Source organism: Massilia genomosp. 1, assembly GCF_011682185.1.
Classification (GTDB): domain Bacteria; phylum Pseudomonadota; class Gammaproteobacteria; order Burkholderiales; family Burkholderiaceae_D; genus Telluria_A; species Telluria_A rubra.
This window is the reverse complement of the sequence record NZ_WHJF01000013.1, coordinates 1-91,850: the sequence shown is the minus strand read 5'-3', so window position 1 is coordinate 91,850 and position 91,850 is coordinate 1. Positions and strand designations below refer to the sequence as shown.

Here is a 91,850-nt window from a genome sequence, read left to right as displayed (position 1 = left end):
AATGTTTTAGCGCGAGGACATCGCGTCTTAGCCTGTGGAGAGTCGGCGCAGTCAGGCCGCTCGATGAAGCAGGAACCCACCGAAGCGACCCGTAGATCATCACGCGGCGCCGTAGGAATCCCCTTCCTTTAGGGAGGGGAGGATGTCAAGAAAGCCATGAAGTTTGACAAGGCATCTGAAAAGCTCCTCGGCAGCTCTGGAAAAGCCATCCAGGCCTACATGAAAGCCGGCTATGTCAATCCACGTCCGAACGGGCGCGCCGATTACACCGATTATTACCTGCTCAGAAAGCCTGCGAGCTTGTTGGGACACCCGCTGGTGCTGATTGAAGAGGAATACCTGACGCGCTATGCCGGCTGCTGCGTCAGCAAGGGGCTTGGCGTAACGGTCAGCGTGGCGGGGAGTATCGGGGCGCTGAAAAAATTCGCGGCGCAGAATCGCTGCACGCTGGAAGAACATGTTGATCCCGGCAAACAATTGCGCTCGTTCGGCATCAAGAATGCTCTTCCGAAGGGCAACTATGCGTCTCTGAGTTGCCGCGTGCGCGATGTTGAACAAAACCCTGGATAAGCGCAGCGACGCCTATGCCTTGCTGCACGCGCTTGGCGCCAGCGCGCGCCTGCTGCGTCACCTGCAACTGGTGGGCGAAGCCGCCGATGCGCTGATCGATATCTACAACAGCCTGGCACTGCGCTTCGATGCGCGCCTGATCGAGCTTGGCGCGGCGGTGCACGACGCCGGCAAGATCGTCTTTCCCGAAGAACTCGACGGCCCCGGTGCGCGCCACGAGGCGGCCGGCCAGGCCCTGATGCTGGCCAACGGCGTGCCGCCGGCGGTGGCGCGCTGCTTCGTGTCGCACGCGGCGTGGCAGGAACCGGGCAACTCGTTCGAGGAGTTGTCGGTCGCGCTGGCCGACAAACTCTGGAAGGGCAAGCGCGAGGAAGAACTTGAGCTTCGCGTCATCGATATGATCGCCGCACAACGCGGCCAATTGCGCTGGGATGTGTTCACCACGCTCGACTCGGCGTTCGAAGACATCGCCGCCGGTGGCGGCGAACGCCTGCGGCGCAGCATCGTTTAAGTCAGTCGCCTTACCGATTCGCGCACCACCAGGCTCAGTGCCGGCAGCGCCACCTTCACCTCGTCATGCGCGATCATCCCCAGCATCATGGTGCCGATGCACGAGCCGACGTCGTACAAGGGCTGGCGCACCGTGGTCAGGGGCGGGGTGGTGTACATCGAACTGTGCAGGTCGTCAAAACCGATGATCGAGACGTCTTCCGGCACCCGGATGCTGCGCCGGTACAGCGCCAGGCGCGCGCCGTAGGCGGAGAGGTCGTTGGCCGCGAAGATGGCCGAAAAGCGCGCCCCCGACGTGAGCAGCTGGTTGACCGCCTGCAGCCCGCCCGACTCCTGGAAGTCGCCCGCCACGATCAGGTCAGGATCGGGTTCGATGCGGTGTTTCGCCAGCGTGTCGCGGTAGCCGGCCAGGCGCGCATGCGCATCTTCCTGGTCGTCCGAACCGCGAATGAAGGCGATGCGCCGGTGCCCCTGTTCGATCAACAGTTCCATCGCCTCGCAGGCGGCGCCGTAATTGTCGAGGAAGAAACCGAAAACCCGCTCGCCTTCGAGCTTGCGCCCGAACGCCACGATCGGCACGCGCTGCGAAAAATCGAGGATCTGGGTGTCGCTCATGTTCCCGGTCAGGATCACCACGCCGTCCACGCGCCGCCCGATCAGCAGTTCGACCCGCTCGGCTTCCTCGGCCGCGTGCCAGTGCCCGCTCATGATCAGCAGCGCGTAGCCGGCCGCCTTGACCGCATCCTCGATGCCGACCATGGCGTCGTTGAAGTAGCCCGACACCAGCGACTGCGTCAACACGCCGATGGTGCGCGTGCTGCCCATCTTCAGGCCCTGCGCCACCAGGTTCGGCTTGTAGTTCAGGCGTTCGATGGCGTCTTCGATGCTGCGCCGCTTGGCGTCCGACACGCGCGCGGTGCCGTTCATGAAGCGCGACGCGGTGGCCGGGGACACACCGGCGGCATGCGCCACCTGGTGCAAGGTAACGGGGCCGTTCCCGGTGGTCCTCATCGACGCTCGCACAAGTGCTCCACCAGCGCGCGGTGCGGCGGCAGGTCGGCCAGCGCATGGCCGGCCAGTCTGGCGATCATGGCAAATTCGCCAGCCGCTTCGTCGCGCCGCGCCGGATGGCAGGCGCTCGCATGCAGGCTGGTGGCGAACTCCATCCCGTACAGCACGTACTGCCAGCTGGACGTCGGGTACATCTCCACATCGGCCACGAAGTCGAGCCGGTGCGGCGGACGGCAGCGCCACATGGCCAGCTTGTCGCGCAGCGATGCGGGAATCGAGCGCGGGTCGGTGTTGTCGGTCCAGAAGGAAGAATCGGTGCGCTGCGACAGGCAGTAGTGCAGTTTGATGAAGTCGACCACGCGCTCGTAGCGCTCGCGCATCAGGCGGTTGTACTGGGCCGCCACCGGGGCGGTGTCGCCGTTGAAGGGGAACAGGTGGCCGATCAGGTAAGCCGCCGTTTCGATCAGGCCGATGCCGGACGATTCGAGCGGCTCCAGGAAGCCGCCCGACAGGCCGACCGCCACGCAGTTTTTGATCCACTGTACGTCGCGGTAGCCGATGTTGAGTTTCAGCTGGCGCGGCGTGAGCCCATCGGCCGCCGCGCCGATGTACTGGCGCAGCACTTGCTCTGCGCGTTCGTCGGTGGTGTGGCGGCTCGAATACACGTAGCCAATGCCGCGCCGCTGCTGCAGGCCGATGTCCCAGGTCCATCCGGCTTCGTGCGCGGTGGAGATGGTGTACGACGGGATCGGCGTGTCCGGCGCGGGGTAGGGTACCTGCATCGCCAGCGCGCGGTCGACGAACAACACGTCGTCCATCTTGCGAAACGGTGAGCCGAGCGCTTCGCCGATCAGCGCGGCCCGAAAACCCGTGCAGTCCACGTACAGGTCCGCGCCCAGCGCGCCATGTTCGCGCGTGTGTACGCAGGCGATCGCGCCGTCGGCGTCCAGTTCGACCCGTTCCACTTTGGCCTGCACATGGCGCACGCCAAGCGAGCGGCCATGCTCGGCCAGCAGGGCGGCGAAGCGCCCGGCCTCGAAGTGGTAGGCGTAGTTCATCGGCCCGCTGTAGTCGGCGTCGGCCAGGCGTTTCGGCCCGTGCGCGGCGTCGGCCACGCGCTTTTGCATGGTCGCCGCCTGCGCGAACGGCACGCCGGCGCCGGCCGTGCCCTGCAGCCAGTGCGGCAGCAGTTCCGGCCCGCCCTGGCGCTGGCTGGGCTGGCTGAACGGATGGAAGTAGTGGTCGGCGCCAGGCGCGCCGGCCGGGCGTACCCAGTTGTTGAAGCGTACGCCCTGCTTGAAGGTGGCCTGGCATTCGCGCACGAAGCGCGCTTCGTCGATGCCGATCGCCGCCAGGGTCGCGCGGATCGAGGGAAAGGTGCCTTCGCCCACGCCGATGATGCCGATCTCGGGCGACTCGACCAGGGTGATGCCGACGCCGGCCGCACCGGCGTGCGCCGCACCCAGGGTGCGCGCCAGGTAGCAGGCGGTCAGCCAGCCGGCAGTGCCGCCGCCGACGATCAATACATTATGAAACGCTTTCATGAATTGCCCCTTTTTGTGGCGATGTGTGGCAGATATGACAAATCGGCTCGCACCATAATATTTCGTTTGACTTTGGAATGCACCGAAATGTACGATGAAATCGTTTTCAAGCAATCTGAAAACGTTTTCTCGCCCAGCCAAGTTTTGAACAACAAAAATCGGACAATTCCGAATGGAGACTGCATGAAATCTACCGCCACCCAGGCGTTTCGCCGCGCTCGCGCCCCAATTCAACTCGCCATCCTGACATTGCTCGCAGGCATTGGCGCGGCCCACGCCCAGGATGTGGCGCAAGCCCAAGCAGCGCCCGCGCTCAGCAAGAGCATCGGCAGCGCCGACTCGAACGTGATTCCCGAAGTCGTCGTCACCGCGACCAAGCGTTCGACCCCGCTGCAAAAAACCCCGATCGCCATCACCGCGATCAATGCCGCCGCGCTGCAGGACAACCACGTGCAAACGATCCAGGATGTCGTCAACCTGGTGCCGGGCTTCCAGGCCACCGGCCAGGGCGACCATGGCGTGATCACCATGACCCTGCGCGGCATCGGCAACGACAGCGCCAAGACCGAATACGCCGATCCCGAAGTGGCCAGCTTCGTCGACGGCATCTACTCGCCGCGTCCGGAAGGCGCCACCTCGCTGCTGTTCGACCTGGAAGCGATCGAAGTGCTGCGCGGCCCGCAAGGCACGCTGTGGGGCCGCAACTCCACCGTCGGCGCGGTCAACATGCAGACCACCAAGCCTGTGATCGGGGAGCGTTCCGGCAGCGTCGAAGCGGGCATGGGCGACTACAAGCGCCTCGGCACGCGTGGCGCCGTGAATATTCCGCTCGGCGAAACCGCTGCCCTGCGCATCGCCGCCGTGCATGAACAGCACGACGGCTACATCGATTATCAAAAACTGCCGTCGATTTCGCTGGCCGACCAGCGCGCCGCCTTCAAGGCCGGCGGCGGCAAGGATGCCGATTTCCGTCCGATCAATCCGAACCTGTTCGTCGCCGGCGGCCCCAAATACGGCGCCCAGGACCAGACCGCAGTGCGCCTGTCGCTGCTGTGGAACATCGCGCGCGACGTGAAGTGGAACGTGTCGTACGAAAAATTCGCCGACCGCGGCACCCCGAGCATGAATCTGCTGCAAAACCCGCGCGCCGGCACCGACCTGTGGTCGACCCTGGCCGACGTGGCGCCGACCCTCAAGCGCGATACCGACGCGATCCGCTCGCGCCTCGAATACACCATCAACGACTCGCTGGCGCTGCACTACATCGCCGGCGTGTCGCGCTTCTCCGGTTCGTCGACCTTCGACCAGGATGGCGGCGCCGCCGTGCCGACCAGCTTTGCCACGGGCGCGACCTACCAGGCCAACAACACGGTCTCGTCGAACTACAAGAACCACAGCCACGAACTGGAACTCCAATCGCTCGGCAAGCAGGATATCGACTGGCAGCTCGGCCTGTACTACGCGGCTGAAAAGAACGACATCCGCTTCGACATCCCGATCTTCAGCGGCACCCAGGAAGGCACCGTCAACTGGCAGGGTTCCTTCATCCAGCCGAAGGAAACGGTGGCCTCGAGCGCCGCCTTCGGCCAGGCGACCTGGAATGCGACCGAGAAGCTGCACCTGACCGGCGGCCTGCGCTACACCAAGGACAAGCGCACCAACGAAGGCGGCAACGGCTACACCTGGAACGGCGACAAGAACGTGGCCCAGGTGCCGCTGTCGCCATCGATCGATCCGCGCATTCCCGGCCAGGGCTACAGCCCCGGCTCGCCATCGAACGATGGCGTCTACCACGGCAGCAAGGTCACCGGCCTGGTACGCGTGAACTATGAGCTCGACCGCAGCAACATGGTCTACGCCAGCGTGGCCACCGGCTACAAGTCGGGCGGCCTGCAGGATGGCGGCCGTCCGTACGGCGCCGAAACGCTGACCAACTATGAAATCGGCAGCAAGAGCACCCTGATGGGCGGCATGGTCAAGGTGAACAATGCGGCTTACTACTCGGACTTCAAGGACTTCCAGTTCAGCGCCCCGGTCACCAATCCGGACGGCACCCGCGGCCTGGCCACCAACAACGCCGAAGGCGCCACGGTGTGGGGCCTGGAGTCGGAAATCGCGGCCAAGCTCACCCGCGACGACAAGCTGCAACTGACCTTGGCCTATACCCGCGCCAAGCTGGGCAAACTGATCGGCGGCACCAACGACTACACCCTGCCGGTATGCACCGTGCCGGGCATCAGCACCTGCCTGGACGTGAGCGGCAACGCCATGCCGCACGCACCGAAGTTCTCGATGCAGCTGCAGTACCAGCACACGTTCGAACTGGCCGGTGGCGCCACGGTGGTGCCGCGCATCTCGACCCACTACGAAACCGCGTCCTGGCTGAGCGTGTTCAACCTGGGCGAGGGCGACCGCCAGAAAGCCTATACCCGCACCGACCTGGGCCTGCGCTACACCAACAACAAGTGGTGGGTCGATGCCTTCGTGCGTAACGTGGCCGATAAAAACATCAAGACCAGCGCCGGCAATTCCTTCGGCCCGTACATGGCGCAGTACCTGCCGCCGCGTACCATCGGCTTTAACACCGGCGTCGACTTCTAACGCACTTACTTAAGTCCCGTCAAGCTGTCCGCTTCCCCCGGGAGGCGGACCACGGCGCGGCGTGCCCGGATGGGCGCCGCGCGTCCCGTCATCGCCCCACCGATATCGAGCTCCACCATGAACCAATCCAATCAATTTCCCGCCGACTTTACGTGGGGAGTCGCGACCAGCGCTTTCCAGATCGAGGGCGGCGCCAACGCTGATGGCAAGGGGCCATCGATCTGGGATACCTTCTGCCTGAACCCGAACAACATCAAGGACCAGAGCGACGGCACCGTCGCCTGCGACCATTACCACCGCTATCGCGAGGACGTCGCCCTGATCTCGTCGCTGAACGTGGACGCCTACCGCTTCTCGATGGCCTGGGCGCGCGTCCAGCCGAGCGGCAAGGGCGCCTGGAACGAAGCCGGCTTCGGTTTCTACGACCGCCTGCTCGACGAACTGGCCGCGAGAGACGTCAAGGCCCACCTGACCCTGTACCACTGGGACCTGCCGCAAGGCTTGCAGGACGACGGCGGCTGGATGAATCGCGACACCGCCTACCGCTTTGCCGACTACGCCCAGGAAGTGGCGCGTCGTTTCGGCAACCGGATCGAGGCCATCGCCACCCATAACGAGCCGTGGTGCAGCGCCAATCTCGGTTACGGCAATGCGCAGTTCGCGCCCGGCGTGACCGACGCCAGGCAGGCGATTCAAGTGTCGCACCACCTGCTGCTTTCGCACGGCCTGGCCATGAGCGCCATGCGCACCGCCGCCACCTCGGCGCGGCTGGGCATTGTGCTGAACCAGTGGACGGCCGATCCGGCCACCGATTCGGAGCTTGATCGCGCCATGGCCGAACTGGAATACGCGCGCTCGGTGCAGTGGTTCATGGACCCGATCTTCAAGGGACATTACCCGGAGCTGGCGCTGCGCGCGCACGGCGAGAACGCACCCGTGGTCCACGTGGGCGACATGGCCGCCATCGCCCAGCCGATCGACTTCCTCGGCGTGAACTACTACTTCCGCTCCTTCTGCAGCGCCGAAACGCCGCCGCGCACGGCGCCCGGCAAGCTCGGTTTCACCGACATGGGCTGGGAAATCTATCCGCAGGGCCTGACCGAACTGCTGCTCAAGCTCAATGCCGAATACATGCTGCCGCCGGTTTACATCACCGAAAACGGCATGGCCAACCCGGATACGGTCAGCGACGGCAGGGTGGCCGACCCGGAGCGCATCGCCTACGTGCAGATGCACCTGGACGCGCTCAAGGCGGCCATGGAGCAGGGCGTCGACGTGCGCGGCTACTTCCTCTGGAGTTTACTCGACAACTTCGAATGGAACTCCGGTTACGCCAAGCGCTTCGGCATCGTGCATGTCGATTACGCGACCCAGGAGCGCACCCTCAAGGACAGCGCCATCTGGTACCGCGATTTCCTGACCGCGCAGCGCCAGCGCTGATCGACCGTTCTTCCCTTGGAGGCAACATGGTTCCTGATTCCTATGCCGACGGTCCGCGCCTGCTGGCCGACATCGGCGGCACCAACGCGCGCTTTGCGCTCGAACAGGGCGCCGGGCGGGTGGGCGACGCGCACACCCTGGCCTGCGCCGATTACGCGCACTTCGACGACGCCGTCCGCGCCTATCTAAACCGCTTGCCGGCGCGGCGCGTGCGCCACGCGGTCATCGCGATCGCCAATCCGGTCGACGGCGACGCCGTCCAGATGACCAATCACCACTGGGCGTTTTCGATCAACGCCTCGCGCGCCGCGCTGGGCCTGGACACCCTGCTGGTGGTGAACGACTTTGCCGCGCTGGCGATGGCGCTGCCGGCCCTGGGCCCGGCCGGCTTGCAACAGATCGGCGGCGGTCAAGCCCTTGCCACCGGCGTGACCGGCCTGGTGGGCGCCGGCACGGGTTTGGGCGTGGCCGGCCTGGTGCCGGTCGACGGACGCTGGGTGGCGCTCCAGAGCGAAGGCGGCCACGTCGCCTTTTCGCCGTTCGACGAGCGCGAAGTGGCGGTGCTCCAGCATTGCTGGCAGCGTTACGAGCACGTCTCGGCCGAGCGCATCGTCTCCGGTCCGGGGATCGTGTTGATCCGCGAAGCGCTGGCCGCGCACCGTGGCCTGCGGGTCGACGCCAGCCTGTCCACCGCCGGCATCGTCGAGCGCGCGCTGGCCGGCAGCGACCCGCTGTGCCGCGAAACGCTGGACTGCTTTTGCGGTATGCTCGGCACCGTCGCGGCGAACCTGGCGGTTACCCTGTGCGCGCGCGGCGGCCTGTATATCGGCGGCGGCGTGGTGCCGCGCCTGGGCGCGTATTTTGCCGGCTCGCCGTTTCGGGCGCGCTTCGAGAACAAGGGCCGCTTTTCCGCCTTTGCCTCGCGGATCCCGACCCTGGTCATCACCGCTCCCTATCCGGCCATGCTGGGCGCGGCGACGATTTTATCGGAGCACCTGGCCGACCTGGCGCCGCCACGCGCCATGCCGCGCGCCGTAGCGCCATTCCCGCTGCCTATTCTTGAAACGGAAATCGACCATGCACGCTTCTAAACCGACCGCCTGGCCCTTGTTGTGGGTGCCTACCGGTTACTTCACGATGGCGCTCGGGTATGTCATGCTGACCTCCGTCACCGCCATCATGTTCAAGAATCTCGGCATGGACAACGGCAAGGCGGCCGAGTATTCGAGCCTGCTGATCCTGGCCTACACGATCAAGCCGCTGTTCGCGCCGTTCGTCGAAATGTACCGCACCAAGAAGTTCTTCGTGCTGTGCGCGCAGACCATGCTCGGACTCGGTTTCATCGGCATCGCGCTGGTGATGGCGCTGCCGAACTACATGACGATCCTGATGGCGCTGTTCTGGGCCATGTCCTTCGTCGGGGCGACCCAGGACATCGCCAGCGACGGCGTCTACGTCACCTCGCTCGACTCGCGCGCGCAGTCGCTGTACTGCGGCATCCAGAGCCTGAGCTGGAACGTCGGCCCGATCGTGGCCGCCGGCGGCATGGTGTACCTGAGCGGCTGGCTGCACGTACACATGTTCCACCACGACGCGGCCGTGTTCGGCCCGGACTGGATCGAATCGTGGCGCATCATCTTCTTTCTGGTGGGCGGACTGACCGTGCTGATGGCGCTCTGGCATGCGCGCTTCATGCCCGATGGCGCACGCGCCGACAACACGCCGGCCAGCGTCCGCGCGGTCGGCCATTTTCTGGCCGACTCCTTCGTCACCCTGTTCCAGAAGCGCGGCGTGTGGCGCATGATCGCGTTTGCGTTCCTGTTCCGCCTCAGTATCGGCTTCCTCGAAAAAATCGGACCATTTTTCATGGTCGATCCGGCCGCCAAGGGCGGCCTGGGGCTGAGCAACGAAAAGCTGGGCGTCATCTACGGCACCTACGGCCTGGCCGCGGTGCTGCTCGGGTCTTTGCTGGGTGGCTGGTACGTGGCCAAAAAAGGCTTGAAGCCGACCCTGTTCGTGCTGTGCTGCGCGGTTAACATCCCGAACGTGACATTCCTGATCATGGCGATCTACCTGCCGACCAACCTGTACCTGATCACGGCCGGCGTCATGATCGAGAAGTTCTTCTATGGCTTCGGTGCGGTCGGCTTCATGATCTACCTGATGCAGCAACTCGCGCCGGGCAAGTACACCACCACGCACTACGCTTTCGGCACCGGCATCATGGGCCTGTGCGGGCTGGTGACGGGCGCGGTCAGCGGCCACCTTCAGGTCTCGATGGGCTACGTCAGCTACTTCATCTTCGTGATGGTCGCCACCATCCCCTCGTTCATCGCCACCTGGTTCGCGCCGTTCCATATCGATGAAGCGGCAAGCGACGAACCAAAGGGCGTGCAGGCGGTGCCGGCATGAGGCGCGCGCCGGCCGGCCTGCTCTGTGTCCTGCTGGCGGCCGGCGTGTGCGCCAGCGCGGCGCCCGACGCGATCCGCGTCAACCAGGTCGGCTTCGCTCCGCTGGCGCACAAGGTGGCCGTGCTACCGGCCGGCGCCAGCGGCGAGGTGGAAGTGATCGACGCCGCCAGCGGCGCGGTTGCCTGGCGCGGCCGGGCCGGCCCCGCCGGCGCCTGGCGCGAGTCCGGCGAGTCGGTCAGGCTGGCCGATTTTTCGGCCCTGGCGCGGCCCGGCGAGTACCGCGTCCGCGCTGCCGGCGTGGCGCCGTCGGAGCGCTTTGCGGTGCGCGCCGGCGTGTATGCGGAGCTGAACCGCGCCGCGCTCAAGGCGTATTACTTCAACCGCTCCGGCACGGCGCTCGACGCTTCCCACGCCGGCGTGCATGCGCGCGCCGCCGGCCATCCCGACACGCGCGTGCTGGTGCATGCCTCGGCGGCATCAAAAGAGCGGCCGGAAGGCACCGTCATCGCCAGCGCCAAGGGCTGGTACGACGCCGGCGACTATAACAAGTACATCGTCAACTCGGGCATCTCGACCTACACCCTGCTGGCCGCGTTCGAGCACTATCCCGACTATTTCGCGCGCAAGCGCAGCGCCATTCCCGAGAGCGGCAACGCGCTGCCCGACATCCTCGACGAGGCGCTGTGGAACCTGGAGTGGATGCTGACCATGCAGGACCCGCATGACGGCGGCGTCTACAACAAGTTGACCAACCTGCGCTTCGACGGCATCGTCATGCCGGACCAGGCCGGGGCGGAGCGCTACGTGGTGCAAAAGGGAACCGCGGCCACGCTCGATTTCGCCGCCACCATGGCCACCGCCAGCCGCGTGCTCAAACCTTACGAGCGGCAGTTGCCCGGCCTGTCGGCGAAGATGCTGCGCGCGGCCGAAGCGGCGTGGGAATGGGCGCGCGCCAATCCGGCCGTGGTGTTCCGCAATCCGGCCGGGGTGGTGACCGGCGAATACGGCGACGCCACCTTCGACGACGAATTCGCCTGGGCCGCGGCCGAACTGTATATCAGCAGCGGCAAGGACAGCTACTACGCGGCCATGCGGCCGGCCGCGGTGACGGCCAGCGTGCCGCAATGGGCCGACGTGCGCGCCCTGGCCTGGATCTCGCTCGCGCATCACCGCAACAGCTTGAGCGCGGTGGCCGACCGCACGCTGATCGCCGCGCGCATCGACACCCTGGCGGCGGCGCTGGCGGCCAGGTGGCGCGCTTCCGCCTACGGGGTGCCGATGCAGGGCGACGATTTCGTCTGGGGCAGCAATGCGGTGGCCTTGAACCAGTCGATGATGCTGCTGCAAGCGTACCGCCTGAACGGCAAGCGCGATTACCTCGACGCCGCGCAGGCCGGCCTCGATTATGTGTTGGGGCGCAACGCCACCGGGTATTCGTTCGTGACCGGTTTCGGCGCGCGCCAGGTCATGCATCCGCATCACCGCCCGTCGATGGCCGACCAGGTGGCCGCGCCCGTGCCGGGTTTCCTGGCGGGCGGGCCGCATGCGGGGCAGCAGGACAAGGGCGACTGCAAGGGGCAATATCCGTCGGCGTTGCCGGCGCTGTCGTACATCGACGACGATTGCAGCTACGCCAGCAATGAAGTGGCGATCAACTGGAATGCGCCGCTGGTGTACGTGTCGGCGGCGCTCGATGTGCTGGGCGGGACGGCGCCGTGAAGCGCGACGACCCGTATGTGATGCTGGCGATGCTGGTGCGGCAGGAGCAGTTGTTGCAGTTCGATGTGTTCAACAGCGATATCGCGCTCGAAATCGGCCTGCGGCTGGTGCGGCCACCACCGCCACACCCGGAAAGTCGCGCAGCACGCGCTCGCCCTGGCTGGAGCACACGTGCGTCAGGCGCAGGCCTGGCGTGGTGGCGATCAGCGGTGCCTGGAAGGTGGCGCCGGAAAAGCCGTAGCCGATCAGGCCGACGCGCACTTCACGCGCTGCGTCCATGCTCACGCCTGCAGCCAGGCGGCGTGGGCGTCGACCAGGCCGGCCCCGGTGGCGCCGTCGATGCCTGGTCCGGCCTTCACGCCCAGCCCTTCCGGATCGCTGGACGGGCTGGCCGAGCCGTCATGCACGTCGATCGCGGTGCGCACCAGCAGGCCCTTGATGTCGGCCGGCGTGAGCTTGGGATTTTTCTGCAGCAGCAGGGCGCATACGGCGGCGATCTGCGGCGCCGAGGCCGAGGTGCCGCTGAACACGGCCCAGCCGTCGCCGGGACGGGTGCCGTCATGCGCAGCGTTCCCGGTATCGATCTCGGCGCCGGGCGGCACCGGCAGCATGATGTAATCGGCGTTCGGCAGCATGCCGACCAGGCCGCATACATCGGGCACGTGGCGGCCTGAATAGATGCCGCTGGTAAAGGCCGAGGCGTAATCCGACGCTGTCATCGCGCCGTTTTCGGCGACGAAGGTGCCGCCGACGCTGAGCACTTCCGGCATCGAGCCCGGGAAGGCGTAGTGGCCGTTGCCTGCGGAGAAAACCACCACGATGCCGCTGGCAATCGCCGCCTGGATTTCGGCTTCCAGCGGTTTCAGGCCGTTCGGCAAGTCGGCCAGTTCGGAGACGCCATCGTTATCGCGCAAGTCGTAGCACATGCTCACCGTGATCACGTGCGGCTTGTGCTTGAGCGCTTCCTGGAAGCCTTCGAGGATGCTGGCGCCGCCGTTCGGATCGGCGTCGTCGCCCAGCTTGACGCCGATGAAGGTCACTTTCGGCGCCACCGCGAACACATTGGCCGACTCGCCCGTGCCGTGGCTGCCGGGATCGGTGCGGCGGTTGGTGGCCGAGGGCGCCAGCACCACCGAGGAGGTAAAACCGTTGCGCGTGAAAAATGGGTGCGAATGGTCGAAGCCGGTGTCGATCATGGCCACGCGGATGCCTTCGCCGTGGTGGCGTTCCTTGTGGATATTGGTGACGTTCAGCTTGGCCGGCACATCCTTGAGCACGTCGAGATGGTAGTAACCGACCGACGGCGGGCGCGCGCTGGCGCCGGGGTCGGCCAGGTAAATGTGCGGCCACTGGATATAGGCGTCGTCGATCAGCGCCTTGATCGCCGGATCGGGATTCCAGGGAGCGCCCTTGGCCGGGTAGAACACCTGGTCGCTCGAGTAGCTCTGCTTCTGGCTCAGCTTGAACGGGGTCAGGCGCGTGCCGAACACTTGTTCGAACTGGGCCACGCTGCCGCGCACCGACACCGTCATGCGGCCGCGCCCGGAGACGATAAAGCCGCGCTGGCGCAGCGCCTCGATGGCCGTTTCCATTTCTCCCGGCGCCGGTTCGAAGCTGAGGATGCTGCGCGAAGACAGGCGCGCCGCCAGCTTGGTCGGGCCGGCGTTGGCGCGGCCCTTGAAGGTGATGGCGATGCGCAACTGCGCTTCCGGCGGAGCGGGTTCGCCCACGGCAGGGCGCGGCTGGCTGGGTTTGAAAGGCTGCATGGAATCCCCTAGGTAGGTTGGCCCGGCGTCGCGTGGCGCGGAGCGATGGTGATCAGGCTGACGGCGTGTTGCAGGTCCGCCGGAATCGCGAGCTCTGGTGTAGATGGTATATCGGATGCGAACCCGGATCTACTATTTGGAATTGGTCCGAATAAATTTTCTGCCTGGGCCAGGGAGGTTTCGGCCGAGATGGTGGCCATGCCGCAGGCGGTCACATGCATGCCGTGCGCCTCGAGCAAGGCGCACAGGGCGGGGTCATCGCTGCGATCGCGGGCGCGATCGCGCAGCAGGAGCTGGAGCTTGATCATGACGGTGCGTACAAGGGGACGCTGATGTCATCATAGTAAGGCTTCGGGGGAATCTTTGCCCGACAGATGCAATCGTGCGCGCGAGGCCGCTTGCCTGCGCCCCTGGCGTCAGCCCGCGCCCGCCGCCGGTGTCCGCCGCCGGTGTCCCGCCGGTGTCAGGTCTGACATTCGGACACAGACTGAACATTGGGTAAAGATCGTTGCCTGATACAGCCGTGCTCGTGTCCGAATGTCAGACCTGACACCGGCGGGGAGATACAGCCGTGCTCGTGTCCGAATGTCAGACCTGACACCGGCGGGGAGGCTGGGAGGGTCAGGCGCCGCCGGCGTAGCCGTTCTGGCGCCAGGCTTCGAACACCACCACCGCGACCGTGTTGGAGAGATTCAGGCTGCGGTTGTCCGGACGCATCGGCAGGCGGATGCGTTGTTGCGGCGGGAACGATTCGCGCAGCGCCGGCGCCAGGCCGCGCGTTTCGGCGCCGAACACGAAGACGTCGCCCGGCAGGAACTTGGCCCCGGCGAACGGCGACGAGCCGTGCGTGGTCAGCGCGAACATGCGCGCCGGGTCGGGCCGGCATGCGCTGATATAGGCTTCCCAGTTCTTGTGGACCCGCATGCTGGCGTAATCGTGATAGTCGAGCCCGGCGCGCTTCATCTTGGCGTCGTCCAGCGGGAAACCGAGCGGTTCGATCAGGTGCAGTTGCGCGCCCGTGTTGGCGCACAGGCGGATGATGTTGCCGGTGTTCGGCGGGATTTCGGGTTCGACCAGTACGACGTGAAACAATCTATTCTCCTTGGGTGGCATGTAGTCATTAGTGCGGCGGCGTGCGCGCAAACACCATATTACTCACGCGCGCGGCGCCGAAGCGCTTGAGGGTGGCCGCCAGCGCATTGAGGGTATGGCCGCTGGTCATCACGTCGTCAACCACGCCGATGTGCCGTCCGCGCACTGCCGCCAGCATGCCGGGCGCCACCAGGAATGCATGGCGCATGTTTTTCCGGCGCTGGCCGGGCGCCACCCGCGATTGCGCCGGCGTGTCCAGCTGGCGCACGGCCAGCCGCGGGTACAGCGCAATGCCCAGCAGCGTCGAGAGCGGCCGGGCGATTTCGAGCGCCTGGTTATACCCGCGCTCGGCCAGGCGCGCCGGTCCCAGCGGCACCGGACACAGTAATTCCGGCAGCGCGAAGCCGGGCGCGGCCAGCACGGCCCGGGCCAGCACCCCGGCGCACCACGGCGCCAGCGCGAGCGCGCCGCCGAACTTGAGCCGCAGCACTAACTGGTCGAGCGGAACGGCGTAGTCGCTCGCGGCCACGGTGGCGTCGTAGGCGGGCGCGTCGGCCAGGCAGGCGCCGCACAGGAGGCCACGGTCGGCGTCCCCGAGCGGATTGGCGCAGCAGCGGCAACGCGCGCCGCCGCCGCTGACGAAGCGGCGCGTACACGGGGCGCACACCGGCGCATCGGCATCGCCGCCGCACAGGGCGCAGGCGGAGGGTAGCCATGCGGCGCCGCATGCCCGCATCCGGGGCCGCAGCCAGCGGCGCAGAAACTCGCTCATCGGACGGCCCTTTCAAAATCGCATCGCTGCAAACGGCAAGGCGGCAAACGGGTACACTGCCGGCATTATCTCATCTCACAGTCCTATGAACACGCCCGATACCTTGAGCGCGCCGATCGACCTGGCGCGCGTGCGTACCCTGTTCTCGCGCCCGCAGCGCGTGGAACGGTCCGATTTCCTGCGGCGCGAGATCGCCGCCCGCATGCATGAGCGGCTGATGCTGGTCAAAATGGCGCCCAGGCGCGTGCTCGACGCCGGCTGCGGCAGCGGCGCCGACCTGGCATTGTTGCAAAAAGATTATCCCGCCGCCCACATCGTCGGCCTCGACGCCGCCGTCGCCATGGTCGAGGCGGCCAAAACGCCGGCCTCGGCCATCAAGTCCCTGAACCAGCTGCTCAGCCGCCTGTTGCCGGGCAAGGCCGGGGTCGACCTGCTGTGCGGCGATTTTGGCAATCTGCCGCTTGGACCGGACTCGGTCGACCTGGTGTGGTCCAACCTGGCCTTGCACTGGCATCCCCAGCCCGACCGCGTCTTTGCGGAATGGCGCCGGGTGCTGCGCCAGGATGGCTTGCTGATGTTTTCCAATTTCGGCCCGGATACCCTGCGCGAGCTGCGCACGGCCTTTGCCGAGGCCGACGCCGGCGCCCCTGCGCCGGCGCGCGTGCTGCCCTTCGTCGACATGCACGACTTCGGCGACCAGTTGGTGGCGGCCGGGTTTTCCACCCCGGTCATGGACATGGAAGTCATTGCCGTCACCTACGACACGGCCGAGGCCTTGCTGGCCGACGCGCGCGCGCTGGGCGGCAATCCGCTGGCCACGCGCGCGCGCGGCTTGCTCGGGCGCGCGGCGCGCAATCGCATGCTGGCGGCGCTGGAGCGCCAGCGCCGCCCGGACGGCAAGCTCGGCCTGACCTTCGAAGTGATCTACGGCCATGCCTTCCGCCCGGCGCCGCGCGTGACGGCGGCGGGCGAGGCGATCATCCGCTTCGAGCCGCGCAAGGGGCGTTGATGCTCCGTCAATGGTTTTGCTGCGGCGCTCGCCACTTGTACCCCGCATGGTACACAACGGCCCTGAAAGCGGGGCAAACAGGGGGGCGCTGACCCGTTACGGGAGGATTTTCCCTTGATGACGTTGGGCATACTTGAGTATAATCAAGGACTAATTTTATCGGCTGTGTTGATTCTGGTGCCAAGCGCACGAGTTTTTCAACGGTGCAGCAGCCGAAAGCGATAGCAAGTGACCGTTCATCAGTGTGCTTTTTGCGCCAATGGCCGATGTCAGGGTTCCAGTCGGGTCCGCCGTGCCGTGAGCGCGCCGGGACGGTATGGGCCCTTTTTGTGCGATGGTTTCGGAGCGCCGGGATCCGATCAGGATCACTGGCGTAGAAAAAATATTCTTATTTTTGGGTGGTTGGGGAAAACATGACATATGCAAAGCGACTTCAGGCCTTGATGTTCGGTCTGGCAATTTCGGCCAGCATCCCAGCGCTGGCCGCACCGGTGGAGGGACGTCCGGTGGATTACCAGCTGAACCTGCAAATGCCAGTGACGAAGATTGCGTCGGAAATCAACGACCTGCACACCTGGATGATGATCGTCTGCCTGGTGATCTTCGTCGCGGTGTTCGGCGTGATGTTCTATTCGGTCTTCAAGCACCGCCGTTCGCTGGGCCACAAGCCAGCCACCTTCCACGAATCGACTGCCGTCGAGATCGCATGGACCGTCGTACCGTTCCTGATCGTCATCGTGATGGCGCTGCCAGCGACCAAAACCGTGGTCGCAATGAAAGATACCTCGAACGCCGACATCACCATCAAGGCCACCGGCATGCAGTGGAAATGGGGCTACGATTACCTGAAGGGCGAGGGCGAAGGCATTTCCTTCCTGTCGAGCCTGTCCACCCCGCGTTCGCAGGTCGGCGAGCCAGGCATTGCGCCAACCGCACCGCGCGGCGTGAACTACCTGATGGAAGTCGATAACGAAATCTACGTGCCGGTCAACAAGAAGATCCGCATCGTCCTGACCGCCAACGACGTCATCCACGCCTGGATGATCCCGGCCTTCGGCGTCAAGCAGGATGCGATTCCCGGTTTCGTGCGCGACACCTGGTTCAAGGCCGAGCAGATCGGTGTCTACCGCGGTCAATGCGCCGAGCTGTGCGGTAAAGAACACGCCTTCATGCCGATCGTGGTCAATGTCGTCTCCGACGCCGACTACAGTGCCTGGGTCGCCAAGGAGAAAAAGAAAATGGCTGCCCTGGCCGACGATCCATCGAAAGTGTGGACCATCGACGAACTGAAGGTCAAAGGCGAAAAAGTCTACGCCACCAATTGCGTGGTCTGCCACCAGGCCAACGGCAAGGGCGTACCGAATGCGTTCGCCGCGCTGGACGGCTCGGCCGTTGTGAACGGTCCGAAAGCGGACCAGGTCAATGTGCTGCTGCATGGCCAGAAATCGGGCAAGTTCCCGACCGAGATGCCAGCCTGGAAACAATTGTCGGATTCCGATATTGCTGCGGTGATTACCTACACCCGCAACAACTGGTCGAACAAGGCAGCGGAAAATATCGTTCAACCAGCCGAAGTCCTGGCTGCACGTAACAAGTAATCGGGAGTAACTCATGAGCACAAGCACACTAGATCACGCACACGGCCATGACCACGATCATAGCCACGATCACCCGACGGGCCTGACCCGCTGGCTGTTCGCCACCAATCACAAGGATATCGGTACCCTGTACCTGTGGTTCTCGCTCATCATGCTGCTCTCCGGCGGCGTGCTGGCGCTGATGATCCGTACCGAACTGTTCAAACCGGGCCTGCAATTCTTCCAGCCCGAGTTCTTCAACCAGCTGACCACGATGCACGGCCTGGTGATGGTGTTCGGCGCGATCATGCCGGCCTTCGTCGGCTACGCCAACTGGATGATCCCGCTGCAAGTGGGCGCCTCCGACATGGCGTTCGCACGGATGAACAACTTCTCGTTCTGGCTGCTGCCGCCCGCGGCGATCCTGCTGGCGACCTCGTTCCTGGTGCCTGGCGGCGCAACTGCCGCCGGCTGGACCCTGTACGCACCGCTGTCGACCCAGATGGGACCCGGCATGGACATGGCGATTTTCGCGATGCACCTGATGGGCGCCTCGTCGATCATGGGTTCGATCAACATCATCGTCACCATCCTGAACATGCGCGCTCCCGGCATGACCCTGATGAAAATGCCGATGTTCTGCTGGACCTGGCTCATTACCGCCTACCTGCTGATCGCCGTGATGCCTGTGTTGGCTGGCGCGATCACCATGACCCTGACCGACCGTCACTTCGGCACCTCGTTCTTTAACGCCGCCGGCGGCGGCGACCCGGTCATGTACCAGCACATCTTCTGGTTCTTCGGTCACCCCGAGGTGTACATCATGATTCTGCCGGCCTTCGGTATCGTGTCGCAGATCCTGCCGGCGTTTGCCCGCAAGCCACTGTTCGGCTATGCCTCGATGGTCTATGCCACCGCCTCGATCGCGATCCTGTCGTTCATCGTCTGGGCCCACCACATGTTCACCACCGGCATGCCAGTGACCAGCCAGCTGTTCTTCATGTACGCCACCATGCTGATCGCGGTGCCGACCGGCGTGAAAGTGTTTAACTGGATCGCCACGATGTGGAAGGGTTCGATGACGTTTGAGACCCCGATGCTGTTCTCGGTCGGCTTCATCTTCGTGTTCACGATGGGTGGTTTCACCGGCCTGATCCTGGCTGTGACCCCGATCGACATCCAGCTGCAAGACACCTACTACGTCGTGGCCCACTTCCACTACGTGCTGGTCGCCGGTTCCCTGTTCGCCCTGTTCGCCGGTTTCTACTACTGGTCGCCGAAGTGGACTGGCCACATGTACAACGAATTCCGCGGCAAGATGCACTTCTGGCTGTCGCTGATCACGTTCAACATCACCTTCTTCCCGATGCACTTCCTGGGACTGGCGGGGATGCCGCGTCGTTATGCCGATTACCCTGCGCAGTTCACCGACTTCAACACGATCGCCACCATCGGCGCCTTCGGTTTCGGCCTGTCGCAGGTGTACTTCCTGTTCTTCGTGATCCTGCCGACCATCCGTGGCGGCGCCAAGGCGGCCGACAAGCCATGGGATGGCGCTGAAGGCCTGGAGTGGACCGTGCCGAGCCCGGCGCCGTTCCACACCTTCGAAGTACCGCCGACGGTTAAGTAAGTAGTCATACAGCGGCGCGGGCAGCCAGTGTGGTGCCCGCGCTACTGAACTTGTAAGCAAATACCATGTCTGATCCAAAAAAGCCGAACAATGCAAGAACGGGCCTGATTCTCGGCGCCCTGGCGGTATTTTTCTTCGCAATGGTGTTCATCAAACGCATCTGGCTGTGAGCTGACGTGGCTAAAGAACAATCCGGCACCTTGAAACTGAATCGCACCATGCTCGGCAAGCTGCTGGTGGTGGCGGTGCTGATGTTCGGTTTCGGTTACGCCCTGATCCCCGTGTACAAGCACATGTGCGAACTGCTCGGTATCAATGTGCTGACCCAGGCCGATGGCACGGTGGCGTACGACAAGAATACCCAGATCGACAAGTCGCGCACGATCACGATCGAGTTCGACGGCAATGCGCAGGGGCCGTGGCGGTTCCGCCCGACCAAGCGCTCGGTCGAGGTCCATCCGGGCGAGCTGACCACCGTGTTGTACGAGGTGGTCAATACGCAGAACCGGACCGTGCAGGCGCAGGCGATTCCGAGCTTCGCGCCGCAGTTGGTGATGCAGCATTTTAAGAAGGTCGAGTGTTTCTGCTTCAAGCAGCAAACCTTGCAGGCAAACGAGGCCAGGCAGATGCCGGTGGTGTTCTACATCGATCCGGCCCTGCCGCAGAACGTGAAGACGATGACGCTCTCGTACACGTTTTTTGAAGTTGCCGGCACTCAGGCAGTGGCGGCGAAGTAGGGGCCGCCATGACGGAATTGAACAAGGGGCCCGAGCGCAACGCGTCGTTCGGCGCCACCATGAAAGCGGTGTTCTGGTCCTTCCTGGGCATCCGCAAGCGCAGCGATTACGAAAAAGATTCGGCCAGCCTGAATCCGGTGCATGTGGTAATTGCCGGATTGATTGGGGTGATGTTGTTCATCGGCGTGCTGGTGGCATTGGTGAAATTTGCCGTGTCGTAAACCGGCCGCCGGATTGATGTTTTACAAAATTAGCAATAAATTCACCGCATACAGTTTGATCTAGGAGATGAAGATGAGTTCACCACACGCCGCCGCACCGCATTATTTCGTGCCAGGCCCGTCCAAATGGCCAATGGCCGCCGGCTTGTCGCTGCTCGTGACGATGATCGGCGCCTCGGCCTGGGTCAATGACGTGTCCTGGGGTCCGGCGCTCAATATCGCCGGCATCCTGTCGACCCTGCTGGTCCTGTACTTCTGGTTCGGCGACGCCATCGGCGAATCCGAAGCCGGCCAGTACGGCAAACGCATCGACCTGTCGTTCCGCTGGTCGATGAGCTGGTTCATCTTTTCCGAAATCATGTTCTTCGGCGCCTTTTTCGGCGCGCTGTTCTACGCCCGCACCATCAGCACGCCGTGGCTGGGCGACCTCGATCACAAGATCATCTGGCCCGATTTCGCAGCCCAATGGGGCGGTGCCAGCCCGGCCGGCACCATCGACAGCTTCACGACCATGGGCCCGTTTCCGATCCCGACCATCAACACCTGCCTGTTGCTGCTGTCCGGCGTGACCCTGACCATTTCGCACCACGCCCTGCGCGCCGGCCACCGCGCCAAGACCGCCTTCTGGCTGGCCGCGACCATCTTGCTGGGCGCGACCTTCATGGGCTTCCAGGCTTACGAATACATGCACGCTTACAGCGAGCTGAACCTGAAACTGACCTCGGGCATCTACGGTTCGATCTTTTACCTGCTGACCGGCTTTCACGGTTTCCACGTGACGCTCGGCGCCATCATGCTGTCGGTGATCCTGTACCGCGTCATGAAAGGCCACTTCACCGCCGACAATCACTTCGGCTTCGAAGGCGCCGCCTGGTACTGGCACTTTGTCGACGTCGTCTGGCTCGGCCTGTACGTCGTCGTCTACTGGCTGTAATGGCGGCAGGCGGGAGGGTGTACCCTCCGGCAGGCTGGACATAAGAAAAACCGGGGACAGTCCACCAAGCGGTGGCCTGTCCCCGGTTTTTTGCGGCTGGGGTATAACCTTGCCGCCGGCAGGGTCGCCCGGACAGGGTCGCCCGGACAGGGTCGATCAGCGGATGCCGGTCGGCGCGATCCAGCCCATCTTGTAGCTGCCCAGCAGCATCAGGAACAGGGTGATCGACAGGCCCACGCGCAGCGCCAGCGCATGTACCGTGCGGTTGCTCTTGCCCTTGTCGCGCATCAGGAAGAACAGGGCCGAACCCAGGCTCCCGAGGATCAGGATGAAGGCAAAGGCGACGAGGATTTTCATAATGAGCTCGACTTTTTTGAGTAAGGCACCATTGTAATGCGTATCGGCTTCCGCTTTCGGGCCATTCCCTTTGTGGCGACCGTGCTGCTGGTGGCCCTCGGCATCGTCCTGGGGCGCTGGCAGGATGGCCGCGCCGCCCAGAAAATCGCCCTGCAGCAGCAGATGACGGCGCGCGCCGGCGCCGCCCCGCAAGCTGTGGGCGCGGCCCTGCTGGCCGCGGCCGATGTCGAACTGCGCCCGGTCACGGTGACCGGCACCTTCGTGCGCGACTGGCCGCTGTTCTTGAACAACCGCCCGCAGGAAGGCAAGGCCGGCTTTTACCTGTTGATGCCGCTGCGCATCGACGGCAGCGACACCCATGTGCTGGTGGCGCGCGGCTGGCTGCCGCGCTACACCGGCCAGTTCGACCGCCTGCCCGAGTTCGATACGCCGGCCGGCACGGTAAGCATTACCGGCATGGCGCGCGCCAGCATGGGCCATGTGATGCAGCTCGGGACGGCGGCGCCGGTGGCGCCCAAGGCCATCCTGCAAAACCTGGCCCCGGACGAATTCGCCCAGGCCAGCCGCCTGACGGTGCAACCGTTCTTTATCGAGCAAAGCGGCCCCGCGCCCGCCGGCGACAAGCTGGTGCGCAACTGGCCGGCTCCCTCCCTGAATGTGGAAAAACACCAGGGTTATGCATTTCAATGGTATGCGCTGGCGGTCATGGCGCTGCTCTTTTTCGTGATGACAGGATTTCGACGTGGAACAAAACAAAACGACTGAAGCAAGGACTGAAGCAACTCAGTGGAGCGGCCGCTGGAAACTGCTGGCCGTGGTCTTCGTGTGCGCGGCGCCGATGCTGTTTTCCTATCTCACCTATTACGTGATCAAGCCGACCGGGCGCACCAATTACGGCACCCTGATCGAGCCGCAGAAGCACCCGATCCCGGCCGCCCTGGGCGCCACCACGCTCGACGGCAAGCCGGCCGCGCTCGACGCCTACAAGGGCAAATGGATCATGCTGCAGGTGGGCCCGGGCGAGTGTCCACAAGCCTGCCGCGACCAGCTGGTCGCGATGCGCCAGCTGCGCCTGATGCAGGGCAAGGAAATGGAGCGCATCGAACGGGTCTGGCTGGTGACGGACGCCAGCCCGATCGACACCATGCTGATGCGGGTGGTCGATGGCACCCACATGCTGCGCGTGCCGGCCGCTAACGTGGCGGCCTGGCTGCCGCTCGAGCCGGGCGGCAAGGTCGAGGACCATACCTACCTGATCGACCCGATGGGCCACCTGATGATGCGCTTCCCCAAGCAGCCCGATCCGTCCAAGGTGAAGAAGGATATGTACAAAGTGCTCAAAGCGTCCGCGATCGGCTAAGCGATGCAGCTCTCGTCCATGGTGCAACTGGGCCTGACCGGCCTGCTGGCGGCCGGCCTGCCGCTGTCGATGGTGTGGATGTCGTCCGACCCGAACAAATACCGCAAGCTGGTCTGGATCACGGTCTTCCTCACGTTCGACCTGATCGTGTTCGGCGCCTTTACGCGCCTGACCGATTCGGGGCTGGGCTGTCCGGACTGGCCGGGCTGCTACGGCGCCGCCAATCCCTTCCTGGCGCACGCCGAGATCGTCAAAGCCGAAACGCTGATGCCGAGCGGACCGGTGACGCTCGTCAAAGCCTGGATCGAAATGATCCACCGCTACCTGGCGATGGGCATCGGCGTGCTGATCGTGGCCCTGATGGGCACCGCCTGGAACCAGTGGTGCAAGACGCGCCGCGCCGAATACGCGCCGGCGCTGCCGACCATGCTGTTTGTGTTCGTGCTGGTGCAGGGCGCCTTCGGCGCCTGGACCGTCACGCTCAAGCTGCAACCGGTGATCGTCACCACCCACCTGCTGCTGGGGATGGGATTGCTGGCCATGCTGGTGTGGCTGGGCGCGCGCCAGAACCGCGCCAGCGCGCTGGCGCACGGGCGCTTTACCGCGCCCGACGCCATCGCGGGCGCCGCGCCCGGCATGCCGGGCCGCCTGGCGCTGGCCGCTGCCGTGGTGCTGGCCATCCAGATCGCCCTGGGCGGGTGGGTGAGCACCAACTACGCCACGATGGCCTGCCTTGATTACCCGCTGTGTAACGGCAAGCTGGTGCCCGAGATGGACTTCGGGCACGGCTTCCACCTGTGGCGCGAGCTGGGCAAGACCGCCGCCGGCCACTACCTGCCGTTTTCGGCCCTGACCGCGATCCACTGGGTGCATCGCAACTTCGCCTTCGTGGTGCTGGCGGTGCTGGGCCTGGCCGCCTGGCGCGCGCGGGCCCACCCCGGCGTGGCGCGGCATGCGCGCGGGATCGCCATCGTGCTCGCTGTGCAAGCGGCGAGCGGCATCGCCACCGTCTATCTGAACTTTCCGCTGACCATCGCCGTCCTGCATAACGCCGGCGCGGCGCTGCTGGTGCTGATGGTGACCATGTTAAACTACAAGATCAAGTACCCCTCCGGACCGGTACTGCAAGCAAACCACCCATGACAACCCAGACCGCAACACATAAATCCGCCAACCGCGTCGCCCAGTACTGGGCGCTGACCAAACCAAGAGTCACCCAGCTGGCCGTGTTCTGCGCCGTCATCGGGATGCTGCTGGCCACCGAGGGCGTGCCGAGCTGGCGCATCCTGGTGCCGGCCACGATCGGCATCTGGCTGCTGGCCGGGGCCGCGTTCGCGGTCAACTGCCTGGTCGAGGCCGAGATCGACGCGCGCATGGCGCGCACCGCGCGCCGCGCCACCGCCATGGGCGAACTGACCAAGACCCAGACCCTGATCTTTTCGGCCATCATCGGCGGCGCCGGCATGGCCGTGCTCTATACGATGGTCAACGCGCTGACCATGTGGCTCACTTTCGTGACCTTTGTCGGCTACGCCGTCATCTACACCATGATCCTGAAACCGGCCACGCCGCAGAACATCGTCATCGGCGGGCTGTCGGGCGCGATGCCGCCGGCGCTCGGCTGGGCGGCGGTCGCCAACGACGTGCCGATGCAAGCCTGGCTGCTGGTGCTGATCATTTTCGTGTGGACCCCGCCGCACTTCTGGGCGCTGGCCATGTACCGGCGCGACGATTACGCGCGCTCGGGCTTGCCGATGTTGCCGGTCACGCACGGCATGAATTTCACCGGTTTCCATGTCTGGCTGTATTCCATCGTGCTGGCGGCGACGACCTTGCTGCCCTACTCGGTGCGCATGAGCGGGCACATCTACCTGGTGTCGGCGGTGCTGCTCAATGCCGTGTTCCTGTGGCATGGCTGGCAGGTGTACCGCCACTATTCCGACCAGGTGGCGCGCAAGGCGTTCACCTGGTCCATCATCTACCTGTCGCTGCTGTTTGCCGCGCTGTTGCTCGACCACTACGTCAAAATATGATCAAGAAACTGTTTGCCCTGTGTATTCTTCCTGCGATGCTGACCCTGGCCGCCTGCGACAAGGCGGCCACGCCGCCTGCGCCGCCGGGTTTCCAGAACACCGACCTGACGGGCCTGGACTACGCGCGCGACTTCGCCCTGACTGACCACAACGGCAAGCCGCGCACCCTGGCCGACTTCAAGGGCAAGGTGGTGGTGATGTTTTTCGGCTTCACCCAGTGTCCCGACGTGTGCCCGACCACCATGGCCGAGATGGCGGCGGTGATGAAGGAACTCGGTCCCGACGCCGACAAGGTGCAGGTGCTGTTCGTCACCATCGACCCGGCGCGCGATACCCAGGCGCTGCTGGCGCAATATGTGCCGGCGTTCGACCCGCGCTTTCTCGGCCTGTATGGCGACGCCGAAGCCACCGCCAAAGTGGCCAAGGAATTCAAGGTGTTCTACGCCAAGGTCAACGGCAAGACGGAAGGCAGCTATTCGATGGACCACACCGCCGCCAGCTATGTGTTCGACCGCAACGGCAAGATCCGCCTGTTCGTGCGTCACGGCAAAGGCCCGGCGCCGATCGTACACGACATCAAGCAACTGTTGAACTGACCCGCAACACTGACCTGACTGGGTGACCATGGACCAAGAGCGCAGCGGCAAGAATTACGCATTCATGGGCGCGATCGCGCTGCTTATCATCGGTTGCCTGTATGTCCTGCGCCCCTTCCTGGCGGCGATCCTGTTCGCCGCCGCCATCGTGATTTCCTCCTGGCCGATCTACCTGTACGTGCTGGCGCGCATGCGTGGCCGGCGCACCCTGGCCGCGCTGACGCTCACCTTGACCCTGACCTGCCTGGTGATCCTGCCGATCGCGCTGGTGGCCTACAACCTGGCCGACGATGTCGGGCGCTTCTACGAGCAATTGAAGGCCGCGGTCGCCACCGGGCATGTGGAGCCGCCGGGCTGGCTGCGCCAGGTTCCGGTGGTGGGTGAAACGCTCTACAACTACGTGGGCAACCTGGTCTCGAGCCGCGAGCAGATGATGGAACTGGCCCAGCGCCTGCTGGAACCGGCGCGCCACTACCTGCTCGGCGGCGGCATCGTGCTGGGAGCGGGTGTTGCGCAGATGAGCCTGGCTGCCTTCGTCAGCTTCTTCTTGTACCGCGACGGGCCGACCTTGCTGGTGGCCATCGGAGTTGCCATGAAACGCATCATCGGCGAGCGCTCCGAGCGCATCGCCACCACCGTCAGCCAGACCGTGCGCGGGGTCATGTATGGATTGCTGGGAACGGCGCTGGCGCAGGCCGTGGTGGCCGCGATCGGCTTTGTGATCGCCGGCGTGCCGGGGGTGCCGCTGCTGGCGGTGGCCACGTTTGTGATGTCGCTGGTGCCGGTCGGCCCGCCGATCATCTGGGGCGGGGCGGCGATCTGGCTGTTCAACCAGGGCCAGACCGGCTGGGGCATCTTCATGGTGGTGTGGGGGCTGGTGCTCATCAGCGGGGTCGACAACGTGGTCAAGCCGATGCTGATCAGCCGTGGCAGCAGCCTGCCGTTCCTGCTGGTGTTGCTGGGGGTGCTGGGCGGGGTGCTGGCGTTCGGTTTTGTCGGCTTGTTCATTGGGCCGACCTTGCTGGCGGTGGGGTACTCGCTGATGCGCGAATGGACCGGGATCGAGCCGGCCGTGGTCAACGATATATAGATGGTGGCGATCAGGGCTGCCACCGCAGCCGACTATGAATTGCTGGTCGCGCTCGATACGGTGGCGTCCTGCGAACCTGCGCGATGCGCTCAGATACGGCAGTGGATCGACACAGGATGTTGCTATGTCGCCCAGACGGGCGAGTCTGTCGGCGCCTATGGCGTCCTGGGATACCATTTTTTCGGTAACGGCTTCATTGAGATGGTCATGGTCGGAGAAGGTTTCCGCCGCCAGGGATTGGGAATGGCGCTGGTGCGTGATTTTCAGGCGCGCTGTACGACGCCGAAACTCTTTGCGTCGACCAACCTGTCCAACCAGCGCATGCAGGAACTGCTGAAGTCGGCCGGATTTCGAACCAGCGGATTGATCGACAATCTGGACGATAACGACCCGGAAATTGTGTTCTTTTCACGCGCGGGGCATCAGTGATGGCATTGAACCGGCCGTGGTCAACGATATTTAGAGCTGGAAATCAGAATTGTTCAGCCAGGCGAGGCTGTTTGCGCCCTTGGCGTCCTGAAACACCATTTTTCGGCGGAATTAGGACGATACGACTGGGGTAACCCGTAAAAAGTGAGGAGCTTTTCTAATGCCATATAGATTCATTTTCATTGTGGCGTGTCTTCTGATAGTCGGCTGCAGTGCAAATCGTGAACCGAATCCTGTGCAGCTGACCTTGGCCTTGGAAAGCTATGCATCCCCGCAAGAAGTCGAGCGCCGACTCGGTTCAATAATGCTGGGCTCGGAGGTCTTGGAAGACACTAAGAAAGCGCCATCTGATCCGCGACCGCCATATCACAGGGTGGTCATCATGGTTCGAGGCATTACCGACTTCAATGTACCCGGGAGCACCCGGTTGACCTTCTTTAATGAGCGGCTTTCTAGTGTCTGGTTTTATCCCGAAGACCCGGAAAAATACAGGAAAGCACTACAGAAAAGGTTCGGCGTCGACTTGGGTAAATCCGGCGATACACGGCTTTCTGGCGGTACTGTAGTTCGGCTTGCAACAGATTATGAAGGCAAGTCCTACGTGGCGTTCGACGATGCTGTTCTGAATGAGGAGCACAACCAGTGGATTCGTGTTAACACGTAGTTTCCCGAAGGCGAAGCCTCTCACCACCGCCACCGGCGAGTCTGTTTTCCACATTAAACCTGCCCTGCCTGGCAGCGCCAAATTTCAACAGTGCGATCTGCGGGGCAGTGCCGACCTTCACATGAACGGAGCAATGTCAGGATCATCGCCTAATACGGTGTCAGGTCTGACATTCGACAAATACGGTGTCAGGTCTGACATTCGGACACGAACGCAGCTGTAAGACCGGACACCGCGCCGCGACTTGCCATGATAGAAGAGCCCGTGTCCGAATGTCAGACCTGACACCGGCTGTAGTCAGTCCTGCTCGTCCGTATCAGGCGTGCGGTGTACCTGCGGAATCACCTTGATCAGCACGATGCGCGGGCCATTCATCTTCTTGACCACGATGTCGAAGTGAGGGAACTCGATCCGCTGGCCCTGCTTGGGGATGTCGCCCAGCTTCACCATCAACAAGCCACCAACCGATTCGACTTCATCCAGGCCGAGCGTCTCGTTATCGATATCGATTCCCAGAATCCGTTCCAGCGAGAAGATCGGCAGGCTGGCCTTGCCGATCAGGGTGCCGTCCGGCTGGCGCAGCCAATCGTTTTCGTTCAAGCGGAATTCGTCGCGGATTTCGCCAACCATGGCGCCGAGCAGGTTGTCGAGCGTGATAAACCCGACCGGGCGCTTGCCCTTTTCGCCAATCAGCGCGAAGTGCGGCGCGCCGTCGCGGAAGCGGCGGAACATCTGCTGCGCCGGCGTGCGCGCCGACATGGTCTCGACCGGGCGCAAAAACTGGGTCAGGTCCTTGATCGGCCGCCCGGCCTGCTGCGCAAAGAACAAATCCTTCAAATGGATCACGCCCAGCACGTCTTCGCCATTGCTGTCGAAGTAGGGATAGCGGCTGAAACGGTTCCTCACCACAGTCTGCAAATTGTCTTCCAGCGATTTGTTCGCATGCAGCGCGATCACTTCATTGATCGGGCGCATCAGGTCGGCCACCGACAGCTGGCTGAAGTCGAGCGACTGGGCCAGGATATGGCGCTCGTCGCGGGTAAATTTTTCGCCAGGCTGGCTGGTACGCAAAATCAGCTTGAGTTCTTCGGTCGAATAATGCGCGTCATGCCCGCCCGAACCGGACAGGCCCGCCAGGCGCAGCACCAGGTTGGCGCTACCGTTGAGCAGGTAGATCGCGGGGTACATCGACCAGTAAAAGATATACAGCGCCGGCGCGGTCCACAAACCCACCACTTCCGGATTGCGGATCGCCAGGGATTTGGGCGCCAGTTCGCCCACCACGATGTGCAGGAAGGAAATCACGCTGAAGGCGATGACGAACGACACCGTGTGGATGATCTTCGCCGATTCGACGCCCAGCAGGCCGAACACCGGTTCGAGCAGGCTGGCAAAGGCCGGCTCGCCGACCCAGCCCAGGCCCAGCGACGCCAGGGTAATACCGAGCTGGCAGGCCGACAGGTAGGCGTCCAGCTGGCCGTGGACCTTGCCCAGCAGGCGCCCGCGCACCCCCTGGCTCTTGGCGATCGCGCGCACGCGGGTTTTTCGGAGGGTGACGATGCCGAATTCGGCCGCCACGAAAAAGCCGTTGAGCGCCACCAGGAACAGGGCGAGCAAGACCAGTAAGGCATTTTGCATAAAGAGTCGGCTTAGTTTTTCGCTGAGGTCAAAGGACCGGGATCGTCATTGTACCGTTCATGGCGTGCTGAACACACCTTGATGTACAGCCGACAGGATTGCTTCGACGGCGGGATGCTTGATTTTGCGCTCGTTCGAGATGGCATAAACGTGCTCGCGCACCTGCGGCACGTGGCCGGCCAGCACCGCGCCGAACTGGTCGGCCAGGTCGCCGGCCAGCGCCGCCGGTGCGAAAAACAGGCCGGCGCCGCGTCGCCCGAAGGTGTTGAGCAGGGCGTTGTCTTCGAATTCGCCGACCACGTCCGGCCGCACATTGTGCAACTCGAACCATTCGTCGATCCGTCCGCGCAAGGCGTTGTTGCGGGTGGGCAGCAGGAAGGGCGCGCCGTTCAGGCTGCCCGGAAAACCCTCGGCGTAGGCCCCGGCCAGGGCCGGCGTGCCGACCACGATGGTGTCGCTTTCGAACAGCATGTGGCTGAACACGCGCAAGGTGGTGCCCGAGCGCACCGCGCGGTCGGTCAGCACCACGTCCAGCTTGTGCAGGGCCAGGTCGGCCAGCAGGGCTTCGAACTGGTCCTCAAAACACACCAGGCGCACCGGGGTGGCCAGGTGCAGGGTGGCCTCCAGCAGGCGGAAGGCGGTCAGCTTCGGCAAGGAGTCGGAAATGCCGACGGTCAAGCGGGTGCGCCCGCTGTCGGCTTCGCCCAGCGCTTCCTGCAATTGCTCGCCCAGCAGGAAGATCTGGTCGGCGTAGGCCAGCGCCAGGCGCCCGGCCTCGGTCAGTTGCAGGCCGCGGCCCTGCTGCATGAAGAGCGCCTTGCCGACCGACTGCTCGAGCTGGCTGAGCTGGGTGCTGATGGTCTGGATCGCCAGTCCCAGCCGTTCGGCGGCGCGCGTCACGCCGCCCTCCTTGGCCACCACCCAGAAGTAGTACAGATGGCGAAAATTCATTCCCGTGTTTTTCATGCTTCGGTTTTTCAGAAGTAATCCTCAGATTATCTCCTATTTTTAAAAGCATTGCTTGCGGCTACACTGCATCCATCAACAATAACAAATGAGGGAAATCAAGACATGAAGCATTTCAGAATTTCATTTTTAGTCACCTTCGTCTGCCTTGCGGTGGCCGGATGGTGGGGCTACCAGCACCACGGGATCGGCGGCATGTTCTCGGCGCTGGGCGTGGCGGCCATCCTGGGCATCATGGAAGTGTCGCTGTCCTTCGATAACGCGGTCGTGAACGCCTCGGTGCTCAAGACCTGGGACGATTACTGGCAAAAGCTGTTCCTCGGCGTCGGTATCATCATCGCCGTGTTCGGTATGCGTTTGCTGTTCCCGCTGGTGATCGTGGCGCAAGCCGCCGACCTGGGCATTATCGAAGTGTGGAACCTGGCCCTGTCCGATCCTAAAGCGTACTCGGCGCACCTGACGGCGCACCATGCGGAAGTGGCGGCGTTTGGCGGCATGTTCCTGTTGCTGGTGTTCCTGAACTTCCTGCTGGACGATGAAAAAGAAACCCACTGGCTCGGCCGCATCGAAGAAAAGCTCGGCGCGCTCGGTAAAGTTGGCTCGATTTCGGTAATGATTGCACTCGGTACCTTGATGGCCAGCATGACGATGGTCGCCGAAGCGCAAAAGATGGTCGTGCTGATGGCCGGCCTGTGGGGTATCCTGATTTACGTCGGTGTCGACACGATCAGCAGCCTGCTCGAAGGCGATGAAGCCGAAGGCAGCAATGTCGGCGACATGGTCAAGCGCGGTGGTATCGGTGGCTTCCTGTACCTGGAAGTGCTCGATGCTTCGTTCTCCTTCGACGGCGTGATCGGCGCGTTTGCGATCACCACCGACGTCGTGATCATCATGCTCGGCCTGGCAATCGGCGCGATGTTCGTGCGTTCGATGACGGTGTTTTTGGTCAAGAAGGGCACGCTCGACGAATTCGTGTACCTGGAGCACGGCGCACACTATGCGATCGGTATCCTGGCGCTGATCATGTTGGCAAGCATGAAGTTCCATGTACCTGAAATCTTCACCGGCCTGATTGGCGTGGCCTTTATCGTCGCCTCGCTGTGGTCCTCGGTGCAGCACAAGAAACTGCAACTGGCGGCGTAATCGACGTCGTTAAGCGCTGAGTAATACAAAGGCGGCAAACTGAAGAACACCAGTTTGCCGCGTCATTCCCCCGGTGTTCATTGTCTTAACAACTTTTGGAGAATAAAGTATGCCTATCAGCTTGCAAAAAGGCGGTAACGTCAACCTGAGTAAAGAAGCACCCGGCCTGACCAAGATGATCGTCGGCCTCGGCTGGGACACGCGCGCCACCGACGGCAGCGCGTTCGACCTGGACGGCGCTGTGTTCCTGCTCGGCACCAGCGGCAAGGTCCGTTCCGACGCCGACTTCATTTTCTACAACAACCTGAAATCGGCTGACGGCTCGATCACCCACTCGGGCGACAACAAAACCGGCGCCGGCGACGGCGACGACGAAAGTGTGACCATCGAGCTGGCCAACGTGCCGGCCGATATCGACAAGATCGTGCTGGCCGTGACGATTCACGATGCCGAGACACGCCGCCAGAACTTCGGTATGGTATCGAAAGCGTTCGTCCGCTGCGTCAATGCCGCCGGCAACGCCGAAATCGCCCGCTACGACCTGTCGGAAGACGGCTCGACGGAAGCGGCCATGATCTTCGGTGAAGTCTACCGCGCTGGCAGCGACTGGAAATTCCGCGCCATCGGCCAGGGCTTCCAGGGTGGCCTGGGTCCTCTGGCAACGAGTTTCGGCGTCAACGTTTAAGGTGTTGTGCGGCCCGCGCAGGCGCATGTAGCCAACCGCGCGGGCTGCGATAAGGAGCCAGCATGCCAGTTTTTACCATCACAGGCGATATCGATCCTTTCCTGCACGTGTCCATGACGCGCGGCGAGACGATTTACTGCGAATCGGGCGCGATGGTGATGATGGAATCCGCGCTTGACCTCAAGGGCAAGATGCAGGGCGGCATCGGCAGCGCGCTGATGCGGCGCTTCGCCAACGGTGAATCGTTCTTCCAGCAGCACATCGAAGCGCTGCGCGGCGATGGCGATTGCCTGCTTTCGCCGACCCTGCCGGGCGCGATGCAGATCATCGACGTCGGCCAGCGCCACTACCTGCTCAGCGACGGCGCCTTTGTCGCGGCCAGCGCCAGGGTCGACCTCAAGGTGCGCACGCAAAGCCTCGGCAATGCGCTGTTCGCCGACAGCGGCGGCTTTTTCGTCACGGAAACCAGCGGCACCGGCCAGGTGGTCGTGTCCGGCTTCGGCTCGATGCATGAGCTGGTGGTGGAGAAGGGCAAGGACGTCACGATCGACAATTCGCACGTGGTCGCCTGGGACAGCAGCCTGCAGTACACGCCGTCGATCACCACCGGCGCCAGCGCCGGCTTTTTAGGTAATCTGATCAACAGCCAGACCAGCGGGGAGGGCATCGTGCTACGCTTCTCCGGCAATGGCAAAGTCTATATTTGTTCGCGCAACCGTGCCTCGTTCCAAGCCTGGGCGGCAGGTCGCGCGCGCTAAAAACCAAGGAGTCATACCATGTCAGTCAATCTGCAAAAAGGCCAGAAAATTTCTCTGGATAAAGAAGCCGGCAGCACCCTGACCCGCATCACCATGGGCCTGGGATGGGACGCCATCAAGACCAAGGGCCTGTTCGGCTTCGGCGGCAAGACCCAGTCGGTCGATCTGGACGCTTCCTGCCTCTTGTTCGACGAGAGCGGCAGCCCGGTCGATGTGGTCTGGTTCCGCCAGCTCAAGAGCAAGGATGGCAGCATCGTCCACACGGGCGACAACCGCACCGGCGCCGGCGACGGCGACGACGAGCAGATCCTGGTCGACCTGACCCAGGTGCCGGCCAATGTCAAGTCGCTGGTGTTTACCGTGAACAGCTTCACCGGCCAAAACTTCGCGCAGGTCGAAAACGCTTACTGCCGCATCATCAACGGCGCCGACCAGAAGGAAGTGGCGCGCTTTAACCTGTCGGTGCAGGGCGAGCACACGGCCCAGATCATGGCCAAGCTGTACCGTCACGGCGGCGAGTGGAAGATGCACGCGATCGGCGAGAACGGCAGCGGCCAGACCTTCGACGAGCTGATGCCGAAGATCACGCCGCACCTGTAACAGCGTGCGCCGGCCGGGTCCCATCCCGGCAAGGCGCCTTGCGCGACCGGCGCCCCGCACCAGGCCCATCCGTATGCGATGCGGGTTTTTGGCGCGGGGCGCTTTCTTTTTTGCGCATCGATCAACACCACGCTGCTAGAATCGCGCTCGGAACAGCAAGCGAGGAACACACCCGCGATGCGACCATTTTCATTGCAAAGCGTTGTATGACCCTTGAAACGACCGGCGCGCCCGCGCGCCAGGAATCGCCATCGACCGGCGCCGCCACCGCCATCGCCCCGCGCTGCCTCTCGATTGACCTGGAAGTGGGCTTGAAAGACGGCTTGATCCACCAGTTCGCTGCGGTGCGCGGCGATACCGGCGAGGCCTTCATCTTCACCAACGGCGATTTGGAGCAGGCGCTGGCGCGGCTCGACGACTTTGCCGACCCGGTCGCCTTCCTGCTCGGCCACAACCTGCTCGCATTCGACGCGCCGCACCTGGCCGCAGTGGCGCCGCAACTACGCCTGCTCAAGCTGCCGATGGTCGACACCTTGCGCCTCAATCCGCTCGCCTTTCCGCGCCATCCGTACCATCACCTGGTCAAGCATTACAAGCAAGGCCAACTGCAGCGCGGCAATCTCAACGACCCGGAGCGCGACGCCCGCCTGACCCTGCAAGTGTTCACCGACCAGCTGGCCGCCTTGCGCGAGATGCAGGACAGCGCGCCCGCCCTGCTGCTGGCCTGGCACTGGCTCACCACCGATGCCGGGACGCTATCGGGTCTCAATTCCCTGTTCATGATGGTGCGCCGCAACACGCGCCCGAACGATGCCGACGCCATTGCCGCCATCCTGAGCCGCCTCGACGGCCAGGCCTGCATGATCCAGGCGGCGGCGGTCGCCGCCGACGCGCCCACCCTCGGCTGGGTGCTGGCCTACGTACTGGCCTGGCTCTCGGTGGCTGGCGCCAGCTCCGTCATGCCGCCCTGGGTGCGCCACCAGTTCCCGCAAGCGGCGCAACTGGTGCGGCTTCTGCGCGATACGGCCTGCAGCGATCCGGCCTGCGCCTGGTGCGGCGCGCGCCACAACCCGCTGGCGGAACTGACGCGCTGGTTCCCGACGATGACCGCCTTTCGCCCCGAACCGTGCGACGCCCACGGCCGCCCCTTGCAGGAAGCGATCGTCGACGCCACCATGCGCGGCCGCCACGTGCTCGGCATCCTCCCCACCGGCACCGGCAAGTCGCTGTGCTACCAGATTGCCGCCCTGTCGCGCTACGACAAGACCGGCGCGCTGACGGTCGTCATTTCGCCGCTGGTGGCGCTGATGGCCGATCAGGTGGCGGGCCTGGAAGCGCGCGGCATCGGCTGCGCGGTGGCGATTAACGGCCTGCTGTCGATTCCCGAACGGGCCGCCGCGCTGGAGCGGGTGCGCCTGGGCGACGCCGGCATCGTCATCGTCTCGCCCGAACAACTGCGCAGCCCCGGCGTGCGGCGCGTGCTGGAACAGCGCGAGATCGGCGCCTGGGTGCTCGACGAGGCGCACTGCATCTCGAAATGGGGCCACGATTTCCGCCCCGACTACCGCTACGTCGGCCGCTTCATCCGCGAGCGCGCCGGGCAGGGCGACATCGCCCCGGTGCTGTGCCTGACCGCCACCGCCAAACCGGACGTGGTGGCCGACATGCTGGCACACTTTCGCGACAAAGTCGGGATCGACCTGATCGTGCTCGATGGCGGTGCGCGCCGCGTCAACCTGTCGTTCTCGGTGGTGCCCACCACCCCGGCCGAAAAATTCGCGCACATCCATCAACTGCTCGACGCCGAACTGCCCGCGCACGCGCCCGGCGGCGCGATCGTCTACTGCGCCACCAAAAAACAGACCGAGGAAGTCGCCGCCTTCCTGCGCCAGAAAGAGGTAGGCGCGGCGCACTTCCATGCCGGCCTGCGCGGGCGCGACAAGAAAGACCGCCAGCAAGCCTTCATCGCCGGCGAGCTCAAAGTCATGGTCGCCACCAACGCCTTCGGCATGGGCATCGACAAGCCGGACGTGCGCCTGGTGATCCATGCCGACATTCCCGGCTCGCTCGAAAACTACCTGCAGGAAGCCGGGCGCGCCGGGCGCGATTGCAGCGCGGCCCAGTGCGTGCTGCTCTACACGGTGGAGGATGTGGAGCGCCAGTTCGCCATGTCGGCCCGCTCGCGCCTGTCGCAGCAGGATATCCAGGTGGTGCTCAAGGCGATCAAGCGCCTGGAGCGAAAAAAACACGGCGACGCCGACATCATCGCCACCGCCGGCGAGATATTGACCGAAGACGCCGACGGCGACTTTGCGCGCGACTCGGCCACCGACGACACCCGCGTGCGCACCGCCATCGCCTGGCTGGAAGAAGCCAGGCTGCTCACGCGCGAAGAAAACCAGGTGCAGATCTTCCCATCCTCGCTGCGCGTGGCCACGCTCGAGCAGGCGCGCGAGAAGCTGGCCGCCTATCCGCTGTTCCAGGAGCATCGCACGGCCTTGCTGACGCTGGTGGAGGCCCTGATCGGCGCCGACGCCGACGAAGGCATCTCCACCGACGAATTGATGAACGCTTCGGGCCTGTCGGCCGAGAAAGTGCGCGCCGCCTTGTATGAGCTGGAGCAGTACAAGATCGCCAGCAACGACACCGCGCTGACCGCTTTCATGCACGTGGCGGTGGAGATGTCGTCCAGGCGCCTGTTCGAACAAAGCTGCGCGCTCGAAGAAGCGTTGTTGAACGCCATGCGCGAAGGCGCGCCCGACCTGGCCAAGGGCGGCTGCTCGGTGCTGCACCTGCGCCACGCCAGCTCGCGCCTGAAAGACGCGGGCCTGGACTGGGCCTTGCCCGACAAGCTGCTGCGCATCGTGCGCAGCATCGCCAACGACGGCCATGGCGACGATGGCGTCGGCAGTTTGGGCGTGCGCCAGCTCGACGCCGAAAACGTGCAGGTCACCCTGCAACGCAGCTGGCAGCAGATCGCCAGCACCGCCGCCCTGCGCCGCGACGGCGCTGGCGCGCTGCTGCGGCACCTGCTCGCCAGCCTGCCGCCCAGCGCCCGCGGCAACGACCAACTGGCCAGCACCACGCTCGGCCAGTTGCTTGCGGCCATCGAGGGCGACCTGGAACTGGCGGGCCGGGCCAAGTCGTGCCCCAGGCTGGTCGACCGCGGCCTGCTGTGGCTGCACGAGCAGGGCGTGATCCGCCTGAACAAGGGCATGGCGGTGTTCCGCCCGGCGATGACGATTCGCCTGGCGCCCGAACGGCGCGGCTTTTACAAGGCCGACTTCGCGCCGCTGCAGCTGCACTACAGTGAACAGGTGGTGCAGATCCACGTCATGGCCGAATACGTGCAGCGCGGCCTGCAAAAGATGGCCGACGCGCTGCAACTGGCGATGGATTACTTCGGCATGGAGCGCGATCAGTTCATCGCGCAATGGCTGCCGGCGCGCGAAAAGGAACTGGAGCGCCAGACCACGCCGGCCTCGTGGCGCGCGATTGTCGAGAGCCTCAATAACAGCGCCCAGCAGCGCATCGTGGCCGACGACCGCGAACGCACCAACGTGCTGGCGCTGGCCGGCCCCGGCTCGGGCAAGACGCGCGTGCTGGTGCATCGCATCGCTTACCTGGTGCGGGTGCGGCGCGAGAATCCACGCGCGATCCTGGTGCTGACCTATAACCGCCACGCCGCCGTCGAAATCCGGCGCCGCCTGGCCGCCCTGATCGGGCGCGACGCCGCCGGCGTGATCGTGCTGACCTGCCACGCGCTGGCGATGCGCCTGGCCGGCATCAGCTTCGACAAGCACCCCGGCGCTGCCGAGGACCTGCTCAGGCAAGTCATTCCGCAGGCGGTGGCCCTGTTGAACGGAACCGGCCTGGCGCCGCAGGAAGCGGACGAGCAGCGCGACCGCCTGCTCGGCGCCTTCCGTTGGATTTTGGTGGACGAATACCAGGACATCGGACCGGACCAGTACGCGCTCATCTCGGCGCTGGCGGGGCGCAACAGCGCCGACGAGGATGCGCGCCTGTCCCTGTTCGCGGTCGGCGACGACGACCAGAACATCTACGCCTTCAACGGCGCCTCGGTCGACTTCATCCGCCGCTTCGAACAGGACTACAGCGCCAGGCCGGCCTATCTGACCGAGAACTACCGCTCGACGCGGCACATCATCGACGCGTCCAACCAGCTGATCGCGCCGGCTTGCGCGCGCATGAAAAGCCAGAACCCGATCGGCATCGACCGCGCGCGCAGCAAGCTTGACGCGGGCGGTGCGTGGCAGGCGCGCGACGCGGTCGGGCGCGGCCGGGTGCAGATCATCGACGCCGGCGTGGATAACGCCAGCCAGGCGCTGGCCATCATGGCCGAATTGCAGCGCCTCGCCGCGCTCGATCCCGGCTGGGACTGGGCCTGCGTGGCGGTCATCGCGCGCGAATGGAAAACCCTGGAACCGGTGCGCGCCTTTTGCATGATGAACGCCATCCCGGTGCAGTTGGCCAACGAAGAAACCGCGCAATTCTGGCGCCTGCGCGAAACCCAGGCGCTGGTGCGCTGGCTGCGCCAGGACGCCGCTGCGCTGGTCGACACCGCCGCCATCGACGCCTGGCTGGACACCCAGCCGCACGGCACCTGGCTTGCCCTGTTGCGCCAGGCGGTGCGGGAATACGCGCTCGAGACGGGCGGCGCCGAACTGCCGGTGGCGCACTTCATCGAATGGCTGGCCGAATGGGGCCGCGAAGCACGCCGGCGTCAGACTGGCTTACTGCTGCTGACGGCGCACCGCGCCAAGGGTCTCGAATTCGACCACGTCGCCGTGACCGATGGCCACTGGACTGAGCGCGGCGACAACGACGACGCCGATGCGCCGCGCCGCCTGTATTACGTGGCCATGACGCGCGCACGCCAGACACTGACCCTGGCGCGCTTTGCGCCATCGCGCAGCCGTCCGGCCAGCCTGCTCGACGCACTGAACGACGCCCCATGCCTGCTGCGCCGCGCGCCGGTGGCGCTGGCTGCGCCGCCGGGTGCGCTGCGGCGCCGCTATCTGCAGCTCACCTTGCAGGATGTCGACATCAGCTTCGTCGGCCGGATGGCGCCGGGCGACCCGGTCCATCGCGCCATCGGGGCGCTGCGGATCGACGATCCGCTGCTGCTACGCGAGGGCAAAGCCAGGTGGGAGCTGGTCACGCTCGACGCGGTGGTGGTGGGCCAGCTGGCCCGCTCATTCAAGCCGCCGCCCAATCTGCGCTGGAGCGCGGGACGGGTCGCGGCCATCCTGGTACGCCAGGCTGCCGACGACGACACCGATTACCGCCGTCTGGCCCGCTGCGACCAATGGGAAGTGGTGCTGCCGGAACTCGTCTTCGACATCTGAACCGGCTGACGCCAAACGCCGGTGCCAGGTCTGACAAACGCCGGTGCCAGGTCTGACAAACGGACACGGCCTCGGCAGTGAGGCCTCGGGCACGCATCGCCACTGTTCAGCTCGTGGCGAAATGTTAACACCTGACATCAAACAGGACACAAAAAACGCATGGGCGCCGTGGCACCGTCGCTATAATGAATATTTTTACAACATTAAAGGACTAAACATGTTACGTTATCTCGCGTGTACAGCAACCGCCTTCCTGTTCCTCAGCCCGGCCCAGGCGGCCCTGCAGTCCTATGACTGGAGTTTCACTGGCGGCTTTGCTTATCCCGACACTGGTGGCTCACTTCCTCGCGACACCACGCTCAAGGGCACTTTCACGGTGGACGACTTGAACGCCGACGGCAAGTTCGACAAATCCGAATTGCAGTCGCTTTCCTATTTTGGCCACGAATATACGAACTGTGCTGAGTGTGCAATCGACAGCTTCTTGTGGGTACCGGGCAATGCACCGCAGTTCGACATTTCCCGTTCAAACTATGCTGGGCCGACCTATTATTCCTATTCCATAAAAACAGGGGTCAAGTTCAGCGACTTCGGAGGCGTCTATGGTCAAGGCGAGCCGTACAGTAGCGGTGGTGACTGGACCCCGAACGTCACCTGGAAAGTGAGCGCCGTGCCCGAGCCGCAAACCTGGCTGATGCTGGGCGCGGGCCTGCTGGCCCTCGGTGCTGCCGCACGCCGCCGCAGGCCGAACTAAGTGCGCATGCATTATTGCGATTGCCAGCTGCCGTAAGCGGCGCGCCGGCATCGGCTGCGTGCCGCACGCGAGCGAGCTGTTCGGGTGCATGAGGGCGCAGCCGATGCTGGCTTGCTTCGGCGCGCTGTCCCTGCGCTGACTGCCAGAGCTGACCCCGAGTAATCAGACCTGACCCCGAACAACTGATCCCGAGCAAAAATGGCGCCGGAAAGGCTTGACCGCCTCGTCGCATACGTATACTGTATTAGTTAATTAATACACTAGACTGATATGAGCAGCCCTTTAACCCATCTGTTCTCGATCGCCACCGGGTCATCCGAGCCGATCTACCGCCAATTGGTGGACCAGGCACGGCGCCTGATCGCCGGCGGCCAGCTCGCTCCGGGCGACGCCATGCCGTCCGTGCGCGACGTCGCGCTGGCCCTGGCCGTCAATCCCATGACGGTCTCGAAAGCCTGGGGCCTGCTCGAAACCGAAGGCGTGCTCACGCGCCGGCGCGGCCTCGGCATGACGGTGGCCGACGCGCCGCCCTCCGGCCACAGCCTGGCGCAACGCGCCCAGTTGCTGCGCCCGACCCTGGAACGCGCCGCGCTCGAAGCGCGCCAGCTCGAACTCGATCCCGCTACCGTCCTTGCCCTGTTCACCCACATACTGAAAGACACGCCATGACCGCCCCCATCCTGCACGCCTCGGCGCTGACCAAGCACTTCGGCGACCAGCCCGTCCTCAACGCGCTCGACTGGCAAGTGCGGCCGGGCCAGGTCATCGGCCTGCTGGGCCGCAACGGCGCCGGCAAGTCGACCCTGCTCGAATGCCTGCTCGGCCTGCGCGAGAGCGATGGCGGCCAGGTCACCGCCTTCGGCGAAGCGGTCGCCGACCTGTCGTGCGCCGCGCGCGCCCGCATCGGCTACGTGCCGCAGGCGAGCGACTTGTTCGAATGGATGACGGCGCGCCAGATGCTGGCGTACTTCGAAGCGCTGTACCCGCGCTGGAACGGGGCGCGCGTGACGCAGTTGCTGGCGCGCTGGGGCTTCGATGCGCCCATGTGCGACAAGGCGATCAGCACTTTGTCGGGCGGCGAGCAGCAGCGCCTGTCGATCATCCGCGCCCTGGCGCACGACCCGGACCTGCTGGTGCTGGACGAACCGGTGTCGGCGCTCGACCCGGTCGGCCGGCGCGACTTTTTGCGCGAGCTGGTCGACGATGTGATCGAGCGCGGCACCACGGTGGTGTTCTCGACGCACATCCTGTCGGACCTGGAACGGGTGGCGCCGGACGTGGCTTTCCTCAAAGACGGAAAGATCGCGCTGCAGGGTGCGCTCGACGAGCTGCTGGAGAATGCGCGCCGGGTCAGCGGCCCGAGTACATTGCTGGCGACCCTGGTGATTGACGGCGAACTGCGCCGCACCAGCACGCACGATGGCGTCACCCATGTCATCACGAGCGCGGCCGGCGCAGGCTTGCAGGCCCGGGCCGGGCGCGAGCCGGCGCTGCGGCTCGAAGCGCTCAGCCTGGAAGACCTGTTCGTGGCGGTGACCCAATGAGCGCGCTGCGCATCGACGATGCCGGCGCCGAGTGGCGCGCCAGCGGCGCCATCGCGATGGCCGCCATCCGCGGCCGCACCAGCCTCGGCGGCAATGGGCTGAGCTGGCTGTTCCTGGCGGCCATGCTGGTGACGCCGCTCGTGGCCGGCGCGCTGAGCGGACAGTGGCGGCGCTCCATCGGCCTCGGCGCGGGCATTCCGCTGGCGCTCCTGTCGCTGTTGTGGTGGGGCCTGCTGTTGGGGTCGATGGTCCGGCAAAACCATGTCGCGAGCAAGCTGGTGCCTGATCTGGCGCGGCGTTCGCTGCGCCTGCTGGCGCTGGTCTATCTGTTGGTCGCCGGCGTGCTGACAGGGCTGTTCGTGCTGGCCGGCGCTCCCCTGATCCCGACCTTGGTGATCGTCTGTACGGTCATGAGCTATTTCGCGCTCATGGTGGTGTTCCCGCTGCTGGGCTACCTCGTTTGCGCCACCTTGTTCCTGCCCGGCGTGGTGTCATGGCTGGTTCCCGGATTGCCGGAGCGGGTGTTGAACGTGGACCTGCTGAGCGCTGTCGGGGCCGTGTTTTGTATTGTCGTCGGGTACGCCTTGACGCGGCGCCTGTTGCGCAGCCCATGGCCGCTGCGCGCCCCGGCGCTGGCCGGCCGCACGCCAGGCGGGCGGGCGGGGCGCGCCTATGCGCGCGCACTGCGGCGCGATTGCGCACGCGGCGCGCCTGGCCCTTTGCTGTTGCACGCGCTCGGCCCGGCGCTGCGCCTGGAGCGCGACTGGGTGATCGGGGCCGCCTGCGTCAGCGCCATCGGCGTGGCGGCCGGGGCGCTCGGCTGGTCAAAGGGGATATCGTTCATGCTCCCGATGCCGGCGCTGATGGCGGCCGCGCTGTTGTTGCAGGCGGCGCTGCCGCACGCCCTGGTGTGGGCGTTCCGGCGAACCCGCGCCCAACAGTCCTTGCTGCGCCTGGCGCCGCGCGCTCCCGGCGCCGCCGCCATGAACACGGTGCTGGCGCGCGCCTTGCTCGCCCGCCTGGCCAGCTGCTGGGCCATCATCAGCGTGCTCACCCTGGCATTGGCGTTCGGTCTCGGCGCCAGCCCGCTGGACGTGGCGCGGCTGCTGCCGGCATGTTGCCTCGGTATTGGCGCCAGCGCGCTGGCCTTGCGTGACTACGCGGGCGGCGCCGGTGTACGCAACGGTGTGCTCGGTGCTTGCACGCTCTGGCTGCTACCCGCCGCGGCACTGCAATACGCCGCCCTGAGCGCTCGCTTCGACAACGCCACCTGGTGCATGATCGGGGCCGTGACGCTGCTGGCCAGCGCCGCCTGGGCGCGCCATTGCTGGCTGCGCATGGTGACGGCGCCATCCGCCTTCCCGGCCGGGCGCCCGGCCTGATCGGCACTTTTCCGCACCCGCTCGCTTAGCCCATCGTTGCGCGGGCCCAGGCGCGCAGCACTACCCTGACATTGCATTTATTGTTGTGTGTGCAACATGGTTTCGCGGCTATAATGTAGACTTTTACAATATTATAGGAATAAAAATGTTACGTTACATCGCATGCGCAGCAACCGCCTTCATGTTCCTTACCCCGGCCCAGGCGGCCATCCAGTCCTACGACTGGACTTTTACCGGCGGCTTCCTCGGACTCGAAAGCGGCAGTCCCTTCGACGCCACGCTCAAGGGCAGTTTTTCGGTGAACGACTTGAACGCCGACGGCAAGTTCGACAAGTCCGAATTGCAGTCGTTGACCTATCGCGGTTACGATTATCCGGGCTGCGCTCAGTGTACGATCCGCAGTTTCTCGTGGGTGCCGGGCAGTGCGCCGCAGTTCGACATTGGCCGCTACGAAAGTACCGATTCGTATTATTCTTCCGAGTCTGTACGCACCGGGGAAAGTTACGGATCCTACGCAAGCTTTAATGGCGGCGGCGAGCCGTACATTGCCGGCGGTCGCTGGACCTCGAACGTGACCTATACAGTGAGCGAAGTGAGCGCCGTGCCCGAGCCGCAATCCTGGCTGATGCTGGGCGCGGGCCTGCTGGCCGTCGGCGCTGCCGCGCGTCGCCGCAAGTCGGTTTAAGGGCTGAGGTGGGCGGCGCCCTGTGCGGCCGGCCGCCTGCCCGGGCTAGTGCGCACTTTTCTGCACCAGCGCGCTGCCCACGCCGTGGCGCCTGCCTTCGCTCACGGCCGTCACCGTGCCGTCGGCATTGAACACGATGGCGTTGGCGGCGCCGATTTCCTCCGGCTTGGCGGCCCACTTGTAGCCCAGCTTGTCCAGTGCCAGCGCCTGCGCGCTGCCGGCAAATCCCGGTTCGATCTCGGTGCTCGCATCGTTGCGCTGGCTCAGGCGCGGGGCATTAATGGCCTTGTCCATCGGCATGCCGAAATCGACGTGGTTGACGATGGTTTGCAGCACCGTCGTGATGATGGTGGCGCCGCCCGGGCTGCCGACCGTAAACGCCGGCTTGCCATTCTTGAACGCCATCGTCGGCGCCATGCTGCTGCGCGGGCGCTTGCCCGCTTCCGGTACGTTGGGGTGCGGGCCGCCGAAGTCGAAATCGGTCATTTCGTTGTTGAGCAAAAAGCCGTAACCGGGCACCACGATGCCGCTGCCGCCCCACGCTTCGATGGTGAAGGTATAGGCGACGATATTGCCCTCCTTGTCGGACACGGCCAGGTGGGTGGTGTGGGCATTCTCGGCCATCAGGCGCGCCGCATGCGGACGCTGCGGCACGCTGGGGTCGCTCTGGAAGGGATACGGGTCGCCCGCCAGTACCTTGGGCCCGGCGCGCTCGGCGTTCATGGCGGTGCGCCGGCGTGCCGCGTATTCCTTGCTGAGCAGGCCGGCCACCGGCGCGTCCACATACTCGGGATCGGCCAGGTAGGCGTTGCGGTCGGCAAAGGCCAGGCGGCTCGCTTCCATAAAGAGATGTTCGGCGCTGGCGCGCGGCAGCGCCTTGAGGTTGTAGCCTTCGAGCAGGTTGAGCGCTTCGCCGATGGCGATGCCGCCGCTGCTCGGCAAGGGCATGCCGACGATGTCGTAGCCGCGGTACGTGGTCTTGACCGGCTGGCGGATACGCGCTTCGTAGTTGGCCAGGTCGGCCATGGTCATCGCGCCGGCGCGCACGCGCACCCCGGGGGGCACCGGCGGCCGGGCCACGGCCTCGACGATGGCGCGCGCCATCGGGCCCTGGTAAAAGGCTTTCTGGCCTTGCGCGCCGATGTCGCGGTAGGCCTTGGCCAGGCCCGGGCTTTTCAGCACGGCGCCGAGCGCGAGCGGCTTGCCATCCTTGAAGTACAAGGCGCTGCTGCTGGTAAACATCTGGAGCTTTTTCTGGTTCTCGGCGCTGATGCGCCTGAAGTTTTCACTCACCGGAAAACCTTTGCTGGCCACGCCGATGGCGGGCGCCAGCACCTGCTTGAACGACATGGTGCCGTAGCGGCTCAGTGCTTCGTGCCAGCCGCGCACGGTGCCGGGCACGCCGACCGAGGCGCCGCTGGCGATGGTGGCGTCGAGGTCGCTGTCCTTGCCGTTTTCCTGGAATACGCCGGGGGTGACGCTCGCTGGCGCCGTTTCGCGGTGGTCGACCGTGATCACGCGTTTGTCTTTGGCCAGGTAAATCATCATGAAGCCGCCGCCGCCGATGCCGCAGCTGTAGGGATCGGTCACGCCCAGGGTGGCGGCCGCCGCAACGGCGGCGTCGACCGCATTGCCGCCCTTGTCGAGGATCGCCATGGCCGACTGCGACGCTTGTTCGCTGATGGTGGCGACCGCGCCGCCGGTGCCGCTTGCCACCGGGGTCCTGGCATGGCCCAGTGGAATGATCAGGACGATGGTGCAGGCGAGGGCGAAGCGGCGGGCGGCGTGGCTCATGGGGACTTATCGGCTTTCGGAGGGAGCTTGGCTGACGGTCAGGCGCACCGGTGACGGCGGGGGCGGCGGCGTATTGCTCGGCTGCGGTGGCGGCGGGATCGTGGCCAGGGTAATCACCAGGTCGGGCCGCTGCACCGAGATGTAGGTCGGCTTGGCCGGTTCCAGGTCGAACGGCTCTTGGCCGGTGGTAACGATCAGGGTGTCTTGGCCGGTGGGAAAGGTCAGGCTGAAGTGGTAGACGATCTTGCCGGCCGTGATGCAGAACACGTCGGGCGGGCAACGGCTGTCGTCGACGCGCTCGAAAAACAGGACGGTGTCCGGCGCCAGCGTGACGCTGGTCTGTGGCCACAAGACCACGGTCTGGTTGTTCTGGCGGTGCATCAGCGCTTCCTTCGGCGGTGCCTTCATTTGTGCGGCGGTGGACCCGGTAAACACACAGGCGGCGGCGAACGCGAAAAGCAGCTTGTTCATGATGGGCTCCTCAGTAGTGGGAAAGCCGATCATAGATCATATCAATTTCGCCATTGTGTGGCCGCGCAATTGACGAGTCGGCGCGCGGCAGGGCTGCCGCGCGCTTGCCTTGCGATGGATAAACGCCGGGCCAGCCGGCGCTGGCCCGTGGGCAATTACGCCTGCGCGGCGCGGCCTTGCCGGCGACGGCGGGTCAGGCCGATCACGGCCAGGCCCAGCGCCAGCATGGCGTAGGTTTCCGGTTCCGGCACGGCGCTGGTGTAGACGGTCAGGGTCGGGTTCAGCAGGGTCAGGCCGGCCAGGGAATCCTGGCGGTGGACGACGCCGTCCGGCGTGGTCCAGCTGGCCGGCGTGGCGAACACGGTCATGCTGCCGTTCAGGGACATGCTCATCTGCGCGAGCATGATGTTGCCCGCGCTGAAGACGAAGGCGTCGTTCCCCTTGAGCAGTTTGACCTGGCGGTTGCCGTTGCGGCTCCAGTTGTCGGCGCCGCTGGCGAACAGGCTGACCGAGCCGCGGTTGCTCGCTGTGCCGGCCCCGGCCAGGCCGCCCGGCGGCACGGCGGCGTCGAGCGTGCCGGCGAAGCTGGCGGAAAAGGAATAGCCGGTGATCAGGTAGCCCGAATGCGCGGCAAAGCGCATCTCGCCCGAGTAGTCAGTGCCGTCGGCCTCGCTGCTTTTGACGGCCATGCTGCTGGCAAAATCGCTGAATCGGATGGTCGTCGCGCTGCCGGTATCGGATACCAGCAGGTCGGCCAGGTTCGCATCAGGATTGCTGAAAGTGAAGGTTTTAGCTTCGATGACGGTCGGCGCCGCCGTTGCGGTAGCGCACGCGAAAGCCAGCGCGACCGCACCCATCTGCAATGTAATCAGGTTCATTGGTCCCATTCCTTTTCATGTCATCACATCGATGAACGCCCCACGGCGTTTTCAAGTCGCCATCATAATCGAGGGCTAGCCGCGCGTCATAGGACAACATTGTAAGAAAGATATTGGGGGCAACAGGCGCCGCCGGCAGGATCGCGGCAGCCCGGCCTTACGCGTCGAGACTGTCTTGCAGGCGCTTGCGGGTGCCGCGCGTGAGGACGATGACGGCCACGCCGACGGCGAGCATGACGTAGGTTTCCGGTTCCGGCACCGATTGCGAGGCCACGCTGGCGCGCGTGCCGGCCGTGTCGAAGGCGCTGCGCGCCTGCTTGTCGAAGCTGATGCGTCCATCCGGGTAAGCCTGGCGCAGGGTGGGCGTGCTCCAGGCGCTCAGATTGCTGTTGGCAACCACGCTCAGGGCGCTGGCGACATGGTGCTCGTTTTCGCCCAGCACGTCGCCCGGGCGCAGGTGCATGGCGCGGGTGACGTCGGCCAGGCCGCGGCTGGAACGCACGTCGGCCAGTTCGATGCCGGCATGGCTGGCATAGTGTTTGCTCACATTATTCAGGGCAGGGGACTCGATCAGGGCCGGAGCGGCGCCGGCCAGGCCGGGCGCCAGCAGCAGGGCGGCCAGAGGTCGTGTCCATGTTAAGTATTTCATTTGCAGACTACCTATTCATGTTTGGCTGTGAAAAAGGCTGTGACGGCGCGCAGCGCAGCGCTCGGGGCCCGGTATTGCCGCGCTCGCATATCGGCACGGTATGCATGATACGTCAAAGTCGAATTATAAATATGTAATCAAGTGTATTGACTTGTACAAGCTTGATGAATTGTACCGGCAAAAAAAATGCCGCCTAGTCTACACCAGGCGGCATCGGCGCGGGGCGCCGGACGTGCATTGTTCTCAGATAAATGCCGAAAGTGCCGCTTTCATCTTCTTGAGCGCCGCGCTTTCGATCTGGCGGATGCGCTCGGCCGAGACGCCGAATTCGTCGGCCAGGGCGTGCAGGGTCGCACCCGAGCCGTCGTCGTTGGCCAGCCAGCGCGCTTCGACGATGCGGCGCGAACGGGCGTCGAGCTTGCCCAGCGCGGTTTCCAGGCCTTCGGACTGCAATCGCGTGACCTGTTCGGCTTCGAGCACCTTGGTCGGCTCGGACAGGTCCGACGACAGGTAGGCGATCGGCGAGAACTTGTCGTCTTCGTCGTCGGTCGGCGCTTCGAGCGCGATGTCGCGGCCCGACAGGCGCGTTTCCATCTCGATCACTTCTTCGCGCTTGACGTCGAGCAGCTTGGCCAGCGCATCGATCTGGCTCGGGCTCATGGCGTCGAGCCCCTGCTTGTTGCTGCGCAGGTTGAAGAACAGCTTGCGCTGGGCCTTGGTCGTGGCGACCTTGACCAGGCGCCAGTTCTTCAGGATGTACTCATGCATCTCGGCCTTGATCCAGTGCATGGCGTACGACACCAGGCGCACGCCCTGGTCCGGGTCGAAACGCTTGACCGCTTTCATCAGACCGATATTGCCTTCCTGGATCAGGTCGGCGTGCGGCAAGCCATAGCCAAGGTAGCCGCGCGCGATCGACACCACCAGGCGCAGGTGCGACAGCACCAGCTCTTGCGCGGCGGCCAGGTCGTTGTTCTTTTGCAGGCGCTGGGCCAGGGAAATCTCTTCTTCGTGGGTCAGCATCGGCAGGCGGTTCACCGCCGAGATATAGGCGTCGATATTGCCCAGGTTGCCGGTGAAACCGAGTCCTAAAGCACGATTGCCGGTCGGAACCAATGCGGATTGTGCGGACAACGTCATCATGTATTTCCTCGTAGAGTTCTGTGCTGCATCATCGAATGCCCGGGCCGGAGACGGGTCCGGGGGCGATTGTTGCGATCTGATGCCAGCGGTGGCTTCGGGTCTTCCCCGCCATGCAAGTCCCTATATTAGCACTCTCTGGGGAGGAGTGCCAATGCGCAGAATGTATGGCAGTGATAGCGAAATGTTATTGCTTGGAGGTAAGCATAAATTGGCAAGCTTCACTCTAGTGGAGGACTGCATTTACGCCTTGCTACGGATCAAGCCAGGGCAGAGGCCCATCGCTATTTGTTTGCGCCGGGGCAGTGCTGTTTGATGCCAGGCGCCAGTATCGCGCAAGCGGCGCGGGCGGTCTGTACGGTCACACACGCTGGCGGCGCGCCGGCGTCGTTGCGTACCCGCGACGGATAAATCCAAATGTAGGAAGTTGTATTGACAGAGTGAAAGAATTTCTTTAAAACAATGACATCTCAACATTTTTGAAAGACACCATGACTCCGATCATCATCATTGACGGCGACGACAATAATAACCAACTGAATGGCGGATCGGGGCCGGACGTGATCAACGGAAAAGGCGGTGACGACTTCCTGTTCGGCGGCGACGGCAACGACACCCTCGACGGCGGCGCCGGCAAGGATATCCTGGACGGCTCGCTCGGCGCCAATACCTACCGCTGGGGGCGCGGCGCCGGCCAGGACATCATCGTCTCTGGCGGCCCGCGCGATGCCGGCCTGAACGTGCTGCAACTGGGCGAGGGCGTGTCCGCCTCCGACCTGCGCCTGACCCGCTACAACGACGATCTGGTGCTCGCCATCGCCGGTACCGAGGACCGCTTGACCGTCCATCGCTTTTTCGGTCAAGACATGTCGTACAGCGGCGGCATGGCCTGGGGCTATCCGATCAGCGTCATCCGCTTCGCCGACGGCGCCGGCTGGGATATCCAGGCGATCCAGACCAGGGTGGCGATGCAGGACCGGCCGATGCTGGTGCTCGACGAGCAGGATAATACGATGAACGGCCCGTTCCTCGACGGCGCTGGCGGCAACGACATGCTGTACGCCAACGGCCCGTCCGTGCTGCTCGGCGGCAGCGGCAACGATACCCTGCTCGGTTCCTACGGCAACGATGTGCTGCTTGGCGGCAGCGGCGACGACAGCCTGGCCGGCGGCTTCGGCAACGATTTTCTCGATGGCGGCGCCGGCAACGACCTGCTCAACGGCGACGGCGGGTACGACACCTACCGATTCGGCCATGGCAGCGGGAATGACAGCATCGACGCGCCCAAGTACGGCCAGGGAGATGTGCTGACCATCGATATGACGGCCGGGGTCCAGGCCGCTACCCTGACGGTGCTGCGTACCAGCCCGAACAGCCCGGACCTGGTGCTGGAACTGCCGCTGAGCGGCGAGCGCCTGACGGTCAAGGATTACTTCCTTGCGCAGCGCACGGTGAGCATCCACTTCGCCGACGGCAGCGTGATGAACAAGGCGACGATCGACATGCGGGCCCAGGGCGCGATGCCGGTCAACACCGTCAGCGGTACCGAGGGCGCCGATTCCCTCAATGGCACCTATGGCAGTGACATCCTGCGCGGCGGCGGCGGCGACGATACCCTGTCCGGCCAGAATGGCGACGACCTGCTGGTCGGCGGCGACGGCAATGACATGCTCGATGTCTTCCAGGGCAACGATGTCGCCGACGGCGGCGCCGGCAACGACCGCATCATGCTCGGCGAGGGCAACGCCACGCTGCTGTTCGGACGCGCCTCCGGTCATGACGAGCTGTTCCCGATGTACGGGGTCGGCGGCGTCACCACGGTGCTGCTGGAAGCGGGCATCGGCGCGGCCGATATCGTCCTGACCCGCAGCAATGGCGGCCAGGGCCCCGAGTTGCTGATCAACGTAGGAGGGGCCGGGGCCAGCCTGCGGGTGGGCGCCTATTTTCCGCCGATGGACGCGCAAGGGCCTGCCATCGCGCTGCAGTTCGCCGACGGCACCCGCTGGGACAAAGCGCTCATCGACAGTATGCTGTTGACCGGTAACGACGATAATAATGACCTTCGCGGCACCGCCGGCAACGACCGTATCGACGGCCGCGGCGGCCACGACATTCTCCACGGCATGCAGGGCAACGACCTGCTGCTGGGCGGTGCCGGCGTCGATGCGCTGCTCGGCGGCGAGGGCGACGACACCCTCAACGGCGGCCAGGGCGACGACTACCTGGACGACAATGCCGGCAACAACACCTATGTGTTCGCGCGCGGCGACGGCCGTGACATGATTTTCAACAATCTCAGAACGCCGGAACTGCGTTACCAGAGCATCGTCTTCACCGACGGTATCCGTCCCGAGGAAGTGCATCTGCAGCGCATCAGCCGCGGCGGCTTCGACGACCTGGTGCTGACGGTCGACGGCGCGCCGGACCAGCAAATCACCTTGCAGGCCTACGTCTGGAACGACCCGATGTACGACACCAATATGCGGCTGAAAGAAATCCGCTTCGCCGACGGCAGCAAGTGGGACGCGGCAGCCATCGCGCAGCGCTCGAACCAGGGCACCGACATGGGCGATACCATGAGCGGCGGCGAGGGCAATGACGTCCTCGACGCCAGGGGCGGCGACGACATCCTGTACGGCAAGGGCGGCGACGACACCCTGATCGGCGGGCGCGGCAACGACCAGCTGGTCGGCGCGGAGGGCTCCGATACCTATGTGTTCAACCTGGGCGACGGGCGCGACTTGCTGATCGACACGCGCGAGACCAGCGGCGTGGGCAACACGCTGCGCTTCGGCGCCGGCATCACGTCCGCCGACCTGCGCCTGACGCCGATGGGCAACAGTCTCGAGCTCGCCTATGGCAAGCAGGGCGACGCCATTTTGCTCAGCACTGGCGGCGCGCCGGGCACCGAGAGCGCCATCAAGCGCATCGACTTTGCCGATGGCAGTGTCGGCTACCCCAGCGATTACTTCAACCAGGCGCCCGTGCTCAAATTGCCGCTGGCCGACCAGGCAGGAACGCCGGGCCAGCATTTCAAGCTGACCTTGCCATCGGGCATGTTCAGCGATCCCAACGCGGGCGACGTGCTGAGCCTGATGATGGCGCAAAGTAACGGCTCGGCGCTGCCCGACTGGCTCCATTTTGATGCCGCCATCGGCATGCTGGAGGGCACGGTCCCGCAGGGCTTGCAGGCCAGCTTCCCGCTGCGCGTCACCGCGAAAGACCAGGCCGGGCTGCATGCCACGGATGACTTCATCCTGGCCGTGGGCGCCGCCAACAGGGCGCCGACCGTCGCGCTGGCGCTCAAGCCCGTCACGACCTACGAAAACAGCGGGTTCAGCGTGCGCACGCCGACCTTTGCCGACGCCGACATCGGCGACACCCTGAGCGTCAAGCTGCGCATGGCGGACGGCAGCGCGCTGCCCTCGTGGCTCTGGTTCGACGGCAAGGAAACGCTGAAGGCCGTGACCGATTACGAGCGCGCCGGCACCTACCAAGTGGTGGCGACGGCCACCGACCAGGGTGGCCTGACGGTATCGAGCAACATCGATATCGTCGTCAAAAATGCCAACCGGGCGCCGCAAGCGAGCGAGGCGCCCGGCACCCTCAACGCGGCGCTCGATACGGCGTTTTCCAGCGTGCTGCCGGCCCGCACCCTGATCGACCCGGACGGCGATGCCCTCACCTACAGGCTGAGCCAGTCGGGCGGCGCCGCCTTGCCGTCGTGGCTCAGCTTCGATCCGCTGACCCGCACCCTGTCCGGCACGCCGCTGGCCGGGGCCGCCTCGACCCTGTCGCTGGTGCTGGGCGCGACCGACAGCGCCGGCTTGACCGGCGCCATCGGTTTCAAGCTCAACATCGCAGCCGATGCGGTGCGCAACCTGGCCGGTACGATCGATGCCGATGTGCTCAGCGGCTTGTCGGCCGGCGACACCTTGTCGGGCCAGGCCGGCAATGACCAGCTCAACGGCCTGGGCGGCAACGACCTGCTCGACGGCGGCCTGGGCGCCGACCGCATGGCCGGCGGAAGCGGCGACGACCGCTACCTGGTCGATGCGGCCGGCGACCAGGTGGTCGAACTGGCCAACGAAGGGCGCGACACGCTGGTGGTGTCGGTCGGCTACACCCTGCCCGTCAATGCCGAGGTACTGGTATTGGGCGGTGCCGGCGCGCTGGCCGGCTACGGCAATGGCGTTGATAACGTCTTGTATGGCAATAGCGGGAATAACTTCCTCAACGGCAACGGCGGCAACGACCTGCTGCAGGGCGGCGCCGGCAACGACAGCCTGGTCGATACCCTGGGCAAGGGCCTGTTCGACGGCGGCAGCGGCACCGACACGCTCAGCGGCGGTGCGGGTAACGAGATGTACATCGGCGGCGCCGGCAACGACATCATCACGACCGGCAACGGGATCGACATCATTGCCTTCAACCGTGGCGATGGCAGCGATACGGTCACCCCGGGCAGCATTGCCGACAATGTGATTTCGCTGGGACGCGGCATCACCTACGCCGATTTGACGTTCAAGAAGGCGGGCAGCGACCTGGTGTTCGGTACCGGCGCCGGCGAGCAGATCAACCTGAAGAACTGGTTCGCATCGGCCAGCAACCACAGCGTGGGCAAGTTGCAGATCTTCATCGATGGCAGCAGCGATTTCCTGGCCGCTTCGCCGCTGGCCATGAACAGCCAGAAAATCCAGCTGTTCAACTTCGATGCGCTGGCCGGCAAGTTCGAGCAGGCGCTGCTGGCCGATCCGGCGCTGGCCAGCTGGAGCCTGGCGCCCGAGCTGGCCGGCGCCTGGATCAAGGCGGGCGGCAATATGGCCGTCGGCGGCGACCTGGCGCAGCAGTACGCCACGGCCGGCACCCTGGCCAATGTGGCCCAGGTACCGGCCTTGAACATCATCGGCAGCGGCAGCTTCGGCGACGGCCAGTACCTGACTTCGGCGATCAACCTGGCCGATGGTTCCGGGTTCCTGATCTAAGCCATGCAAAAGGGGCCGCATGGCGCGGCCCCTTCGATTGTCTTGATGGCCGCGCAAGCGGCCATTTTTTCTTGGAAGGCAAATTTAGCTTGCCACACTTTAAAACCGCTTACGCTGCAAAAACCCGCTTTTTATGTGGCTTTTAAGGTAAAATTGTCTCTAAGTTAATTTCAAGGGGGCATGATGTTGAAGCAAACCTGTATGTTTGGACTCATCTGTGGTCTGGTATCCGGTGCGGCCAGCGCCCACATGACGGCCTCGAGCACCATTTCCAATTTTTCATATCAGTTGATTGATCTCAATCCCAACGACGGGGTTGTGGCATCGCTGATCTGGCAAGCCGTAGCGCCTGCAGGGCACCGCATGGATTCCACGGTCTATGTGCTCGGCGACATTCCAGCACGGCAGGTTTACGATGAGGTATCCGCACGCGGAACCCGCCTGCTCGAACCTTTATCCGTGAGCATGACCAAGCTGCACGGCAGCGGATCGGCCAGCGTCACTGGCGCACTGGGGAAGGAACTGACACTGCACACGTCGGTGACGTCCGCCACAGAGGCACCGGGTACGGAAAGCCCCTCGCGCTGGACTGCACAATCGTCGACTGGCTCGATTCCTTTCATATTGTCACCCAATACGGCTGTCATTTTTTCCGCCGACCTTAGCGGCGGTGGAACGCAAGGCATACCCGGGGGTATTTCGGACGGCGGCTTGGGGGCACGAACTAATCTGGGAGGCAACTGGCAACACCTAACAGATCGGGGAAGCTGGTATTCAGAGTCAGGGCCAAGCTATATGAAGCGGCTTGAACTCACAGTATCGAATGTCTACGCCTACAGCACCACAAATTTCGTGGAGGCAAACGCCAGGAGTTTTCTCTACGACGCGGCGGGCGCGGTACCGGAACCGTCTTCCTGGATGATGCTTCTGGCCGGACTCGGCATTGCCGGTTTTGCAAGCCGCCGCGCCAGTCGGATGGGGCGATAAAGACGTCCTTGTCTGCGTCCAAACACTGTTTTTTTCTCAATAGCACCTTCGATGCGTGTCAAGGTATGCGGCACGCCCGGTAGAGCGGCGGCCACCTCGGCCAGCAACGCCCGCAGGCCCGCATCGGCTGCCCGCAGGCCGCGCAGGTCGTCAGGAGCGTGTTCAGCCGATGTTCATCGGCCGGTTCGGCACGGGCTGTTCGTCTGACTTTCTTCGACTGAGATAGGCTCTTAGCGCAGGCGCGCCAGATGTCTGCGCACCGACAGCACCGCCCCGGCCAGGCCGAGCGCGGCGCTGACCGCCAGCAGCAAGCCCATGAACAGAGGGTTGAGCGGCGCCAGCTGGAACGCGGAGCCGTACAGGCGCGCGAATTCGCCGATGGCCGTATTGAGCGGCTGCAGCGACAAGGTCACCGCGCCAAGCGCCACCGCGCCGGCGCACAAGCCCAGCAAGCCGCCGGTGTAATAGAAGGGCCGGTGGATAAAGCCGTCGGTCGCGCCGATCAGCTTGCTCACGGCGATCTCGTCGCGCTGGGTCAGCACTTGCAGGCGGATCGTATTGAACACTACCGCGATGACCACCATCCCGAGCGTGACGGCCAGCAGCAGCAAGATCAGGCGCAGCACGCGCAGCAGGGCGGCCAGGCGCTTGACCCAGGCCGAATCGACCTGCACCGCGTCCACGCCGGCCACGGTGCGCAGGCGCGCGGCGATGGCGTCGACGCTGCCCGCTTCGCTCACCGTCCTGAAACTGTCGAGTTTGAGCACATAGCCGTCCGGCAGGGGATTTTCGCCCAAGGTGGCCAGCACGTCGGTCAGCCCGGTCTTGCTGTTCAAGCTCTCGAGCGCCTGTTCGCGCGGCACGAACACGATGCGCGAGGTGGGATCGGCCAGGATGGCGCGGATCGCCGGTTCCATCGCCAGCGCCTGCGCGCGCGTGGTGTCGGCTTTGGCGAACACGCTGATTTCGGGCTCGACCGAGAGCTGCTCGGACATCGGCCGCACATTGTCGAGCAGGGTCAATCCGGCGAACGGGAGCGTGAGCGCGATGGCCACCACGATCACATTGAACAGGAAACTGAGCGGCGACTTGCCCAGCTGGCCGAGCGCCGAGCCGATGGCGAAACTGTGTTGGCGGAACCAGCGCTTCATGTGGCGTCTCCCACCACGGCGCCGTGGTCGAGCCGGATCACGCGCGCGCTGTTCTGGCGCGCGGCGTCGTACAGCACCAGTTCGTCGTGGGTGGCGATCAGGCAGGTCACGCCCACCGAATGAAAGGCGCGCAGGGCGTCGAGCACCTTGTCGGCGCTGGCGCGGTCCAGGTTGGCGGTCGGTTCGTCGGCCAGGATGATCTGCGGGCGGTTGACGATGGCGCGCGCGATCGCCACGCGCTGCTGCTCGCCGCCCGACAGTTCGAGCGGGCGCGCCAGCGCGCGAGCTTCCAGCCCGACTTTCTCGAGCGCGGCGCGGGCCCGCAGTTCGGCCTCGGCCTTCGAGGCCCCGGTCACCAGCAGCGGCAGCATGGTGTTGGCCAGGATCGAGCGGTCGGTCAGCAGGCGCTGCTGCTGGAAAATCAGGCCGAGCTTACGCCGCAGGTAGGGCAGGCTGGCGTTTTTCATGCGCCCGATATCCTGGTCGTTGACCAGCACGCTGCCCGAGGTGGGGCGTTCCATGGCCGCGATCATCTTCAGCAGGGTCGACTTGCCGGCGCCGGACGGGCCGGCCAGGTAGACCAGCTCGCCGCGGGCGATGTTCAGGGTCACTTCGCGCAGGGCGATGGCGTCGCCCGGGTAGGTCTTGGAAACAAGCCGGAATTCGATCATGAATGCTTATCCCAGCAGCGCCTCGACGAATTCGTCGGCGCTGAACGGTTGCAGGTCTTCGATTTTTTCGCCGACCCCGATGAAGTACACGGGGATCGGGCGGGTGCGGGCAATCGCGGCCAGCACGCCGCCCTTGGCGGTGCCGTCGAGCTTGGTGATGACCAGTCCGGTCAGTTGCAGGGCGTCGTCGAAGGCCTTGACCTGGGCCAGCGCGTTCTGGCCGGTGTTGCCGTCAATGACCAGCAACACTTCGTGCGGGGCGCCATCCATGCCCTTGCCGATCACGCGCTTGATCTTTTTCAGTTCTTCCATCAGGTGCAGCTGGGTCGGCAGGCGGCCGGCCGTGTCGACCATGACCACGTCCATCTTGCGCGCCTTGCCCGACTGGACCGCGTCGAAGGCGACGGCGGCCGGGTCGCCCGACTCCTGGGCGATCACGGTGACATTGTTGCGCTGGCCCCAGACCATCAATTGTTCGCGCGCGGCGGCGCGGAAGGTGTCGCCGGCGGCCAGCAGCACCGATTGCTCGTACTTCTGCATGTGCTTGGCGAGCTTGCCGATGGTGGTGGTCTTGCCGGCGCCGTTCACGCCCGCGATCATCATCACCAGCGGTTGGTGGCGGCCCAGTTCGAGCGGCTTGACCAGCGGGCGCAGCATGTCGGTCATGAGCACCTTGAGCGCCGCTTTCACGGCGGCGGCATCGACCAGCTTGTCTTCCTTGACCTTGCGGCGCAGCTCGGTGAGCAGGAAATCGGTGGCGTCCATGCCGGCGTCGGACATGAGCAGCGCCGCTTCGAGTTCCTCGTACAGGTCTTCGTCGATGCGGGCGCCGACGAACAGCAGGCTCAGGTTGCTGGAAGTCTTGGACAGGCCCGCTTTCAGGCGCGCCATCCAGGAACTCTTGCTGTCGGCGTCGTTGCCGAGGCGCTCGGCGGTTTCGGCGATCAGTTCGGTGCCGAAGGCCGGCACGGGCGGCGCCACGAAGGTCGAGGTGGCGCCGTAGCGGCGCGTTGGCGGCGGGGCGGGAGCGGCTGCGGGCGGCGATTCGGCCACGGCGGCCACCACGGGCGTGACTGGCGCGCCTGGTGCGGGCGGAGAGGGAGCTGCGGGCGTTGGCGGCGGAAGATCGGGAGCGGGTGGTTTTTTCTTAAAAAAACTAAACATGGGAATGTGGTGGAGGGCGCAGCATGCTGATGCCCGGCGGCGCCGGGCACGACGAAATCGATGCCGCGTATTTTACCAGAGCAGGGCGGGGTTTCCCCGGCCGGACTGCCTAAGAGCCTATCTCAGTAGATTTGGGGAAGCTGATGGCGATGCATGGCAAGCGAGGGCAAGGCGCGAGGAGGCCGCATGGCTAGCCATGCAACGACGAGCAACGCGGCACTCGCTTGCCAGGCGCGCCAGCAGCGACTCCGATCTACTGAGATAGGCTCTAACTCGCAACGGCCGTGTTTTGCGCCCGCCAGCGTTCCACCGCCGCATCGATATCGTGCAGGTCGAGCACCCGGTCCGGCCCGAGATGGCGCCGCGCCAGCGCCGCGCAGCTGCCACCGGCCCACACCTGTACCCGTTCGCCCAGCCGGCTTTGCAGCTCGATCACATTGTCGACCGCCGCGCGCGGCGACATCACGCTCGAAAACGACAGCGCCACGATGTCGGCGCGCTGCACCCGCGCCGCGTCGACGATGTCGGCCAGCGGGGTCTGCACGCCCAGCGAGACGCAGTGCGCTCCTTCCAGCGCGAACAGGGCCTCGGCCATCAACAGGCCCAGGCCGTGGCGTTCCTGGGGCACGGTGGTGAGCAGGATGCGCGGGGTGGCGTCGCTCTGGCCCACCTGCTGGTTGGCCGAAAAGATGGCGTTTCTCATCGCGCTTTGCAGCAGTTCGGCGAACAGGTGTTCTTCGAAGATGGCCAGGCCGCCGGCGGCCCAGGTTTCGCCGACCAGCGTGGTCAGGGGCGCCACCAGTTCCAGCACGAAGCGGCGCAAGCCCAGTTGCAGCAGGGACTGGGCCATTTTCTGGCGCAGCTCGTGCATCTGGTGTGCCTTGATCATGGCCAGGCACTGGCGCAGCACCGGGTCGTCGGCGTCGCCGGCGATCGAGCCGGCGCCGGACTTGCTGGCCATATTGCTCAGCTCATCGGTACTCAAGTGCATGATCTTGCCGGGCCGGTAGCCCATGTCGAGCAGGCGCTTGACCACGCGCAGGCGCGCCACCTGCTCGAGCGGATACAGGCGCTCGCCGTTGGCGTCGCGCTGCGGCTGCGGAAACTGATAGCGCCGTTCCCACACGCGCAGGGTTTCCTTGGGGATGCCGGTGTCCCGTTCAACATCGCTGATGCTGCTGAAAACGGCAGTGGTCGATGCTTGGCTCATTGTCGCATTCATGGTTTGTTCAGGACATCGTCCTGATTGTAAGTTGAAATGATATACAGAAAACTACTCTTTGTATCAGCTTGTTTTCATGCCGGGATCTGAGCCCGACATGATGCCATGCCTGGTGCTGTTGCAGCTTCGTACGAAATCGCATTTCTTGAATCCAATTTCCTACCCGGTGCGTATAAATCCATACTAACTCAGTTTGTCATGGACAAATCGTTGACATCCTTCATTATTTGTCGGATTATCCGTCAGGTGGTGAGTTTGTCCTAGACAAAACAAGAAAACAGGTGGATGTGATGAAGATAGCAGTGATTGGGGCGGGGATTTCCGGTTTGTCGTGTGCGTACCGGCTTGTCCATGGCGGGGCGGAGGTGAGCCTGTACGAGGCGGGGGCTTACTTTGGCGGCCACAGCAACACCGTGGACGTGACCCTGGACGGCGTCACGCACGGCGTGGACACCGGTTTCCTGGTGTTCAACGAGCGCACCTACCCGCAGCTGATCGCCCTGTTCGTCGAGCTTGGCGTGGAAACGGCGCCGAGCGACATGTCGTTCTCGGTCAAGCTGCCGCTCGGGCCCGAAGCCGGCGCGCGCGTGCTGGAATGGGCCGGCAGCAATCTCGACACCCTGTTTGCCCAGCGCGGCAACCTGCTGCGCCCGCGCTTTTTGCGCATGGTGCGCGACATCCTGCGCTTCAACCGCCAGGCCACCGCGCTGGCGCTGGCCAATCGCATGCCGGCCATGTCGCTCGGCGAGTTCCTCGACCAGCACCATTACAGCGAGCAGTTCCGCGCCTGGTACCTGCTGCCGATGGCCGCCTGCATCTGGTCGTGTCCATCTGAGCAGATGCTGGCCTTCCCGGTCGCCACCTTCATCCGCTTCTGCCACAACCACGGCCTGCTGCAGGTGAGCGACCGCCCGCAATGGCACACGGTGCGCGGCGGCTCGCGCAATTACGTCGACAAGCTGCTGGCCGCGATTGCCCAGCGCCGCCTCGGCACGCCGGTCACTTCCGTCACGCGCAACCCGGCCGGCGGCGCGCGTTCGGTGCGGGTCGATACGGCCCTTGACAGCGAACAGTTCGACCATGTCGTCATGGCCTGCCACAGCGACCAGTCGCTGGCGCTGCTGGCCGACGCGCGCGAAGACGAGCGCTCGGTCCTGTCGGCCGTGCGCTACCAGCCCAACCGCGCCGTGCTGCACACCGACGCGAGCTGCCTGCCGCGCAGCCGCAAGGCCTGGTCGGCCTGGAATTACCAGAGCACGGCGTCGGCCACGCCGCAGGTGTGCGTCCATTACCTGCTCAACCAGTTGCAGCCGCTGCCCTTCAAGACGCCGCTGATCGTCTCGCTCAACCCGATCGACGAGCCGAATCGGGCGCGCATCATCAAGTCGTTCGACTACGCGCACCCGGTGTTCGACGACGCCGCCGTGGCCGCGCAAGGGCGCCTGGCGCACTTCCAGGGCCGCCAGAACACCTGGTTCGCCGGCGCCTGGACCGGCTACGGCTTTCATGAAGATGGCCTCAAGTCGGGCCTGGCCGCCGCCGCCGCCTTGACGCGCCTGATGCAGGGAACGCAGCATGCGGCGGCCTGAGCCCGCGTCCGAGCCGCGCCCGCAGCTGTGCTTCGGCCAGGTGCGCCACACCCGCCTGCGGCCCGTCTTCAACGCCTTTGCCTACGCCACGTATTACGTGCGCCTGCCGCTGCGCGCGATGGCCGCGCAGGGCTTCGGCTGCGCGCTGTTTTCGCGCAACCGCTTCAATTTGCTGTCGTTTTCCGACGCCGACCACGGCGACGGCAAGGCCCCGCTGGTCGACTGGATCGACGCCCTGCTGCGCCAGGAAGGCATTCTCGACGCCGATGGCGAAGTCTGGCTGCAAACCATGCCGCGCGTGCTCGGCTTCGTGTTCAATCCGGTCTCGTTCTGGTTTTGCCACCGGCGCGACGGCGCCTTGCGCGCGCTGGTGTGCGACGTGCGCAATACCTTCGGCGAACGCCACTTGTATGTGCTCGACACCGGCGCCGACATCGCCAACGGCCAGGAACTGCATGCGCGCAAGGTGTTCCACGTCTCGCCGTTCTGCGAAGTGCAGGGCGGCTACCGCTTCCGCTTCACCCACCTGCTGCGCATGATCGACGGCCAGGCAGTTGAGTGTACGCTGGCCTGCATCGACTACGACGACGCCGACGCTGATGTCGACGGACCACTGCTGCGAACCAGCCTGTCCGGCAGCGCCGCGCCGATCACCAGCGCCAGCGTGGCGCGCGCCTTCTTCGGTTTTCCGCTGATGACGGCCGGCGTGGTGGCGCGCATCCATCTTCAAGCGCTGCGCCTGTGGCTGCGGCGCGTTCCCTTCTTTTCCAAACCGATTCCACCCCAACATAAGGTAACCCGATGAGCTCCCAATCCCTGCCATCGCTTGTTCCGGCCGCGCCGCGCCTGCGCGCCGCCACGCCCGCGCCGTCGTCCGCCAAAGTCATTCTCAAGCTGCTCGAGAACCTGAAACACGGCGCGCTGACCTTGATTACGCCGGACGGCGCGCAGCGTCACTACGGCGACGCCCCGGTTCCCGTGATCCTGGAGCTGAACAACTGGAACTGCTTTTCGGCGGCCCTGCGTTCGGGCGACATCGGCTTTGCCGAAAGCTATATCGACGGCGACTGGCAAACCAACAACCTGACCGGCCTGATCGCGCTGCTGGCGCGTAATCGCGCCGCCATCGAAACGCTGGTCTACGGCAGCTGGTGGGGCAGCCTGGCGTATCGCATCAAGCACCTGTTGAACCGCAACAGCAAGTCCGGCAGCCGCAAGAACATCCACGCCCACTACGACATCGGCAACGCCTTCTACCAATTGTGGCTCGACCCGTCGATGACCTATTCGAGCGCCTTGTATACAGAGGCCAGTGGGCGCGACCTGGAACAGGCGCAGAAGGCCAAGTACCGCCGCATCCTGCACCAGCTGGAGGTTTCGCCCGGCCAGAAGGTGCTGGAAATCGGTTGCGGCTGGGGAGGCTTCGCCGAACTGGCCGCGCGCGACGGCCAGGTCCATGTGACCGGGCTGACCCTGTCGGAGCAGCAGCTGGCCTACGCCAGAACGCGCCTCGACCAGGCCGGCCTGGCGCACAACACCGACCTGCGCCTGTGCGACTACCGCGACAGCGACGGCCAGTACGATGCGATCGCCTCGATCGAAATGTTCGAAGCGGTGGGCGAGAGCTACTGGCCAAGCTACTTCGAGTGCATCGCGCGCAACCTCAAGCCGGGCGGGCGCGCCTGCATCCAGACCATCGTGATCGCCGACGAGCTGTTCGAGCGCTATCGCAAGGGTACGGACTTCATCCAGCAGTTCATCTTCCCGGGCGGGATGCTGCCGTCGCCGTCGGTGTTCGAGCGCATGGCCTTCGAACATGGCTTGAGCGTGACCAGCCAACACCGTTTCGGCATCGATTACGCCGATACCCTGCTTGAATGGCGCCAGGCGTTCCACGCGCGCCTGGACCAGGTGCGCGCGCAGGGCTTCGACGAGCGCTTCATCCGCACCTGGGAGTTCTACCTGTGCTACTGCGAGGCCGCGTTCCGTGAAAAGAACACCGACGTCATGCACTTCACCCTGACGAAAGCCTGAGATGCGGCGCCGCCAGCTCCTGCTGTCCGCCTGCGCGCTGATGGTCGTCAACTCGGCCAGCGCCGCACCGGGCCATATCGAAGAACACCTGGCGCAGGCGCGCGTGGCCGGCAAGGGCACCTTTACCTGGTTCGGGCTGGCGATCTACGAGGCCGAACTGTGGGTGGGCGAGCAGGGCTACCGGCTTGATGCTCCCTTTGCTGCGCCGTTTGTGCTCGACCTGCGCTACGCGCGCAAGCTCGATGGCGTCAAGATCGCCGAGGCCAGCGCCGAGCAGATGGAAAAAACCGGCGCCGGCACGCCTGCCCAACGCGCCCAGTGGCTGGCCACCATGAAGACCATCTTCCCCGATGTAAAGGAAGGCACGCATATCAGCGGCGTGTTCCTGCCCGGCGCCGGCGCCCGCTTCTACCTCGATGGCAAGGCGCTGGCGACGGTACACGACCAGCAATTCGCGCACGCCTTTTTCGGCATCTGGTTCGATCCCGCCACCAGCGCGCGCGCCCTGCGCACCGCACTGCTCAAAGACGCCGCCCCGCGATGAGCCGCCTGTCGCTGGCGAAGCTGCTCGCGTATGGCCTGTTCGGCCTGCCGCTGGCGATGGTCGCGTTGCCGATCTATGTTTACCTGCCCCAGTTTTACGCCGAGCGCGCCGGCCTGTCGCTGGCGCTGATCGGCGCCGTGCTGCTGGCCGCGCGCGTGGTGGCCGCCTTGATCGACCCGCTGCTCGGCTGGTGGATCGAGCGCGGGCAGGGCGCCTATGCGCGCTATGTGGCGCTGGCGCTGCCGCTGCTGCTGGCCGGTTTTGTGGCGCTGTTCCATCCGCCGGCGCTGGGCAGGCTGGCGACCATGGCCTGGTTTCTCGGCACGCTGATGCTGGTCTACCTGGGGTTGAGCATCGCCACCATCGCGCACCAGAGCTGGGGCGCGGCGCTCACCCAGGCCCCGCTCGAACGCGCGCGCGTGACCGGCGTGCGCGAAGCTTGCGGCCTGGCCGGCGTGGTGCTGGCCGCCGCGGTGACCGGCGCGGCCGGCTACGACGCATTGACTCTCGCCTTCGCCGCCACCCTGGCGGCGGGCGGCGCGCTGCTGCTGGCCCGCTCGCCGCGCCCGCTGGTCAAGGCGGCGCTGGAAACGCGGCCCGGCTGGCGCGCCATTGCCGCGCCGTTTCGCCAAGCGCCGTTCCGTTCCCTGTTCGCGGTGCTGATCGTGAACGGCGTCGCCTCGTCGATTCCAGCCACGCTGTTTCTGTTTTTCGCGGCCGACCGGCTCAAGCTGGGGGCCATGTCGGCCCTGTTCCTGATCGTGTACTTCGCTGCGGCGGCCTGCTCGATGCCGTTGTGGATAGCCGCCGCCGCCCGCTTCGGCGAAGCGCGCGCGTGGGCGGCCGGCATGCTGCTGGCGGCCGCCGTTTTCGTCTGGGCGTTCGGGCTCGGTGCGGGCGCGAGCATCGCCTTCGGCGTCATCTGCCTGCTGTCCGGGCTGGCGCTGGGGGCCGACCTGGCGCTGCCGCCGGCGCTGCTGGCCGGCGTGATCGCCGGCGCCGGTCATGCAGGCGGGCGCGAAGCGGCGTACTTCGGCGTGTGGAACTGGGGCGTGCAAATGACCCTGGCGCTGGCCGCCGGCATCGCCCTGCCGCTGCTGGCGTGGCTCGGCTACGCGCCCGGCGCCGGCGGCGGCACCACCGCGCTGGCGGCGGCCTACGCGTTGCTGCCGTGTACCCTCAAATTGCTGGCCGCCGCCATGTTGTGGCGCGCGCCGCTTCGTCACTGTTAATCACCAAAGGATAGCCCCATGAAACTCCACCAGATCTTTGCCGCCGGCGCCCTGGCGCTGGCGCTTGCCGGCTGCAGCACGCCCACGCCCGACACCTACGCACAACAGACCCCGGCGCTCGACATCAGCAAGTACTTCAACGGCACGCTGGACGCGCACGGCATGTTCCAGGACCGCTCCGGGGAAGTCATCAAGCGCTTCGTGGTGCAGATGCGCTGCACCTGGAATGGCGATACGGGCGTGCTCGATGAAGATTTCGTCTACTCGGACGGCACGCGCCAGAAGCGCATCTGGACCCTGACCCGCACCGGGCCGGGAACGTTTACGGCGACCGCGGCCGATGTCGTCGGCGCCGCGCGCGGCACCGTGTCGGGCAATGCGCTGCGCTGGCAGTACGTGCTGGCGCTGCCGGTCGACGGCAAGGTGATCAACATGGACATGGACGACTGGATGTTCCTGATCGACGACAAGGTCATGTTGAACCGCACGGCGATGAGCAAGTTCGGCGTGAACCTGGGCAGCGTGACCTTGTCGTTCACCAAGCGCCCTGTGGCGGGCGCGGCGCCGCAATGAACCCGCGCGTCAAGCAGTGGCGCGGGCAGCGCGTGTGGATGATCGGCGCGTCCACCGGGATCGGCGCAGCGGCGGCGCGCCTGTTGCTCGACCTGGGAGCGCGCGTGGCGTTTTCCGCGCGCAGCGCCGACAAGCTGGAACAGTTGGTGGCGGGCGAGCCGCGCGCGCTGGCGCTGGCGCTCGATGTGACCGACCGGTCCAGCGTGGACGAGGCCTGCCAGCGCATTGTGGCCGAGTGGAGCGGCGTGGACCTGGTGCTGATCGTCGCCGGCGGCTACAACGAGATGCGGGCGGACGCGATCGACCTGGCGGCGGCCAACCGGATGATCGACCTGAACCTGCGCGGCGCCTTCAACTGCCTGGACGTGGCGCTGCCGGTCTTGCTCAGGCAGGGCGCCGGCGGAATCGGCATTGTCGCGTCGGTGGCCGGTTTCGGCGGGCTGCCCAAGGCGCTGGTGTACGGGCCGACCAAAGCGGCGCTGATCAACCTGTCGGAGTCGCTGTACCTGGACTTGCGCTCGCGCGGGATCGCGGTGTACCAGATCAATCCGGGGTTTGTCGACACCCCGCTCACGGCCAGTAACGACTTCAAGATGCCGGCGTTGATGAGCGCCGCCGATGCCGCGCATGCGATGGTGGACGGGATCGAGCGCGGCCACTTTCATATCCATTTTCCGAAGCGCTTCACCAACAGCATGCGCCTGGCGCGCCTGCTGCCGTACCGCCTGTATTTCTGGCTGATCCACAAGGTGACCGGATTATGAACCGCGCGCCGGAGCTGGCACGGCTGGTGCGCTTTTACGAAGGCATCGAACGCGGGTCGCTGCGCGCTCACATCGAGCGGATCTACGCGCCCGATGCGCAGTTCAAGGACCCGTTCAACGAGGTGCGCGGGGCCGGGCCGATCGTCGCCATCTTCGCGCATATGTTCGAGCAGGTCGAGCAGCCGCGGTTTGTGGTGACGTCAACCGTGCTGCAGGGCGACGATGCCTTCTTGACGTGGGAGTTTCTGTTTCGGATGAAACGCTTTTCCACGGCGCCGCAATGCATTCGCGGCGCCACCCGGATCCGCTTTGATGCGAGCGGGGCTGTCATGACGCATCGGGATTATTGGGATGCCGCCGAGGAGCTTTACGAGAAGCTGCCGATATTGGGAAGCGTGATGCGCTGGCTCAAGCGGGCAGCAAATAAATAGGCTGTATGGACTGACCCACATATGCATCAATCCGGCGCAAGATTAACTAGGCTTTTATCGAAAAAGGGTATAAATTATTACGAAACTATGACAGGAGGCAGTGTGAAAAGCCCAGACAATTTCAGCTTGTTGATTTCGCCGGAGACAATTCATGTGGCGGGGTCGATGTGGATACGCAATGTCATTGGTTTGGCGTTTATCGCCACCGTGGCGTGTTTCTTTACAGCACCGGTAACCGAAGCCAAGAGTGCCTATGACCGCCCGCTGCCTCTGCCAGCCGAGCTCGGTCTTGAACTGCTGCCGCAGGCGCAGTTGCTTAGTTCGCAGTAATTCCCAATTCCCCGGCCTGCCACGCTCGTCGTTACACAGATACATCGTCGTTCCCGCGACGGCGGGAACCCAAGTTTCCAGGAGTTGCTAAGAAACTTGGGTTCCCGCCGCTGCGGGAACGACGGTTTTGCGGGTAGCGCTTCCTTGATTACTTGATCGCTTTCGCCGCCTTGGCCGCTTGCGCCGTCTTGCGAATCGTCTCCAAGGTCGCATTCGGGGTAATCAAATTCCCGTCGTAACGCAACTCGATCACCGCCGGCAAGGCATTGTCTCGGGTGTGCGCCAGCGCGCGCGCCAGGGCCGGGCCGAATTCCGCCGTGGCATTGACCACCTCGCCATGCGCGCCATACGCCTTGGCCAGTTCCGCAAAGTCCGGGTTATGCAAGCTTGTGCCCGATACGCGGCCCGGATAATCCCTTTCCTGGTGCATGCGGATGGTGCCGAACATGCCATTATTGAAAACAATAATGATCACGCCGGCCTTGTATTGCACCGCGGTCGCCAGTTCTTGTCCATTCATCATGAATTCGCCATCGCCGGCAAACGTCACCACCGTGCGTGAGGGATCGACAATCTTGGCCGCGATGCCGGACGGCACGCTGTAACCCATCGCGCCATTGGTCGGCGCCAGCTGGGTGCGCATGCCGCCATACCGATAAAAGCGGTGCGCCCACGAGGCGTAATTGCCGGCGCCATTCGTGATAATCGTCTCGCGCGGAACTTGCGCCATCAGTTCCTGCACCACTTGCCACAGGTCGAGCGGGGCCGTGCCATCCTTGAAAACCGGCGGCTGTTCCTGATAGGCGGCCAGCTCGGCCTTCGCCTCGGCGACCGTGCCGCGCCAGGCGGACGGGTCGACCGGCTCCATCGCGGCCAGCATGGCGCAGGCTTGCGCGGCGCCGCTGTTGATCATCAGCTCGGCCTGGTACACGCTGCCCAGTTCCTCGGCGTCCGCATGGAAATGCACCAGGCGCTGGCTTGGCACGGGCGAGGCCAGCAGGGTGTAGCCGCCGGTGGTCATTTCGCCCAGGCGCGGGCCGATGGCAATGAGCAGGTCGGCGTTTTTGACGCGCGCGGCCAGCTTCGGATTGATGCCGATACCCACATCACCTATATAGTGAGGGTGGGCGTTGTCGAGCAGGTCCTGGAAGCGGAAGGTGCAGCCGACCGGCAGCGCATTGGCTTCGGCAAAGCGTTGCAGGTCGGCGCAGGCCTGGGCGTTCCAGCTGGCGCCGCCAAGCAGCACCACCGGACGTTGGGCGGCGGCCAGCATCGCGCGCAGGGTGGCGATCTGGGCGGCGGACGGCGACGCCTGCACCGGCTGGTAGCGGCGGGTGTCGGCCACGGCGGCGGTGTCGATCAGCATGTCTTCCGGCAGCGCCAGCACCACCGGGCCGGGGCGGCCGCTGGTGGCGACCTGGAAGGCGCGCGCGATGTATTCGGGAATGCGGTCGGCGCGGTCGATCTGGGTGACCCACTTGGCCATCTGGCCGTACATGCGGCGGTAGTCGATCTCCTGGAACGCTTCGCGGTCGATGAAATCGTTGCCGACCTGGCCGATGAACAGGATCATCGGGGTCGAGTCCTGGTAGGCCGTGTGTACGCCGATCGAGGCATTGGTGGCGCCGGGGCCGCGCGTGACGAAGCAGATGCCGGGTTTGCCGGTCAGCTTGCCATAGGCTTCGGCCATGAACGCGGCGCCGCCTTCCTGGCGGTTGATGATGAAGCGGATATCGGAGTCGTGCAGGGCGTCGAGCACGTCGAGGTAGCTTTCGCCGGGAACCCCGAAGGCGGTGTCGACGCCGTGAATGTTGAGCGCATCGACCAGAATCTGGCCGCCACTGCGGGAAGGGTGCGTCATGGAGTCTCTGCCTGGATGGTTGAGTATGCGCCATTCTATGCGAGCCGATTCGGGCAAGCTTTTGAAATTACGACATTAAATATCACAATTTCTATCCCCGCCGGACCGCGTGCGACATTGTGCTGCCTCAAACCCACGCAATATGGCAGGGCTAAGGTGGATATTTCCTTGACCTTCGCCAGCCGCTGTACATGGATCTGCTGATCATCCTCGTCCTCGTCCATCGGGGCGCTGCCCGGCGAAGCGGGCGGGGCGTACCAGATCCTGGCCGGTTTCGTGCTGGAGCAACTCGGGCATGTGCCGGCCGCGTCCGACCGGTTTGTGCGGGAGCGTTTGCTTGTCGAGGTGGTCGATATGGACAGGCACCGGATCGACCGGGTGCTGGTGACGCAGCTTGGGATGGCCGGCGGCGCTGCGCCGGCCATCCCAGGCTGGTGTGCCGCCGTCGCCGCCGCAGCCGGGTGTGAGCTGCGGCGCGATGCGGGCGGTGCCCCGATTACCTGACGCTGAGCTTGCCGGCGCCCGCGTTGCGCAGGACCGATTCGCGCACGTTGGACGCGTCGAGCACGACCGGGGTGTACGGCAGGGTCCAGCCGACCGCGGTGCTGAACTTGCAGCTCTCGCCGCCCAGGCCCAGCGCCGCGCCGTTGAGCAAGGAACCGCTGTCGACGATGGCGCCGGTTTTGCCGGACGAGCCCGATGCCTCGACCACATCGCCGCATTCCTTGGCGCCGATGATGTCGAACGCGTTGTGCTGCGACACGATCTTGGCCTTGTAGCCGACGCCGATGCTGTAGTGGTGCGGATACAGCTTGGCGTCGCGGTCGCCCTGGTAGTAATTGTTGTACACGTGAACCTTGCCGAAACGCACGCGCGGCGAGCGGCCGGTGATGTCCTGGTACAGATTGCCGTGGAAAGTCACGGTCAGGTGGCCATCGTCGGACGTGGTGCCGTCGGACGAGCCGACCAAGGTGTTTTTCTCGTGCAGCTTGAACACATTGTTCGACACGGTGACGTAGTCGGCGCCGTTCTTGATGTCGAGCGAGCCATCGTGGCACTGCTTGAGTTTGCCGTTTTCTTTCGGGAACTGGTCATCGGTGCGTGGGGCATCGGTGAAGGTGTTGTGGTCGATCCAGACGTGGGTCGCCTGGTCGACGTTCAAGCCGTCGTAGCGCGAGTTCCAGTTGCCGGTGCTGGTGTCTTTCGGATCCCACACGGGAGCGATATCGCAGGGGTTGGCGATGGTCAGGTTGCGCACGATGACGTTATCGACGCCCTTGATCATGATGCGGCCGTTGACAATGCCCGCGTCGGCGCCGACGCCGATCAGGGTGGTGTTCGATGGCAGCGAAATCAGGCTGCGCACGCCCTGGTCGGCGGGATTCTTGAACGGGCCGTCGGCGGCCATGTCGATGGTGCCGTAGATCTTGACCTGGGTCGGCTTGCCGCCCGTGTTCTTGAGCACGCCCTGCAGTTGTGAAGCCGAGCTGACCAGGAAGACATCTTTCTGCGTCGCCGCCGCGCCGCCGCGGGTGCCGCTGCTGTAGCTGGCCCAGCCCGTTGCGGGCGCCGCTTGCGTAAGCGGATCGGTGCCGGCCGGCGGCGTGGTTGGCGGCGTCGTCGGCGGGGTGGTCGGTGGCGTGGTGCCGCCGTCCAGCGGGCCTACCGCGCATTTCTTGTCGACGCCGGGATACGGATCGTTGCCGAAGGTGGCGGCGGTGCAGGCCACTTTGCCGCTGAGCGACTTGAGCACCCACTTGTTCTTGATGCCGAACGATACCTGGCGCTTGGCGGCGCCAACGTCACAAGTGCCGCCCTGGGCGGCGCATTTCGAAAAACTCTCCGGCCAGTCGGCGGCGTTGGCGGCGGAGGTGGCGAGCAGGGCGGTGCTGATCAGTGCGGCAAGAGGCAACAGTTTCATTAAAGTTTCCTTGTTAAAAATTGTCTATATTGTAATAGTGGGTATGTAGGTTGGGGAGCGCAACTGCGATCACTTTTTTTGCAAAAATGATATCGAAACCGGTATCAATCGCCGGGTGGCTGCTGGAAACTTGGTGGCATGCGCGCTGGCGCGGTACAATGGCGGGGTGAAGCAGGCCAGACAGTCGCTGGCTGGCGCGTAATGCGTCGGCGGGAGGAAGGTCCGGACTCCATAGAGCAGGGTGACGGTTAATGGCCGTCCGCTGAAAGCCGACCGGCGCAAGCCGGGGAGTATAAGGCGAGGAATAGGGCCACAGAGACGAGCGTATTCAGTTACGGTGAAACGCGGTAACCTCCACCTGGAGCAATCCCAAATAGGCACGCGTTGAGGCGGCTCGCGGAGCGTGCGGGTAGGGAGCTTGAGCGCAGGAGTAATTCTGCGCCTAGAGGAATGGCTGTCATAGCGATTGCCCGCAAGGGTCGTCGCCGTAACAAAATCCGGCCTATCGGCCTGCTTCACACTGAATAATCCGGCGCGCAAGGCGCTGGCGTGGCATGTGCGCATGCTGCATGCCGCATGCCGCAGCCACCTTCATGCAAGCCCGGCACGCTGACCATGTATGGACGGTGCTGCCGGCGTTCGCTCTCGATTTCCATTTTCGCCTACCTGCACGGCCCGTCATCGTGCCGGTGTCTTGCTTGCGTCTGCAATGCCAGGACCGGTCACCTGCACGAGAGCGGCATGCAACACTGCGGCCCAATCCAAATGTATAGAAAATATTGACCGAAGTTAAATATTTCTATTAAACAAGAATTCACCAACTTCATGGACTTTTCAAATGGCAAGCACCTGTCGCGGCACTGAATCCGAAGTCCGGAGGGCGCTTACCGGACTGGCCCCATCTGGACCATGAGACCGGCATGCTTGCCGCAACGCCAGGCTACCGCGATGCGGGCGTCAGCGTATTCACCCTGTATGGCGCCGACCGTGGCGGGATGGCGGCCAATGTGACGCTGTCGATTGAAGTCGGCAACGTCAACGTCGCGCCGGTCGTCCTGTTTCCGATGGATGCCCAGCGGGCCGAGCTTGCGCTGGCACCACCCTGAACGACGCTTCGCCGCTGCTGTACTAATCTCGGCAGTCCTGTCATCAACAGCCATTTCCGCGCGTCTTGCGCGGGAATGGCTTTTTACGCTGCGCTTGAGGAGCCGAGCGCCACAGCGGATATGTACGAGATTTATTGACAATTCATTCATATTTCTATAAAACAAATGTTCTAAAACTTTATCGAAAGCAATGTGTATGAGCGGTCTTCTTGTTGGCGTCAATCAAGTTTATGTATATGGTCTCAGTCCTCAGCAAATTCTCCCGCGCTATAACATCACGTCCGGCACCCATGATGTTCTGTGGATGCTTGGGCGCAACCCAGACGATGTGATCTTCGAGCGCCGCGATGACGATCTGCTCATCGCGGACCGCAGCGGTGGCCGCCACATGACCATCAACGCCTACTTCGCCAAGTGGATGGGCTTGACAAATACCGAACAGCCTCATCTGATCGAAGAAATTCGCTTTGCCAATGGCATGCGCTGGGATGCGGAAGCGGTGCTGGCCCGGACCTTACTGTCGGCAGCGCCGTTGACGCAGCTCGATGAGGGCGACCATGTCCTGCACACCCTCATGCCGCTCGACGCGGGCGGCGGCAACGACGAGGTGTGGAGCGACGCCGATGCGACTCTGCTGATCGGCGGCAGTGGCAATGACACCTTGCATGGTGGCAGCGGCGCGGACGTGCTGCGCGGCGGTAGCGGCAACGACAAGCTCGACGCCGGCATGGGCAACGATGTCCTTGCCGGCGGCGCCGGGGATGACCTGCTCGATAGCGGGGCAGGCCAGGACACCATTCAATTCGGACGCGGCGACGGTCGCGACACCTTGCTGTCGTCGGCGGGGCACGGAATCGGAAGCAAGACAATCGCGCTGGCGGCCGGCATCATGCCCGGCGCGGTCGCGCTCAGCCGGGATGGCAGCGACCTGATCGTCGCGCTCAAAGGAAGCGCCGATGCCCTGACGGTGGCCGGCTTTTTTGAGTTGGACCGTCGTGACGTCCAGATCCGCTTCGCCGACAGCAGCGTGTGGAACAGCGAGCGCATCAATGAACTGACCCGTGTTTCTTTCGACAATAGCTGGATTGGCCGTGAAGAGGGTGACGAGTTCATGGCAGACGACAGAGGAGCGTTGTTAAATGGCATGGGCGGCGGCGACCGGCTGATCGGCGGCAAGGGTGCCGATGTCCTGGTCGGCGGCAACGGCAACGATACGCTGTCCGGCGGCGCGGGCGACACCATCGATGCCGGGCCGGGCGTTGACCGCATCGCGCTCGATGGCGTGGCCACGGTATTGTTCGGGCGCGATTCGGGCCTCGATGACCTCAAGCTGCAAGGACCGCAAGCGAAGGCCAACGTCGTCTTCGGGCCGGGTATCGCGCTGTCCGATCTGCGCATCGTGGCCGATCCATCCGATTTGAGCGCCTTGTTCGTGTCGCTCAAGGAAGATATGAGTTCGGAGGGAAAAATGCTCTTGCGCATTGAAGGCGATATGGGCGCCGGCACCACCCGCTTGCCGGCGCTCACCTTCACGTTTGCGGACGGCACCGTGCTCGACAGCGGCGTAGTTCAGCAACTGGCGCTGGGGAGGCACAATGCGGCCCCGATGGTCAATATCGACCTGCCTGATATGACGACCGAAGACTCGTTGCCGTTCAGCCTGGTTATTCCCGGCGATCTGTTTCGTGATGCGGATGACGACGGCGCCGGCGTCATGACCGTGCTGGACATGCCCGACTGGCTCAGCTTCGACCGCGCCACCCGCACCCTGAGCGGCACTCCCACGCTGGACAATACCGGTGAAACGCGCCTGACGGCGGTGTGGATCGACAGCAGCGGCGAGTTTGCCATGACCGAACTCAACCTGACCGTCACGCGCGCAGCCAGCGTGACGCTGACGGGCACGGCGGGCGCGGATGTGCTGACCGGCAAGTCCAATCACGACGGCCTGCGCGGCCTGGCCGGCGACGACCTCCTCACTGGCATGGAGGGCAACGATACCCTCGACGGCGGCGCCGGCAAGGACACGCTCGCTGGCGGCGCCGGCAACGACAGTTATAGCGTCGACGACGCCGGCGACGTCATCGTCGAGACGGGCGGGGGAAGCCTCGACCATGTCACCTCGAGCGTCAGCCTGACCCTGGCCGACGGCGTCGAACTGCTGACCCTGGCTGGCACGGCTGCGCTCAACGGCAGCGGCAATGACGCCAACAATCTACTGAAAGGCAACGCCGGCGTCAACCTGCTGGACGGCCTGGATGGCATCGACCTGCTGCAGGGCGGCGCCGGCAATGACGGGCTGACCGATACGCTTGGCCGCGCCAGCCTGCTCGACGGCGGGGCCGGCATCGACCGCCTGGTGGGCGGCAGCGGCAACGACATGTTCATCGGCGGCAAGGGCGCCGATGCCATCACCACCGGCACGGGCGCCGACCTGATCGTCTTCAACCGGGGCGACGGCGTCGACACCGTGCTTGGCACGCCCGGCGCCGACAACACCCTGTCGCTGGGCGGCGGCATCCGCTATGCCGACCTGCTGCTGACCAAGTCCGGCAACGACCTGGTCCTGATCATCGGGGTGGCCGAGCAGATCGTCTTCAAAAGCTGGTACGCGGCGCCGGGCAACGCCAGCATCGGCACCTTGCAGATGATCACCGCCGCTTCCACGGATTACCATCCGGATGCGCTGAGCCCGATCAACGACAACAAGGTCGAGCAGTTCGACTTTATCGGCATGGTGGCGCGCTTCGACCAGGCGCGCGCCGCCGGGGCGACCGCCTGGAGCGCATGGACCACGCTCGAGCAATTCCATCGTGGCGGCAGCGACACGGCGGCCATCGGCGCCGACCTGGCTTACCAGTACGCGCTCAACGGTAACCTGGCCAATGCCGGCGTCACGCCAGCGATCGGCATCGTCGGCAACAGCGGTTTCGGCGGCGCAGCGCAGGAATTCTTGCCAGGCGCCAGCTTGAACGACGGCTCGCCGTTGCTGTACTAAACTGAACTTGCCTGCGGCGCTGGCTGGCCGCAGGCTTCCTATCACACTCCATCGTCCGCACCGGACAAATCACTCATCCGTTGCGCAAAAGTAAGCAGATGTAATTATTTTAAGTCTTGTTGTGTCTCGCAAACCCATGTGTATAGATGAGGTTGAACATTCACTGTCTTGTCTAAGTCTCTAATTTTTCGACATATTTTCCTTTGAAGATCCTTCAAGGTAATGCGCTAAGTCCTTGACTTCATTAACAAAATTCCCTTTTAGCACGATTGAAAGCGCTTGACCGTCCAGATGGCTTCATCTAAAGTGGGCAACTGTGTGGAAAAGTGTAGTTTTGTGGGAGAGAATTCATGCTCCTGGCGCCAAAACACCGACTTCATAATAACTTTTTCAAGTGGGTAACTCGTGTTTCAAGGCGCGTCCGCAATCAATCTCGATGCGAAAGGCAGGATGTCTATTCCTTCCAAGCATCGCGACGCACTCGCAGTCCAGTGCGAAGGCCGCCTCACGCTTACCCGCCACCCGCACGGCTGCCTGCTGTTCTTTCCGCGTCCGGTGTGGGAATCGCACCGCGAGCAGATCGCCGCCTGGCCGATGTCGGCCCGCGCGTGGCAGCGTATTTTCCTCGGCAACGCTTGCGATGTCGAGCTCGATTCCGCCGGGCGTATCCTGATCTCGCCCGAGCTGCGCAGCGCTGTCGGCCTCACCCGCGAGGTCATGCTGCTTGGCATGGGCAGCCATTTCGAAATCTGGGATGCCGCCAAACTGGCCGAAGACGAGCAAGCCGCCGTCGCCGGTGGCATGCCCGATGTGTTATCTAATTTTTCTTTCTAAGGCGCGCCGATGATGAATGTGGTGGCGGTGCCGGAATTTCAGCACCGGACGGTGTTGCTGGACGAAGCGGTTGACGCACTCGACCTGACTGGCGTGCGTGCCGATGGCACTTATATAGACGGGACCTTCGGTCGCGGTGGACATAGCCGCCTGATCCTGTCGCGCCTGGGGTCGAAGGGGCGCCTGTTTGCTTTCGACAAGGACTTGCAGGCGATCGCCACGGCCGGCCAGATCACTGACGCGCGCTTTGACATCGTACACGACAGTTTCGCCACGATGGCCCAGGCCCTGGCCGCGCGCGGCGTGGACCAGGTCGACGGCATTTTGCTCGATTTGGGCATTTCCTCGCCGCAAGTGGACGATGCCGCGCGCGGTTTCAGCTTCCGCAACGACGGCCCGCTCGACATGCGCATGGATACCACGCGCGGCGTATCCGCCGCCGACTGGCTGGCCAGCGAGACTGAACAACAATTGGAAAGGGTCATTCGCAATTATGGGGAAGAACGGTTTGCTTTTCAGATTGCAAAGGCGATTGTTGCTCGCCGGGCAGTCGAACCAATTTCAAGCACACGACAGCTTGCCGGCATCGTGGCAAACGCGGTTAAAACCCGCGAGAAGGGCAAGGATCCGGCCACACGGACCTTTCAAGCTATCCGGATTTTCATCAATAAAGAGCTTGAAGACCTTGAAACAGGCTTGAGTGCGGCGTACGCCATGCTCGCGCCCGGCGCACGCATGGCCGTGATCAGTTTTCACTCGCTGGAAGATCGCATGGTCAAGCAGTTTCTGGCCAGCAAGGTCAAGGTCGAACAGCCCGACCGCCGCCTGCCGATCCGCGCGGTCGACCTGCCGCAGCCGCTGATGAAGCTGATCAGCAAGATGAAGCCGTCCGAGCTTGAAGTCGAAGGCAATCCGCGCGCGCGCTCGGCCGTGATGCGGGTGGCCGAACGGTTGCCCGAATCTCGTCCCAATCGGAGCGGTCCGTGAACAGCAAGGTCAACGCCGTGCTCGCGGTGCTGCTGGTCGGCTGCGCACTGTCGCTGGTCAACGCCCAGTTTCAGGCGCGCAACCTGTTCATCGAGCTGGGCAAGCTCGAACACCAGGCGCGCCAGCTCGATATCGACTGGGCGCAATTGCAGCTCGACCAGTCGACCCTGGGCACCAACGCGCGCATCGAACAGATCGCGCGCAACAAGCTCGACATGACGCCGCTGACGCCGGCGCGCACGCAGTACCTGACGGAAGGGGCGCAATGAAACGCGGTAACAATGGTGCGGCAGGCGCGCGTGTAGCGGCCTCGAAAGGTGTATCGTTCTCGAAAAGCCCGGTGCTGGCGGTCAGCCTGCCCACCTGGCGTTCGCGCGTGGTGCTGTTCGTGCTGTTCGCCTCCTTCATGGTGCTGGCCGGGCGCGCCGTGTGGCTGCAAACCGTGTCCAACGAATTCCTGATCATCCAGGGCAAGAACCGCTACGAGCGCACCATCGAACTGCCCGCCACGCGCGGGCGCATCCTCGACCGCAACGGCCAGGTGCTGGCTTCCTCGGTCCCGGTCAAGGCGGTGTGGGCGATTCCCGAGGACGTGCTCGAGTCGCCGCCGGAAAAACTGCGCGCCCTGGCCGCGCTGCTCACCATGAGTGACGCCGAGCTGCGCAAAAAACTCGATTCGGACCGCACCTTCGTCTACCTGAAGCGCCAGGTCGAGATGCCGGTGATCGAGCAGATCGCCAAACTGGGCATCAAGGGCCTGGACACGCGCAAGGAATACAAACGCTTCTATCCGCAGGGCGAAATCGCGACCCACCTGGTCGGGTTCACCAACGTCGAAGACGCCGGCCAGGAAAGCATGGAACTGGCCCAGCAAAAAAACCTGGTCGGCACCACCGGCAGCCGCCGCGTGATCAAGGATCGCCTCGGCCAGATCGTCGAAGACGTGGGCCTGTCGAAAGAGCCGCATGACGGCAAGGACCTCACCCTGTCGGTCGACAGCAAGCTGCAATACATCGCCTTTAACCAGGTCAAGGAAGCCGTGGCCAAGTTCAAGGCCAAGGCCGGCGCCGCCGTGGTGCTGGACGTGAAAACCGGCGAAGTGCTGGCGCTGGCCAACTGGCCGACCTACGATCCGAACGACCGCAAGGGCCTGACCGGGGCGCAGCTGCGCAACCGCGTCATCACCGATACCTTCGAGCCGGGTTCGACCCTCAAGCCGTTCACCGTGGCGCTGGCGCTCGACAGCGGAAGAGTCACGCCCACCACCCGCATCGATACCGGGGCCGGGCGCTTCGTGATCAACGGCGCGCCGATTTCCGACACCAAGGCGCACGGCGTGATCACGGTTTCCGAGATCGTTGAAATGTCGTCCAACATCGGCACCTCCAAGCTGGCGCTGTCGATGCCGCCGCGCGAGATGTGGGAAATGTTTACCGAAGTCGGTTTCGGCCAGCAGCCCAAGTTCGGCTTTCCCGGCGCGGTGGCGGGGCGCGTGCGTCCGTACAAATCGTGGCGTCCGATCGAACAGGCCACCATGAGCTACGGGAACGGCATTTCGGTCTCGCTGCTGCAACTGGCGCGCGGCTACATGATGTTCGCGCGCGACGGCGACACCATTCCTCTGTCGTTCCAGAAGGTCACCGAACCGCCGGTCGGGCGCCAGATCATCAAGCCGAAAACCGCACGCCAGATGCGCGAGATGCTCGAGCTGGTGGTATCGGGCGCGCACGGCACCGCCAAGCAGGCGCAGGTTGCCGGCTACCGCGTGGGCGGCAAGACCGGCACCGCCTACAAGGTCGAAAACGGCAAGTACGCCATGCCGCGCAAGTACATCGGCAGTTTTGTCGGCATGGTGCCGATGTCGAACCCGCGCTTCATCATCGCCGTCATGATCGACGAACCGACCGCGATCGGCCACTTCGGCGGCATCGTGGCGGCGCCGACCTTTGCCGCGCTGGCCGCCAACTCGCTGCGCGCGCTCAATATTCCGCCCGATTCGGACGTGACCGAAATCGTCGCGCCGAACGATGGCTCCGGGGAGGTGATGTAATGACAAAAATAATGCCGTCCTTGAATCCGCAGCAGGTCTGCGCCTGGATCGCCCAGGTTGCCCCCGGCGCCAGGGTGGTGTCCGACTCGCGCCGCGTCAAGCCGGGCGACGTTTTCTTCGCCTACCCGGGCGACGCCGCCGACGGCCGCGCCTACATCGCCAAAGCGATCGGGCAGGGCGCCGCCGCCATCGTCTACGACGAGCGCGATTTCGCCTGGACTGACGCCTCGGGCGTGCCGCACCTGGCCGTGAGCGAGCTGAAAGCGCACGCCGGTCCGATTGCGCACGCCTGCTATGGCATGCCGGACGCCGCCATGTTCACCGTCGGCGTCACCGGCACCAACGGCAAGACCTCGTGCGCGGTCTGGCTCGGCCAGGCCTTTGCGCGCCTGGGCGAGACGGCGGCCGTCATCGGCACGCTCGGCGTGGGACTGTTCGGCGGGCGCGGCGAAGTCGAGTACGACGTCACCGGCTACACGACACCCGACGCGGTGCTGCTGGCCGAAAAACTGGCCGGCGTGCGCGATGCGGGCGCCACCGCGCTGGCGATTGAGGTAAGCTCCATCGGTCTCGGGCAAGGCCGTACCCTGGGCATGCATTTTGACGTTGCGCTGTTCACCAACCTGACGCGCGACCACCTCGATTATCACGGCACCATGGAATGCTACGAAGCGGCGAAGGCCAAGCTGTTCGCGTGGCCAGGATTGAAAACAGCAGTGCTTAACCTCGACGACCCGGCAGGACAACGCCTGGTCAAGCAACTCGTATCCCAGCCCGGCGGCCCTTGCGTGACCGGCTACACCCTGCGCGACGCGGCCACCCAGCCCGACATCGCCGGCGTGACCATGCTGCGCGCCTCGCAGTTCCGCAGCCGCCACGCGGGCACCGAATTCCATCTCGATTCGCCGCTCGGCGGCGCCCAGGTCAAGACGCGCCTGGTGGGCCACTTCAACATCAGCAATGCGCTGGCCGTGCTCGGCGCGCTGCTGGCCAAGGGCGTGGCCCTGCGCGCCGCGCTCGACGCCATCGAAGCGCTCACGCCGGCGCCCGGCCGCATGCAGCAGATCGGCGGCCAGGATGCGCCGATGGTGGTCATCGACTACGCCCACACCCCGGACGCGCTGGAGCAGACCCTGGGCGCGCTGCGCCAGGTCGCGCACGAACGCGGCGGCCAGTTGTGGTGCGTGTTCGGCTGCGGCGGCGACCGCGATCCTGGCAAGCGAGCGCAAATGGGCGCGATTGCGCAGATTGCCGAACATGTGCTGGTCACCAGCGACAATCCGCGCAGCGAAGATCCGGCCGCCATCATCAGCCAGATCGTGGCCGGCATGGATGCGGCCCATCCGGCTTCGCGCTTGCAGGCGATCGAAGACCGCGCCGCCGCGATCCTGTCGGCCGTCAAGCACGCGGCCAAGCCGGACGTGATCCTGCTGGCCGGTAAAGGCCATGAGCCGTACCAGGAAATCAAGGGCCGCAAGATGCCGTTCTCCGACGCCGACCACGCCGCGCTGGCGCTGGCGGCGCGCGTGACCATGATGAGGACTAACTGATGCACGGCTCGCTCGCACAACTGGTCGCGGCTATTTCCCACGCGCGCATGACGGCCGACGCCAGCTTCAACAGCGTCTCGACCGACAGCCGCAGCGCCGGTCTTGGTGCGCTGTTCGTCGCCCTGCGCGGCGAGACCTTCGACGCCCACGACTTCCTGGCCCAGGTGGCCGCCGGCGGCGCCGCGTGCGTGGTGGCGGAGCGCCTGCCGGACGGCTGGACCCTGCCCGCCATCGTGGTGCCGGATACGCTGATGGCCCTGGGCCGCATCGCCAACCACTGGCGCGGGCAATACGCCATTCCCGTGATCGGCGTCACCGGCAGCAACGGCAAGACCACGGTCAAGGAAATGATCGCCGCGATCCTGGCGGCCGGCCTGTCGGACGATGCGCGCCTGGCCACGCGCGGCAACCTGAATAACGAAATCGGCGTGCCGCTCACCTTGATGCGCCTGACCGGAGCGCACAAGGCGGCCGTGATTGAACTGGGCATGAACCACCCGGGCGAGATCGCGCGCCTGGCCGCGATTGCCGCGCCGACCATCGGCCTGGTCAACAACGCCCAGCGCGAGCACCAGGAATTCATGCACACCGTGGAAGCGGTGGCGCGCGAGAACGGCGCCGTGCTGGCCGGCTTGCCGGCCGACGGCGTGGCCGTGTTCCCCGGCGACGACCAATACAGCGCGCTGTGGCAGGGCATGGCCGCCGGCCGTACCTGCATCACCTTCGGCTTCGACGCCGCCTGCAACGTCAGCTGCGGGCACCGCGCCACCGATTTCGGCAGCGAACTCGATGTAACGGTGCGGATCGACGGCGCGCCGACGCGCAGCTTCAACGTCAAGCTGGCCGCAGCCGGTTTGCACAATGTGCGTAACGCGCTCGCGGCGATCGCCTGCACCATCGCCGCCGGCATTGCGCCGGAAGCCGTGGCGCGCGGGCTGGCCGCGTTCGGGCCGGTCAGCGGCCGCCTGCAGCGCAAGCACGCCAGCTGCGGGGCTACCGTCATCGACGACAGCTACAACGCCAATCCGGATTCGGTGCGCGCCGCCATCGACGTGCTGGCGCAGGCGCACGCGCCGCGCATCCTGGTACTGGGCGACATGGGCGAAGTCGGCACCCAGGGACGGGAATTTCACGAAGAAATCGGCGCCTACGCGCTAGAGCGCGGTATCGAGTCGGTGCTTGTCAGCGGCGAACTGACGCGCCACATGGCCGCCTCGGGCGCACAGCATTACACGCAGTTCGACGAATTATTGGCGGCACTCGATACGCAATTGGGCAGCACCTCTGACGCGACTGTACTGGTGAAGGGCTCGCGCTTCATGAAAATGGAACGCGTCGTCGCTCACCTGGTCGGATCACATAACACAAGTAAGGAAGCCCACTAACATGCTGCTCTGGCTCGCACAAATGTTCCAGGACGAACTCGGTCCTCTGCGAATCTTCAACTTCATCACCTTCCGCGCGGTGTTCGCCACCATCACGGCGGTGCTGATCGGCCTGGTCGCCGGTCCGGCCGTGATCCGCAAGCTGACGTCGCTCAAAGTCGGCCAGGCAGTGCGCCCGGACGGTCCGCAGACGCACCTGAAAAAACACGGCACGCCAACCATGGGCGGTGTGCTGATCCTGATCGCCATCGGCGTCTCGACCCTGCTGTGGTGCGACCTGTCGAACCGCCTGGTATGGCCGGTGCTGGTGGTGACCCTCGGTTTCGGCGCCATCGGCTGGGCCGACGACTACCGCAAGGTGGTCTACCAGGACCCGGAAGGCATGCGCTCGGGCGAAAAATACTTCTGGATGTCCTTGATCGGTATCGCCGCCTCGCTGTACCTGGCGTTCTCGGTATCGGCGCCGACCCCCGGCAAAGTGTGGGACCTGTTCTACGCCTGGGTGCAGTCGGGCTTTTCGCTCGACCTGCCGCCCAAGGCCGACTTGATCGTGCCGTTCGTGAAAACCGTCAGCTATCCGCTCGGCGTGTGGGGCTTCATCGCGCTGACCTACTGCGTCATCGTCGGCACCAGCAACGCGGTCAACTTTACCGACGGCCTTGATGGCCTGGCGATCATGCCAACCGTGATGGTCGGCTCGGCCCTGGGCCTGTTCGCCTACCTGACCGGCAGCGCCACGTACTCCAAATACCTGTTCATTCCGCACATTCCCGGCGCGGGCGAACTGTTGATTTTCTGCGGCGCGATGGCCGGCGCGGGCCTGGCCTTCCTTTGGTATAACGCGCATCCGGCCCAGATGTTCATGGGCGACGTCGGCGCGCTGGCGCTCGGCGGCGCGCTCGGCACCATTGCCGTCATCGTGCGCCAGGAAATCGTCCTGTTCATCATGGGCGGCGTGTTCGTGGCCGAAACGGTTTCGGTGATCATCCAGGTCAGCTGGTTCAAGTACACCAAGAAGCGTTACGGCACCGGGCGCCGCGTGTTCCTGATGGCGCCTTTGCACCATCACTTCGAACAAAAAGGCTGGAAAGAGACCCAGGTCGTCGTGCGTTTCTGGATCATCACGATGATGCTGGTGCTGGTCGGCCTGTCCACCCTGAAGCTGCGCTGATGAACCACCTCGAACTCTACGCCGGCAAATACGCCCTGGTCCTCGGACTGGGCGAATCGGGTCTCGCCATGGCGCAGTGGCTGGCGCGCTGCGGTGCGCGCGTGCGCGTGGCCGACACGCGCGAAGCGCCGCAACGCCTGCAAGCGCTCAAGGACACGGTTCCGGCGGCCGAATTCATCGGCGGCGAGCTGCTCGAAGCGCTGCTCGACACGATCGATTTCGTGGCCGTCAGCCCGGGTCTCGCGCCCGCACGCGAACTGGCGGCCATCATGCCGGCGGCCGCCGCGCGCGCCATTCCGGTCTGGGGCGAGATCGAACTGTTCGCCCAGGCCCTGGCCGCGTTGAAAGACGAACGCGCGTATGCGCCGAAAGTGATTGCCATTACCGGCACCAACGGCAAGACCACCGTCACCAGCCTGACCGGTTTGTTGTGCCAGCGCGCCGGCCTGTCGACCCGCGTGGCCGGCAATATCAGCCCGGCGGCGCTCGATGTGCTGCGCGAAGTGCTGGACCAGGCGCTTCTCGATCAGACCCCGTTGCCGCAAGCGTGGATTCTCGAGTTGTCGAGCTTCCAGCTGCATTCGACCTTCAGCCTGGACGCCGATGCCGCCACGGTGCTGAACCTCACCCAGGACCACCTCGACTGGCACGGCGACATGGACGCCTACGGCGTCGATAAGGCGCGCATCTTCGGTCCGTCGACGGTGCGCGTGCTCAATCGCGACGACCCGCTGGTCGCGCGCATGGGTACGCAAGGCAGCGTGGTACGCACCTTCGGCACGGGCGAGCCGCAGGAAGCCGACAGCTTCGGCCTGCACAACGAACGCGGCGTGCTGTGGCTGACCGTGGCCGTGGCCGGCGAAGAGAGCGAGAAAAAGCGCAAGAAAAACGATCCGGTCGAAGTGGTGCCATGCACGATCAGCCGCCTGATGCCGGCCGACGCCCTGCGCATCCGGGGCCTGCACAACGCCGCCAACGCGCTGGCCGCGCTGGCCCTGTGCCGCGCCATCGGCCTGCCGTTCGCGCCGCTGCTGCACGGCCTGCGCGACTACCAGGGCGAACCGCACCGGGTCGAACTGGTGGCCGCCATCGACGCCGTCGACTATTACGACGACAGCAAGGGCACCAATGTCGGCGCCACGGTGGCCGCCCTGACTGGCTTGGGCAAGGCCTTCGGCGGCGAAACGCAAAAGATCGTGCTGATCGCGGGCGGCGACGGCAAGGGCCAGCAGTTCGAGCCGCTGGCCGAACCGTGCTCGCGCTACGTGCGCGTGGTGCTGCTGATCGGGCGCGACGCGCCGCTGCTGCGCGCGGCCATCGAGCCGTCCGGCGTCGATCTGATCGATTGCGAAACCCTGCCGGAAGCGGTGCGGCGCGCATCCGCGCTGGCGCAGCTTGGCGACGCGGTGCTGCTCTCGCCGGCTTGCGCCAGCTTCGACATGTTCACCGGTTACGGCCATCGGGCCCAGGTGTTCGTCGAGGCCGTGCGCGAACTGGCGCTCGATAAAGGACAGGATCTCTGATGGCCTTCCAGTTTCCATTCAAATTCGCCGGCCCGGCTTCGGACGCATTGTCCGGGGACCGCACGCGCCCGTCGAAAATGATGGAATACGACCAGTTGCTGGTCTGGGTCACCGTGCTGCTGATGCTGTTCGGGATGGTGATGGTGTACTCGGCATCGATCGCCTTGCCCGATTCGCCCAAGTACGCCAACTACAAAACCACGTATTTCCTGCAGCGCCAGGCCATCTTCATCGTGGTCTCGATGCTGGCCGGCTTCTTTGTGTTCCGCATTCCGGTCACGGTCTGGCAGCGCTACGCATCGACCTTGTTCGTCGGCAGCCTGGCGCTGCTGGCATTGGTGCTGGTGCCGCACGTGGGCTTTTCGGTCAACGGCGCGCAGCGCTGGCTGGACCTCAAATTTTTCAAGCTGCAGCCGTCCGAAGTGATGAAGATCGCGGCCGTGCTGTACGCCGCCGACTACACGGTGCGCAAGCAGGAATACATGCACAAGCTGACCAAGGGCTTCCTGCCGATGGCCGGTGCGATCGGCCTGGTCGGCCTGCTGCTGCTGCTCGAACCCGATCTGGGCGCGTTCGGCGTGATCGTCTGCATCGCCATGGGCATCTTGTTCCTGGGCGGGATCAACGCGGTCTGGTTCGGCGGCATCGGCGCGCTGCTGGTGACCATTTTCGGCGCCATCATCTTCTTTTCGCCGTTCCGGCGCGCGCGCATGTTCGCCTACCTGAATCCCTGGGAAGAGGGCAATGCGCTCGACAAGGCCTATCAGCTGACCCATTCGCTGATCGCCTTCGGGCGCGGCGAATGGTTCGGCGTGGGCCTCGGCGCGAGCGTCGAAAAACTGCACTACCTGCCCGAAGCGCACACCGACTTCCTGATGGCGGTCATCGGCGAAGAACTGGGCCTGGCCGGCGTGGTGGTCGTCATCGCCATGTTCTACTGGCTGGTCAAGCGCGCCTTCGATATCGGGCGCCAGGCCATCGCCATCGACCAGACCTTCGCCGGCCTTGCGGCCAAGGGCATCGGCATCTGGATTGGCGTGCAGACCTTTATCAACATGGGTGTGAACCTGGGCCTGCTGCCGACCAAGGGACTGACCCTGCCGCTGATGAGTTACGGCGGCTCGGGCGTATTGATCAACTGTGTGGGATTGGCGATTTTGCTGCGTATCGATTATGAGAACCGTGTGTTGATGAGGGGTGGACGGCCATGAAGCGCTTGATGATCATGGCGGCCGGCACCGGCGGGCATATCTTCCCGGGGATCGCGATCGCGCAGACCATGCGCCAGCGCGGCTGGGAGGTGAGCTGGCTCGGAACCTCGCACGGCATGGAGCAGGAGCTCGTGCCCAAAAACGGCATCGCCATCGACAGCATCGATTTTTCGGGCATGCGCGGCAAGGGGCTGAAACACAGCGTGACCGGCGCCTTCAAGATGGCCGCCAGTTTCGTGGCCTGCCGCCGCTTCATCAGGCAGCGCAAGCCGGACGTGGTGCTCGGCATGGGCGGCTACGTGTGCGTCCCCGGCGGCATGATGGCGCGCGCCGCCGGCGTGCCGCTGGCGCTGGTCAATGCCGACGCCGCGCTGCTGTTGTCGAACAAGACGCTCGCGCCGCTGGCGAAAAAAGTGATGTTCGGCTTTCCCGCCGATTTCGGCAGCGCCGCCGCCAAGGCCATCGTCACCGGTAACCCGGTGCGCAAGGAAATCCTGGCCATGACGGCGCCGCTGCCGCGCTTCGACGGCCGCAGCGGGCCTTTGCGCGTGCTGGTCGTCGGCGGCAGCCTGGGAGCGAAGGTATTGAACGACAGCGTGCCGGCCGCACTGGCGCTGCTGCCGGAAGGCCAGCGCCCGCATGTGACGCACCAGTCGGGCAAGAAGAATATCGATGCGCTGCGCGAGGCCTATGCCAAAGCCGGCGTGACAGCTGACGTGGTCGACTTCATCGACGACATGGCCGGCGCCTATGCTAGCTGCGACGTGGTGATCTGCCGCGCCGGCGCGATCACGGTGTCGGAACTGACGGCGGCGGGCGTGGCCAGCGTGCTGGTGCCGTTTGTGGCCAGCACCACCAGCCACCAGCGCGACAACGCGCAGTGGATGGACAAGCAAAAGGCGGCAATTCATTTGCCGCAAACGGAATTGAGCGCGCAGCGCGTGGCGCAGCTGCTGCAAGGGCTGGACCGCGAGGCCTGCCGCGCCATGGCGGTCGCCGCACTGGCGGTCGGCAAGCGCAACGCCAATGAAGCAATCGCGGATGTACTCGAACAACTGGCAGGAACGGCAAACTAGAACATGAAACATAAAATCAAGAACATCCATTTTGTGGGCATCGGCGGCAGCGGCATGAGCGGCATCGCCGAAGTGCTGCTCAATCTCGGCTACAGCGTCTCCGGTTCGGACCTGGGCAGCAACGTGGCCAGCCAGCGTTTGGCCAGCCTGGGCGCGCAGGTGATGCTCGGCCACGCGGCCGATAATATCCTCGGGGCCGACGTGGTCGTGACCTCGACCGCCGTCAAGGACGACAATCCGGAGGTGGTGGCGGCGCGCGCAGCGCAGATTCCCATCGTGCCGCGCGCGATTATGCTCGGTGAATTGATGCGCTTAAAGCGCGGCATCGCCATTGCCGGCACCCACGGCAAGACCACCACCACCAGCCTGGTGGCTTCCGTATTGGCCCAGGGCGGGCTCGATCCGACCTTTGTGATCGGTGGCCGCTTGAACAGCGCCGGCGCCAATGCCAAGCTGGGCACCGGCGAATACATCGTGGCCGAAGCCGACGAATCGGACGCCTCGTTCCTGAACCTGACGCCGATGATCGAAGTGATCACCAATATCGACGCCGATCACATGGAAACCTACGAGCACGATTTCGAAAAGCTCAAGCAGGCCTTCGTGCATTTCACCCACCGCTTGCCGTTCTACGGGCGCGTGATGCTGTGCATCGACGACCAGCACGTGCGCGACATCATCCCGTTCGTGACCAAGCCGATCACCACCTACGGCTTTTCCGAAGCGGCCCAGGTGCGCGCCATCAATGCCAGCGCCATCGGCCTGCAGATGCATTTCACGGTGGTCCAGGAAGGCTATCCGGATACACAGTTCATCCTCAACCAGCCCGGCATGCATAATGTGCAGAATGCATGTTCGGCCATTGCGATCGCGCGCGAAATCGGGATCGACGACAGCGCGACCCAGCAGGGCCTGGCCGAGTTCCACGGTGTGGGCCGGCGCTTCACGCGTTACGGCGACATCGCCATTCCGGGCGGCGGCAGTTTTGCGCTGGTGGACGACTTCGGCCACCACCCGGTCGAGACGGAAGTGACCCTGGCGGCGGCGCGCGGGGCGTACCCTGGCCGGCGCCTGGTGCTGGCCTTCCAGCCGCACCGCTATTCGCGCACGCGCGACCTGTTCGAAGATTTTGTGAAGGTGCTGGCCACGCCCGACGTGCTGCTGCTGTCCGAAGTCTACGCCGCCGGCGAGGCGCATGTGGTGGCCGCCGACGGCCGCGCGCTGGCGCACGCGCTGCGCGTGGGCGGGAAAATCGAGCCGATTTTTGTCGAGGCGATTGCCGACATGCCGGCTGCAATCATGAATGTGGTGCGCGACGGTGACGTTGTGATTACCATGGGCGCCGGCTCGATCAGCGGCATTCCGAATAAACTGGTTAATTCCGTGGAGGCTTCTGCATGAGTGGTTTCAATTCCGGCGACGCCGCCGCACTGGGCAAGGTCGGCGTGCTGTTCGGCGGCCGTTCGGCCGAACGCGATGTGTCGATCATGTCGGGCACCGGCGTGCATGCGGCGCTGCAAAGCAAGGGCATCGACGCCCATTTGTTCGACACCGGCGAGCGTAGCATCGCCGACCTGGCGGCCGAAGAGTTCGACCGCGTGTTCATCGCGCTGCACGGCCGCTTCGGCGAAGACGGCAGCCTGCAGGGCGCGCTCGAGCAGCTCGGTATTGCCTACACCGGCAGCGGCGTGATGGCGTGCGCGATCGGCATGGACAAGATCTACACCAAGATGATCTGGCTGATGCGCGGCCTGCCGACGCCGCGCTACGCGTCGCTCGACGCCAGCACCGACCTGGCGCAGGTGGTGGCCCAGCTCGGCCTGCCGCTGATGGTCAAGCCGCCGCACGAAGGCTCGAGCATGGGCATCACCAAGGTGCGCGCCGAGGGCGACCTGAAGGCGGCCTACGAGGTGGCCGCCGGTTTCGACGAGGTGGTGCTGGCCGAGGAATTCGTCACGGGGCGCGAGCTGACGGTGGCGGTGCTCGGTCGCGGCGCGCATGCGCGCGCGCTGCCGATCGTCGAAATCGTGGCGCCGGACGGCAATTACGATTACCAGAACAAGTACTTCACCGACGACACCAAGTATTTTTGCCCGGCCGTGCTGGACGAAGCGACCAGCGCGGAAGTGTCGCGACTGGCGGTGGAAGCCTACCGCGCCATCGATTGCGAAGGCTGGGGCAGGGTCGATGTACTGCTGCGCGCCAGCGACAACAAGCCGTTCCTGATCGAGGTCAATACCTCGCCGGGCATGACCAGTCACTCGCTGGTGCCGATGGCGGCGCGCGCGCTGGGCATCAGCTATGAAGACCTGTGTGTCGAGATTGTTCGTTCGGCACGCTTGAAAATGGCCCAGGGCCAGGGTTAATACAGTAATGTGGCATGACGTACGCTCTTTGAACGCAACCGCGAGCGGCTTGATGGCGGCCGTGGTGATCGCCTGCCTGGCGTCGGGTGTGTGGTGGCTGTCGCAGCTGCCCATGTTCACCCTTCGCACGGTGCGGGTCGACAGCGTACACGCGACCGGGCTGCAGCACGTGAACAAGCTCACTTTGCGCGCCGGCGTGGTGGGCCGCATCAAGGGGAATTTTTTCACGACCAACCTGGAACAGGTACGCACCGCCTTCGAAGCGGTGCCCTGGGTCAGGCGGGCCACGGTGCGGCGCGAATGGCCGGACCAGCTGATCGTGGAAGTCGAGGAGCACGAAGCGCTCGGTACCTGGGGCGAGGATGGGCGCCTGTTGTCGGTCAAGGGCGATGTATTTACCGCCAACCTGGCCGAGGCGGACGAGGACCATCCGCTGCCGGCGCTGGACGGGCCGGAAGGCAGCGAGAAGGAAGTGCTGGCGCGGTTCATCGAGTTGCGCGCGATGTTTGCGCCGATTTCGCTGGTGCCGGAAAAGCTGGACCTGTCGAACCGCTACGCATGGACCGTGAAACTCGATAACGGCATGAGCGTGGCGCTGGGACGGGAGCAGGACAAGACGACGCTCAAGCAGCGGGTGCAACGGCTGGTGGGGATTTATCCGCAACTGGCCAGCCGCCTGCAGGATGGCATCGATACGATCGACATGCGCTATCAGAACGGCCTGGCGCTATCCGCCGCCGCGCTGGTACTGCCCGACGATCCGCACAAGCCTGTGAAGGCGGCGGCAAAAAAAGCAGTAAAACCGAACAGCAGATCAACCAGCAGCAAAATCAAGCAAAGACAGTAGGCGACAGCACATGACAAAAGACGCGAAAAACCTGATCGTCGGCCTCGATATCGGTACCTCGAAAGTGGTGGCCGTGGTGGCCGAGGTGATGTCCGACGGGCGCCACGAGGTGATCGGACTGGGTCAGCACGAGTCGCGCGGACTGAAAAAAGGGGTGGTCGTCAATATCGAGGCGACCGTCGAATCGATCCAGCGCGCGCTCGAAGAAGCCGAGCTGATGGCCGACTGCAAGATCCGCAATGTCTACGCGGGCATCGCCGGCAGCCATATCCGCTCGTTCAATTCGAGCGGCATGGTCGCGATCAAGGACAAGGAAGTGACGGCCACCGACGTGGCGCGCGTGATCGAAACGGCCAAGGCGGTCAATATCCCGACCGACCAGCAGTTGCTGCACACGGTGCCGCAGGAATTCATCGTCGACAGCCAGGAAGACGTGCGCGAGCCGATCGGCATGAGCGGCATTCGCCTGGAAGTGCGGGTGCATATTGTCACCGGTGCGGTGTCGGCGGTACAAAACATTGTAAAGTGCGTTCGCCGTTGCGGCCTTGAAGTGTCGGACCTGATCTTGCAGCCGATGGCCTCGGCCGACGCGGTGCTTACGCTCGACGAAAAGGAACTGGGCGTGGTGCTGATCGACATTGGCGGCGGCACCACCGACATTGCGGTGTTTTCCGACGGCGCGATCCGGCATACGGCGGTCATTCCGATCGCCGGCGACCAGATCACCAACGACATCGCGATGGCGCTGCGCACGCCGACTTCCGAAGCCGAAGAGATCAAGATCCGCTACGGCGTGGCCAAGCAGGTGCTGGCCGATCCGCACGAGTCGCTCGAAGTGCCGGGACTGGGCGACCGCGGACCGCGCAACCTGTCGCGCCAGGCGCTGGCGGCGGTGATCGAGCCGAGGGTCGAAGAATTGTTCGCGATGGTGCATCAGGTGGTGCGCGAATCGGGATACGAAGGGGTTCTGTCGTCGGGCATCGTGCTCACCGGCGGCACCGCGATCATGCCCGGCATGGTCGAAATGGCGGAAGATATTTTCCTCAAGCCGGCGCGCCTTGGCACGCCGGACTATCGCGGCCAGCTGGCCGACGTGGTGCGCAGTCCGCGCTACGCGACCGTGCTCGGGCTGCTGCTCGAAGCGAAGAAGCAGTATCTGCGCGGGCATATCGTGACGCGCCAGGATGGCTCGGTCAAAGCGGTCTGGCAGCGCATGAAGGAATGGTTTTTAGGGAATTTTTAGGTCGGCACGGTTTGGAATACAACGCACACGGGTTCTTGTTATTTAACGGTTAACGCAGTTTTCAATCTCCAGGTTTCATACCACTATGAGTCCTGGCGCTTGGAAACCGCACTTTGATTAGGAGTTCATCATGGAGTTTGATATGGTCGATAACGCAGCACTAGGAACCGTCATCAAGGTCGTCGGCGTCGGCGGAGCGGGTGGCAATGCGGTTCAGCACATGATCAACAAGGGCGTGTCGGGCGTTGAGTTCATCGCGGCCAATACCGATTCGCAGGCGCTGGCCAAGTCCAGCGCCCACAACATCATCCAGATCGGCGAGTCGGGCCTGGGCGCCGGCATGAAGCCGACCGTCGGCCGCCAGCTGGCCGAAGAATCGCGCGCGCGCATCGAAGACGCGCTGCGCGGCGCGCACATGGTCTTCATCGCGGCCGGCATGGGCGGCGGCACCGGTACCGGCGCCGCGCCGATCGTGGCTGAAATCGCCAAGTCGCTGGGCGCGCTGACGGTGGCCGTGGTCTCCAAGCCGTTTTCGTACGAAGGCCAGAAGTGCATGGACGTGGCCGAGAGCGGGCTGGAAGAGCTGTCGCTGCACGTCGATTCGCTGATCATCATCCTCAACGAAAAACTGGAAGAGATCTACGAAGACGAATCGATGATCGAGTGGATGCGCCACGCCGATGATGTGCTCAACAACGCGGTGGCCGGTATCGCCGAGATCATCAACGTGCCGGGCCACATCAACGTCGACTTCAATGACGTCAAGACCATCATGGGCGAGCAGGGCAAGGCCATGATGGGCACCGCGACCGCCAGCGGCGTCGATCGCGCCCGCATCGCGGCCGAGCAGGCAGTCGCTTCGCCGCTGCTCGACGGGATCGACCTGTCGGGTGCGCGCGGGGTGCTGGTCAACGTCACCGCCAGCCGTGGCCTCAAGGGTAAAGAGATCAAGGAAGTCATGGCGGCCGTGCGCGCGTTTGCGGCGCCGGATGCGTCGATTGCGCAAGGTATCGCGTACGACGACGAAATGGGCGACGACATCCGCGTGACCGTGGTGGCGACGGGCCTGGGCAAGGCCAAGAAGGCCATGCAGCTGGTGCAGCAGCCGATGCTGCGCACCGGTACCCACAACGGCCCGGCCATGTCGGCCGGCGGCGTGGGCGCGACGGTGGGCGTGTCGATGGGTTCCGGCTCGGCCAGCGGCCACGCCATGGAAGGCATGAAGCAGCCAGCCGTGTGGCGCCGCGAGCAGGCCTCCGAGCAGGTCCAGGCGATGCAGCGCAATGGCGTGGAAACCTACGACATTCCGGCTTTCCTGCGCAAGCAAGCCGACTAAGCCGGTCGCAGTGCGCGATTGAAGAAGCCGGGGACTTCCCCGGCTTTTTTTCGTGCGCCCAGCATGGGCGCACTCTTGGAGGTGCAAGTCCTCCCGCAAGCTGACCACAGTGAGCGAAGTGAAGCGCAACTGCGGAAGGGCGACCGACTGTGGGGAGGAAGCGTGGAGCGAAACTGCGA

General features: G+C 64.6%; 82 protein-coding genes and 1 other RNA gene. 62 read left to right on the top strand and 21 right to left on the bottom strand.

Translation table 11 applies throughout. From position 1 onward, the window contains the following. Positions 1–156: 156 nt before the first annotated feature. On the top strand, positions 157–570 hold the full coding sequence (locus tag F1735_RS07470) for a hypothetical protein (protein ID WP_167236342.1): 414 nt from the start codon (positions 157–159) through the stop codon (positions 568–570). Next, positions 548–1,081: a phosphohydrolase gene (locus F1735_RS07465; protein WP_167236341.1), complete on the top strand. Its 534-nt coding sequence runs from the start codon at positions 548–550 to the stop codon at positions 1,079–1,081. Before F1735_RS07470 ends, F1735_RS07465 begins: the two co-directional genes overlap by 23 nt. Here the strand turns inward: F1735_RS07465 and F1735_RS07460 are convergent. Together F1735_RS07460 and F1735_RS07455 are read right to left on the bottom strand one after the other, a co-directional pair. Then, entirely contained in the window at positions 1,078–2,091 is a 1,014-nt protein-coding gene (locus F1735_RS07460; protein WP_167236340.1) for a LacI family DNA-binding transcriptional regulator, read from the bottom strand. The genes F1735_RS07465 and F1735_RS07460 overlap by 4 nt on opposite strands. Then, positions 2,088–3,635, bottom strand: coding sequence for a tryptophan halogenase family protein (locus tag F1735_RS07455; protein ID WP_167236339.1), 1,548 nt, complete (start codon positions 3,633–3,635; stop codon positions 2,088–2,090). The genes F1735_RS07460 and F1735_RS07455 overlap by 4 nt, the downstream gene beginning before the upstream one ends. 183 nt (positions 3,636–3,818) lie before the next feature. On the opposite strand from F1735_RS07455, the gene F1735_RS07450 reads away from it, so the two are divergent. From F1735_RS07450 to F1735_RS07430, 5 genes are all read left to right on the top strand, one after another. Next, positions 3,819–6,236 (top strand): TonB-dependent receptor, encoded by a 2,418-nt coding sequence (locus F1735_RS07450; protein ID WP_167236338.1) that lies wholly within the window; start codon positions 3,819–3,821, stop codon positions 6,234–6,236. Positions 6,237–6,353: 117 nt separating this feature from the next. After that, complete coding sequence (locus F1735_RS07445) at positions 6,354–7,676, top strand: GH1 family beta-glucosidase (RefSeq protein WP_167236337.1); 1,323 nt, start codon at positions 6,354–6,356, stop codon at positions 7,674–7,676. 26 nt (positions 7,677–7,702) lie between these two features. Further along, positions 7,703–8,767 carry a glucokinase gene (locus F1735_RS07440; protein ID WP_167236336.1) on the top strand — a complete coding sequence of 355 codons (1,065 nt, stop codon included), beginning with the start codon at positions 7,703–7,705 and terminating at the stop codon, positions 8,765–8,767. Further along, on the top strand, positions 8,754–10,088 hold the full coding sequence (locus F1735_RS07435) for an MFS transporter (protein WP_167236335.1): 1,335 nt from the start codon (positions 8,754–8,756) through the stop codon (positions 10,086–10,088). Before F1735_RS07440 ends, F1735_RS07435 begins: the two co-directional genes overlap by 14 nt. Then, positions 10,085–11,806, top strand: coding sequence for a glycoside hydrolase family 9 protein (locus F1735_RS07430; protein ID WP_167236334.1), 1,722 nt, complete (start codon positions 10,085–10,087; stop codon positions 11,804–11,806). Before F1735_RS07435 ends, F1735_RS07430 begins: the two co-directional genes overlap by 4 nt. Before the next feature lie 69 nt (positions 11,807–11,875). Here F1735_RS07430 and F1735_RS07425 read toward each other — a convergent pair whose 3' ends face one another. From F1735_RS07425 to F1735_RS07405, 5 genes are all read right to left on the bottom strand, one after another. Next, positions 11,876–12,085 (bottom strand): hypothetical protein, encoded by a 210-nt coding sequence (locus F1735_RS07425; protein WP_167236333.1) that lies wholly within the window; start codon positions 12,083–12,085, stop codon positions 11,876–11,878. A 2-nt stretch (positions 12,086–12,087) separates the two neighbouring features. Next, complete coding sequence (locus F1735_RS07420) at positions 12,088–13,572, bottom strand: S8 family serine peptidase (RefSeq protein WP_167236332.1); 1,485 nt, start codon at positions 13,570–13,572, stop codon at positions 12,088–12,090. 8 nt (positions 13,573–13,580) lie between these two features. Then, entirely contained in the window at positions 13,581–13,880 is a 300-nt protein-coding gene (locus tag F1735_RS07415; RefSeq protein WP_167236331.1) for a hypothetical protein, read from the bottom strand. A 313-nt stretch (positions 13,881–14,193) separates the two neighbouring features. Further along, positions 14,194–14,664: a tRNA (uridine(34)/cytosine(34)/5-carboxymethylaminomethyluridine(34)-2'-O)-methyltransferase TrmL gene (gene trmL / locus F1735_RS07410; protein WP_167236330.1), complete on the bottom strand. Its 471-nt coding sequence runs from the start codon at positions 14,662–14,664 to the stop codon at positions 14,194–14,196. A 28-nt stretch (positions 14,665–14,692) separates the two neighbouring features. Next, on the bottom strand, positions 14,693–15,436 hold the full coding sequence (locus tag F1735_RS07405; RefSeq protein ID WP_167236329.1) for a ComF family protein: 744 nt from the start codon (positions 15,434–15,436) through the stop codon (positions 14,693–14,695). Positions 15,437–15,521: 85 nt separating this feature from the next. On the opposite strand from F1735_RS07405, the gene F1735_RS07400 reads away from it, so the two are divergent. The 7 genes from F1735_RS07400 to F1735_RS07375 all read left to right on the top strand — a co-directional run bounded on the left by F1735_RS07400 (position 15,522) and on the right by F1735_RS07375 (position 21,544). Beyond that, complete coding sequence (locus F1735_RS07400; protein ID WP_167236328.1) at positions 15,522–16,445, top strand: methyltransferase domain-containing protein; 924 nt, start codon at positions 15,522–15,524, stop codon at positions 16,443–16,445. Positions 16,446–16,858: 413 nt separating this feature from the next. Next, entirely contained in the window at positions 16,859–18,043 is a 1,185-nt protein-coding gene (coxB, locus tag F1735_RS07395) for a cytochrome c oxidase subunit II (protein WP_167236327.1), read from the top strand. Positions 18,044–18,056: 13 nt separating this feature from the next. After that, positions 18,057–19,652, top strand: coding sequence for a cytochrome c oxidase subunit I (gene ctaD, locus F1735_RS07390; protein ID WP_167226294.1), 1,596 nt, complete (start codon positions 18,057–18,059; stop codon positions 19,650–19,652). Between the two features lie 65 nt (positions 19,653–19,717). After that, on the top strand, positions 19,718–19,822 hold the full coding sequence (locus tag F1735_RS35620; protein WP_222852958.1) for a cytochrome oxidase small assembly protein: 105 nt from the start codon (positions 19,718–19,720) through the stop codon (positions 19,820–19,822). Positions 19,823–19,828: 6 nt separating this feature from the next. After that, a complete protein-coding gene (locus tag F1735_RS07385) occupies positions 19,829–20,389 on the top strand; it encodes a cytochrome c oxidase assembly protein (RefSeq protein ID WP_370664026.1) in 561 nt (186 codons plus the stop codon). 8 nt (positions 20,390–20,397) lie between these two features. Beyond that, entirely contained in the window at positions 20,398–20,610 is a 213-nt protein-coding gene (locus F1735_RS07380; protein ID WP_167226296.1) for a DUF2970 domain-containing protein, read from the top strand. Between the two features lie 73 nt (positions 20,611–20,683). Beyond that, positions 20,684–21,544, top strand: a complete 861-nt coding sequence (locus F1735_RS07375; RefSeq protein ID WP_167236326.1) for a cytochrome c oxidase subunit 3 — start codon at positions 20,684–20,686, stop codon at positions 21,542–21,544. A gap of 156 nt (positions 21,545–21,700) precedes the next feature. On the opposite strand, the gene F1735_RS07370 is transcribed toward F1735_RS07375, so the two are convergent. Next, positions 21,701–21,901, bottom strand: a complete 201-nt coding sequence (locus tag F1735_RS07370) for a twin transmembrane helix small protein (RefSeq protein ID WP_166870512.1) — start codon at positions 21,899–21,901, stop codon at positions 21,701–21,703. A gap of 36 nt (positions 21,902–21,937) precedes the next feature. Between F1735_RS07370 and F1735_RS07365 the strand changes: the two genes are divergently transcribed. From F1735_RS07365 to F1735_RS07330, 8 genes are all read left to right on the top strand, one after another. Then, complete coding sequence (locus F1735_RS07365) at positions 21,938–22,666, top strand: SURF1 family protein (protein ID WP_167236325.1); 729 nt, start codon at positions 21,938–21,940, stop codon at positions 22,664–22,666. A 73-nt stretch (positions 22,667–22,739) separates the two neighbouring features. Next, positions 22,740–23,261 carry an SCO family protein gene (locus F1735_RS07360; RefSeq protein WP_229505668.1) on the top strand — a complete coding sequence of 174 codons (522 nt, stop codon included), beginning with the start codon at positions 22,740–22,742 and terminating at the stop codon, positions 23,259–23,261. Positions 23,262–23,264: 3 nt separating this feature from the next. Then, positions 23,265–24,404, top strand: coding sequence for a COX15/CtaA family protein (locus F1735_RS07355; RefSeq protein ID WP_167236323.1), 1,140 nt, complete (start codon positions 23,265–23,267; stop codon positions 24,402–24,404). Next, on the top strand, positions 24,401–25,294 hold the full coding sequence (gene cyoE / locus F1735_RS07350) for a heme o synthase (protein ID WP_167236322.1): 894 nt from the start codon (positions 24,401–24,403) through the stop codon (positions 25,292–25,294). Before F1735_RS07355 ends, cyoE begins: the two co-directional genes overlap by 4 nt. Then, positions 25,291–25,890, top strand: coding sequence for an SCO family protein (locus tag F1735_RS07345; protein WP_187364181.1), 600 nt, complete (start codon positions 25,291–25,293; stop codon positions 25,888–25,890). Before cyoE ends, F1735_RS07345 begins: the two co-directional genes overlap by 4 nt. Positions 25,891–25,918: 28 nt before the next feature. Continuing rightward, a complete protein-coding gene (locus tag F1735_RS07340) occupies positions 25,919–26,980 on the top strand; it encodes an AI-2E family transporter (protein ID WP_167236321.1) in 1,062 nt (353 codons plus the stop codon). Continuing rightward, positions 26,981–27,409: a GNAT family N-acetyltransferase gene (locus F1735_RS07335; protein ID WP_167236320.1), complete on the top strand. Its 429-nt coding sequence runs from the start codon at positions 26,981–26,983 to the stop codon at positions 27,407–27,409. It abuts the gene before it with no gap. A 160-nt stretch (positions 27,410–27,569) separates the two neighbouring features. Further along, the gene (locus F1735_RS07330) at positions 27,570–28,073 is read left to right on the top strand and encodes a hypothetical protein (protein WP_167236319.1); all 504 of its coding nucleotides are present in this window, start codon (positions 27,570–27,572) and stop codon (positions 28,071–28,073) included. A gap of 297 nt (positions 28,074–28,370) precedes the next feature. On the opposite strand, the gene F1735_RS07325 is transcribed toward F1735_RS07330, so the two are convergent. Together F1735_RS07325 and F1735_RS07320 are read right to left on the bottom strand one after the other, a co-directional pair. Then, positions 28,371–29,711: a hemolysin family protein gene (locus F1735_RS07325; protein WP_167236318.1), complete on the bottom strand. Its 1,341-nt coding sequence runs from the start codon at positions 29,709–29,711 to the stop codon at positions 28,371–28,373. Positions 29,712–29,768: 57 nt separating this feature from the next. After that, on the bottom strand, positions 29,769–30,677 hold the full coding sequence (locus F1735_RS07320; protein WP_167236317.1) for a LysR family transcriptional regulator: 909 nt from the start codon (positions 30,675–30,677) through the stop codon (positions 29,769–29,771). A 105-nt stretch (positions 30,678–30,782) separates the two neighbouring features. Here F1735_RS07320 and F1735_RS07315 point away from each other — a divergent pair, with 105 nt between their 5' ends. The 10 genes from F1735_RS07315 (at position 30,783) to F1735_RS07270 (ending at position 43,597) form a co-directional block, all read left to right on the top strand. After that, positions 30,783–31,820 (top strand): DUF475 domain-containing protein, encoded by a 1,038-nt coding sequence (locus F1735_RS07315; RefSeq protein ID WP_166892813.1) that lies wholly within the window; start codon positions 30,783–30,785, stop codon positions 31,818–31,820. Between the two features lie 109 nt (positions 31,821–31,929). Next, positions 31,930–32,505, top strand: coding sequence for a TerD family protein (locus F1735_RS07310; RefSeq protein WP_167236316.1), 576 nt, complete (start codon positions 31,930–31,932; stop codon positions 32,503–32,505). Between the two features lie 62 nt (positions 32,506–32,567). Beyond that, a complete protein-coding gene (locus F1735_RS07305; protein WP_167236315.1) occupies positions 32,568–33,263 on the top strand; it encodes a TIGR00266 family protein in 696 nt (231 codons plus the stop codon). A gap of 18 nt (positions 33,264–33,281) precedes the next feature. Beyond that, entirely contained in the window at positions 33,282–33,863 is a 582-nt protein-coding gene (locus F1735_RS07300) for a TerD family protein (protein ID WP_167226320.1), read from the top strand. A gap of 206 nt (positions 33,864–34,069) precedes the next feature. After that, positions 34,070–39,232 (top strand): RecQ family ATP-dependent DNA helicase, encoded by a 5,163-nt coding sequence (locus F1735_RS07295; protein ID WP_167236314.1) that lies wholly within the window; start codon positions 34,070–34,072, stop codon positions 39,230–39,232. Positions 39,233–39,449: 217 nt separating this feature from the next. Next, positions 39,450–39,986 carry a PEP-CTERM sorting domain-containing protein gene (locus F1735_RS07290; protein WP_167236313.1) on the top strand — a complete coding sequence of 179 codons (537 nt, stop codon included), beginning with the start codon at positions 39,450–39,452 and terminating at the stop codon, positions 39,984–39,986. Between the two features lie 270 nt (positions 39,987–40,256). Next, the gene (locus tag F1735_RS07285; protein WP_187364180.1) at positions 40,257–40,655 is read left to right on the top strand and encodes a GntR family transcriptional regulator; all 399 of its coding nucleotides are present in this window, start codon (positions 40,257–40,259) and stop codon (positions 40,653–40,655) included. Next, on the top strand, positions 40,652–41,530 hold the full coding sequence (locus F1735_RS07280; RefSeq protein WP_167236312.1) for an ABC transporter ATP-binding protein: 879 nt from the start codon (positions 40,652–40,654) through the stop codon (positions 41,528–41,530). Before F1735_RS07285 ends, F1735_RS07280 begins: the two co-directional genes overlap by 4 nt. After that, positions 41,527–42,912, top strand: a complete 1,386-nt coding sequence (locus tag F1735_RS07275) for a hypothetical protein (protein ID WP_167236311.1) — start codon at positions 41,527–41,529, stop codon at positions 42,910–42,912. The genes F1735_RS07280 and F1735_RS07275 overlap by 4 nt, the downstream gene beginning before the upstream one ends. A gap of 145 nt (positions 42,913–43,057) precedes the next feature. Beyond that, on the top strand, positions 43,058–43,597 hold the full coding sequence (locus tag F1735_RS07270; RefSeq protein ID WP_167236310.1) for a PEP-CTERM sorting domain-containing protein: 540 nt from the start codon (positions 43,058–43,060) through the stop codon (positions 43,595–43,597). Between the two features lie 45 nt (positions 43,598–43,642). On the opposite strand, the gene ggt is transcribed toward F1735_RS07270, so the two are convergent. The 5 genes from ggt to rpoH form a co-directional block, all read right to left on the bottom strand. Beyond that, entirely contained in the window at positions 43,643–45,391 is a 1,749-nt protein-coding gene (gene ggt, locus F1735_RS07265) for a gamma-glutamyltransferase (protein WP_167236309.1), read from the bottom strand. A gap of 6 nt (positions 45,392–45,397) precedes the next feature. Then, positions 45,398–45,862 carry a hypothetical protein gene (locus F1735_RS07260; RefSeq protein ID WP_167236308.1) on the bottom strand — a complete coding sequence of 155 codons (465 nt, stop codon included), beginning with the start codon at positions 45,860–45,862 and terminating at the stop codon, positions 45,398–45,400. Between the two features lie 155 nt (positions 45,863–46,017). Then, complete coding sequence (locus tag F1735_RS07255; RefSeq protein ID WP_229505663.1) at positions 46,018–46,740, bottom strand: PEP-CTERM sorting domain-containing protein; 723 nt, start codon at positions 46,738–46,740, stop codon at positions 46,018–46,020. Between the two features lie 157 nt (positions 46,741–46,897). Next, on the bottom strand, positions 46,898–47,389 hold the full coding sequence (locus tag F1735_RS07250) for a PEP-CTERM sorting domain-containing protein (RefSeq protein ID WP_167236307.1): 492 nt from the start codon (positions 47,387–47,389) through the stop codon (positions 46,898–46,900). A 243-nt stretch (positions 47,390–47,632) separates the two neighbouring features. Next, positions 47,633–48,532, bottom strand: coding sequence for an RNA polymerase sigma factor RpoH (gene rpoH / locus F1735_RS07245; protein ID WP_167236306.1), 900 nt, complete (start codon positions 48,530–48,532; stop codon positions 47,633–47,635). Between the two features lie 488 nt (positions 48,533–49,020). Here rpoH and F1735_RS07240 point away from each other — a divergent pair, with 488 nt between their 5' ends. Together F1735_RS07240 and F1735_RS07235 are read left to right on the top strand one after the other, a co-directional pair. Continuing rightward, complete coding sequence (locus F1735_RS07240; protein ID WP_167236305.1) at positions 49,021–53,514, top strand: putative Ig domain-containing protein; 4,494 nt, start codon at positions 49,021–49,023, stop codon at positions 53,512–53,514. A gap of 183 nt (positions 53,515–53,697) precedes the next feature. After that, on the top strand, positions 53,698–54,501 hold the full coding sequence (locus F1735_RS07235; protein ID WP_222852956.1) for a PEP-CTERM sorting domain-containing protein: 804 nt from the start codon (positions 53,698–53,700) through the stop codon (positions 54,499–54,501). Between the two features lie 230 nt (positions 54,502–54,731). Here the strand turns inward: F1735_RS07235 and ftsX are convergent, their stop codons facing one another. The 4 genes from ftsX to F1735_RS07215 all read right to left on the bottom strand — a co-directional run bounded on the left by ftsX (position 54,732) and on the right by F1735_RS07215 (position 58,697). Then, complete coding sequence (gene ftsX / locus F1735_RS07230) at positions 54,732–55,652, bottom strand: permease-like cell division protein FtsX (RefSeq protein WP_167236303.1); 921 nt, start codon at positions 55,650–55,652, stop codon at positions 54,732–54,734. Continuing rightward, entirely contained in the window at positions 55,649–56,323 is a 675-nt protein-coding gene (locus tag F1735_RS07225) for a cell division ATP-binding protein FtsE (protein ID WP_167236302.1), read from the bottom strand. Before F1735_RS07225 ends, ftsX begins: the two co-directional genes overlap by 4 nt. Positions 56,324–56,329: 6 nt before the next feature. Continuing rightward, complete coding sequence (gene ftsY / locus F1735_RS07220; RefSeq protein ID WP_167236301.1) at positions 56,330–57,487, bottom strand: signal recognition particle-docking protein FtsY; 1,158 nt, start codon at positions 57,485–57,487, stop codon at positions 56,330–56,332. A gap of 268 nt (positions 57,488–57,755) precedes the next feature. Beyond that, positions 57,756–58,697 carry a MerR family transcriptional regulator gene (locus F1735_RS07215; RefSeq protein ID WP_167236300.1) on the bottom strand — a complete coding sequence of 314 codons (942 nt, stop codon included), beginning with the start codon at positions 58,695–58,697 and terminating at the stop codon, positions 57,756–57,758. Positions 58,698–58,999: 302 nt separating this feature from the next. Between F1735_RS07215 and F1735_RS07210 the strand changes: the two genes are divergently transcribed. From F1735_RS07210 to F1735_RS07170, 9 genes are all read left to right on the top strand, one after another. Beyond that, entirely contained in the window at positions 59,000–60,298 is a 1,299-nt protein-coding gene (locus tag F1735_RS07210; RefSeq protein WP_167236299.1) for an NAD(P)/FAD-dependent oxidoreductase, read from the top strand. After that, on the top strand, positions 60,285–61,103 hold the full coding sequence (locus tag F1735_RS07205; protein WP_167236298.1) for a DUF1365 domain-containing protein: 819 nt from the start codon (positions 60,285–60,287) through the stop codon (positions 61,101–61,103). Before F1735_RS07210 ends, F1735_RS07205 begins: the two co-directional genes overlap by 14 nt. Beyond that, complete coding sequence (locus tag F1735_RS07200; RefSeq protein ID WP_167236297.1) at positions 61,100–62,332, top strand: SAM-dependent methyltransferase; 1,233 nt, start codon at positions 61,100–61,102, stop codon at positions 62,330–62,332. The genes F1735_RS07205 and F1735_RS07200 overlap by 4 nt, the downstream gene beginning before the upstream one ends. A gap of 1 nt (position 62,333) precedes the next feature. Beyond that, positions 62,334–62,876: a chalcone isomerase family protein gene (locus F1735_RS07195; protein ID WP_167236296.1), complete on the top strand. Its 543-nt coding sequence runs from the start codon at positions 62,334–62,336 to the stop codon at positions 62,874–62,876. Next, complete coding sequence (locus F1735_RS07190) at positions 62,873–64,108, top strand: MFS transporter (RefSeq protein ID WP_167236295.1); 1,236 nt, start codon at positions 62,873–62,875, stop codon at positions 64,106–64,108. The genes F1735_RS07195 and F1735_RS07190 overlap by 4 nt, the downstream gene beginning before the upstream one ends. A gap of 18 nt (positions 64,109–64,126) precedes the next feature. Then, entirely contained in the window at positions 64,127–64,681 is a 555-nt protein-coding gene (locus tag F1735_RS07185) for a DUF3833 domain-containing protein (protein WP_167236294.1), read from the top strand. Then, the gene (locus F1735_RS07180) at positions 64,678–65,445 is read left to right on the top strand and encodes an SDR family NAD(P)-dependent oxidoreductase (RefSeq protein WP_167236293.1); all 768 of its coding nucleotides are present in this window, start codon (positions 64,678–64,680) and stop codon (positions 65,443–65,445) included. The genes F1735_RS07185 and F1735_RS07180 overlap by 4 nt, the downstream gene beginning before the upstream one ends. Beyond that, positions 65,442–65,876: a nuclear transport factor 2 family protein gene (locus tag F1735_RS07175; RefSeq protein ID WP_167236292.1), complete on the top strand. Its 435-nt coding sequence runs from the start codon at positions 65,442–65,444 to the stop codon at positions 65,874–65,876. The genes F1735_RS07180 and F1735_RS07175 overlap by 4 nt, the downstream gene beginning before the upstream one ends. A gap of 102 nt (positions 65,877–65,978) precedes the next feature. Next, positions 65,979–66,206 (top strand): hypothetical protein, encoded by a 228-nt coding sequence (locus F1735_RS07170; RefSeq protein WP_166892889.1) that lies wholly within the window; start codon positions 65,979–65,981, stop codon positions 66,204–66,206. A gap of 148 nt (positions 66,207–66,354) precedes the next feature. On the opposite strand, the gene F1735_RS07165 is transcribed toward F1735_RS07170, so the two are convergent. Further along, positions 66,355–68,067: a thiamine pyrophosphate-binding protein gene (locus F1735_RS07165; protein WP_167236291.1), complete on the bottom strand. Its 1,713-nt coding sequence runs from the start codon at positions 68,065–68,067 to the stop codon at positions 66,355–66,357. 222 nt (positions 68,068–68,289) lie between these two features. Here F1735_RS07165 and F1735_RS07160 point away from each other — a divergent pair, with 222 nt between their 5' ends. After that, positions 68,290–68,571 carry a transporter associated domain-containing protein gene (locus tag F1735_RS07160; RefSeq protein ID WP_167236345.1) on the top strand — a complete coding sequence of 94 codons (282 nt, stop codon included), beginning with the start codon at positions 68,290–68,292 and terminating at the stop codon, positions 68,569–68,571. Here F1735_RS07160 and F1735_RS07155 read toward each other — a convergent pair. Beyond that, complete coding sequence (locus F1735_RS07155; RefSeq protein ID WP_167236290.1) at positions 68,564–69,988, bottom strand: pectate lyase family protein; 1,425 nt, start codon at positions 69,986–69,988, stop codon at positions 68,564–68,566. The two genes, F1735_RS07160 and F1735_RS07155, sit on opposite strands and share 8 nt — an antisense overlap. Positions 69,989–70,156: 168 nt before the next feature. Between F1735_RS07155 and rnpB the strand changes: the two genes are divergently transcribed. The 18 genes from rnpB to ftsZ all read left to right on the top strand — a co-directional run bounded on the left by rnpB (position 70,157) and on the right by ftsZ (position 91,671). Beyond that, an RNA gene (gene rnpB, locus F1735_RS07150) (RNase P RNA component class A) lies at positions 70,157–70,509 on the top strand. A gap of 399 nt (positions 70,510–70,908) precedes the next feature. Next, positions 70,909–71,094 carry a hypothetical protein gene (locus F1735_RS07145; protein WP_167236289.1) on the top strand — a complete coding sequence of 62 codons (186 nt, stop codon included), beginning with the start codon at positions 70,909–70,911 and terminating at the stop codon, positions 71,092–71,094. Between the two features lie 304 nt (positions 71,095–71,398). Continuing rightward, entirely contained in the window at positions 71,399–74,092 is a 2,694-nt protein-coding gene (locus tag F1735_RS37855; RefSeq protein ID WP_308626863.1) for a calcium-binding protein, read from the top strand. Between the two features lie 405 nt (positions 74,093–74,497). Then, positions 74,498–74,926, top strand: a complete 429-nt coding sequence (gene mraZ, locus F1735_RS07135; RefSeq protein ID WP_167236287.1) for a division/cell wall cluster transcriptional repressor MraZ — start codon at positions 74,498–74,500, stop codon at positions 74,924–74,926. A 12-nt stretch (positions 74,927–74,938) separates the two neighbouring features. Continuing rightward, the gene (gene rsmH, locus F1735_RS07130; RefSeq protein WP_167236344.1) at positions 74,939–75,913 is read left to right on the top strand and encodes a 16S rRNA (cytosine(1402)-N(4))-methyltransferase RsmH; all 975 of its coding nucleotides are present in this window, start codon (positions 74,939–74,941) and stop codon (positions 75,911–75,913) included. Continuing rightward, a complete protein-coding gene (gene ftsL, locus F1735_RS07125; protein ID WP_167236286.1) occupies positions 75,910–76,182 on the top strand; it encodes a cell division protein FtsL in 273 nt (90 codons plus the stop codon). Before rsmH ends, ftsL begins: the two co-directional genes overlap by 4 nt. Further along, complete coding sequence (locus tag F1735_RS07120; RefSeq protein ID WP_167236285.1) at positions 76,179–77,963, top strand: peptidoglycan D,D-transpeptidase FtsI family protein; 1,785 nt, start codon at positions 76,179–76,181, stop codon at positions 77,961–77,963. The genes ftsL and F1735_RS07120 overlap by 4 nt, the downstream gene beginning before the upstream one ends. Further along, entirely contained in the window at positions 77,963–79,513 is a 1,551-nt protein-coding gene (locus F1735_RS07115) for a UDP-N-acetylmuramoyl-L-alanyl-D-glutamate--2,6-diaminopimelate ligase (RefSeq protein WP_229505662.1), read from the top strand. The genes F1735_RS07120 and F1735_RS07115 overlap by 1 nt, the downstream gene beginning before the upstream one ends. Continuing rightward, positions 79,513–80,898, top strand: coding sequence for a UDP-N-acetylmuramoyl-tripeptide--D-alanyl-D-alanine ligase (locus F1735_RS07110; RefSeq protein ID WP_167236284.1), 1,386 nt, complete (start codon positions 79,513–79,515; stop codon positions 80,896–80,898). The genes F1735_RS07115 and F1735_RS07110 overlap by 1 nt, the downstream gene beginning before the upstream one ends. A gap of 1 nt (position 80,899) precedes the next feature. Next, positions 80,900–82,069, top strand: a complete 1,170-nt coding sequence (gene mraY, locus F1735_RS07105) for a phospho-N-acetylmuramoyl-pentapeptide-transferase (protein ID WP_166894164.1) — start codon at positions 80,900–80,902, stop codon at positions 82,067–82,069. Then, positions 82,069–83,592, top strand: a complete 1,524-nt coding sequence (murD, locus tag F1735_RS07100; RefSeq protein WP_167236283.1) for a UDP-N-acetylmuramoyl-L-alanine--D-glutamate ligase — start codon at positions 82,069–82,071, stop codon at positions 83,590–83,592. Before mraY ends, murD begins: the two co-directional genes overlap by 1 nt. Next, entirely contained in the window at positions 83,592–84,803 is a 1,212-nt protein-coding gene (gene ftsW / locus F1735_RS07095; protein ID WP_167236282.1) for a putative lipid II flippase FtsW, read from the top strand. Before murD ends, ftsW begins: the two co-directional genes overlap by 1 nt. After that, entirely contained in the window at positions 84,800–85,879 is a 1,080-nt protein-coding gene (gene murG, locus F1735_RS07090; RefSeq protein ID WP_167236281.1) for an undecaprenyldiphospho-muramoylpentapeptide beta-N-acetylglucosaminyltransferase, read from the top strand. Before ftsW ends, murG begins: the two co-directional genes overlap by 4 nt. Positions 85,880–85,882: 3 nt before the next feature. After that, positions 85,883–87,280, top strand: a complete 1,398-nt coding sequence (gene murC, locus F1735_RS07085; protein ID WP_167236280.1) for a UDP-N-acetylmuramate--L-alanine ligase — start codon at positions 85,883–85,885, stop codon at positions 87,278–87,280. Continuing rightward, positions 87,277–88,245 carry a D-alanine--D-alanine ligase gene (locus F1735_RS07080; protein WP_167236279.1) on the top strand — a complete coding sequence of 323 codons (969 nt, stop codon included), beginning with the start codon at positions 87,277–87,279 and terminating at the stop codon, positions 88,243–88,245. The genes murC and F1735_RS07080 overlap by 4 nt, the downstream gene beginning before the upstream one ends. A gap of 7 nt (positions 88,246–88,252) precedes the next feature. After that, entirely contained in the window at positions 88,253–89,092 is an 840-nt protein-coding gene (locus F1735_RS07075) for a cell division protein FtsQ/DivIB (protein WP_167236278.1), read from the top strand. A gap of 10 nt (positions 89,093–89,102) precedes the next feature. Then, positions 89,103–90,335 carry a cell division protein FtsA gene (gene ftsA, locus F1735_RS07070; RefSeq protein ID WP_054266460.1) on the top strand — a complete coding sequence of 411 codons (1,233 nt, stop codon included), beginning with the start codon at positions 89,103–89,105 and terminating at the stop codon, positions 90,333–90,335. Between the two features lie 130 nt (positions 90,336–90,465). After that, positions 90,466–91,671 (top strand): cell division protein FtsZ, encoded by a 1,206-nt coding sequence (gene ftsZ / locus F1735_RS07065; RefSeq protein ID WP_166870608.1) that lies wholly within the window; start codon positions 90,466–90,468, stop codon positions 91,669–91,671. Positions 91,672–91,850: the final 179 nt, after the last annotated feature.

Coding starts and splice junctions, on each gene's coding strand:
- F1735_RS07470 (WP_167236342.1), top strand. CDS start 157: ATGAAGTTTGACAAGGCATCTGAAAAGCTCCTCGGCAGCTCTGGAAAA.
- F1735_RS07465 (WP_167236341.1), top strand. CDS start 548: ATGTTGAACAAAACCCTGGATAAGCGCAGCGACGCCTATGCCTTGCTG.
- F1735_RS07460 (WP_167236340.1), bottom strand. CDS start 2,091: ATGAGGACCACCGGGAACGGCCCCGTTACCTTGCACCAGGTGGCGCAT.
- F1735_RS07455 (WP_167236339.1), bottom strand. CDS start 3,635: ATGAAAGCGTTTCATAATGTATTGATCGTCGGCGGCGGCACTGCCGGC.
- F1735_RS07450 (WP_167236338.1), top strand. CDS start 3,819: ATGAAATCTACCGCCACCCAGGCGTTTCGCCGCGCTCGCGCCCCAATT.
- F1735_RS07445 (WP_167236337.1), top strand. CDS start 6,354: ATGAACCAATCCAATCAATTTCCCGCCGACTTTACGTGGGGAGTCGCG.
- F1735_RS07440 (WP_167236336.1), top strand. CDS start 7,703: ATGGTTCCTGATTCCTATGCCGACGGTCCGCGCCTGCTGGCCGACATC.
- F1735_RS07435 (WP_167236335.1), top strand. CDS start 8,754: ATGCACGCTTCTAAACCGACCGCCTGGCCCTTGTTGTGGGTGCCTACC.
- F1735_RS07430 (WP_167236334.1), top strand. CDS start 10,085: ATGAGGCGCGCGCCGGCCGGCCTGCTCTGTGTCCTGCTGGCGGCCGGC.
- F1735_RS07425 (WP_167236333.1), bottom strand. CDS start 12,085: ATGGACGCAGCGCGTGAAGTGCGCGTCGGCCTGATCGGCTACGGCTTT.
- F1735_RS07420 (WP_167236332.1), bottom strand. CDS start 13,572: ATGCAGCCTTTCAAACCCAGCCAGCCGCGCCCTGCCGTGGGCGAACCC.
- F1735_RS07415 (WP_167236331.1), bottom strand. CDS start 13,880: ATGATCAAGCTCCAGCTCCTGCTGCGCGATCGCGCCCGCGATCGCAGC.
- F1735_RS07405 (WP_167236329.1), bottom strand. CDS start 15,436: ATGAGCGAGTTTCTGCGCCGCTGGCTGCGGCCCCGGATGCGGGCATGC.
- F1735_RS07400 (WP_167236328.1), top strand. CDS start 15,522: ATGAACACGCCCGATACCTTGAGCGCGCCGATCGACCTGGCGCGCGTG.
- coxB (WP_167236327.1), top strand. CDS start 16,859: ATGACATATGCAAAGCGACTTCAGGCCTTGATGTTCGGTCTGGCAATT.
- ctaD (WP_167226294.1), top strand. CDS start 18,057: ATGAGCACAAGCACACTAGATCACGCACACGGCCATGACCACGATCAT.
- F1735_RS35620 (WP_222852958.1), top strand. CDS start 19,718: ATGTCTGATCCAAAAAAGCCGAACAATGCAAGAACGGGCCTGATTCTC.
- F1735_RS07380 (WP_167226296.1), top strand. CDS start 20,398: ATGACGGAATTGAACAAGGGGCCCGAGCGCAACGCGTCGTTCGGCGCC.
- F1735_RS07375 (WP_167236326.1), top strand. CDS start 20,684: ATGAGTTCACCACACGCCGCCGCACCGCATTATTTCGTGCCAGGCCCG.
- F1735_RS07370 (WP_166870512.1), bottom strand. CDS start 21,901: ATGAAAATCCTCGTCGCCTTTGCCTTCATCCTGATCCTCGGGAGCCTG.
- F1735_RS07365 (WP_167236325.1), top strand. CDS start 21,938: ATGCGTATCGGCTTCCGCTTTCGGGCCATTCCCTTTGTGGCGACCGTG.
- F1735_RS07360 (WP_229505668.1), top strand. CDS start 22,740: ATGCTGTTTTCCTATCTCACCTATTACGTGATCAAGCCGACCGGGCGC.
- F1735_RS07355 (WP_167236323.1), top strand. CDS start 23,265: ATGCAGCTCTCGTCCATGGTGCAACTGGGCCTGACCGGCCTGCTGGCG.
- cyoE (WP_167236322.1), top strand. CDS start 24,401: ATGACAACCCAGACCGCAACACATAAATCCGCCAACCGCGTCGCCCAG.
- F1735_RS07345 (WP_187364181.1), top strand. CDS start 25,291: ATGATCAAGAAACTGTTTGCCCTGTGTATTCTTCCTGCGATGCTGACC.
- F1735_RS07340 (WP_167236321.1), top strand. CDS start 25,919: ATGGACCAAGAGCGCAGCGGCAAGAATTACGCATTCATGGGCGCGATC.
- F1735_RS07335 (WP_167236320.1), top strand. CDS start 26,981: ATGGTGGCGATCAGGGCTGCCACCGCAGCCGACTATGAATTGCTGGTC.
- F1735_RS07330 (WP_167236319.1), top strand. CDS start 27,570: ATGCCATATAGATTCATTTTCATTGTGGCGTGTCTTCTGATAGTCGGC.
- F1735_RS07325 (WP_167236318.1), bottom strand. CDS start 29,711: ATGCAAAATGCCTTACTGGTCTTGCTCGCCCTGTTCCTGGTGGCGCTC.
- F1735_RS07320 (WP_167236317.1), bottom strand. CDS start 30,677: ATGAAAAACACGGGAATGAATTTTCGCCATCTGTACTACTTCTGGGTG.
- F1735_RS07315 (WP_166892813.1), top strand. CDS start 30,783: ATGAAGCATTTCAGAATTTCATTTTTAGTCACCTTCGTCTGCCTTGCG.
- F1735_RS07310 (WP_167236316.1), top strand. CDS start 31,930: ATGCCTATCAGCTTGCAAAAAGGCGGTAACGTCAACCTGAGTAAAGAA.
- F1735_RS07305 (WP_167236315.1), top strand. CDS start 32,568: ATGCCAGTTTTTACCATCACAGGCGATATCGATCCTTTCCTGCACGTG.
- F1735_RS07300 (WP_167226320.1), top strand. CDS start 33,282: ATGTCAGTCAATCTGCAAAAAGGCCAGAAAATTTCTCTGGATAAAGAA.
- F1735_RS07295 (WP_167236314.1), top strand. CDS start 34,070: ATGACCCTTGAAACGACCGGCGCGCCCGCGCGCCAGGAATCGCCATCG.
- F1735_RS07290 (WP_167236313.1), top strand. CDS start 39,450: ATGTTACGTTATCTCGCGTGTACAGCAACCGCCTTCCTGTTCCTCAGC.
- F1735_RS07285 (WP_187364180.1), top strand. CDS start 40,257: ATGAGCAGCCCTTTAACCCATCTGTTCTCGATCGCCACCGGGTCATCC.
- F1735_RS07280 (WP_167236312.1), top strand. CDS start 40,652: ATGACCGCCCCCATCCTGCACGCCTCGGCGCTGACCAAGCACTTCGGC.
- F1735_RS07275 (WP_167236311.1), top strand. CDS start 41,527: ATGAGCGCGCTGCGCATCGACGATGCCGGCGCCGAGTGGCGCGCCAGC.
- F1735_RS07270 (WP_167236310.1), top strand. CDS start 43,058: ATGTTACGTTACATCGCATGCGCAGCAACCGCCTTCATGTTCCTTACC.
- ggt (WP_167236309.1), bottom strand. CDS start 45,391: ATGAGCCACGCCGCCCGCCGCTTCGCCCTCGCCTGCACCATCGTCCTG.
- F1735_RS07260 (WP_167236308.1), bottom strand. CDS start 45,862: ATGAACAAGCTGCTTTTCGCGTTCGCCGCCGCCTGTGTGTTTACCGGG.
- F1735_RS07255 (WP_229505663.1), bottom strand. CDS start 46,740: ATGAACCTGATTACATTGCAGATGGGTGCGGTCGCGCTGGCTTTCGCG.
- F1735_RS07250 (WP_167236307.1), bottom strand. CDS start 47,389: ATGAAATACTTAACATGGACACGACCTCTGGCCGCCCTGCTGCTGGCG.
- rpoH (WP_167236306.1), bottom strand. CDS start 48,532: ATGATGACGTTGTCCGCACAATCCGCATTGGTTCCGACCGGCAATCGT.
- F1735_RS07240 (WP_167236305.1), top strand. CDS start 49,021: ATGACTCCGATCATCATCATTGACGGCGACGACAATAATAACCAACTG.
- F1735_RS07235 (WP_222852956.1), top strand. CDS start 53,698: ATGTTGAAGCAAACCTGTATGTTTGGACTCATCTGTGGTCTGGTATCC.
- ftsX (WP_167236303.1), bottom strand. CDS start 55,652: ATGAAGCGCTGGTTCCGCCAACACAGTTTCGCCATCGGCTCGGCGCTC.
- F1735_RS07225 (WP_167236302.1), bottom strand. CDS start 56,323: ATGATCGAATTCCGGCTTGTTTCCAAGACCTACCCGGGCGACGCCATC.
- ftsY (WP_167236301.1), bottom strand. CDS start 57,487: ATGTTTAGTTTTTTTAAGAAAAAACCACCCGCTCCCGATCTTCCGCCG.
- F1735_RS07215 (WP_167236300.1), bottom strand. CDS start 58,697: ATGAGCCAAGCATCGACCACTGCCGTTTTCAGCAGCATCAGCGATGTT.
- F1735_RS07210 (WP_167236299.1), top strand. CDS start 59,000: ATGAAGATAGCAGTGATTGGGGCGGGGATTTCCGGTTTGTCGTGTGCG.
- F1735_RS07205 (WP_167236298.1), top strand. CDS start 60,285: ATGCGGCGGCCTGAGCCCGCGTCCGAGCCGCGCCCGCAGCTGTGCTTC.
- F1735_RS07200 (WP_167236297.1), top strand. CDS start 61,100: ATGAGCTCCCAATCCCTGCCATCGCTTGTTCCGGCCGCGCCGCGCCTG.
- F1735_RS07195 (WP_167236296.1), top strand. CDS start 62,334: ATGCGGCGCCGCCAGCTCCTGCTGTCCGCCTGCGCGCTGATGGTCGTC.
- F1735_RS07190 (WP_167236295.1), top strand. CDS start 62,873: ATGAGCCGCCTGTCGCTGGCGAAGCTGCTCGCGTATGGCCTGTTCGGC.
- F1735_RS07185 (WP_167236294.1), top strand. CDS start 64,127: ATGAAACTCCACCAGATCTTTGCCGCCGGCGCCCTGGCGCTGGCGCTT.
- F1735_RS07180 (WP_167236293.1), top strand. CDS start 64,678: ATGAACCCGCGCGTCAAGCAGTGGCGCGGGCAGCGCGTGTGGATGATC.
- F1735_RS07175 (WP_167236292.1), top strand. CDS start 65,442: ATGAACCGCGCGCCGGAGCTGGCACGGCTGGTGCGCTTTTACGAAGGC.
- F1735_RS07165 (WP_167236291.1), bottom strand. CDS start 68,067: ATGACGCACCCTTCCCGCAGTGGCGGCCAGATTCTGGTCGATGCGCTC.
- F1735_RS07155 (WP_167236290.1), bottom strand. CDS start 69,988: ATGAAACTGTTGCCTCTTGCCGCACTGATCAGCACCGCCCTGCTCGCC.
- F1735_RS07145 (WP_167236289.1), top strand. CDS start 70,909: ATGCTTGCCGCAACGCCAGGCTACCGCGATGCGGGCGTCAGCGTATTC.
- F1735_RS37855 (WP_308626863.1), top strand. CDS start 71,399: ATGCTTGGGCGCAACCCAGACGATGTGATCTTCGAGCGCCGCGATGAC.
- rsmH (WP_167236344.1), top strand. CDS start 74,939: ATGAATGTGGTGGCGGTGCCGGAATTTCAGCACCGGACGGTGTTGCTG.
- F1735_RS07120 (WP_167236285.1), top strand. CDS start 76,179: ATGAAACGCGGTAACAATGGTGCGGCAGGCGCGCGTGTAGCGGCCTCG.
- F1735_RS07115 (WP_229505662.1), top strand. CDS start 77,963: ATGACAAAAATAATGCCGTCCTTGAATCCGCAGCAGGTCTGCGCCTGG.
- F1735_RS07110 (WP_167236284.1), top strand. CDS start 79,513: ATGCACGGCTCGCTCGCACAACTGGTCGCGGCTATTTCCCACGCGCGC.
- mraY (WP_166894164.1), top strand. CDS start 80,900: ATGCTGCTCTGGCTCGCACAAATGTTCCAGGACGAACTCGGTCCTCTG.
- murD (WP_167236283.1), top strand. CDS start 82,069: ATGAACCACCTCGAACTCTACGCCGGCAAATACGCCCTGGTCCTCGGA.
- ftsW (WP_167236282.1), top strand. CDS start 83,592: ATGGCCTTCCAGTTTCCATTCAAATTCGCCGGCCCGGCTTCGGACGCA.
- murG (WP_167236281.1), top strand. CDS start 84,800: ATGAAGCGCTTGATGATCATGGCGGCCGGCACCGGCGGGCATATCTTC.
- murC (WP_167236280.1), top strand. CDS start 85,883: ATGAAACATAAAATCAAGAACATCCATTTTGTGGGCATCGGCGGCAGC.
- F1735_RS07080 (WP_167236279.1), top strand. CDS start 87,277: ATGAGTGGTTTCAATTCCGGCGACGCCGCCGCACTGGGCAAGGTCGGC.
- F1735_RS07075 (WP_167236278.1), top strand. CDS start 88,253: ATGTGGCATGACGTACGCTCTTTGAACGCAACCGCGAGCGGCTTGATG.
- ftsA (WP_054266460.1), top strand. CDS start 89,103: ATGACAAAAGACGCGAAAAACCTGATCGTCGGCCTCGATATCGGTACC.
- ftsZ (WP_166870608.1), top strand. CDS start 90,466: ATGGAGTTTGATATGGTCGATAACGCAGCACTAGGAACCGTCATCAAG.